Annotated in this window: 118 protein-coding genes, 2 pseudogenes and 1 riboswitch; of the genes and pseudogenes, 75 read left to right on the top strand and 45 right to left on the bottom strand. The window is 72.6% G+C overall.

The genetic code is table 11. The features are described from left to right. The first annotated feature begins 51 nt into the window (after positions 1-51). The 10 genes from LL648_RS27755 to paaE all read left to right on the top strand — a co-directional run bounded on the left by LL648_RS27755 (position 52) and on the right by paaE (position 9958). The gene (locus LL648_RS27755; RefSeq protein WP_232665690.1) at positions 52-450 is read left to right on the top strand and encodes a cupin domain-containing protein; all 399 of its coding nucleotides are present in this window, start codon (positions 52-54) and stop codon (positions 448-450) included. After that, positions 447-1298: an NAD-dependent epimerase/dehydratase family protein gene (locus tag LL648_RS27750; protein ID WP_232665689.1), complete on the top strand. Its 852-nt coding sequence runs from the start codon at positions 447-449 to the stop codon at positions 1296-1298. The genes LL648_RS27755 and LL648_RS27750 overlap by 4 nt, the downstream gene beginning before the upstream one ends. Positions 1299-1401: 103 nt before the next feature. Beyond that, positions 1402-1499: riboswitch (glycine riboswitch) on the top strand. Positions 1500-1665: 166 nt separating this feature from the next. Beyond that, a complete protein-coding gene (gene gcvP / locus LL648_RS27745; RefSeq protein ID WP_232665688.1) occupies positions 1666-4527 on the top strand; it encodes an aminomethyl-transferring glycine dehydrogenase in 2862 nt (953 codons plus the stop codon). 119 nt (positions 4528-4646) lie between these two features. Beyond that, a complete protein-coding gene (locus LL648_RS27740) occupies positions 4647-5570 on the top strand; it encodes an enoyl-CoA hydratase/isomerase family protein (RefSeq protein ID WP_232665687.1) in 924 nt (307 codons plus the stop codon). Then, the gene (locus tag LL648_RS27735; protein ID WP_232665686.1) at positions 5567-6184 is read left to right on the top strand and encodes a TetR/AcrR family transcriptional regulator; all 618 of its coding nucleotides are present in this window, start codon (positions 5567-5569) and stop codon (positions 6182-6184) included. Before LL648_RS27740 ends, LL648_RS27735 begins: the two co-directional genes overlap by 4 nt. A 71-nt stretch (positions 6185-6255) precedes the next feature. After that, the gene (gene paaA / locus LL648_RS27730) at positions 6256-7194 is read left to right on the top strand and encodes a 1,2-phenylacetyl-CoA epoxidase subunit PaaA (protein WP_232665685.1); all 939 of its coding nucleotides are present in this window, start codon (positions 6256-6258) and stop codon (positions 7192-7194) included. After that, positions 7191-7478, top strand: a complete 288-nt coding sequence (paaB, locus tag LL648_RS27725) for a 1,2-phenylacetyl-CoA epoxidase subunit PaaB (protein ID WP_232665684.1) — start codon at positions 7191-7193, stop codon at positions 7476-7478. The genes paaA and paaB overlap by 4 nt, the downstream gene beginning before the upstream one ends. Beyond that, the gene (gene paaC / locus LL648_RS27720) at positions 7475-8380 is read left to right on the top strand and encodes a 1,2-phenylacetyl-CoA epoxidase subunit PaaC (protein WP_232665683.1); all 906 of its coding nucleotides are present in this window, start codon (positions 7475-7477) and stop codon (positions 8378-8380) included. Before paaB ends, paaC begins: the two co-directional genes overlap by 4 nt. Then, positions 8374-8877: a 1,2-phenylacetyl-CoA epoxidase subunit PaaD gene (gene paaD / locus LL648_RS27715; protein ID WP_232665682.1), complete on the top strand. Its 504-nt coding sequence runs from the start codon at positions 8374-8376 to the stop codon at positions 8875-8877. The genes paaC and paaD overlap by 7 nt, the downstream gene beginning before the upstream one ends. Before the next feature lies 1 nt (position 8878). Next, positions 8879-9958 (top strand): 1,2-phenylacetyl-CoA epoxidase subunit PaaE, encoded by a 1080-nt coding sequence (gene paaE, locus LL648_RS27710; protein WP_232665681.1) that lies wholly within the window; start codon positions 8879-8881, stop codon positions 9956-9958. 186 nt (positions 9959-10144) lie between these two features. Here the strand turns inward: paaE and LL648_RS27705 are convergent, their stop codons facing one another. After that, on the bottom strand, positions 10145-10507 hold the full coding sequence (locus LL648_RS27705) for a YchJ family protein (RefSeq protein WP_232665680.1): 363 nt from the start codon (positions 10505-10507) through the stop codon (positions 10145-10147). A gap of 36 nt (positions 10508-10543) precedes the next feature. Here LL648_RS27705 and LL648_RS27700 point away from each other — a divergent pair, with 36 nt between their 5' ends. Further along, positions 10544-11164: an L-threonylcarbamoyladenylate synthase gene (locus LL648_RS27700; RefSeq protein WP_232665679.1), complete on the top strand. Its 621-nt coding sequence runs from the start codon at positions 10544-10546 to the stop codon at positions 11162-11164. Between the two features lie 21 nt (positions 11165-11185). Here the strand turns inward: LL648_RS27700 and LL648_RS27695 are convergent, their stop codons facing one another. Next, a complete protein-coding gene (locus LL648_RS27695) occupies positions 11186-12046 on the bottom strand; it encodes an alpha/beta fold hydrolase (RefSeq protein WP_232665678.1) in 861 nt (286 codons plus the stop codon). A gap of 81 nt (positions 12047-12127) precedes the next feature. Here LL648_RS27695 and LL648_RS27690 point away from each other — a divergent pair, with 81 nt between their 5' ends. From LL648_RS27690 to LL648_RS27665, 6 genes are all read left to right on the top strand, one after another. Then, a complete protein-coding gene (locus tag LL648_RS27690; RefSeq protein ID WP_374112115.1) occupies positions 12128-13723 on the top strand; it encodes a peptide chain release factor 3 in 1596 nt (531 codons plus the stop codon). Positions 13724-13933: 210 nt separating this feature from the next. Further along, positions 13934-14419, top strand: a complete 486-nt coding sequence (gene uraD, locus LL648_RS27685; protein WP_232665676.1) for a 2-oxo-4-hydroxy-4-carboxy-5-ureidoimidazoline decarboxylase — start codon at positions 13934-13936, stop codon at positions 14417-14419. Next, complete coding sequence (uraH, locus tag LL648_RS27680; protein ID WP_232665675.1) at positions 14416-14733, top strand: hydroxyisourate hydrolase; 318 nt, start codon at positions 14416-14418, stop codon at positions 14731-14733. Before uraD ends, uraH begins: the two co-directional genes overlap by 4 nt. Before the next feature lies 1 nt (position 14734). After that, positions 14735-15580 carry a factor-independent urate hydroxylase gene (pucL, locus tag LL648_RS27675; RefSeq protein WP_232665674.1) on the top strand — a complete coding sequence of 282 codons (846 nt, stop codon included), beginning with the start codon at positions 14735-14737 and terminating at the stop codon, positions 15578-15580. Positions 15581-15680: 100 nt separating this feature from the next. Then, positions 15681-16154, top strand: coding sequence for an SRPBCC family protein (locus tag LL648_RS27670; RefSeq protein ID WP_232665673.1), 474 nt, complete (start codon positions 15681-15683; stop codon positions 16152-16154). A 24-nt stretch (positions 16155-16178) separates the two neighbouring features. After that, positions 16179-18866, top strand: coding sequence for an ATP-binding protein (locus tag LL648_RS27665; RefSeq protein ID WP_232665672.1), 2688 nt, complete (start codon positions 16179-16181; stop codon positions 18864-18866). A 53-nt stretch (positions 18867-18919) separates the two neighbouring features. Here the strand turns inward: LL648_RS27665 and LL648_RS45830 are convergent. Together LL648_RS45830 and LL648_RS27660 are read right to left on the bottom strand one after the other, a co-directional pair. Next, positions 18920-19042: pseudogene (locus LL648_RS45830) on the bottom strand (DUF2752 domain-containing protein); the annotation flags it as partial. 92 nt (positions 19043-19134) lie between these two features. Continuing rightward, the gene (locus tag LL648_RS27660; protein WP_232665671.1) at positions 19135-19521 is read right to left on the bottom strand and encodes a hypothetical protein; all 387 of its coding nucleotides are present in this window, start codon (positions 19519-19521) and stop codon (positions 19135-19137) included. 330 nt (positions 19522-19851) lie between these two features. Here LL648_RS27660 and LL648_RS27655 point away from each other — a divergent pair, with 330 nt between their 5' ends. The 3 genes from LL648_RS27655 to LL648_RS27645 all read left to right on the top strand — a co-directional run bounded on the left by LL648_RS27655 (position 19852) and on the right by LL648_RS27645 (position 22653). Continuing rightward, the gene (locus LL648_RS27655; protein WP_232665670.1) at positions 19852-21195 is read left to right on the top strand and encodes an AlkA N-terminal domain-containing protein; all 1344 of its coding nucleotides are present in this window, start codon (positions 19852-19854) and stop codon (positions 21193-21195) included. Then, positions 21192-22016: an isocitrate lyase/PEP mutase family protein gene (locus LL648_RS27650; RefSeq protein WP_232665669.1), complete on the top strand. Its 825-nt coding sequence runs from the start codon at positions 21192-21194 to the stop codon at positions 22014-22016. The genes LL648_RS27655 and LL648_RS27650 overlap by 4 nt, the downstream gene beginning before the upstream one ends. 88 nt (positions 22017-22104) lie before the next feature. After that, positions 22105-22653, top strand: a complete 549-nt coding sequence (locus tag LL648_RS27645; RefSeq protein WP_232665668.1) for a dihydrofolate reductase family protein — start codon at positions 22105-22107, stop codon at positions 22651-22653. On the opposite strand, the gene LL648_RS27640 is transcribed toward LL648_RS27645, so the two are convergent. Continuing rightward, on the bottom strand, positions 22610-25684 hold the full coding sequence (locus LL648_RS27640) for a BTAD domain-containing putative transcriptional regulator (RefSeq protein ID WP_232665667.1): 3075 nt from the start codon (positions 25682-25684) through the stop codon (positions 22610-22612). The genes LL648_RS27645 and LL648_RS27640 overlap by 44 nt on opposite strands. 81 nt (positions 25685-25765) lie before the next feature. Between LL648_RS27640 and LL648_RS27635 the strand changes: the two genes are divergently transcribed. After that, a complete protein-coding gene (locus LL648_RS27635) occupies positions 25766-26509 on the top strand; it encodes an arginase family protein (protein ID WP_232665666.1) in 744 nt (247 codons plus the stop codon). 101 nt (positions 26510-26610) lie between these two features. After that, a complete protein-coding gene (locus LL648_RS27630; RefSeq protein ID WP_232665665.1) occupies positions 26611-26901 on the top strand; it encodes a hypothetical protein in 291 nt (96 codons plus the stop codon). 74 nt (positions 26902-26975) lie between these two features. Here the strand turns inward: LL648_RS27630 and LL648_RS27625 are convergent, their stop codons facing one another. The 4 genes from LL648_RS27625 to LL648_RS27610 are packed head-to-tail and all read right to left on the bottom strand — an operon-like array spanning position 26976 to position 30838. Continuing rightward, a complete protein-coding gene (locus LL648_RS27625; protein ID WP_232665664.1) occupies positions 26976-27695 on the bottom strand; it encodes a ThuA domain-containing protein in 720 nt (239 codons plus the stop codon). Then, entirely contained in the window at positions 27692-28987 is a 1296-nt protein-coding gene (locus tag LL648_RS27620) for an MGH1-like glycoside hydrolase domain-containing protein (protein ID WP_232665663.1), read from the bottom strand. The genes LL648_RS27625 and LL648_RS27620 overlap by 4 nt, the downstream gene beginning before the upstream one ends. Further along, on the bottom strand, positions 28980-29786 hold the full coding sequence (locus LL648_RS27615; RefSeq protein ID WP_232665662.1) for a sugar phosphate isomerase/epimerase family protein: 807 nt from the start codon (positions 29784-29786) through the stop codon (positions 28980-28982). Before LL648_RS27615 ends, LL648_RS27620 begins: the two co-directional genes overlap by 8 nt. Then, positions 29783-30838 carry a zinc-dependent alcohol dehydrogenase gene (locus LL648_RS27610; protein WP_232665661.1) on the bottom strand — a complete coding sequence of 352 codons (1056 nt, stop codon included), beginning with the start codon at positions 30836-30838 and terminating at the stop codon, positions 29783-29785. Before LL648_RS27610 ends, LL648_RS27615 begins: the two co-directional genes overlap by 4 nt. A gap of 178 nt (positions 30839-31016) precedes the next feature. On the opposite strand from LL648_RS27610, the gene LL648_RS27605 reads away from it, so the two are divergent. The 4 genes from LL648_RS27605 to LL648_RS27590 are packed head-to-tail and all read left to right on the top strand — an operon-like array spanning position 31017 to position 35419. Then, a complete protein-coding gene (locus LL648_RS27605; RefSeq protein ID WP_232665716.1) occupies positions 31017-32408 on the top strand; it encodes an ABC transporter substrate-binding protein in 1392 nt (463 codons plus the stop codon). A gap of 7 nt (positions 32409-32415) precedes the next feature. Beyond that, a complete protein-coding gene (locus LL648_RS27600) occupies positions 32416-33396 on the top strand; it encodes a carbohydrate ABC transporter permease (protein ID WP_232665660.1) in 981 nt (326 codons plus the stop codon). Continuing rightward, positions 33393-34262, top strand: a complete 870-nt coding sequence (locus tag LL648_RS27595; RefSeq protein WP_232665659.1) for a carbohydrate ABC transporter permease — start codon at positions 33393-33395, stop codon at positions 34260-34262. The genes LL648_RS27600 and LL648_RS27595 overlap by 4 nt, the downstream gene beginning before the upstream one ends. Then, a complete protein-coding gene (locus LL648_RS27590) occupies positions 34259-35419 on the top strand; it encodes an ROK family transcriptional regulator (protein WP_232665658.1) in 1161 nt (386 codons plus the stop codon). Before LL648_RS27595 ends, LL648_RS27590 begins: the two co-directional genes overlap by 4 nt. 204 nt (positions 35420-35623) lie before the next feature. On the opposite strand, the gene LL648_RS27585 is transcribed toward LL648_RS27590, so the two are convergent. Then, a complete protein-coding gene (locus tag LL648_RS27585; RefSeq protein ID WP_232665657.1) occupies positions 35624-35989 on the bottom strand; it encodes a nuclear transport factor 2 family protein in 366 nt (121 codons plus the stop codon). Between the two features lie 87 nt (positions 35990-36076). Between LL648_RS27585 and LL648_RS45415 the strand changes: the two genes are divergently transcribed. Next, positions 36077-37114, top strand: coding sequence for a helix-turn-helix transcriptional regulator (locus tag LL648_RS45415; RefSeq protein ID WP_232665656.1), 1038 nt, complete (start codon positions 36077-36079; stop codon positions 37112-37114). Between the two features lie 127 nt (positions 37115-37241). Here LL648_RS45415 and LL648_RS27575 read toward each other — a convergent pair whose 3' ends face one another. Next, positions 37242-38264 carry an arabinan endo-1,5-alpha-L-arabinosidase gene (locus LL648_RS27575; RefSeq protein ID WP_232665655.1) on the bottom strand — a complete coding sequence of 341 codons (1023 nt, stop codon included), beginning with the start codon at positions 38262-38264 and terminating at the stop codon, positions 37242-37244. Positions 38265-38393: 129 nt separating this feature from the next. Here LL648_RS27575 and LL648_RS27570 point away from each other — a divergent pair, with 129 nt between their 5' ends. Beyond that, positions 38394-39083, top strand: a complete 690-nt coding sequence (locus tag LL648_RS27570; RefSeq protein WP_232665654.1) for a hypothetical protein — start codon at positions 38394-38396, stop codon at positions 39081-39083. A gap of 8 nt (positions 39084-39091) precedes the next feature. Here LL648_RS27570 and LL648_RS27565 read toward each other — a convergent pair whose 3' ends face one another. Continuing rightward, entirely contained in the window at positions 39092-39454 is a 363-nt protein-coding gene (locus LL648_RS27565; protein WP_232665653.1) for a VOC family protein, read from the bottom strand. Between the two features lie 132 nt (positions 39455-39586). On the opposite strand from LL648_RS27565, the gene LL648_RS27560 reads away from it, so the two are divergent. Then, positions 39587-40150 carry a hypothetical protein gene (locus tag LL648_RS27560; protein WP_232665652.1) on the top strand — a complete coding sequence of 188 codons (564 nt, stop codon included), beginning with the start codon at positions 39587-39589 and terminating at the stop codon, positions 40148-40150. A 20-nt stretch (positions 40151-40170) separates the two neighbouring features. Beyond that, entirely contained in the window at positions 40171-41145 is a 975-nt protein-coding gene (locus LL648_RS27555; RefSeq protein WP_232665651.1) for an SDR family oxidoreductase, read from the top strand. On the opposite strand, the gene LL648_RS27550 is transcribed toward LL648_RS27555, so the two are convergent. From LL648_RS27550 to LL648_RS27535, 4 genes are all read right to left on the bottom strand, one after another. Then, on the bottom strand, positions 41117-42307 hold the full coding sequence (locus LL648_RS27550) for an alcohol dehydrogenase catalytic domain-containing protein (RefSeq protein WP_232665650.1): 1191 nt from the start codon (positions 42305-42307) through the stop codon (positions 41117-41119). The two genes, LL648_RS27555 and LL648_RS27550, sit on opposite strands and share 29 nt — an antisense overlap. 65 nt (positions 42308-42372) lie before the next feature. Next, positions 42373-42807: a DUF3618 domain-containing protein gene (locus LL648_RS27545; RefSeq protein WP_232665649.1), complete on the bottom strand. Its 435-nt coding sequence runs from the start codon at positions 42805-42807 to the stop codon at positions 42373-42375. After that, on the bottom strand, positions 42804-43202 hold the full coding sequence (locus tag LL648_RS27540; protein WP_232665648.1) for a phage holin family protein: 399 nt from the start codon (positions 43200-43202) through the stop codon (positions 42804-42806). Before LL648_RS27540 ends, LL648_RS27545 begins: the two co-directional genes overlap by 4 nt. Further along, entirely contained in the window at positions 43199-44068 is an 870-nt protein-coding gene (locus LL648_RS27535) for a hypothetical protein (protein ID WP_232665647.1), read from the bottom strand. The genes LL648_RS27540 and LL648_RS27535 overlap by 4 nt, the downstream gene beginning before the upstream one ends. Positions 44069-44286: 218 nt before the next feature. Here LL648_RS27535 and LL648_RS27530 point away from each other — a divergent pair, with 218 nt between their 5' ends. Next, positions 44287-45594 (top strand): MFS transporter, encoded by a 1308-nt coding sequence (locus LL648_RS27530; protein WP_232665646.1) that lies wholly within the window; start codon positions 44287-44289, stop codon positions 45592-45594. Between the two features lie 17 nt (positions 45595-45611). On the opposite strand, the gene LL648_RS27525 is transcribed toward LL648_RS27530, so the two are convergent. Then, complete coding sequence (locus LL648_RS27525; RefSeq protein ID WP_232665645.1) at positions 45612-45971, bottom strand: STAS domain-containing protein; 360 nt, start codon at positions 45969-45971, stop codon at positions 45612-45614. Between the two features lie 113 nt (positions 45972-46084). Here LL648_RS27525 and LL648_RS27520 point away from each other — a divergent pair, with 113 nt between their 5' ends. Beyond that, positions 46085-46789, top strand: a complete 705-nt coding sequence (locus tag LL648_RS27520; protein ID WP_232665644.1) for a TSUP family transporter — start codon at positions 46085-46087, stop codon at positions 46787-46789. Between the two features lie 24 nt (positions 46790-46813). Next, a complete protein-coding gene (locus tag LL648_RS27515; protein WP_232665643.1) occupies positions 46814-48349 on the top strand; it encodes an isocitrate lyase/PEP mutase family protein in 1536 nt (511 codons plus the stop codon). Here LL648_RS27515 and LL648_RS27510 read toward each other — a convergent pair. Further along, entirely contained in the window at positions 48238-49428 is a 1191-nt protein-coding gene (locus LL648_RS27510; RefSeq protein ID WP_232665642.1) for an ROK family transcriptional regulator, read from the bottom strand. The genes LL648_RS27515 and LL648_RS27510 overlap by 112 nt on opposite strands. Before the next feature lie 84 nt (positions 49429-49512). On the opposite strand from LL648_RS27510, the gene LL648_RS27505 reads away from it, so the two are divergent. The 3 genes from LL648_RS27505 (at position 49513) to LL648_RS27495 (ending at position 56673) form a co-directional block, all read left to right on the top strand. Further along, entirely contained in the window at positions 49513-51141 is a 1629-nt protein-coding gene (locus LL648_RS27505; RefSeq protein ID WP_232665641.1) for a glycoside hydrolase family 13 protein, read from the top strand. Between the two features lie 305 nt (positions 51142-51446). After that, on the top strand, positions 51447-53144 hold the full coding sequence (locus tag LL648_RS27500; RefSeq protein ID WP_232665640.1) for a dihydroxy-acid dehydratase: 1698 nt from the start codon (positions 51447-51449) through the stop codon (positions 53142-53144). 85 nt (positions 53145-53229) lie between these two features. Continuing rightward, a complete protein-coding gene (locus LL648_RS27495; RefSeq protein WP_232665639.1) occupies positions 53230-56673 on the top strand; it encodes an ATP-binding cassette domain-containing protein in 3444 nt (1147 codons plus the stop codon). A 98-nt stretch (positions 56674-56771) separates the two neighbouring features. On the opposite strand, the gene LL648_RS27490 is transcribed toward LL648_RS27495, so the two are convergent. Further along, complete coding sequence (locus tag LL648_RS27490; RefSeq protein WP_232665638.1) at positions 56772-57359, bottom strand: hypothetical protein; 588 nt, start codon at positions 57357-57359, stop codon at positions 56772-56774. A 161-nt stretch (positions 57360-57520) separates the two neighbouring features. On the opposite strand from LL648_RS27490, the gene LL648_RS27485 reads away from it, so the two are divergent. After that, complete coding sequence (locus LL648_RS27485) at positions 57521-57922, top strand: GNAT family N-acetyltransferase (RefSeq protein ID WP_232665637.1); 402 nt, start codon at positions 57521-57523, stop codon at positions 57920-57922. Between the two features lie 6 nt (positions 57923-57928). On the opposite strand, the gene LL648_RS27480 is transcribed toward LL648_RS27485, so the two are convergent. Both LL648_RS27480 and LL648_RS27475 read right to left on the bottom strand, forming a co-directional pair. Next, entirely contained in the window at positions 57929-58312 is a 384-nt protein-coding gene (locus LL648_RS27480; protein ID WP_232665636.1) for a RidA family protein, read from the bottom strand. Then, a complete protein-coding gene (locus tag LL648_RS27475) occupies positions 58309-59283 on the bottom strand; it encodes a helix-turn-helix transcriptional regulator (protein ID WP_232665715.1) in 975 nt (324 codons plus the stop codon). The genes LL648_RS27480 and LL648_RS27475 overlap by 4 nt, the downstream gene beginning before the upstream one ends. Positions 59284-59346: 63 nt before the next feature. Between LL648_RS27475 and LL648_RS27470 the strand changes: the two genes are divergently transcribed. Next, complete coding sequence (locus LL648_RS27470; RefSeq protein ID WP_232665635.1) at positions 59347-60483, top strand: epoxide hydrolase family protein; 1137 nt, start codon at positions 59347-59349, stop codon at positions 60481-60483. A 70-nt stretch (positions 60484-60553) separates the two neighbouring features. Here the strand turns inward: LL648_RS27470 and LL648_RS27465 are convergent, their stop codons facing one another. The 4 genes from LL648_RS27465 to LL648_RS27450 are packed head-to-tail and all read right to left on the bottom strand — an operon-like array spanning position 60554 to position 63700. Next, entirely contained in the window at positions 60554-60754 is a 201-nt protein-coding gene (locus LL648_RS27465) for a hypothetical protein (RefSeq protein ID WP_232665634.1), read from the bottom strand. Then, on the bottom strand, positions 60751-62079 hold the full coding sequence (locus LL648_RS27460) for a hypothetical protein (RefSeq protein WP_232665633.1): 1329 nt from the start codon (positions 62077-62079) through the stop codon (positions 60751-60753). The genes LL648_RS27465 and LL648_RS27460 overlap by 4 nt, the downstream gene beginning before the upstream one ends. Continuing rightward, positions 62076-62750, bottom strand: a complete 675-nt coding sequence (locus tag LL648_RS27455) for an alpha/beta fold hydrolase (RefSeq protein WP_232665632.1) — start codon at positions 62748-62750, stop codon at positions 62076-62078. Before LL648_RS27455 ends, LL648_RS27460 begins: the two co-directional genes overlap by 4 nt. Continuing rightward, the gene (locus LL648_RS27450; protein WP_232665631.1) at positions 62747-63700 is read right to left on the bottom strand and encodes a TIGR03557 family F420-dependent LLM class oxidoreductase; all 954 of its coding nucleotides are present in this window, start codon (positions 63698-63700) and stop codon (positions 62747-62749) included. Before LL648_RS27450 ends, LL648_RS27455 begins: the two co-directional genes overlap by 4 nt. A gap of 107 nt (positions 63701-63807) precedes the next feature. On the opposite strand from LL648_RS27450, the gene LL648_RS27445 reads away from it, so the two are divergent. Beyond that, entirely contained in the window at positions 63808-65106 is a 1299-nt protein-coding gene (locus LL648_RS27445; protein WP_232665630.1) for an NAD(P)/FAD-dependent oxidoreductase, read from the top strand. 155 nt (positions 65107-65261) lie between these two features. Next, a complete protein-coding gene (locus LL648_RS27440; RefSeq protein ID WP_308190412.1) occupies positions 65262-66218 on the top strand; it encodes a SigB/SigF/SigG family RNA polymerase sigma factor in 957 nt (318 codons plus the stop codon). Between the two features lie 207 nt (positions 66219-66425). Here the strand turns inward: LL648_RS27440 and LL648_RS27435 are convergent, their stop codons facing one another. Together LL648_RS27435 and LL648_RS27430 are read right to left on the bottom strand one after the other, a co-directional pair. Beyond that, the gene (locus LL648_RS27435) at positions 66426-66860 is read right to left on the bottom strand and encodes a hypothetical protein (RefSeq protein ID WP_232665629.1); all 435 of its coding nucleotides are present in this window, start codon (positions 66858-66860) and stop codon (positions 66426-66428) included. Positions 66861-66917: 57 nt separating this feature from the next. Further along, on the bottom strand, positions 66918-67775 hold the full coding sequence (locus LL648_RS27430; protein WP_232665628.1) for a CBS domain-containing protein: 858 nt from the start codon (positions 67773-67775) through the stop codon (positions 66918-66920). Positions 67776-67864: 89 nt separating this feature from the next. Between LL648_RS27430 and LL648_RS27425 the strand changes: the two genes are divergently transcribed. Then, complete coding sequence (locus LL648_RS27425; protein WP_232665627.1) at positions 67865-68059, top strand: hypothetical protein; 195 nt, start codon at positions 67865-67867, stop codon at positions 68057-68059. Positions 68060-68202: 143 nt separating this feature from the next. After that, the gene (locus LL648_RS27420) at positions 68203-69030 is read left to right on the top strand and encodes an SAM-dependent methyltransferase (protein ID WP_232665626.1); all 828 of its coding nucleotides are present in this window, start codon (positions 68203-68205) and stop codon (positions 69028-69030) included. 71 nt (positions 69031-69101) lie between these two features. Here LL648_RS27420 and LL648_RS27415 read toward each other — a convergent pair whose 3' ends face one another. Continuing rightward, positions 69102-69983 carry an alpha/beta fold hydrolase gene (locus tag LL648_RS27415; RefSeq protein WP_232665625.1) on the bottom strand — a complete coding sequence of 294 codons (882 nt, stop codon included), beginning with the start codon at positions 69981-69983 and terminating at the stop codon, positions 69102-69104. A gap of 135 nt (positions 69984-70118) precedes the next feature. Between LL648_RS27415 and LL648_RS27410 the strand changes: the two genes are divergently transcribed. The 8 genes from LL648_RS27410 (at position 70119) to LL648_RS27380 (ending at position 76708) form a co-directional block, all read left to right on the top strand. Continuing rightward, the gene (locus LL648_RS27410) at positions 70119-71126 is read left to right on the top strand and encodes an RNA polymerase subunit sigma-70 (protein ID WP_232665624.1); all 1008 of its coding nucleotides are present in this window, start codon (positions 70119-70121) and stop codon (positions 71124-71126) included. Further along, positions 71123-71533 carry an SDR family NAD(P)-dependent oxidoreductase gene (locus LL648_RS44365; protein WP_308190411.1) on the top strand — a complete coding sequence of 137 codons (411 nt, stop codon included), beginning with the start codon at positions 71123-71125 and terminating at the stop codon, positions 71531-71533. Before LL648_RS27410 ends, LL648_RS44365 begins: the two co-directional genes overlap by 4 nt. Next, positions 71494-71919: an SDR family oxidoreductase gene (locus LL648_RS44360; protein ID WP_308190410.1), complete on the top strand. Its 426-nt coding sequence runs from the start codon at positions 71494-71496 to the stop codon at positions 71917-71919. Before LL648_RS44365 ends, LL648_RS44360 begins: the two co-directional genes overlap by 40 nt. A 53-nt stretch (positions 71920-71972) precedes the next feature. Beyond that, the gene (locus tag LL648_RS27400) at positions 71973-73064 is read left to right on the top strand and encodes an NAD-dependent epimerase/dehydratase family protein (RefSeq protein ID WP_232665623.1); all 1092 of its coding nucleotides are present in this window, start codon (positions 71973-71975) and stop codon (positions 73062-73064) included. Between the two features lie 35 nt (positions 73065-73099). Next, a complete protein-coding gene (locus tag LL648_RS27395; protein WP_232665622.1) occupies positions 73100-73747 on the top strand; it encodes a glycosyltransferase family 2 protein in 648 nt (215 codons plus the stop codon). Then, entirely contained in the window at positions 73744-74427 is a 684-nt protein-coding gene (locus tag LL648_RS27390) for a TIGR04282 family arsenosugar biosynthesis glycosyltransferase (protein ID WP_232665621.1), read from the top strand. The genes LL648_RS27395 and LL648_RS27390 overlap by 4 nt, the downstream gene beginning before the upstream one ends. After that, complete coding sequence (locus tag LL648_RS27385) at positions 74421-75038, top strand: class I SAM-dependent methyltransferase (RefSeq protein WP_232665620.1); 618 nt, start codon at positions 74421-74423, stop codon at positions 75036-75038. Before LL648_RS27390 ends, LL648_RS27385 begins: the two co-directional genes overlap by 7 nt. 368 nt (positions 75039-75406) lie before the next feature. Next, on the top strand, positions 75407-76708 hold the full coding sequence (locus LL648_RS27380) for a molybdopterin-dependent oxidoreductase (protein WP_232665619.1): 1302 nt from the start codon (positions 75407-75409) through the stop codon (positions 76706-76708). A 434-nt stretch (positions 76709-77142) separates the two neighbouring features. Here the strand turns inward: LL648_RS27380 and LL648_RS27375 are convergent, their stop codons facing one another. Beyond that, positions 77143-78435, bottom strand: a complete 1293-nt coding sequence (locus tag LL648_RS27375; protein ID WP_232665618.1) for a hypothetical protein — start codon at positions 78433-78435, stop codon at positions 77143-77145. 64 nt (positions 78436-78499) lie between these two features. On the opposite strand from LL648_RS27375, the gene LL648_RS27370 reads away from it, so the two are divergent. Together LL648_RS27370 and LL648_RS27365 are read left to right on the top strand one after the other, a co-directional pair. Then, positions 78500-78928, top strand: coding sequence for a hypothetical protein (locus LL648_RS27370; RefSeq protein ID WP_232665617.1), 429 nt, complete (start codon positions 78500-78502; stop codon positions 78926-78928). Positions 78929-78944: 16 nt separating this feature from the next. Next, positions 78945-80225, top strand: a complete 1281-nt coding sequence (locus LL648_RS27365; RefSeq protein WP_232665616.1) for a M20 family metallo-hydrolase — start codon at positions 78945-78947, stop codon at positions 80223-80225. A 127-nt stretch (positions 80226-80352) separates the two neighbouring features. Here LL648_RS27365 and LL648_RS27360 read toward each other — a convergent pair whose 3' ends face one another. Genes LL648_RS27360 through LL648_RS27345 form a run of 4 tightly spaced genes read right to left on the bottom strand, consistent with a single transcriptional unit; the run spans position 80353 to position 84360 of the window. Further along, positions 80353-81252: a PfkB family carbohydrate kinase gene (locus LL648_RS27360; RefSeq protein ID WP_232665615.1), complete on the bottom strand. Its 900-nt coding sequence runs from the start codon at positions 81250-81252 to the stop codon at positions 80353-80355. Beyond that, complete coding sequence (locus LL648_RS27355) at positions 81249-82667, bottom strand: purine-cytosine permease family protein (RefSeq protein ID WP_232665614.1); 1419 nt, start codon at positions 82665-82667, stop codon at positions 81249-81251. Before LL648_RS27355 ends, LL648_RS27360 begins: the two co-directional genes overlap by 4 nt. Then, entirely contained in the window at positions 82664-83659 is a 996-nt protein-coding gene (locus LL648_RS27350) for an ADP-ribosylglycohydrolase family protein (protein ID WP_232665613.1), read from the bottom strand. The genes LL648_RS27355 and LL648_RS27350 overlap by 4 nt, the downstream gene beginning before the upstream one ends. Then, positions 83656-84360: a GntR family transcriptional regulator gene (locus tag LL648_RS27345; protein ID WP_232665612.1), complete on the bottom strand. Its 705-nt coding sequence runs from the start codon at positions 84358-84360 to the stop codon at positions 83656-83658. The genes LL648_RS27350 and LL648_RS27345 overlap by 4 nt, the downstream gene beginning before the upstream one ends. 67 nt (positions 84361-84427) lie before the next feature. Here LL648_RS27345 and LL648_RS27340 point away from each other — a divergent pair, with 67 nt between their 5' ends. Beyond that, a complete protein-coding gene (locus LL648_RS27340; protein ID WP_232665611.1) occupies positions 84428-84751 on the top strand; it encodes a plasmid stabilization protein in 324 nt (107 codons plus the stop codon). A gap of 136 nt (positions 84752-84887) precedes the next feature. Here the strand turns inward: LL648_RS27340 and LL648_RS27335 are convergent, their stop codons facing one another. Together LL648_RS27335 and LL648_RS27330 are read right to left on the bottom strand one after the other, a co-directional pair. Further along, the gene (locus tag LL648_RS27335; RefSeq protein ID WP_232665610.1) at positions 84888-86693 is read right to left on the bottom strand and encodes an ABC transporter ATP-binding protein/permease; all 1806 of its coding nucleotides are present in this window, start codon (positions 86691-86693) and stop codon (positions 84888-84890) included. Between the two features lie 134 nt (positions 86694-86827). Continuing rightward, positions 86828-87661, bottom strand: coding sequence for an alpha/beta fold hydrolase (locus LL648_RS27330; protein WP_232665609.1), 834 nt, complete (start codon positions 87659-87661; stop codon positions 86828-86830). A 118-nt stretch (positions 87662-87779) separates the two neighbouring features. Here LL648_RS27330 and LL648_RS27325 point away from each other — a divergent pair, with 118 nt between their 5' ends. Continuing rightward, positions 87780-88340 carry a TetR/AcrR family transcriptional regulator gene (locus tag LL648_RS27325; protein WP_232665608.1) on the top strand — a complete coding sequence of 187 codons (561 nt, stop codon included), beginning with the start codon at positions 87780-87782 and terminating at the stop codon, positions 88338-88340. Positions 88341-88379: 39 nt separating this feature from the next. Continuing rightward, a complete protein-coding gene (locus LL648_RS27320; RefSeq protein ID WP_232665607.1) occupies positions 88380-89270 on the top strand; it encodes an RNA polymerase subunit sigma-70 in 891 nt (296 codons plus the stop codon). Positions 89271-89351: 81 nt separating this feature from the next. Here LL648_RS27320 and LL648_RS27315 read toward each other — a convergent pair whose 3' ends face one another. Next, a complete protein-coding gene (locus LL648_RS27315) occupies positions 89352-90047 on the bottom strand; it encodes a fasciclin domain-containing protein (RefSeq protein ID WP_232665606.1) in 696 nt (231 codons plus the stop codon). 112 nt (positions 90048-90159) lie between these two features. After that, positions 90160-91743, bottom strand: a complete 1584-nt coding sequence (locus LL648_RS27310) for a molybdopterin-dependent oxidoreductase (protein WP_232665605.1) — start codon at positions 91741-91743, stop codon at positions 90160-90162. 115 nt (positions 91744-91858) lie between these two features. On the opposite strand from LL648_RS27310, the gene LL648_RS27305 reads away from it, so the two are divergent. Further along, positions 91859-92740 (top strand): diacylglycerol/lipid kinase family protein, encoded by an 882-nt coding sequence (locus LL648_RS27305; RefSeq protein ID WP_232665604.1) that lies wholly within the window; start codon positions 91859-91861, stop codon positions 92738-92740. 115 nt (positions 92741-92855) lie between these two features. Here the strand turns inward: LL648_RS27305 and LL648_RS27300 are convergent, their stop codons facing one another. Then, entirely contained in the window at positions 92856-93110 is a 255-nt protein-coding gene (locus LL648_RS27300) for a hypothetical protein (protein WP_232665603.1), read from the bottom strand. Between the two features lie 17 nt (positions 93111-93127). Between LL648_RS27300 and LL648_RS27295 the strand changes: the two genes are divergently transcribed. The 11 genes from LL648_RS27295 (at position 93128) to LL648_RS27245 (ending at position 98817) form a co-directional block, all read left to right on the top strand. Then, a complete protein-coding gene (locus LL648_RS27295) occupies positions 93128-93640 on the top strand; it encodes a hypothetical protein (RefSeq protein WP_232665602.1) in 513 nt (170 codons plus the stop codon). Between the two features lie 148 nt (positions 93641-93788). Continuing rightward, entirely contained in the window at positions 93789-94433 is a 645-nt protein-coding gene (locus LL648_RS27290) for a hypothetical protein (RefSeq protein ID WP_232665601.1), read from the top strand. Then, positions 94426-95547, top strand: coding sequence for an SRPBCC family protein (locus LL648_RS27285; protein ID WP_232665600.1), 1122 nt, complete (start codon positions 94426-94428; stop codon positions 95545-95547). The genes LL648_RS27290 and LL648_RS27285 overlap by 8 nt, the downstream gene beginning before the upstream one ends. Before the next feature lie 3 nt (positions 95548-95550). Then, positions 95551-96009 carry a gas vesicle protein GvpJ gene (gene gvpJ / locus LL648_RS27280; RefSeq protein ID WP_232665599.1) on the top strand — a complete coding sequence of 153 codons (459 nt, stop codon included), beginning with the start codon at positions 95551-95553 and terminating at the stop codon, positions 96007-96009. After that, entirely contained in the window at positions 96006-96737 is a 732-nt protein-coding gene (locus LL648_RS27275; RefSeq protein WP_232665598.1) for a GvpL/GvpF family gas vesicle protein, read from the top strand. The genes gvpJ and LL648_RS27275 overlap by 4 nt, the downstream gene beginning before the upstream one ends. A 6-nt stretch (positions 96738-96743) precedes the next feature. Continuing rightward, entirely contained in the window at positions 96744-96974 is a 231-nt protein-coding gene (locus LL648_RS27270; protein WP_232665597.1) for a gas vesicle protein GvpG, read from the top strand. Further along, positions 96964-97293 (top strand): gas vesicle protein GvpO, encoded by a 330-nt coding sequence (locus LL648_RS27265; RefSeq protein WP_308190409.1) that lies wholly within the window; start codon positions 96964-96966, stop codon positions 97291-97293. Before LL648_RS27270 ends, LL648_RS27265 begins: the two co-directional genes overlap by 11 nt. Next, the gene (locus LL648_RS27260) at positions 97290-97616 is read left to right on the top strand and encodes a gas vesicle protein (protein WP_232665595.1); all 327 of its coding nucleotides are present in this window, start codon (positions 97290-97292) and stop codon (positions 97614-97616) included. The genes LL648_RS27265 and LL648_RS27260 overlap by 4 nt, the downstream gene beginning before the upstream one ends. After that, positions 97609-98361, top strand: a complete 753-nt coding sequence (locus tag LL648_RS27255; protein ID WP_232665594.1) for a GvpL/GvpF family gas vesicle protein — start codon at positions 97609-97611, stop codon at positions 98359-98361. Before LL648_RS27260 ends, LL648_RS27255 begins: the two co-directional genes overlap by 8 nt. After that, positions 98358-98546, top strand: a complete 189-nt coding sequence (locus LL648_RS27250; protein ID WP_232665593.1) for a gas vesicle protein — start codon at positions 98358-98360, stop codon at positions 98544-98546. Before LL648_RS27255 ends, LL648_RS27250 begins: the two co-directional genes overlap by 4 nt. Next, on the top strand, positions 98530-98817 hold the full coding sequence (locus LL648_RS27245) for a gas vesicle protein K (protein ID WP_232665592.1): 288 nt from the start codon (positions 98530-98532) through the stop codon (positions 98815-98817). The genes LL648_RS27250 and LL648_RS27245 overlap by 17 nt, the downstream gene beginning before the upstream one ends. Before the next feature lie 144 nt (positions 98818-98961). Here the strand turns inward: LL648_RS27245 and LL648_RS27240 are convergent, their stop codons facing one another. Continuing rightward, positions 98962-99312 carry a VOC family protein gene (locus LL648_RS27240; RefSeq protein ID WP_232665591.1) on the bottom strand — a complete coding sequence of 117 codons (351 nt, stop codon included), beginning with the start codon at positions 99310-99312 and terminating at the stop codon, positions 98962-98964. Between the two features lie 38 nt (positions 99313-99350). Between LL648_RS27240 and LL648_RS27235 the strand changes: the two genes are divergently transcribed. Then, positions 99351-100220 carry a carbohydrate kinase family protein gene (locus tag LL648_RS27235; RefSeq protein ID WP_232665590.1) on the top strand — a complete coding sequence of 290 codons (870 nt, stop codon included), beginning with the start codon at positions 99351-99353 and terminating at the stop codon, positions 100218-100220. Positions 100221-100342: 122 nt separating this feature from the next. Here the strand turns inward: LL648_RS27235 and LL648_RS27230 are convergent, their stop codons facing one another. Next, entirely contained in the window at positions 100343-101107 is a 765-nt protein-coding gene (locus tag LL648_RS27230) for an SDR family oxidoreductase (protein WP_232665589.1), read from the bottom strand. 96 nt (positions 101108-101203) lie between these two features. Between LL648_RS27230 and LL648_RS45410 the strand changes: the two are divergent. Next, positions 101204-101359, top strand: a pseudogene (locus LL648_RS45410) (TetR family transcriptional regulator); the annotation flags it as partial. Between the two features lie 80 nt (positions 101360-101439). After that, complete coding sequence (locus tag LL648_RS27220; RefSeq protein WP_232665717.1) at positions 101440-101667, top strand: hypothetical protein; 228 nt, start codon at positions 101440-101442, stop codon at positions 101665-101667. Positions 101668-101720: 53 nt separating this feature from the next. Here LL648_RS27220 and LL648_RS45405 read toward each other — a convergent pair whose 3' ends face one another. After that, positions 101721-102953 carry a PucR family transcriptional regulator gene (locus tag LL648_RS45405; protein ID WP_232665588.1) on the bottom strand — a complete coding sequence of 411 codons (1233 nt, stop codon included), beginning with the start codon at positions 102951-102953 and terminating at the stop codon, positions 101721-101723. 263 nt (positions 102954-103216) lie between these two features. On the opposite strand from LL648_RS45405, the gene LL648_RS27210 reads away from it, so the two are divergent. Further along, positions 103217-103975 carry an SGNH/GDSL hydrolase family protein gene (locus tag LL648_RS27210; protein WP_232665587.1) on the top strand — a complete coding sequence of 253 codons (759 nt, stop codon included), beginning with the start codon at positions 103217-103219 and terminating at the stop codon, positions 103973-103975. Positions 103976-104013: 38 nt separating this feature from the next. Further along, entirely contained in the window at positions 104014-104862 is an 849-nt protein-coding gene (locus LL648_RS27205) for an SGNH/GDSL hydrolase family protein (protein WP_232665586.1), read from the top strand. 88 nt (positions 104863-104950) lie between these two features. Here the strand turns inward: LL648_RS27205 and LL648_RS27200 are convergent, their stop codons facing one another. Then, on the bottom strand, positions 104951-105343 hold the full coding sequence (locus LL648_RS27200; RefSeq protein ID WP_232665585.1) for a helix-turn-helix transcriptional regulator: 393 nt from the start codon (positions 105341-105343) through the stop codon (positions 104951-104953). 56 nt (positions 105344-105399) lie between these two features. On the opposite strand from LL648_RS27200, the gene LL648_RS27195 reads away from it, so the two are divergent. Next, complete coding sequence (locus tag LL648_RS27195) at positions 105400-105762, top strand: hypothetical protein (protein ID WP_232665584.1); 363 nt, start codon at positions 105400-105402, stop codon at positions 105760-105762. A gap of 4 nt (positions 105763-105766) precedes the next feature. Here the strand turns inward: LL648_RS27195 and LL648_RS27190 are convergent, their stop codons facing one another. Continuing rightward, a complete protein-coding gene (locus tag LL648_RS27190; RefSeq protein WP_232665583.1) occupies positions 105767-106456 on the bottom strand; it encodes an alpha/beta fold hydrolase in 690 nt (229 codons plus the stop codon). Positions 106457-106499: 43 nt separating this feature from the next. Here LL648_RS27190 and LL648_RS27185 point away from each other — a divergent pair, with 43 nt between their 5' ends. Together LL648_RS27185 and LL648_RS27180 are read left to right on the top strand one after the other, a co-directional pair. Beyond that, the gene (locus LL648_RS27185) at positions 106500-106847 is read left to right on the top strand and encodes an MmcQ/YjbR family DNA-binding protein (RefSeq protein ID WP_232665582.1); all 348 of its coding nucleotides are present in this window, start codon (positions 106500-106502) and stop codon (positions 106845-106847) included. A gap of 119 nt (positions 106848-106966) precedes the next feature. Next, the gene (locus LL648_RS27180) at positions 106967-107587 is read left to right on the top strand and encodes a flavodoxin family protein (protein ID WP_232665581.1); all 621 of its coding nucleotides are present in this window, start codon (positions 106967-106969) and stop codon (positions 107585-107587) included. 16 nt (positions 107588-107603) lie between these two features. Here LL648_RS27180 and LL648_RS27175 read toward each other — a convergent pair whose 3' ends face one another. Continuing rightward, the gene (locus tag LL648_RS27175; RefSeq protein WP_232665580.1) at positions 107604-108362 is read right to left on the bottom strand and encodes a PAS and ANTAR domain-containing protein; all 759 of its coding nucleotides are present in this window, start codon (positions 108360-108362) and stop codon (positions 107604-107606) included. Positions 108363-108544: 182 nt separating this feature from the next. Next, entirely contained in the window at positions 108545-108811 is a 267-nt protein-coding gene (locus LL648_RS27170) for a DUF6158 family protein (RefSeq protein ID WP_232665579.1), read from the bottom strand. Between the last annotated feature and the right edge of the window lie 316 nt (positions 108812-109127).

Raw genomic sequence — 109127 nt, 5'->3', positions numbered from 1 at the left:
CGGCGATCACTGGTCCATTTCGGCGGTCCAGTTGCCGGTAGCGTCGCCGGTATGACAAGCACACAGGCCTCCCGCTCGACGTTGACGATGCTGCTGGATCACGTGACACCGGTCGTGCCCGACGGATCGGAGGCGATGACCGTGGAGGTCGACCTGCCACCCGGTGATCCGGGCGCGGCGCCGCACCGCCACTCCGGGCCCGTCTTCGGCTACGTCGTGGAGGGCGCGATCGTGTTCGAGCTGGAAGGCGAGCCGGAGCGGATCATCCGCGCGGGGGAGGCGTTCTGGGAGCCGGGCGGCGACGTGATCCACTACCAGGCCGCCAACCAGCTCGCCGACGCGCGCAGCCGGTTCATCGCGGTCATGCTCGGCCGGCCCGGCGAGCCGATGCTGACCTTCGTCGACGCCGCCGAGCTGGAGGAGCGTCGGCACCTGCGGGCCGCCCGGTGAGGCTCGTCCTGGCAGGCGCGTCCGGCGTGGTCGGGCGGCGGCTGCTGCCGTTGCTGACCGCCGCTGGGTGCTCGGTGGTCGCGTTGACCCGCTCGCGGTCCACCGCCGACGTCCTGCGCGGGCCGGGTGTGACACCGGCGGTCGTCGACGTCACGGACCGGGACGCGCTGGTGGACGTGGTGCGCGAGGCCGCGCCGGACGTCGTGCTGCACCAGCTGACCGACCTGGGCGATGCGGACCTCGCGGCCAACGCGCAGCTGCGCAGGGTCGGCACCCGCAACCTGGTCGACGCTGCCCTCGCCGCCGGCGCGAAGCGGATGGTCGCGCAGAGCATCAGCTGGGCGGGTGTGGCCGGTGATGGGCCGGCGCGGGAGGGCGACCCGCTCGACGTCGACGCCGCCGAGCCGCGCCGTACGTCCGTGCGGGGGGTCGCGGCGCTGGAAGCGGCCGTGGGGGAGATGCCGGAGGCGGTTGTGCTGCGCTACGGCCTCTTCTACGGCCCCGGCACGTGGTACGCGCCGGACGGGTCGCGAGCTGATGCGGCCCGCGCGGGCCGGCTGGTCGCCGACGCCGCCGTGAGCAGCTTCGTGCACGTCGACGACGCTGCGGCGGCCGCGCTCGCGGCGCTGGAATGGCCGGCGGGCGTCGTGAACATCTGCGACGACGAGCCCGCGGCCGGCAGCGACTGGGTCCCCGCGTTCTGCGCCGCCGTCGGCGCGCCGGAGCCGCCACGCGACGACTCCCCGCGGCCCGGAACGGCCCGCGGCGCCGACAACACCCGCGCCCGCACGGCGCTCGGCTGGACGCCGCGCTACCCGAGCTGGCGCGGCCACCTCGGCACGAGCTGACCCGAACTTCCCCACCGTTTTGTCCACCTGCGCGCCCCACGGGCGCGCAGGTACGCAAAACGGTGGGGAAGTCGGGGTGCGAGTAGGCTTGCCGGGTAGTCGCCGACCCCACGCGGGAGAGTCCCGGTCCACTGGAGACCGGGCGCCGAAGGAGCAATTCCTCCCCGGAATCTCTCAGGCACCCCGGACCGCGCGGGCGAGACGCCTCTGGAAAGCGACGGGATGCTGCGGCGGTTCGGCAGCGGCCCGTCCGCCGACGGGGAAAGCCCGGGTCCTCCGGGTGAATCTCTCAGGCGCCCTGGTCAGGGCAGCGACAGAGGGGGAGGGCGCTGAAGCACGCGTCCGCCCGAGCCGAGGAGCACCTCACATGACCGACCGCCGCCCGTCGTTGCAGGAGCTGGAGCGGGGCATCCCGTTCGTCGAGCGGCACATCGGGCCGCGGCGCGCCGAGCTGGAGACGATGCTGGCGACGATCGGTGCCGGCTCGCTGGAGGAGCTCGCGGCCACCGCCGTGCCCGACAGCATCCAGGACGTCGGGGAGGTGCCCTCGACGCTCCCGCCCGCAGGCACCGAGACCGAGGTGCTCGCCGAGCTGCGCGCGCTGGCCGGGCGCAACACCGTGACCGTCCCGATGATCGGGCTGGGCTACTCCGGGACGATCACGCCGCCGGTGATCCGCCGCAACGTCATCGAGAACCCCGCCTGGTACACCGCGTACACGCCGTACCAGCCGGAGATCAGCCAGGGCCGGCTGGAGGCGCTGCTGACGTTCCAGACCACCGTCGCAGACCTCACGGGGCTGCCGGTGGCCGGCGCGTCGCTGCTGGACGAGGCGACCGCGGCGGCCGAGGCGATGACGCTGCTGCGCAGGGCGGGCCGGGCGAGGTCGGCGCGGTTCGTCGTCGACGCCGACACGTTGCCCCAGACGCTGGACGTGCTCGCCACGCGGGCCGCGCCGCTGGGGATCGAGCTGGTGGTGGCCGACCTGGCGGCCGGACTGCCCGAGGGTGAGTTCTTCGGCCTGCTGCTCTCCTACCCCGGGGCGTCCGGTGAGGTGCGCGACCCGTCGGCGCTGATCGCGCAGGCGCACGAGCGCGGCGCGCTGGTGGCGGTCGCGGCCGACCTGCTGGCGCTGACGCTGCTGACGCCGCCCGGTGAGCTCGGCGCCGACGCCGCGGTCGGCACGACGCAGCGGTTCGGCGTGCCGCTGGGCTTCGGCGGCCCGCACGCCGGCTACCTCTCCGTGCACCAGAAGCACGCTCGCCAGCTGCCGGGGCGCCTGGTCGGGCTGTCGGTCGACGCCGACGGCAACCCGGCGCTGCGGCTCGCGCTGCAGACCCGCGAGCAGCACATCCGCCGGGAGAAGGCGACCAGCAACATCTGCACGGCGCAGGTGCTGCTGGCGGTCGTCGCCGCCTGCTACGCCGTCTACCACGGGCCCGACGGGCTGCGCCGGATCGCCGAGCGCGCGCACCGGATGGCCGCGGTGCTGGCCGCGGGGCTGCGGGCCGGCGGCGTCGAGGTCGTGCACGGCTCGTTCTTCGACACCCTGACGGTGCGGGTCGCCGGTCGGGCCGAGCAGGTCGCAGACGCCGCGCACGCGGCGGGTATCGCGCTGCGCCGGGTCGACGCCGACACGCTCGGCATCGCGTGCTCGGAGCTGACGACGGTGGAGCACCTGCGTGCGGTCTGGGGCGCGTTCGGCGTGGCGGCCGATGCCGCCGAGCTGGACGGCGGGACGGCCGACGCGCTGCCGTCGGACCTGCTGCGGACCAGCGAGTTCCTGACCCACCCCGTCTTCCACGAGCACCGCTCGGAGACGTCGCTGATGCGCTGGCTGCGGCGGCTCGCCGATGCCGATCTCGCGCTGGACCGCACGATGATCCCGCTGGGTTCGTGCACGATGAAGCTGAACGCGGCCGCGGAGATGGAGGCGATCACCTGGCCGGCGTTCGCCGACCTGCACCCGTTCGCGCCGGAGGCCGACGCCGCCGGGACGCTGGAGCTGATCCACGACCTGGAGCGCTGGCTCGCGGAGCTGACCGGCTACGCGGCGGTGTCGCTGCAGCCGAACGCGGGCAGCCAGGGCGAGTTCGCCGGCCTGCTGGCGATCGCGGCGTACCACCGCAGCCGTGGTGAGGCGCACCGCGACGTCTGCCTGATCCCGGCGAGCGCGCACGGCACGAACGCGGCCTCGGCGGTGATGGCGGGACTGCGGGTGGTCGTCGTGGCGACCGGGCCGACGGGCGACGTCGACCTCGACGACCTGCGGGCGAAGATCGAGCAGCACCGCGAGGCGCTGGCCGCGCTGATGATCACCTACCCGTCGACGCACGGCGTCTACGAGGCGCAGGTGCGTGCGGTGTGCGATGCGGTGCACGAGGCCGGCGGGCAGGTGTACGTCGACGGCGCGAACCTGAACGCGCTGGTCGGGCTGGCGCGCCCCGGCGCGTTCGGCGGTGACGTGAGCCACCTGAACCTGCACAAGACGTTCTGCATCCCGCACGGCGGCGGCGGCCCCGGGGTCGGCCCGGTTGCGGTGGCCGAGCACCTGGCGCCGTTCCTGCCTGGACGCGGTGAGGTCGGGTCGGTGTCGGCGGCGCCGCACGGGAGCCCCGGCGTGCTGCCGATCTCGTGGGCGTACGTCCGGCTGATGGGGGTCGAGGGGCTGCGCCGGGCGACCCTGACCGCGGTGGCGGCGGCGAACTACGTGGCGAAGCGGCTGGGGGAGCACTACCCGGTGCTGTACGCGGGTGCGGGCGGGTTCGTCGCCCACGAGTGCATCCTCGATCTGCGCGGGATCACGAAGGAGTCGGGCGTGACCGTCGACGACGTCGCGAAGCGGCTCGCCGACTACGGCCTGCACGCCCCGACGATGTCGTTCCCGGTGGCCGGCACGCTCATGGTCGAGCCGACGGAGAGCGAGGATCTCGCCGAGATCAACCGGTTCGTCGACGCGATGATCGGGATCAAGAGCGAGATCGACCGGGTCGCGGCGGGGGAGTGGCCGGTCACGGACAATCCGTTGCGCGGGGCGCCGCACACGGCGGCGAGCGTCGTCGAGAAGTGGGACCACCCGTACCCGCGCGAGCTGGCGGCGTACCCGGCCGGCGGGGTGGTGGGTGTGCACGACCGGAAGGTGTGGCCGCCGGTGCGGCGCGTGGACGGGGCGCAGGGCGACCGCAACCTGGTCTGCAGCTGCCCTCCGGTGGAGGCGTACGCGCACTGACGTGGCCGTCGACAACGACCTTTTGGTTGATGTGAGCGCTAACAAACAGCCAGAACGTCGTTGTCGACGGCCACCGCCGGCCTGCGACCGATCGTTCGGTCGGCCGCTAGCATGTGCGGATGACCGAGGACCCCGCCCCCGTCCCCGCCGACACCCCTGACACCACCACGGCTGACGCAGCCACGTCTGACGCTGCGAAGGCCGAGGCTCCAGCCGCGGAGCCCGCTGCGAAGCCGGCCGAGCCTGCTGATCCTGCCGTGCTCGTCACCCGCGACGAGACCGACGAGGCCGTCGCCGTGCTCACCCTCAACCGGCCCGCCCGCTACAACGCGCTGACGAAGGAGCTGAAGGAAGCCCTGCTGGAGGCCGTCGGCAAGGTCGCGGCTGCCGACGACGTCCGGGCGCTCGTGATCACCGGCGCCGGCAAGGCGTTCTGCGTCGGCCAGGACCTCGGCGAGCACGCGGCCGCGCTGGAGGCCGACCCGGCCACCGCGTTCGACACCGTGACCGAGCACTACAACCCGATCGTCCTGGAGCTGGCGGACCTGCCGTTCCCGGTGGTCGCGGCGATCAACGGGGCGTGCGTCGGGGCCGGTCTCGGGTTCGCGCTGGCGTGTGACCTGCGCATCGCCGCGGAGGGGCAGAAGTTCTCGACGGCGTTCACCGGCATCGGGCTGACCGCCGATTCGGGGCTCTCGGCGAGCCTCGCGCACGCCGTCGGGGTCGCGCGGGCGACCGAGCTGCTCCTGCTGAACGAGCAGTTCACCGCCGAGGATGCCGTCGCGTGGGGGCTGCTGCACAAGGCCGTCGCGCCCGACGACGTCCTGTCGACGTCGCTGGAGCTGGCCCGCCGCCTGGCGGCCGGCCCGACCAAGGCGTACGTGGAGATCAAGCGGGCGGTGCGTCGCGGGGCGGTCTCCGCGCTGCCCGACGTCCTCGCCGCCGAGGGCGCCGCGCAGGCGCGACTCGCCGCGACCGCCGACCACCAGGCGGCGGTGAAGGACTTCCTGGCCAAGCGAACACCGACCTTCCAGGGCCGATGACCGCGGAAGCGGTGTCTCCCGGAGCCGGCCGGCGGGTTCGCCGGCCGGCTCACGGGCCCGGCTCGCTGCTTGAGATCGCGGTCGGCGAGTTCATCGACCGCGGCTACGACGCGACCAGCATGGAGGACCTCTCCCGCGCCGCCGGCATCACGAAGTCGTCGTTCTACCACCACTTCGCCGGCAAGGAGGCGCTGCTGCGTGCCGCCCTGGAACGGGCGATCTCGCAGCTGTTCGAGCTGCTCGACGAGCCGGGCGCCACGTCGGGCTCGCCGGTGGAACGGCTGCGCCACATCGTCGCGGGCCAGGTCGCCGTGCTGCAGCGCGACCTGCCCTACGTGACGCTCCTGCTGCGGGTGCGCGGCAACACCGAGACCGAGCGGTGGGCGCTGGAGCGCCGCCGCGCCTTCGACGCGCAGATCACGGCGCTCGTCGAGGAGGCCGTCGCGGCGGGCGAGATCCGCGAGGGTGTGGAGCCTGCGCTTGCCGCCCGGCTGCTCTCCGGGCTCGTCAACTCCGTCGTCGAGTGGTACCGGCCGGGTCGCGCGGGCACCCGCGAGCTGCCCGCCGACGTCGCCCGCGCCGTGTTCGAGGGCATCCTCCCGGCCGCTCGCTGACCGACCCGCGGCTTGCGTTGTGGGGTCACGTGCGGCACCATGAACCGAACGAACATTCGGTAGGAGGAGCGGTGGACGGTCTCGAGACCCAGTTCGACGAAACGATCGCCGCCGACCAGCGCATCGAGCCGCGCGACTGGATGCCGGAGGCCTACCGCAAGACGCTGATCAGGCAGATCGCCCAGCACGCGCACTCGGAGATCATCGGGATGCAGCCGGAGGGCAACTGGATCCTGCGCGCCCCGAGCCTGCGTCGGAAGGCGATCCTGCTGGCCAAGGTGCAGGACGAGGCCGGCCACGGCATGTACCTCTACGCGGCCGCCGAGACGCTCGGCGTCGACCGCGAGGAGCTCACCGAGAAGCTGATCGAGAGCAAGCAGAAGTACTCCTCGATCTTCAACTACCCGACCTTGACCTACGCCGACATCGGTGTGATCGGCTGGCTCGTCGACGGCGCCGCGATCTGCAACCAGGTGCCGCTCTGCCGCTGCTCGTACGGCCCCTACGCGCGGGCGATGATCCGCATCTGCAAGGAGGAGTCGTTCCACCAGCGGCAGGGCTACGAGCTGCTGCTGGCCATGGTCAACGGCACCGACGCGCAGCGCGAGATGGTGCAGGAGTCCACCAACCGCTGGTGGTGGCCGTCGCTGATGATGTTCGGCCCGCCCGATGCCGACTCGCCCAACACCCAGCAGTCCATGGCGTGGGGTATCAAACGCCACACCAACGACGAGCTGCGCCAGCGGTTCGTCGACATGACGGTGCCGCAGGCCGCCGCGCTCGGGATCACGCTGCCCGACCCGGGGCTGGTCTGGAACGAGGAGCGCAGCGCGCACGACTACACCGAGCCCGACTGGACCGAGTTCAAGGCCGTGATCGCAGGCTCCGGGCCGTGCAACGCCCAGCGCATCGCGCACCGCCGCCGCGCGCACGAGAGCGGCTCGTGGGTGCGCGAGGCCGCGGTGGCGTACGCGGAGAAGCAGGCAGCTAAGCAGGAGGCGGCGGCATGACGAAGAAGAACTGGCCGCTCTACGAGGTGTTCGTGCGCGGCAAGCGCGGCCTGAACCACGTGCACGTCGGGTCGCTGCACGCGGCCGACGACGAGATGGCGCTGCACAACGCGCGCGACGTCTACACGCGCCGCAACGAGGGTGTGAGCATCTGGGTGGTGCGCGCCGACCACATCACGGCGTCGAGCCCGGGGGAGAAGGACCCGTTCTTCGCGCCAGCGGGGGACAAGGTCTACCGGCACCCGACCTTCTACGCGATCCCCGAGGATGTGCCGCACCTGTGAGCGGTGACGAGAACGTTTACGACTCGCTGACCGAGGAGCACGGCGCCGACACGCAGTGGGCCTACGGTCATGGCGCCTTCGGCAGCGGCATCGAGGACGTCGAGGCCGAGATCGCCTCGCCGGTACCCGACGGCGTCGACCCATCCGATCTCGCGCAGTACTGCCTGATGCTCGGCGACGACGCGCTGATCTGCAGCCACCGGCTCTCGGAGTGGGTGAGCAACGCCCCCGAGCTGGAGGAGGAGGTCGCGCTCGCCAACACCGCGCTCGACCTGCTCGGGCAGGGCCGCGTGCTGCTGGCCAGGGCCGCCCACCTCGGCGCGGCCGCCGACGAGGACGTGCTGGCCTACCAGCGCGGCGAGGCGGAGTTCCGCAACGTCGCGCTCGCCGAGCTGGGCGACGACCTCGACTTCGGACGGGCGATCGCGCGGCTGCTGCTCTTCTCGACGTGGCGGCTGGCCCTGCTGAGCCGGTTGACCGGCTCGCGGGACCCCGTCGTCGCCGCCGTCGCCGGCAAGGGCGTGAAGGAGCTGACCTACCACCGCGACTACGCGGCCCGCTGGACGTTGCGGCTCGGCGACGGTACCGCGCAGTCGCACGACCGGATCCAGGCCGCGCTCGACGCCGTCTGGCCCTACGTCGACGAGCTGTTCCGCACCTCCGACGTCGAGCGGCGGCTGGTCGGGGCCGGCGTCGCCGTCGACCCGGCCGAGACGCGCGCGGAGTTCGACGAGGTCCTCGACCAGGTGCTGGCCGCGGCGACGCTCACCCGCCCGCAGCGCCCCGGGATCGGCACGATCGGCGGGCGCGGCGGCCGGCAGGGCCTGCACACCGAGAAGCTCGGGCACGTGCTCGCGGAGATGCAGAGCCTGGCTCGCCAGCACCCGGGGGCGACGTGGTGACCGCGTCCCGGACCGCGCAGGAAGCAGCGGCTGCGGTCGTCGACCCCGAGATGCCGATGCTGACCCTCGACGACCTGGGCGTGCTGCGCTCGGTCGAGGAGGACGGCGACACCGTCACGGTGACGATCACCCCCACCTACTCGGGCTGCCCCGCGATCGAGGCCATGCGTGACGACCTGCGGGCGAGCCTGGCCGGCGCCGGGTACCGGAAGGTGACGGTGCGGACGGTGCTCTCGCCGGCGTGGAGCACCGACTGGATCACCGCGGCGGGCCGGCGCAAGCTCGCCGAGCACGGCATCGCCCCACCCGATCGGCTCGGCCACCGCCCGTCGGGGCCGGTGCCGTTGACGCTGACCGCGTCGTCGGCGGTCGTGCGCTGCCCGCGCTGCGGCTCGCCGGCCACCGACGAGCTCTCCCGCTTCGGCCCGACCGCGTGCACGGCGCTGCGGCGCTGCACGTCGTGCCGCGAGCCGTTCGAGCACATGAAGGAGATCTGACGTGACCCTCGCAGCGGCGCCGTCGCGCACCGGCTTCCGGACGCTGCGGGTGGCCGACGTCGAGCGGCTCTGCGACGACGCCGTTGCCGTCACGTTCGAGGTGCCCGACGAGCTGCGCGCGGAGTACGCGTTCCGGCCGGGGCAGTACCTGACGCTGCGCACCGTCGTCGACGGGGTCGAGGAGCGGCGCTCGTACTCGATCTGCGCCCCGGCCGGGGCCGCGCCGCGGGTCGGGGTGCGCAGGGTTGCGACAGGGCTGTTCTCGGAGTGGCTGGTCGACCGGCTGGAGGCGGGCGACGAGATCGAGGTTGCGCCGCCGTCCGGGTCGTTCACCCCCGATCTGGAGCCGGGCCTGCACCACGGGCTCATCGCGGCCGGCAGCGGGATCACGCCCGTGCTCTCCATCGCGTCGAGCGTGCTCGCTGCGCACGCCGACACCCAGGTCACGCTGATCTACGGCAACCGGCGCACCGACACGGTGATGTTCACCGAGGAGCTCGCCGACCTCAAGAACGCCTACGGGCCGCGGCTGCAGCTGATCCACGTGCTGTCGCGCGAGCCGATGGCCGCCGAGATCTTCTCCGGCCGGCTCGACGCCGAGCGGCTGCGCCTGCTGCTGACCGCGCTGGTCGACGTCGAGGGCATCGACCACTGGTGGCTGTGCGGCCCGCTCGGCATGACCAGCGCCGCGCAGGACGTCCTGCGCGAGGCAGGCGTGCCGAAGCAGCGCGTGCACCGCGAGCTGTTCTACGTCGACGAGCCGCCGCCGGAGCTGGTGCGCGCGGAGGCGGTGGTCGACGGCGAGACCAGCGACGTCACGATCATCCTCGACGGGCGCGCCACCACCCTCACGCTGCCGAGAGCCGAGAGCGTGCTCGACGCGGCGCAGGCCGTGCGCGCCGACCTGCCGTTCGCGTGCAAGGGCGGGGTGTGCGGGACGTGCCGGGCGAAGGTCACCGACGGCGAGGTCGCCATGCGCCGCAACTTCGCGCTGGAGGACGACGAGCTGGCGGCCGGCTTCGTCCTCACCTGCCAGTCGCGCCCGACCACCGCGGCCGTGACGGTCGACTACGACTCCTAGCACCGGCGGCCGCTGCGCGCGGTGCGGCCTGACGCTCGCGGAGCCGCACGGTCGCTTCGTCGGGACCGCCGCGCGCGATCGCCGGGTGGGGAGGGCAGGAAAGCCACTTTCCGGCCCTCACAGGGCAGGAAAGTGGCTTTCCTGCCCTTACGTGAGGGGACGCGCGCGTCGCACGGCGCACCCCGGTCAGGAAGGACCGACGTACAGCCAGCGCCGCCCCTCGCGGCGGAAGCGGCTGTTCTCGCGCATGACGCCGCCCTCGTGGTGGGCGCGGAACTCGACCGTGCCCTCGGTGTCGAGCAGCCCGCCGCCGGTGTGCCCGAGCACGTCGAGCCGGGTCCAGCGGACGTCGTCGGCGAGGTCGAGCCGCCGGGGCCGGGTCGCCGGATCCCAGGTCAGTCGAAGGTAGGCGGCGTCGCCGAGCGTGAACGCGCTGAACCGCGAGCGCATGAGCAGCTCGGCCGTCGGCGCCGGCTCGCCGGCGTGGAACCGTCCGCAGCACGCCGCGTACAGGGCGGGCAGGCCACAGGGACACACACGATCGAGCACGCGCGCAGTGTCCCAGCTGCCCCCTAAGCTGCGCTCATGGCGAGGTACTTCGATGTGCACCCGGTGGACCCGCAGCGGCGCGCGATCGGCCAGGTCGTGGAGATCGTGCGCGAAGGCGGGCTGATCGCCTACCCGACCGACTCCTGCTTCGCCCTCGGCTGCCAGCTCGGCAACCGCGAAGGGCTCGAACGGATCCGCGAGATCCGCAACCTCGACGACCGCCACCACTTCACGCTGGTCTGCCGCGACTTCGCGCAGCTCGGCCAGTTCGTCCAGGTCAGTAACGCGATGTTCCGCCTGGTCAAGGCCTCCACGCCGGGCAGCTACACGTTCATCCTCCCTGCGACGAAGGAGGTGCCGCGCCGGCTCATGCACGCCAAGAAGAAGACGGTCGGCGTGCGCATCCCCGACCACGTCGTCGCGCAGGCGCTGCTCACCGAGCTCGGCGAGCCGATCCTGTCCAGCACGTTGCTGCTGCCCGACGAGACCGAGCCGCTCACGCAGGGCTGGGAGATCAAGGACCGCCTCGACAACGCGCTCGACGCGGTGATCGACTCCGGGGACTGCGGAGTGGAGCCGACCACCGTCATCGACCTGTCGCAGGACGAGCCGGAGATCGTCCGGCGCGGCGCGGGGGACGCGTCACGCTTCGAGTAGCGGCCTGCGCAGCGCGGTGTGTCAGAGGGCGGTGTGGCTGAGGATCGCTTCGGCGATCTCGGCGTGCGCGCGCCTCGGCAGCTCGGCGCCGACCCCGGGCAGCACGTGCAGCCGCGCGCCCGGGATCTCGCGCGCGAGCGCCTCGGCGTTGCCGATCGGGAAGAACGGGTCGTCCGCGCCGTGCACGACGAGCGTCGGCGCGGTGATCGACGGCAGCCGCTTGCGCCAGCGCGGTTTGCAGTCCAGCGCGGCGAACGACATCGCGGCCAGGCTGTTGCGCGCGTTCGCCGGGTGCGGTCCGGCCCGGTCGAGGATGGCAGCCGCGCCCTCGCGCACGTCGGCTTCATCGAAGGGGCCCTCACCTGCGAGCACGCGGGCGTGCGCGACGGCGTGGTCGAGCACGGAATCGCGGTCGGACCAGTCGGGCTTCGGCGCGGTCATGAAGAACCGCATCACGGCCTCGTCGTGCTCGGGCAGGTCGCGGTCGGCCCGCCCGGGGGCCGTCGGGCGAGTGCCGGCGAGCACGAGGCTCGCGACGCGGTCGGCGTGGTCGAGCGCCAGCAGCTGCGCGATCCAGCCGCCCACCCCGAGGCCGGCCACGTGCGCCGACGGTGAGCCGAGCGCGTCGAGCACGCCGACCGCGTCGGCGACGAGGTCGCGCAGCGTGTAGCCGGGTGCGTCCGGGTCGACGGTCGTCGACCGCCCGGTGTCGCGAAGGTCGTAGCGCACCACCCGGCGCCCACCGTCGGCAAGTCGGGCGGCGAGCGCGTGCGGCCAGCTCAGGATCGTCGTGCCGATGAGCAGCAGGGTCGGGTCGCCGGGCTTGCCGAGCGTGTCGACGCACAGCTCGACGCCGTTGATCTGGATCAGGGTCTCCGTCATGCAAGTCCCTACGGTGCGGGGCGGCGGAATTCATCGCACGTATCCTGGAGCCTCTCAGGTTTCTTTCTCCCTCCCTGGAAGGTGGATCAGTTGTCGCGCGTGTCGAACGAGGCGCAACGTCGCCGGACGTTCGCGGTCATCAGCCATCCCGACGCCGGCAAGTCGACGTTGACCGAGGCGCTTGCGCTGCATGCCGAGGTGATCGACGAGGCAGGCGCGGTGCACGGCAAGGCCGGCCGGCGCGGCGTCACGTCCGACTGGATGGAGATGGAGCGCAAGCGCGGCATCTCGATCACCTCGGCCGTGCTGCAGTTCGCGTACCGCGACCACGTGATCAACCTCCTCGACACGCCGGGCCACGGCGACTTCTCCGAGGACACCTACCGGGTGCTGGCGGCCGTCGACGCCGCCGTCATGCTGCTGGACGCCGCGAAGGGCCTGGAGCCGCAGACGCTCAAGCTCTTCGACGTCTGCCGCACGCGCGGCATCCCGGTGCTCACGTTCGTCAACAAGTGGGACCGCCCCGGTCGTGAGGCGCTCGAGCTGCTCGACGAGGTGGAGCAGACGATCGGGCTCCGGCCGATGCCCGTCACGTGGCCGGTGGGGCGGGCCGGGGAGCTGCGCGGGCTCGTCGAGATCGGGACGGGGCAGTTCGCGCGCTACTCCCGCACGGCGGGCGGCGCGACACGCGGCGACGTCGAGGTGCTCGACCCCGAGCAGGCCGCGGAGCAGGAGCCGGAGCACTGGGTCGCGGCGCAGGAGGAGATCGCGCTCCTGCGCGAGATCGGTGCGGGGTACGACGAGAAGGAGTTCCTCGCGGGCATCGCGACGCCCGTGCTGTTCGGTGCGGCGCTGAGCGGCGTCGGCGTCGGCAGGTTGCTCGACGCGCTGGTCGAGCTCGCACCCGCGCCCGAGCCGCGGCTCGACGCTGAGGGCGAGCCGCGGCCGCTCGACACGCCGCTGTCCGGGCTGGTGTTCAAGGTGCAGGCCGGCATGGACCGCTCGCACCGCGACCGCATGGCGTTCGTCCGCATCTGCTCGGGCCGGTTCGAGCGCGGGATGGTGCTCACCCACGCGGCCACCAAGCGCCCGTTCGCGACGAAGTACGCGCAGGCCGTGTTCGGCCAGCAGCGCACCACCGTCGAGGAGGCCTTCCCCGGCGACATCGTCGGGCTGGTCAACGCCGGCGCCCTGCGCCCCGGCGACACCTTGTACGAGGCGGCGCCCGTCGAGTTCCCCGCGATCCCGAGCTTCGCGCCGGAGCACTTCTCGGTGGCCCGCGGCGCCGACGCCGGCCGGTTCAAGCAGTTCCGCCGCGGCATCGACCAGCTCGACAGCGAGGGCGTGATCCAGGTGCTGCGGTCGGACCTGCGCGGCGACCAGTCGCCGGTGCTCGCGGCCGTCGGCCCGCTGCAGTTCGAGGTCGTCTCCAGCCGGATGGCCGACGAGTTCGGCGCGCCCGTCACGCTGGAGCCGCTCAGCTACTCCGTCACCCGCCGCACCGACGCCGAGGGCGCGGAGCTGCTCGCCCGGCAGGCCGAGGTCGAGGTGCTCGAACGGCGGGCCGACGGCGCACTGCTCGCCGTGTTCGTCAACAAGTGGCGGCTGGAGACGATCCGCCGCAAGTTCCCCGACCTGACCCTCGACCCGCTGCCCGCCGGCTCCACCGACCGGTAACTTCCCCACCGTTTTGTGCACCTGCGCGCCCGCTGGGCGCGCAAGTGCACAAAACGGTGGGGAACTGTCGGTCGGACAGCGGGGCTGGCGGATCGCACAAGGCGGCCATGCGTCGTGGGCCACCCGTTCGTGCGTCCCGTGGGTGGCCGGGCGCCGCGCGGATCCGGCATCGTGTCGGGAGATCATCGCCGGCCGACAAGCGAGGTGTCCGTGCCCGACCCGAACCTCGACGCGTTCAACGCGTCACCGGACACCGAAGCGGAACGGGCGCTGCTCGCCTGCTGCGCTGCGCCGGGATGGGCGCACCGCGTGGCGTCGAAACGGCCGTACGCCTCCGTCGACGAGCTGCTCGAGACGGCGGAGTCGGAGCTGAACGACACCGACCTGGACGCGGCGATGGCGGGCCACCCCCGCATCGGCGACCGGTCGGCGACGGGCGCGAGCGCGCGTGAGCAGCGCGGAGTCGCGGACGCCGGCGACGACGTGCGGGTGGCACTCGCGGTCGGCAATGCGGCGTACGAGGAACGTTTCGGGCACGTCTACCTGGTTTGCGCGAGCGGCCGGTCCGCCGCGGACCTGCTCTCGACGCTGAACGCCCGGCTGGGCAATGACCCGGCGACGGAACGCCGGGTCGCGCTCGGCGAGCTGGCCGCGATCAACCGCATCCGGCTGCGCAACCTGGTGGGGTCGCCATGACGCTCTCGACGCACGTGCTCGACGCCGCGACGGGCCGACCGGCCGAGGGTGTCGTGGTGAAGCTGGAACGCGGCACCGAGCTGCTCGACACCGCGCGCACCGACGCCGACGGCAGGGTGCGCAGCGTCGGCGGCGCGCTCGCCGCCGGCACCTACCGGATCACCTTCGACACCGGTGCCTACTTCACGGCGACCGGGCAGCAGGGGTTCTACCCCGAGGTCTCGGTGACCTTCACGATCACCGACGCCGATCAGCACCACCACGTGCCGCTGCTGCTCTCGCCGTTCGCCTACTCGACCTACCGCGGGAGCTGACATGGGAATCGTCCTCGGGGCCAACCAGTACGGGAAGGCGGAGAACCGGCTGGTCCGGATCTACCGCGAGACGGCGCGGCACGAGATCCGCGACGTCACCGTCTCCACGGCGCTGCGCGGCGACTTCGCGCCGGCGCACCTGGCGGGCGACCAGTCGAACGTCCTGCCGACCGACACCCAGAAGAACACCTGCTACGCCTTCGCGAAGAAGCACGGCCTGCGTGAGATCGAGGACTACGCGCTCGCCCTCGCCAGGCACTTCGTGTCCAGCGTCGAGCCCGTTCGCGGCGCACGCATCGCCGTCGACGAGCTCGCCTGGGAACGGGTGCTCGTCGACGGCCGGGAGCACGACCACACCTGGGTGCGGCGCGGGCAGGAGATCCGCACCACCGTCGTGACGATCGAGGACGGGCGCGAGGAGATCGTTTCCGGCCTGCGCGACCTGGTTGTGCTCAAGTCGACGGGCTCGGAGTTCGCGGGCTTCCTCACCGACGAGTACACGACGCTCGCGGAGACGCACGACCGCGTGATGGCGACGTCGCTCGAAGCCACCTGGCGCTACACGGACACGGCCGTCTCCTGGGACGCGACGTGGGCCGACGTGAAGCGGCTCCTGCTCGAGCGGTTCGCGACGGTGCACTCGCTCGCGTTGCAGCAGACGCTGTGGGAAATGGGCCGCGCGGTGCTGGAGGCGCACCCGCAGATCGCCGAGATCAGCTTCGCGGCGCCCAACAAGCACCACTTCGTCGTCGACCTCGGCCCGTTCGGGCTCGACAACCCCAACGAGGTGTTCTACGCGGCCGACCGGCCGTACGGCCTGATCGAGGCGACGATCACGCGCGACTGACGGCAGGTGGCGCTCGCGTGGTGAGCACGTGGTCGACACGCATGTCCGGAAGGCGGCTTTCGGCGAAGCTCGTCCCAACCCCGAGGAGAGGTGGAACGAGATGGCTGTCGACACCCACGACGTGGTCGTGACCAGGACGTTCGCGGCGCCCGCTGAGCAGGTCTGGAAGGCGCTGAGCGAGCCGGAGCTGGTGAGGCGGTGGTGGGGCCCGACCGGGTTCACGTGCCCCGTCGCCGAGATGGACGTCCGCGCCGGCGGCTCGTCGTTGGTGTGCATGCAGGCCCCGCCGGAGTACGGGGGCTTCGCCACGTACACGACGTGGAGCTACAGCGTGGTCGTACCGCGGGAGCGCCTGGAGTACACGCTGCACTTCACCGACGCCCAGCGCGCGCCGGCCGCGCCGCCGCCGGGGGTACCCGACGGCGTGGCGCACGTCGTCACCCTCGAAGCGCTCGACGGCGGCCGGACGGTGCTGAGCTTCACCGAGTACGGCTACCCGACGGCCGAGATCCACGACATGTCCAAGGCCGGGATGGAGCAGTGCCTCGACAAGATGGAGGCCCTCTTCGCCTGACCGGCGGTCGGCCATGATGGTGGCGTGCGGATCCCGACCGACGTCTCCGAGCGCGAGACCGAGGTGCTCGCCGCCGTGGGCGCGCGGCTCTCGAACGCGCAGATCGCGAACCGGCTGCACATCTCGGTCCGCACGGTCGAGGGGCACGTCTCGGCCTTGCTGCGCAAGTTCGGCGTTGCCGACCGCCGTGAGCTGGGTGCGCTCGCCGAGACCGTGACGGCCGCGCCGGCGCCGGGCCGGGTCGCGGCGCTGCCGGTCTCGCGCACCAGCTTCGTCGGCAGGGCGGCGGAACGGGTCGCGATCCGGGCCGCGCTCGACGGCGGCGGGCTGGTGACGCTGGTCGGGCCGGGCGGCGCAGGCAAGACCCGCCTCGCGGTGGTCGCGGCCGGCGAGGTCGCTCCCGAGTTCCCGTTCGGGGTCGGTTTCGTCGACCTGGTGCCCGTCCGCGACGGGTTCGTCGCGCAGGCCGTCGCGGCGGCGCTCGGGGTGACGGAACGGGCTGGGCAGCCGCTCGACGATGCCGTGCTGGAGCGGCTCGGGCGCGGGCGTTCGCTGCTGGTGCTGGACAACTGCGAGCACATGATCGGGGCTGTCGCCGGCTTCGTCGAACGGGTCCGCGTCTCCTGCCCCGGCACGGCCGTGCTCGCCACCAGCCGCGAACGGCTGGGCGTCCCGGACGAGCGCATCGTGCCCGTCGCGGCGTTGCCGCTGCGGTCCGATGCCGAGCAGCTGTTCCGCGAACGGGCCGCGGTGCTCGACCCGGTTCTCGACCCGGACCTCGATCCGGACCTCGACCCGGCCGCGGTCGCCGAGCTCTGCGCGCGGCTCGACGGGCTGCCGCTGGCGATCGAGCTGGCGGCGGCTCGCAGCGCGTCGTTGGGCGTGGCCGGGCTGCTGGCCGGGCTCGGCGACCACCTGCGGCTGCTCTCAGGCGGGCGGGGAGCGGTCGAGCGGCACCGCTCGCTGCGTGCCGTCACCGAGTGGAGCCATGACCTCCTCGACGACCAGGAGCAGGGGTTCTTCCGGCGGCTCGGCGTGTTCGTCGGGCGTTTCGACCTGGCTGCCGCCACGGCCGTCGCGGGAGATGGGGACGCGCCGGCCGCTGCCGACCTGCTCGGGCGGCTCGTCGACAAGAGCCTCGTCAGCCGCAGCGGCGGCAGCTGGCGGATGCTCGACAGCATCCGCGCGTTCGCCGTCGAGCGGCTGGGGGAGAGCGGTGCGGAAGAGGACGTCCGGCAGCGGCACCTGAACTGGGCTGCTGGGACCGCCGCCGAGCTGGAGGGCGGGCTGGCGGATCGGTGGCGCGACCGGTTCGACGTCGTGGCGGACGACCTGCGTGCGGCGCTGGCAGGTGCTTCGCCGGGCGACCTCGGGCACGGGCTGGCGCGGTCGCTGGCGCACCTGACGTTCGCGCGCCGGTTCCTGATGGAGGCGCTCGGGCACTACCGGACCGCGGCGCAGCTGGCACCCGATCCCGATGAGGCGGCCGTCGACCTCGGGCTCGCCGCGGAGTGCGCGCAGGTGCTCAACGATTCGGGGGAGGCGTACGAGCTGCACCTGGCCGCGGCCGAGCGGGCGGGTGACGGGCCGCGCCGCGCGCTGGAGCTGGTCCGGGCCGTCGAGATGGCATGCCGGTACCCGGTGACCTTCCAGGCCGAGGTGCCGCACGCCCGGCTGCGAGGGCTGCTCGACAGCGTCGGGGACCACGACGATCCATATGTGACTGCGGCGCTGGCGTGCGCGGAGGCGTGGTTGGCTGGCCCGGAGAAGCTCTCGCCGGACCGCGCGCTCGCCGAGGCGGCCGTCGCGGCGGCGTGGGCGGCGGGCGACGCCGTGCTCGTCTGCGCTGCGCTCGACGCGTTGCGCACGGCGGCAACCGCCGCCGGCGACGCGAAGCACGCGCATCGGGTGACAGAGCAGCGGCTGGGACTGCTGCCTTGGATGGACCGGACCGACCCGCGGGCGACCGCGGAGATCGACGACACGCTCGGGCTGGCGTGCAGCGACGCGGTCGCGGCCGGTGACGTCGCCGCGGCCCGCACCGCCGCGCGGATCATCGTCGAGGACGAGCTGCACGGCGACCACCCGTACCTGACGGCCAGCAAGGTGATCCCCACGCTCGTCCTGGCCGGCGAGCTGGCCGAGGCGGTGCGGCTCGCCGAGGCGATGTGGACGGGCTGGACGCGCGCCGGCCGCCCGCCCGCGTTCTGGATGCAGGCGACCGTGCACTTCGTCGCGCTCGCCCACGGGCTGCGCGACAACCCGATGGAGCTGACTCGGTGGCGTGGGCACGCGGCGGAGGTGGAGAGCCGCCCGGGCGCGTTCCAGGCGCGCATCTCACCGCTCGCGGCGTTCGTCGACGCACGGGTGGCGGTCCACCTCGCTGATCGCAGCCAGGTGGATCCGGGCGCGGCCCGCGCGGTGATCGACCGGGCCGACGCCGCGCTGCCGAAGGCCCGCTACCGGCCCTACGCCATCGCGGCAGCGGCCGAGCTGGCCGTCGTCGCCGCCCTCCCGGACGCGAAGGACGTGCTCACCGCCGCCCAACCCGCGGCGCAAGCGAACGACTGGGCGGCCGCCTGCCTCACCCGCGCCCGCGGCCGCCTCCTAGACGACCCGGCAGCGCTGCGCTCGGCGCTCGACCAGTGGGAACGGCTCGGGGCGCTGGGGGAGGCGGGGGCGACGCGGCGGTTGCTCGGTGGGGGCAGCTGAAGCCACTTCTGGGGGGAGGGCAGGAAAGCCCGGATTGTTTGAGCGACCGCAAAGCAGAGCACCGGCAACCCGAGCGGGTGTTGTGCGCGCGATCGTCGCCACTGCCCCCGTGCGGCGAACGCGATGGATCGGGAGAGGCCGCATGCGGGGCACGAGCGACCGAACATCCGGTACATCGGGCAGATTCGAGGCAGACCACCCGACCCGACCAACGCGGCGACGGCGGCGTACACCGTGATCGCCGCGCCGATCCGGTTCGCCGGTCCGCTCACCCCGCTGCCGCGGCCAGTGACCGCACGTAGTTGACGCGTTGGTTCACATCCCACACCTGATGGACGGCATACACCGGGATCTGCACTGTGTGCAGCAATCGTGGCCCCTGAACCAGAACCTGCACGAACCCATCCGTGCGTTCTTCCTTGACCAGGAGGAACAGCAGCCCCAGAAGGCAGAACAGGGCGAAGATGACGGCACAAACTATTGCCCAGGCCGGAATTGCCTGATGGGTCCGGGACAGGTCGGAGAACGTCCATCGAGCATCTCTCAGCGCGCAGGTGCCACTCGGTGTGATCACCCAGTGTTGAGTGACGGAGATGTCGGCGATGGTGACCAATGTCGGGTCCTGACCAGCGCCGATGGGCACCAGCTCGCTCATGTGCTGCTCCAGGGTTGCATTCGCCGAAGAAGAGCCCGTTGATCGAGCTTCGGCCCGGGGGAGGGTAGCAGGATCCCGATCATTGTTGTGAGGATCCCAGGATGCGTCATAAGGGCGAGAAGTATCCATCCATGGCGTAAGGAGAATCGGCCGGACGGCCGCCCGAGCCGGGGGTGCGCGGAGGTCAGGAAAGCCACTTTCATGCAACCACGTTGCATGAAAGTGGCTTTCCTGACCCTGGCATCCGGGTGCGGATGTGCTGCGCGGTGGCGGTCGTGCGTGTCCGGATCCGTCCAGCGCTCCGTCCCCCCGGGAGCGTAAGAAGGACGCGTGACCACGTACTCGGCCGTCGTCACCACCGGCATCTACTGCCGGCCGGGGTGCGGCGCGCGCCCGCTCGCGAAGAACAACGTGACGTTCGAGCTGGCCGCTGCCGCTGAGGCGGCCGGGTTCCGGGCGTGTCTGCGCTGCCGCCCGTACCGCGTGGCCGGGCCGGTCTCGGCCGCCGCCCCGGAGATCGTCTGCGGGGCCGTCCAGCTGATCATCGACGGCGCGTTGGACGAGGGCACGGAGCCGGCGCTCGCCGAGCGGGTCGGGCTCTCCACCCGGCACCTGCGGCGGCTCTTCCGCGCCCACCTCGGGGTCAGTCCCGACGAGCTGGCGCGCTCGCGGCGGGCGCACTTCGCCCGCCGGCTGCTGGACGACACCGACATCGCCGTCGTCGACGTCGCGTTCGCGTCGGGGTTCGGCAGCCTCCGGCAGTTCAACCGGACGATGCGGGAGATCTTCCGGGCGTCCCCGACGGAGCTGCGTGGGCGGCGCCGCCGGTCCGACCGGCTGGTCACGGACGGCGGGCTGGCGCTGCGGCTTCCGGTGCTGCCCGGCTACGACTGGGACGGCGTGCGCGCCATCCTGGCCGCGCGGGCGCTGCCCGGCGTCGAGTCGGTGGAGGACGGGGCTTACCGCCGCACGATCACCGTCGACGGCGCGCCGGCCGTCGTCGAGGTCACCCGCGGCGCCCCCGACCACCTCCTGCTGCGCGCCCACCTCCCGTACTGGGAGGGGCTGATCCACATCGTGGATCGGGTCGGGCGGTTGCTCGGGCTCGACACCGATCCCGCGGCCGGTGCCGCCGCGCTCGGCGCGCTCGCCCAGCCGCGTCCGGGACTCGTCGTGCCCGGCGCGTGGGCGCCGCTCGAACCCGGCCTGCACGCCCTGCTCGGGACCGACCGCGCCGGCGCGGTCGTCGCCACGCTCGGCAACCCTGTTGCCGGCCTGCCGGCAGGGCTCACGCACACGTTCCCCGAGCCTGCGGCGCTCACGGCGGACGCGCTGCGCGGGCTCGGCCTCGACGAGCCTGATGCGGCGGCGGTCGGCGCGCTCGCCGCCGCCGCACCCGAGCTGCACCGCGGGACGAGCCTCGCCGCGCTGGCCGAGCTGCCCGGCATCGCCGCGGACCTGCGGCACGCGCTCGCGTTCCGGCTCGGCGTGCGCGACGCCTTCCCCGCCGGCGATCCCGCCGTGGTCGCGGCGCTCGCCGACCTCGAACTCGACCCGGCGTGGATTCCCGCGCAGTGGCGGGCGCTCGCCGCGGCGCACCTGATGGCGCACGCGACGACGATGTCCGAATCCGTCCAGAACCAGGCGGGCGCGGTTCGTACGGTCGGTGCATGACAGAAGATCAGATCCGCCGCGCGGAGGCGTTCGCGCGGCTGCACGCCGCAGCCGACCCGTTGCTGCTGCCGAACGCGTGGGACGTCGCGTCGGCGCTCGCCGTCGTCGACGCCGGAGCCGCGGCCGTGGCCACCACCAGCGCGGGCGTGGCGTGGTCGCTCGGGGTCGCCGACGGCGCCGACCTCGGCGCCGAGCGCGCCGCCGACGCCATCCGGCGGATCACCGCCGCGGTCGATGTGCCCGTCTCCGCCGACATCGAGGCCGGCTACGGGCCCACGCCGGCCGACGTCGCCGCAACGACCGCTGCTGTTGTGCAGGCCGGCGCGGTCGGCGTCAACATCGAGGACCGTTCCGGTGTTGAGCTGTTCGCCCCGCAGGTGCAGGCCGAGCGGCTCGCCGCCGCCCGGTCCGCCGCGGCCGGCGTCCCGGTGTGGATCAACGCGCGAACCGACGTCTATCTCGCCGGCATCGGCGAGCCGGGGGCCCGGCTGCGCGACGTGCAGGAACGAGCCGCCGCCTACAAGGCCGCCGGGGCCGACAGCATCTTCGTGCCCGGCCTGATCGACCTCGACACGATCCGCGAGCTGGTAGCGGGCCCGTTGCCGATCGCGGTGATGGTCTGGCCGGGCGCGCCGACGGTCGCCGAGCTCGCCGCCGCCGGGGTCCGGCGGATCAGCCTCGGCTCGGCGATCGCCGAGGCCGCGTACGGGGTTGCGGCCCGCGCGACCAGGGAGCTGCTGACCACGGGCACGTACGACAGCGTGGCCGGCGGGATCGGTTACGGCGAGCTCAACGCCCTGCTCGCGCCGACACGGGACTGACGCCCTTTCGGCCGATCAAAAGCGAACCGTAAGTGCGGCCCGGCAAGGTTCCTGGTGTCAGCGAGACCAGCCCGACGGAGGAGCCGAAATGCGATCGCTCATCAACTCGACCTACATCACCCTCGACGGTGTCATCGACAACCCGATGTGGACCATGCCGTACTTCGACGAGGAGGCCGGGGCGTTCGCGGCGGCGCAGACCGAGGCGGCCGACGCGATGATCATGGGCCGCGAGACGTACGACGGCATGTTCCCCGCGTGGTCGACCCGTGACGAGAGCGACCCCACCACCGGCGCCGCGTACTTCAACAACGTCAAGAAGTACGTCGCGTCGACCACGCTGAAGGACCCGGAGTGGCGCAACACCGAGGTGCTGCAGGGTGATCTCGTCGAGGCCGTCACGAAGCTGAAGGAGCAGGACGGCAAGGACATCATCCAGTACGGCTACGGCTCCGTGACCGCTCAGCTGGTCAAGGCGGGGCTGGTGGACGAGGTCCGGTTCTGGATCCACCCGGTGATCGTCGGCACGGGCAGCTTCGCATCGCCGCTCGCCGAGGCCGGGGCGACGTTCCAGCTGGTCGACACGAACGTCTTCAAGAACGGAGTGATCGTGGCGACGTACCGGCCAGCGCGATAGCGTCGCGCGGGCTCACGGTGGCGCCCGACCGGAACGCGGCCTGGAATGCCTCCTCGCCCATGGTGGCGACGAGTCGAGCCGTGGTGCCGAGCACGTCGTCCTGCTCGGCGTTGTCGGCGACGAACATCGCTGTGGAGCGCGCTGCGGCCGCCGCCCCGAGCATGCGGGCGGCGGTCGCGGGATCCGGGACCACGGACGCCGCAGCCTCCAGCGCGCTCACGGCATCGCGCGGTGCGCCCATCCCCTCCGGTGTCTCGAAGCCCTCGGCGGCTTCGAACGCCTCGATGTGCAGCGCCAACGCGGTCTCCGTGTCGCCGTTCTGCAGGACGGCGTGGCCGAGCTCGGTGAGCACCATCGGCAGGAACAGCGCGGGCTGCTCGTCGGCGCGGCCCATCTCGACGAGGTGCTCGAGGTGGCTGATCGCGAGGTCGGTCTTGCCCTCGCGACGGGCGGCGAAGGCGATGCTCAGCTCGGCGAACGCCATGGCGTTGGGCGAGTTGCTCTCGACGGCCATCGCGTAAGCGCGTTCGCCCAGCTCACGGGCCTGCTGGTAGTCGGCGGTCTGCACCGCGAGCCAGGCCAGCCACGACAGCTTGGTGCACACCTCGGGCCAGAGCGCGAGTTCTTCGGCCCAGCGCAGGCCCTCGGTGTGGAGCGCGACGGCCCGGTCGTACTCGCCGCGGACCTCCACGAGCCCGCCCAGCCAGTTGTTGGCCTGCAGCCGGCCCCAGCGGTCGCCGATCTTCGTGAAGAGCGCGTCGCTGCGCGTGGCGTCCCGTTCGAGCGCGACCAGGTCGCTGGCGGCGTGCGACAGCATCGCGCGCGTGCTCAGCGCCGCCGCCTCGGTCCAGGTGTCGCCCTCGGCCGCCGCATCGGCCATCGCAACGTCCAGCAGCCGCGAGGCGCCGCCGAGGTCGTTGCGGTCGAGCAGGGCTATCCCGACGAACCACGCGACGCGCCCGTGCAGCTCTGCCGGGATCGCGGCGTCACCCGGGGGCACGCCTTGCAGCAGCGTGAACCCGGCCAGCCAACCCGGATCACCGCCGTCCGCGAGCGCGCGCCTCGCCTCCGTGAACCGGCCCCGCAGGTACCAGTACCAGGTGAGCGCGGTGGCCAGCCGCCCCCGATGACTGCTGCCCCCGGCGAGCGCCGCACGCAGGTTGCCCGCCTCCGCGTCGAGCCGCTCCAGCCATTCGCGCTGGTCGGGGCCGCGCAGGTGCGGGTCGGCGCGCTCGGCGAGCTCCGTGAAGAACGCCGCGTGCCGTGCTCGTACCGCCTCGGCGTCGTCGAGCCGCTCGTGGCAGAACGCCGCGACCGATTCGAGCAGCCGGTACCTCGGTTCCGCCCCGGAGTCGTCCATGACGACCAGCGACCGTTCGACGAGCCGGGTCAGGAGGTCGGGGTCGGCCCCGCTGACGGCATCCGCCGCGTCGAGCGTGCAGCCGTCGCTGAACACCGACAGCCGGGCAAGGACCGCGCGTTCGGTGGGGTCGAGCAGGTCCCAGCTCCACGCGATCACCGCGGTGAGGGTGCGCTGCCGCTCCGGCACATCCCGCTGTCGGCTCGTGAGCAGCGCGAACCGGTCGTCCAGCCGCTCGACGACGCCGACGACGCCGAGCGCGCGCACGCGGGTCGCGGCGAGCTCCAACGCGAGCGGGATCCCGTCGAGGCGGCGGCAGATCCTGGCCACCGCCGGTGCCGTCCGCTCGTCCAGCCGGAACGTCCGCTGCTGCGCCGACGCCCTGGCGGCGAACAGGCGCGCAGCGGGCGAGCCGAGCACCGCTTCGAGCGCCGCACCCTGGTCCGGGGCGTCCTGTGGGACGGCCAGCGGCTGCACCTCCCACACCAGCTCCCCGGCCAACCCGAGCGGCTCGCGGCTGGTCGCCAGCACGCTCACCTCCGGCGCCGCGCGCAGCAACCGCGAGACCAGCGCGGCGACCTGGTCGACGACGTGCTCGCAGTTGTCGACCACCAGCAGGAGCGCCCGTCGGCCGAGGGCGGCGAGCAACCGCTGCTCCGCGGTGTCACTGGTGCCGGCCTCCTCGTGGACGTCCAGCGTGGCGAGCACCCGCTCGGCGATGCCGGTGTCGCCGGCGGGGAGCGCAGCCAGCTCGACGAGGTGCGCGTTCCCGTGCTCGCGGGCCGCCTCCACCGCCAGGCGGGTCTTGCCTACCCCACCCGGCCCGACCAGCGTGACGAGCCTGCGGCCGGAGAGCAGCCGCCGCAGCTCCGCGAGCGCCTCGGCGCGTCCGACCAGCTCGTCGAGCGGCGGCGGCAGGGTCGCCCGCAGGGACGTCGCGGCTGGTTGCGGTGCGAGCACCGGAGACTGGGCGAGCACCTGCTGGTAGAGGGCGACAAGGTCGGGGCCTGGATCGACGCCCAGCTCGTCGGCCAGGCGGGCCCGCAGGTCGCTGTAGCTGTCGAGGGCGTCGGACTGCCGACCGGCCGCGTAGAGGGCCTTGATGTGCACCGCGCGGAGGCCCTCGTGCAGGGGGTGCTCGGCGACGAGCGCGGCGAGGTCGGCGGCGACGAGGTCGTGCTCGCCGCGGGCCAGCCGGGCCTGCGCGAGCCGCTCGTGCACGGCCAGCCGCTGGCCGGTGAGGCGCTGCACCTCGGCGCGGACGAACTCCTCGTCGGCGACGTCGGCGTACGCCGCGCCGCGCCAGAGCCGCAGCGCGGCGGCCAGCCGATCGGCGTCGCCCGAGGCGGCGAGCTGCGCGAACCGGTCGGCGTCCACCGCGTCGGTGCGCAGCACGTACCCCGGCTGTCGCGACTCGACGAGCTCGCGGGCGCCGGGTTCGGCGTCGTTGAGCGCCTTGCGCAGCTGCGAGACGCGCACCTGCAGCGCCGCGTTCGGATCGGCGGGCGGGTCGTCGCCCCAGACGTTCTCGATCAGGCGGGCGGCGGAGACCACCTGGTTGCGGTTGGCGAGCAGCGCGGCGAGCAGCACCCGGACCTTGGCCCCGGGCACGGTGACCGCCTCGCCGGCGTCGGTGGTGACGGCGAGCGGCCCAAGAACGCCGAAATGCACGCCCAGGACACTACTTCGCGGTCCCGACAGGCCCTGAGCACGGCAGGTGCGCATCGATCCACGAGACGCCACGATGGGTGCGTGACCGTGATCTCCGTGCCGTTCCATCTGGATGAGCCGCTGCCCGCCTCCACGTTCCCGCTGGTGCCGGACCTGACCCTGGCGCCGCCTCTGCCGGAAGGGTCGCCGACGCAGCGCATGGGGGCGCTGTACGAGCAGGTCGCCGCGAGCGTGGCCGGGCAGGTGCGGCCGCTCGTCGTGTCCGGCGACTGCACGACGTCGCTCGGTGTGGTCGCCGGCCTGCAGCGGGCGGGCGTCGAGCCGGCGATCGTGTGGTTCGACGCGCACGGCGACGTCCACACGCCGGAGTCGTCGATCTCGGGGTACATCGGCGGGATGCCGTTGCGGCAGCTGGTCGGCGGCGCCGACCGGACGGTCCCCGACCGGATCGGGCTGCGGCCCGTCCGCGAAAGCGACGTCGTGCTCGTCGACGCGCGCGACCTCGAGCCGCCGGAGGCGGAGTTCCTGGCGGCATCGGCGATCCACCGGGCCGGCGTCGGTGACCTCGGGGGCCCGGCGCCGCTGCCGGACGGGCCGATCTACCTGCACGTCGATCTCGACGTGATCGATCCGCTCGGCCTGCCCGAGCTGCTCTACCCGGCGCCCGGCGGGCCCGATCTGGCCGCCGTCACCGAGGGGGTGCGGGCGGTGCTGGCGACCGGCCGCGTCGCCGCCGTCGGGCTGGCCTGCACCTGGAAGCGGGGCGGCAGTCCGACCGACGGCATCGCCGCGCTCGCCGAGGAACTGGTCGCCGCACTGCGTTGACGGCCGCGCTGACCCCGCAGAGACGCTGCCGAGCTTTCGATCACCTGCTAGCGTGTTACCCGGGGTAACAACCAGGTCGGACGATTCAGGAGCCGTGACCCATGTCGATCGTCGAGCCGCTGGCCACGCTGTACAGCGCCGGGATGCGCGAGCTAGGGCGGCTGGCTGCCCGCGCCCGTTCCGAGTCGAGCGACCAGCTCGCGATCGTCGCCGGCCGGGCCGCGGCCTGGGTCGACGACACCGCCGACCGCGTCGACACCCTGTGCGCGAGCACGGCCGGCGCGCTCGGCAACCACGCGGAGGAGGTCGGCGCGCGCGTCGCCGGCCGGTTCGGGCGCTGGAGCGACGACCTCGCCGACCGGATCGTCCGCGTCGGAGCCGACAAGCCGTAGAAGTTCCCCACCGTTTTGTGCACCTGCGCGCGTTTTTGGCGCGCAAGTGCACAAAACGGTGGGGAAGTTTCGGGTCAGGTTGCTCGGCGGACCTGCGGGAGGGTGCGGTCGGGGCGGGTCGTGCGTGCCCAGCGCACGGCGTTGGCGAGGATCCGCTGGACGTGCTCGTTGTGGTAGATCGGGTACGCCTGGTCGCCGGGGCTGAAGTAGAAGACCTTGCCGTGCCCGCGGCGGAACGTCGCACCGCTGCGGAACACCTCACCGCCGGTGAACGAGCTGATGAAGATCAGCTCGTCGGGCGCGGGGATGTCGAAGAACTCGCCGTACATCTCGTGCTCGCCCAGCTCGACGGGGTGCGGCACACCCTCTGCAATGGGGTGCGTCGGGTCGACCGTCCAGACCAGCTCGCGGTCGTGCTCGTTGCGCCATTGCAAGCTGCACGTGGTGCCCATGAGCTTGATGAAGATCTTCGAGAAGTGCCCGGAGTGCAGCACGAGCAGGCCCATGCCGGAGAGCACGTGCCGGTGCACCCGCTCCACCACGGCGTCGTCGACGTCGTCGTGGGCGATGTGCCCCCACCAGGTCAGGACGTCGGTCGCGGCGAGCATGTCCTCGGTGAGGCCGTGCTCCGGTTCGTCGAGCGTCGCCGTCCGGACGACGGCGCCCTGGCCGAGGTGTGAACGGATGCCGCTCGCGATCGCCGCGTGCATGCCGTCCGGGTAGCGGGCGGCCACCGGCGGGTCGGTCTTCTCGTGCCGGTTCTCGCCCCAGACGGTCACGCGGATCGGGGTCACGGTCGTTCCTCCTCGTTGCTGAGCACATCCAGCGTCAAGGCTGCTGACCAGCTGAAATCGGCGATGCCGCGGCCCGCCCCGGTGATCGGGTCGTAGTACTCCCGGAACCCGACGCGCCCGGCGGCGCGGATCGCGGCGCGCAGGACGGCGGCCTCGGAGGTCCTTCCGTGCCGTTCCAACCCCCGCAGCACCAGCCAGCTCGTGTTCACCCACGCCGCCCCGCGCCAGTAGCGAGCGGCGTCGAACGCCGGACCGGTCAGGTCGTAGCTGGGCAGCGGCACCCGCCCGTTCAGCGCGAAACGCGGCCCGGTCGCGCCCCGCACGAGCGCCCCGACGACGTCCGCGGGCAGGTCGAGCACGAGCGGCACAAGCCCGCCGACCGCGAACTCCGCGACCCGCTTCCCGTCGCTGCGCCCCTTGGCGAAGAAGTGCCCGGCATCGGCGTCGTAGAGCTGCGCGAGCAGCGCGTCGCGCACCCGCGCAGCGTCGGCCCGATGGTGCTGCGCCGGCAGGCCGAGCACCTCGGCGATCCTCGCCAGCGCCTCGTCCGACCAGCCGAGCAGGGCGTTGAACAGCGGGTCGGTCATGACGAACGGGTGACCGGGCAACGCCTCGGCGTCGCGGTAGCCGTGGTCGCGGTAGCGCTGCGCCAGCGCGACGTAGCGGGCGTAGTCGTGGTCGGTGGGCCGGTCGGCCGGATCGGAGTGGTCGAGATCGCGGCGGCGGTGCCCGGCCAGCGCTTCTGGGCCGGCCTCGACGCCCGCGAGCTCGGTGTCCCACGACGGCGAGTTGTCCTGGCCCGACTCCCAGGGGTGCACGATCACCGCCAGGTCGCCGTCGGCGCGCTCGCGGCGCAGGTAGTCGTGCTGCGCGCGCAGCGCGGGGTAGACCCGCTCCAGGAACGGCCGGCCCGCGATCGGATCGGCGCGGTACACCTCCCACGCCGCGACGGCGTGCAGCGGCGGCTGCAGGATCCCCGAGGTCTCCCGCTCGGGAGCGCCGGGGACCTCGGCCGAGCGCCAGAAGTCCGGGCCGGGGAAGTACGCGTCGCGCGGCGTTTCCCGATTGAAGACGATCTGCGGCACCCGCCCGTCGGCCCATTGCGCGGCCAGCAGCGACTCGAGCTCGCGGCGGGCCCGCGCAGGATCGACCCGGGCCCACCCGACCGCGACGAACGCGGAGTCCCAGCTCCACTGGTGCGGGTAGAGCCGCCGCGACGGCACGGTGTGGTCGTGTTCCCAGTTGGCCTCCAGCACGGCGACTGCCGAGCTGTGCAGGTCGTGCTCAGCCACTTGCCGCACCTGCCCGGCGCAGCGTCGCGACGGCCCGCGGGAGCACCTGCTCCGCCGGCCCCGAGAGCCGGCACTCGGCCGCGAGGTCGCCCGTGTAGCCGATCCGCGCGAGCGCCCCGACGAACGCTTCCCAGTCGAGGTGCCCGGCGCCCGGTTCGAGCCGGTTCGAGTCGGAGACCTGGACGTGGGCCAGCCGGTGCGCGGCCGCCTCCAGCGCGGCCGACGGCAGCGTCTCCTCGATGTTCATGTGGTAGGCGTCGGCGACCACCCCGACGGCGGTGAGGCCCGTCGCGTCGGCCAGCTCCACGGCCTGCTCCAGCCGGTTGACCATGTGGTCCTCGTAGCGGTTGAGCGGTTCCAGGAGGATCTTGACGCCTTCGCTCTCGGCATGGCGGCCCAGCTCGCCCAGCGCGTCGAGCAGCACCTCGCGGTCGCCCGCCTCGTCGCGCGGCGGCGTGAACGGCGGCAGCCGGCGGGAGAACATGCCGTACGACGCCGGCGTCATGGCCGCGATGCCGCCGAGCTCGGCGATCACCGAGAGCTGGGTGCGCATGTTCTCGACGGCGTCGCGGCGCCGGCCCGCGTCGAAATCGCCGATGAAGTGCAGCATCTCGACGCACACCGTGGTCATGACGACGCCGGCCGCGCGCGCCTGCCGCAGCTCCGGCAGCCGGCCCCGGATCCGGTGCCCGCCCTGCCCGCGCAGCTCGATCCCGTCGAAGCCGAACCGTCGCGCGGCGTCCCACTTCTGCAGCATCGTGTCGCCGGGCAGCAGCTGTTCCTGACAGGTGATCCTCACCGGGCTTCCCCCCTGAAATCGAGCACGACCTGCAGCGCGGCGGTGGCGTCCTGGTCGAGCAGCGCGTAGGCCGCCGCGGCTTCGGCGGCCGGGACGACGTGGCTGACCAGCGGCAGCACGTCGAGCTGCCCGGCCGCGACCAGGTCGACGACCGTGCGGTGGATCCGCTCCGGGCTCCACCGGTGGCCGAGCCCCGACGGCGCGGCGGAGATCTGGGAGGACACCAGCTGGATGCGGTTGTGGTGGAACTCCTCGCCGAGTCGCAACCCCACGCCGTCGGACTGGTAGAAGCCCGCGGCGACCACCCGCCCGCCGGCGGCGCAGGCTCGGACGGCCTCGTGCAGGGCCCGGTAGGAGCCGCTGAGGTCGATGCAGACGTCGGCGCCGAGCCCGCCGGTGTGCTCCTTGACCCAAGCGCCGACATCGGTGGTCGCCGGGTCGAGCGCGGCAGCGGCACCGAGTGCGGTCGCCTGTTCGCGCCGCGCGGAGATCCCGTCGACGGCGACGACCCGTGTGCCGCTGCGGGCCGCGAGCTGGGTCGCGACCAGCCCGATCACCCCCTGGCCGAAGATCGCGACCGTCTCGCCGATGTGCGTGTCGGCCGCCAGCACGGCGTTGAGCGCGACGGCGCCGACCCGCGCGAACGTGCCGCACAGCGGATCGAGATCGGGCGGGAGCACCCGGCCGGCGACCTTCTCCAGCGGCAGGACGACCTCGCCCCGATGGCCCCACATGCCCCAGACCGCCGCGCCCAGCAGCCCGTCGTCGGCGCCCCCGCCCAGCTCGACGATCCTGCCGACCTCGCTGTAGCCCCAGACGTCGTTCGGGTAGGCGGCGCGCGCCGGCTCGTCGACGAACAGCCGCGCCGCCGCGTCCCACCGCCGGTTCTGGTGCGGGTTGGTGCCGCGGTAGAGCGTCAGCTCCGTGCCGGCCGAGATGCCCGAGTACAGCGTGCGCACCCGGACGTGACCGGCGGGCAGCGGTTGCGGCGCCGCGCTGCGCACCTCCACGCGGCGCGGCTCGGTCAGCGTGACGACGAGGGGGTCCGGCACTGGGTCGGGTTTTGGGTCGGGCTTTGGGTCGGGCTCTGTCATGCGGGCTCCGGCGACGAGTGGACCTGCAGGGTCATTTTCACGTTACATCTTGTCCTTATAGCGTTGCCAGTTGCATGATTACGCGTACTTGTCAGTCATAAGTAGCCCGACTCTCTCGCACACCATCGGAGGCGTGATGAGAACCCCCGCGCGGGCGTTGGCGGCCACGGCCGCCGCGATGGTCCTGGCGGTGACGGCCGGGGCGTGCGGTGCCGCCGAGCCGGACGGCCCGCCGAACTCGATCACTGTCTGGACGATGGAGAACCTGCCGGAGCGGCTCGCGGCGCAGCAGGCGATCGCGACGAGGTTCACCGAGGCCACCGGCATCACGGTGGACCTGGTGGGGGTCGCGGAGGACCAGTTCAACCAGCTGGTGATGTCCGCGGCCGCGTCAGGTGAGCTGCCCGACGTGGTGGGGGCCGTGCCGCTGGCCGGTGTCCGCAGCCTCGCCGCGAACGAGCTGCTCGACCCCGCCGTCAGCGCGGCCGTCGTGGACGATCTCGGCGCCGACACCTTCTCCGCGCGCGCACTGGAGCTGACCAGGGACGGCGCCATGCAGCTCGCCGTGCCCAGTGACGCGTGGGCGCAGCTGCTGCTCTACCGCCGCGACCTGTTCGCGGCGGCCGGCCTGCCGGAGCCGCGGACGTTCGCCGACGTCCTGGCGGCCGCACGAGCGCTCGACAACGGCGACACCGCCGGGTTCGTCGGCTCGACGATCCCCGGCGACGCGTTCACCCAGCAGACGTTCGAGCACCTCGCGCTGGCCAACGGGTGCGAGCTCGTCGACGGCGCCGGTGAGGTCGCGCTGGACAGCCCGCCGTGCGTGGAGAGCTTCGCGTTCTACGACGACCTCGTGCGCAACTTCTCCGTCGCGGGCGCGCAGGACGTCGACTCGACCCGAGCCACCTACTTCGCCGGGAAGGCCGCGATGGTCGTGTGGTCGTCGTACATCCTCGACGAGCTCGCCGGGCTGCGCGCCGACGCCGCCCCCAGCTGCGAGCAGTGCGTCGCCGACCCACGCTTCCTCGTCGACAACACCGGTGTCGTCACCGCGCTCACCGGCCCGAGCGGGCGGGAGCCGGCGCAGTTCGGCGAGATCGTCTCGTGGGCGGTGCTGGCCGACGCCGCGGTCGACCCGTCCCGCCGGTTCGTGGAGTACATGATGAGCGACGGCTACGTCGACTGGCTCGGGTTCGCACCTGAAGGCAAGTTCCCGACCCGCACGGGCACGCGCTCCGACCCGCAGCAGTACACCGAGGCCTGGCGCACGCTGCCGGCCGGCGTCGACACCAAGGCACCGCTCGCCGACTTCTACCCGCCCGCCGTGCTGACCGCGCTGGAGACCAGCCCCGACACCTTCCGCCGGTGGGGCATCACGCAGGGCCAGGGCGGGCTGGTCGGCGCGATGCTCGGCGAGCTGCCGGTCCCGCAGGCGATCAGCGCCATGACCGGCGGCGAGGTCGCGCCGCAGCGCGCGGCCGAGCAGGCCGACGCCGACGTCTCCGACATCCAGAACTCGTTGAGGTGAGGCGGGAATGACCACACAAATGGAACGCCCCACAGCGACCGTGCCCCCGACGCGCATGCCGACGCTCGCGCAGCGCGACGCCCGCGCGGGCCGTGTGCTGCTGGCGCCGACGCTGGTCGTGGTGCTGCTGGTCGTCGTCGTACCGATCGTGTGGACCGTCGTGCTGTCGTTCCAGGACCTGCGGCTGATCGACCTGCGCCGCCGCGGGCTGTGGGGCGGGTTCACGCTGGAGAACCTGGCCGGGGTGTTCACCTCGCGCGGGTTCTACGGCGCGCTCGGGACGACGTTGCTGTACTCGGTGGTCGGCACCGTCACGTCGATCGGGATCGGCCTCGTCGCCGCGCTGGCGTTGCGGCGCCGGTTCCGCGGCCGGACGGTGGCGCGCGCGTTCATGCTGCTGCCGTATGTGGCGCCGGTGGTTGCGGTGACGTTCGTCTGGCAGACGATGCTCAACCCGCAGTTCGGGATCGTCAACGAGATCGGCACCAACGTCTTCGGGTGGGCCGACCCGGTCGCGTTCCTCACCCAGCGCTCGGCGGACGTCTCGGTGTTCGGGCTGGAGTTCAGCGTTCCGGTCGCGCTGCTGACCGTCATGGCGTTCGAGGCGTGGCGGTACTTCCCGTTCGCGTTCCTGTTCCTCACCGCGCGGCTGGCCGCGGTGCCCGGCGAGCTGGAGGAGGCGGCGCGGGTCGACGGCGCGACGCCGACGCAGCGGTTCCGGCACGTGATCTGGCCGCAGCTGCTGCCGGTGATCGCGCTGCTCGCGGTGTTGCGGTTCATCTTCACGTTCAACGAGTTCGACGACATCTACCTGCTCACCGGCGGTGGCGCGGGGACGCAGGTGGTCAGCGTGCGGGTGTACGAGCTGCTCACGGCGCGGGGTGACGTCGGAGCGGCGTCGGCGCAGGCGCTGGTGCTCTCGCTCGTCCTCGTCGTGCTGCTGGCGATCTACTTCCGGTTCTGGGGGCGAAAGGTGGAGCAGTCGTGACCGCGTTCAACCGGGACGTCGTGGAGACCCGCGTCTTCGGGGTGCTGCGGTGGGTGGTGATCGCCGTGCTGGTGCTGGCCACGGCGTTCCCCTTCTACTACATGATCGTGCTGTCGCTGCGCAGCCTCGACGAGGTCGTGCTGCACCCAGGCGCGCTGTGGCCCGCCGAGTTCGACGTCAGCACGTACCTCTCGGTGCTCCTCCCGGAGGACGACGGCGGGCAGGGCTTCCTGGTGTTCCTGCGCAACAGCTTCGTGATCGCCGTCCTGACGGTGGTGGTGACGCTGCTTGCGGCGATCCCCGGCGCCTACGCGATCAGCAGGCTGCAGTTCCGGGGGCGGCGGCAGGTGAGCGCGCTGTTCCTGGCGGTGTACCTGTTCCCGGCGATCCTGCTGGCGGTGCCGCTGTTCGTCTTCTTCGCCCGGATCGGGCTGCGCGGCTCACTGGCCGGGCTGCTCATCGTCTACGTGGCGCAGACGGTGCCGATCTCGATCTACATGCTCCGCAACTACTTCGAGACGGTCCCGGTGTCGCTGGAGGAGGCCGCGGCGATCGACGGGTGCTCGCGGTTCCAGATCATCCGCAGGGTCAGCCTGCCGCTGGCGATGCCGGCCGTCGTCTCGAACGCGCTGTACGTTTTCATGATCGCGTGGAACGAGTTCCTCTTCGCGCTGCTCTTCCTGGCAGAGGACCGCGACCGGTGGACGGTGTCGCTGGGCCTCTCGCAGCTGGCCGGCAGCATCGAGATCCCGACGACGGTGCTGATGGCGGGCTCGGTGCTGCTGACGCTGCCGATAGTCGTGCTGTTCTTCTTCGCGGAGCGGCTGCTGGTCGAGGGCCTGACGAGCGGGGCGGAGAAAGGATGACGTCGGCCGGGAGCCTGCTGCAGCTCGTGCGGCGGGGCGAGGCGACCACCCGCCGCGACCTGATCCGGGTCACGGGGCTCTCGCGCTCGACCGTCACCCAGCGCGTCGACATGCTGCTCGCGGCGGGGCTGCTGCGCGAGTCGGCAGGGGAGTCGGAGGGCCGCGGCCGCCCGTCGGGGACGCTCGGGTTCGACGAGGACCACGGCCACATCCTGGTCGCGCTGCTGCACATCGGGCGGGCCGAGCTCGCCGTGCTCGACCTCGGCGGGCGGGTGCTGCGGCGCAGCAGCTACCCGATCACCATCGGCGACGGGCCGGAGCGGGTGCTCGGCGAGGTCGAGGAACGGCTCGGTGAGCTCGTGCGGGAGGTGGGCGTCGACCCGGCGGAGACGATCGCGCTCGGGGTGGGCGTGCCGGGACCGGTCGACGTGTCGGTCGGGCGGGTGATGCAGCCGCCGGTGATGCCGGGGTGGCACGACTACCCGGTGCGCGACCGGCTCGAAGCGCACCTCGGGCGGCCCGTGTTCGTGGAGAACGACGCCAACCTGATGGCGCTGGGCGAGCAGCGCACGCGGTGGCCCGACGCGCCATCGATGCTGCTCGTGACCGTCGGGACGGGCATCGGGGCCGGCATCGTCATCGACGGCACGCTCTACCGCGGCGTCGACGGCGGCGCAGGCGACATCGGGCACATCCGGATGCACGGGCGCGAGGAGCGGTGCGCGTGCGGTGCGGCCGGCTGCCTCGCCGCGGTCGCGTCGGGCCGCGCGCTGCTGCGCGCGCTCTCCGAGCTGGGGAAGGACGTCTCGGTGGTGGCGGACGTCCGCGACCTCGTGCAGCACGGCGACCCCGACGCCGTCGGTGCCGTGCGGACGGCGGGGCAGCTCGTCGGCGAGGTGCTGACGACGGTGGTGTCGGTGCTGAACCCCGAGGTGCTGGTGGTGGCGGGGGAGCTGGCCGACACCGACGGGCACTTCGTCTCAGGGCTGCGCGAGGTGATCTACCAGCGCTCGCTGCCGCGGGCCACCCGCAACCTGCAGGTGGTGACGAGCGACCTCGGTAGCGCAGCTGCGATCGCCGGGGTCGCGGAGCTGGTGGTGGACGAGGTCTTCGCGCCGGCGGTGGTGGACGAGCGGTTGGCTGCGGCAGGGGTTTAAGGGAAGCCGAGGGCGCCGAGGGCCCAGCTGGTGCTCCCCTCGGTGAACGAACGGCACTTTCGTCCACACCTATTGGACGAAAGTGCCGTTCGTTCAAGCCTGCGGCCCGGCGCCCTCACCCACGGCCGAGCTCCCGAGCCGCGCTCAGCCTGGCCGTTCGAGGGCTGCGGCGCTCCACTCACGACGAGCCGATCACCCCGCCCCTCATGTGAACACCGGCGCCAGGTCGAGGAAGACGCGGTAGTCGGCGAGCAGGCCGTCGTCGTTGGTCTGCCAGATGGAGACGACGGGCAGCGTCACGTCCGTGCCGTCGTGGCGGGCGTAGGTGACATCGGTTTCGACGATGGTGTCGCGGCCGACGGTCCACTCGTTCCGGATCGTGTGGCGGATGCCGGCGATGGAGACCATGAACGCGTTCTGGGCCGCCATGATCGCGTCGCGACCGATGATCGGTTCGCCGTTGCCGAACACCATGCGGGCGTCGTCGGCGAGCAGCCCGCCGAGCACAGCGCCGTCCATGGCGTCGACGGCGCGGAAGACGGCGGCGGCTGTGGGCACGGTGGTCGTCATGCCGATCACGCTACGAACGGAGCCGGTCGTCGCCCATCACCGGAATCTGGGATGTCGCCGCCGCTGACGAGGGGCGATGCTGGAGTCGTGAACCATGCCACCAGGCAGCGCGCGTTCGAGCGCATGCAACGGCTGGGTACGGCCGGGCTCGACCTCGACACCGTGTTCGAGGAGAGCGCGCAGCTGCTGCGTACCGCACTGCCGCACGACTCGAGCTGCTGGCACACGACCGACCCGGGCACGCTGATCGAGACCAGCGTGCACACCACGGCGATGCCGGCGCCGTCGCCCGAGGTCGCCGAGTTCGCGTATCTGGCCAGCGACTTCAACGCGTTCCCCGTGCTCGCCGGCGGCCCACGGCACGCCGGCGTGCTGAGCGAGGCGACCGGCGGGCAGCTGGAGCGCAGCGTCCGCTACCGCGAGCTGATGCGTCCGGCCGGTATGCGCGGCGAGCTGCGCACGGCGTTCGTCGTGGACGGCGCGTGCTGGGGGTCCGTCTCGCTGTTCCGCGCCGCGCCGCGCGACTTCACCGACGACGAGCGCGACTTCGCGCACGACCTCGCCGCCCTGCTGGGGCGCAACTTCCGCGCCGCCGGCGTGCTGGCCCGGTCGCGGGGGACGAGCGGGCCGCTCGCTCCGGGCGTGATCATGCTGGACGCGCATCGGCGGGTGGTCTCGACGACGACGCCGGCCAGGGAATGCCTGGTCGAGCTGGGCATGTCGGATCCGCCCGACGAGATGGACGCCTCGGCGTTGCCGTTCGCGCTGCTGGCCGTCATGGAGCGGGTGCGGGGGCACGGCGGCGATGCCAGCGCCCGCGTGCTCGGCCGGTCGGGGCGCTGGATCCTGCTGCACGCAGCGCCGGAGTCGACCGGTGGCGGGGTGGTGGTCGTGCTGCAAGCGGCGCCCGTCGGCACCATCGCGCCGCTGATCTCCGCCGCCTACGGGTTCACCGCCCGCGAGCGGGAGCTCGTCGCGCTCGTCGTGCAAGGCTGCTCGACCCGTGAGATCGCGAACCGGCTGGTGATCACCGAGAACACCGTGCAGGCGCACCTGAAGTCGGTGTTCGCGAAGGCCGGGGTGCGCAGCCGCGGCGAGCTGACCGGGCTGCTGCACACCGTCTGAGCTCCGCTGTCGATCTCCGCTGGAGCGCCGGGGAAGGGCAGGAAAGCCACTTTCCTGCCCTGTGAGGGCCGGAAAGTGGCTTTCCTGCCCTCGCGTATCCGAGCCGGCAGCAGTTCGGGTGCGGTCCCTACGCCGAGATCGAACCCAGCTCCGGCCACCCGTCCTCGCTCGACCAGCTGATCCGCTGGAGCGCGAGGTGGGCGCCGCCGCCGATCGCGGGGTCGTAGAAGTGGTAGGCGATGATGCCGTCGGAGACCGACTGGCCACCGGGGCCGTACTGCTCGCCCTCGGTCGCGACGAGGATCGTGCCGCCGCCTTCCAGCATGCTGACGCCGTCGCGGTCGACGTACGGGCCGGTGACGTTCTTCGAGCGCCCGACGGCGACCTTGTAGTCGCTCTGGGTGCCCTGGCAGCACTGCCCCCACGACGTGAACAGGTAGTACCAGCCGTCGTGCTGTTCGATCACCGCCGCCTCGATCGCGTTCGGCGCGGTCTTGCGGTCGGCGATGTGCAGCAGCTCGGTGCCGGCGGCGGGCTTGCCCGACGGCCATTCCAGCTGCACCATCCGGATCCCGCTCCAGTACGAGCCGAACGCCATCCACGGCGTGCCGTCCTCGTCCTCGACCACGCCGGCGTCGATCGCGTTGTAGTTGCTGTTGGCGTTGGAGCTGATGACCTCACCCTTGTCGACCCACTCGTAGCTCGGGTCGGACGGGTCGAGCGTCTTGTTGGTGGCCAGCCCGATCACCGATGTGTTGTGGCCGAACGTCGACGCCGCGTAATACATGTAGTACGTGCCGTTGTGCTCGAACACGTCCGGTGCCCACAGGTTGTTCACGCCTGGCACCGCTTCCTTGATCCACTCCGGGATCGACTTCCAGATCGTGCCGGCGTACTCCCAGTGCTTCCCGTTGGTCGAGGTGCGGACCTGGATCGTGCCGCCGCCGGGGAGGTCGGGGTTGCCGGTGGAGAAGACGTACCAGCCCTTGCCGTTCTCGCCCGCTACGAGTTCGGGGTCGTGAGCGCCGAGGTCGCCGGTGAGCTTCCACGGCCCGTCACCCTGGGCGGGGGCCGCTACGGCCGGTGTCGAGAACACCACTGTCGTGAACAGCAACGCGACGGTGGTGAACAGCAGCGGTGCAATGCGCACGGTGTCATCCGTCCTGGCCGGCGGCGGGGGATGATCAGCAGCCTAGGCCCGAACGAGTGGCGAATGCAGTGATCCACCCGTTCGGGCATGCGTGCTGCCGAGATCTTCGGTCGCGCGCAGAATGCTTGCGTGTCGGCTACGCGAGCGCCCGGACCTGCGGAGATCCGCCGTGCGCTGGCCGAGTGCATGACGCTCGGGGACGTCGACGACGCCATGGGATGGCCGCAGGGAACGGCGCGTCGCCGCCGGTGGCGCGCACCGGAGCGGGGTGGCCTGCCACCGTCGGACGCCGAGCTCGGCGGGGTGGCGATCTGGTTCAGGGCGACGATCGAAGGGTGGCGCGCGAACCCGCCACGGCGTGCGGTGCCCGCACCGCGCCCGCCGGAGCCTGCATCGGAACCGGAGCCCGCGCAACCGGAGATCACCGTGCCGGAGAATTCGGAGGAGGCCGAGACCCCGCAGCCGGAGACCCCGCAGCCGGAGACCCTGCAGCCGGAGACCCTGCAGCCGGAGACCCTGCAGCCGGAGACCCTGCAGCCGTCGGACGAGCCCGAGCCCGTCGCCGACTCCGGGGCCGATTCCGGCGCCGAATCTGGCGCCGATTCCGGGGCCGTTGCCGCCGCCCGCGTCGTGACGTCGGGGTTCGAGCTCGAGCTCGACCAGCAGGTCCTGGTCGAGGTGCGTGGACGCTGGCTGCTCGCCAGGGTGCTGCACCGCGCCCGCAACACCGTCGTCGTCGGCTACAGCCTGTCGAGCGGGCCGCTGGGGGAGCGTCAGCAGCGGATCTCCGTGGCGCACCTGCGGGTGCCTCCAGGCTGACCTGCTGTTCACCTGCGCGGAGGCAGCACGCAGAACTCGTTGCCCTCGGGGTCGCCGAGCAGCACCCAAGGGAGGTCCGGCTCGTCCGCGACGACGTTGGCGCCGAGCTCGACGAGGCGGGCGACCTCGGTGGCCTGCGTGCCCGTTTCGGGAGTGATGTCGAGGTGCACCCGGTTCTTGGTCGCTTTGGGCTCCCGGACGGGTTGGAAGAGCAGGTCGGCGCCGACGTCGGGGGAGATCTGGACGTAGCGGGTGCCGCGGGCGTCGCTCCACGTCCGCGCCGGGCCGGTGCCGAGCGCCGCGCTCCAGAACGCCGCGCAGCGGTCGGTGTCGTGACAATCGATCGCCACCGCGATCACGTAGCTCGCCATGCCTCGGGCTACCCGCGCACCCGCGGGTGTCACCCGTCCGGTTTGTTGGTCCGTCCGGGCGTGCGGGGTAGTCCGGATGCACCAGTGCTGCGAGGGACCGGAGGTACGGCGATGGGAAGAGGAGACGCCGACGTGCCTGCCACCGTCGCCGACCTCACCAGGGCGCTCGCGGCCGTCCGGTGCCGCGTGTGGCGCCTCGCGATCGACGTGGCGGAGGCCGAGCAGTCCGCGCGGGAGGCCGCCGAACAGTTGCGCGGCCCAGCGACCGTCGAGCGGCCGTGCACCTGGCGGGCCGCGCTGCAGGCCGCTGCCTGCGTCGTGGGCGGGGCAGGCGCTGTCCTCGGCCTCCTCGGGCTCGCGTTGATCGGGTTCGTGACGTTCCTCCCGGGCCCGTTCGCGGTGCTCCCGCCGGCCGGGGCGCTGGTGCTGCTGGGCTGGGCGGTCCGCACGGAGCAGGCGGCGCGGATCGCGGCCCGCGTCCGCACCACCGAGGACGTCGTCCGGGCGACCCGCGCGCTGCGGTCTGCGACGGCAGCCGCCCGCGGCGCCCGCGCGGAGCTGCGGGCGGCGGAGCGGCTGGTCGAGCAGTACCGCGTTCGGCGCGACGCGGTGCGCGCGGAGCTGCGTCGCGGTGCGGAAATCGGCCGGCCATCGCCACCCCGGGACTCGGCGGGCGGCACGGCGGTGGCTGCCTGACGTCCGGGGTACCCCGACGGGTGCGCATCGAGAGCAGCGTCGTGGTGATCACCGGCGCGACCAGCGGGATCGGACGGGCAACGGCCTCGGCCCTGGCGCGGGCCGGGGCCCGGCTCGTGCTCGTCGCCAGGGACGGCGACGGGCTGGTGGAGGTCGCCGCCCAGTGCGCCCAGCACGGCCACCGGCCCGAGGTGGTGGCGGTCGACGTGGTGGACGCCGACGCCGTCGACGGTGTGGCCGAGCGGGCGGTGCAGCTGCACGGCCGCCTCGACGCGTGGGTCAACGCCGCGTCGGTGATGGTGTTCGGGGCGTTCCAGGACATCCCGCTGGCCGACATCCGACGGGTGCTCGACGTCAACCTGATGGGCTACGTCCACGGGTGCCGAGCCGCGCTGCCCCGCATGATCGGTCAGGGTGGCGGGATCATCGTGAACGTCTCTTCGATCCTCGGTGTCGTCGCGGCACCGTACAGCTCGGCCTACACGATGGCGAAGTTCGCCGTGCGCGGGCTGGGGCTGGGGCTGCGCCAGGAGCTGCGGCTGTCGGGCGCACGAGGGGTGCACGTCTGCACCGTGCTGCCCGCGGCGATCGACACGCCGATCTTCGCCAACGCCGCCAACCACTCGGGCCGTTCCGCGCGGGCCATCCCGCCCGTCTACACGCCGGAGCGGGTGGCCGCGACGATCACAGGTGTGCTGCGCAGGCCACGCCGGGAGGTGATCGCAGGTGGTGTGCTCGGGAGGCTGTTCGTCTGGCAGCACCGGGTCTGGCCGGCGTCTGCGGAACGCCTGCTCGCCGAGGACATGGATCGGCTCTGCCTCTCCCGCACCGAACCGGCCGACCCGACGTCGGGCAACCTCTACCGCCCCGCCCCTGGACGCGTTCACGGCGGCTGGCGCGGCGCCGCCCGCGAGCGGCTCCGCGGGACCGGCGCGCTGCTGGCCGTCGCCGCCGCGGCGGCACTGGTCAGGCGGCGGGTCGGAGCAAGGTCTTGATCATGCCGTCCGACCGGGCCTGGAACGTGGCGTAGGCCTCGGGGGCGGCTTCGAGCGGGAGGTGGTGGGTGGCGAACGACTCCGTGCCCAGCGGGTCGTCGTCGGTCAGCAGCGGCAGGATCTCCGGCACCCACCGCAGCACGTTGGCCTGCCCCATGCGCAGCTGGATCTGCTTGTCGAAGATCGTCAGCATCGGCATCGGGTCGGCCATGCCGCCGTAGACGCCCGAGAGCGAGATCGTCCCGCCCCTGCGCACCAGCTCGATCGCCGAGTACAGGGCGTTGAGCCGGTCGGTGCCCGCGGTCTGCATGAGCTTCGCCGCGACGGCGCCCGGCAGGTAGGAGGTCAGCTGGTGGGCGAGCTTCCCGATCGGGGAACCGTGCGCCTCCATGCCGACCGCGTCGATCACGGAGTCCGCGCCGCGCCCGCCTGTCAGGCCGCGCACGACGTCCACGAGGTCCTTGCCGTGCTCGGTCAGGTCGATGGTGGTGACACCGTGCGCGCGGGCCCGCTCCAGCCGTTCCGGGACGAGGTCGACACCGATCACGTTGTCGGTGCCGCGGTGCTGCGCGACCCGGGTCGACATGTCGCCGATCGGCCCCAGGCCGAGCACGAGCAGGCTGCCGCCCGGCGGCACCGCGGCGTACTCGACGGCCTGCCACGCCGTGGGCAGTACGTCGGACAGGTAGACGAAGCGGTCGTCCGGTGGCCCCTCCGGCACCTTGATCGGCAAGGTGTTGCCGAACGGGACCCGCAGCAGCTCCGCCTGCCCGCCCGGCACCTGCCCGTACAGCTTCGTGTAGCCGAACAGGGCGGCGCCCTTGCCCTGCTCGCGCACCTGCGTCGTCTCGCACTGGGAATGCAGGCCGCTGCCGCACATGAAGCACGTTCCGCACGAGACGTTGAACGGCACCACCACCCGGTCGCCGGGCCGCAGCTGCGTGACCCCGGCACCGACCTCCTCCACGACGCCCATCGGTTCGTGCCCGAGGATGTCGCCCTCGTCGAGGAACGGACCCAGCACCTCGTAGAGGTGCAGGTCGGAGCCGCAGATCCCGGTCGACGTCACCCGGACGATCACGTCCGTCGGCTCGCTGACGACCGGGTCGGGCACCGTGTCGACCCGGACGTCACGCTTGCCGTGCCATGTCACCGCTCGCATCTGCCGTCTCCTCCGATTGCGTGGACGTCAGGCTTCCCCGCCGGTGGGGTCCGAAACGCCGGGCTCTACGAGCCACCGGTGTCGGACACCGTGGAGCGCACGGACTCGACGGCCTGCTGAGCCGGCTCCCGCAGCTCGGCGGCCACGTCGCCGGCGGCCTTCGCGACCGGTTGCGCGAGCGCCCCCGCCTTGTCGCCCGCCGCGGCCGCCACCTGCCGCTCGCGTGTGGTCGAGGGCAGCAATGACGAGAGCAGCAACCCGGTGCCGAAGGCGATGAGACCCGCGGCGAGCGGGTTGCCACGGGCCTGTTCGCGGATCGCGGGAGCGCTGCCGATCGTCTGTGCCGTGCCCATGACGGCGTCCTTCGCGGTGTCCGTCCACCGCTTGACGACCCTGCTCGGCGTGACCTTCCCCGCCAACGCGTCGACGTCGTTGCTCAGCGCCGAACGGGTGCGTTCGATGTCGCCCCGGATGCGTTCGGGGTCGTCGGTGCTGGTCATCGTGCTCCTCCTGGCGGGTTCAGCCGGGTGTTGCCGGTTCGGACGGCGCGGAGCCGGGCGCGACCGGCTGCGTAGAGCAGCGTGGCGGCGCCGGTCCAGAGCACCGCGACGGTGAGCGCGGCCCAGCCCGGGTGCATCACGCTCGCCAGCGCCGCCCACACGGCGAGCGACAGGAACAGCACGGCGAAGCCGGCCGCGGCGCCCGCGCCGGTCAACGCGCCCGCGGCCCTGCCGGTGCGCGCCGCCTCCTGCTTCAACTCGGCACGGGCGAGCGCCAGCTCCTGCCGCACGAGCGTGGAGAGGTCGCGTGCGACGTTCCCGATCAGGTCGCCGACGGCCGCGACGTCGGGCACATCCTCCCGTGCGGCGTGCCGTGCGGACGGGGGAGTGGTCACGACGCCCCCACCGGACGGGCGGCCTCCGGGTGGGCAGGCTCGTGCTGGTCGGGGACGTGCTGGTCGGGGACATATTGCGGCGCCGAGCGTTCGAGCTCCTCGACGTACTCGCCGACCGTGGTGGCCTCGCTCTCCGCAGGGCTGCCCGCTGTCGTGGGGTCGCCGGGCTGGGGGATCGGCTGGTTCGGCTCGACGCCCGGGGGTGTCGAGCCGGGCGGGTAGCTGGGCGCGGGTGGCTGGTCCGGACCCGGCGAAGGCGGCCCGGGAGGCGGCCCGGGAGGCGGCCCAGGAGTCGGCCCAGGAGCCGGCCCGGGAGTCGGAGCCGGCGGTGCCGGAGCTGGCGGCGCCGGTTCGGTCGGTGCCGGTTCGTTCGGGGCGGGCGGGTCCGGCGTCGGCTGGTTCGGAACCGGTTCGTTCGGCGCAGGCGGCTGGTCGGGCTGCTCGTCCGTCGAAGTTCCCGTGCGCTGTGCGTCGAACACGCCTCGCGTGAGCCGGCCCGCGAGCACGCCGGCAACCGCGGCGCCGAGCAGGAACGTCCCGGGGCGCCGGCGGGCGAAGGCGCGCGCCTCATCGAGGAGCTGACCCGGTTCGCGCTCGCCGATCCAGTCGGCCACACCCTCCATCCGGGTCGCGGCCTGCTCCGCCAGATCGGCGACGGCGCTGCGCTCCTCGGGATGCCCGGCCATGCGATGCAGCTCGCCCGCGAGGCCACGAAGGCCGCCGGCGGCCTGCTGGAAGCCGTTGCCGACCTGCTGGCCGACCTGCTCCCGCGCGGCGCTCAGCAGATCGCCGGCCTGGTTGCGCGCCTCCTGCGCCACCTCGCCGACCTTCTCGCCCACCTGGGACGTGGACTGCTCCTCCGCCATGACGCAGCTCCTCCACCTCGTCGTGCTCCACCTCACCGCGGTGATCCGGTGGTCCGGGCCGCACCAGCGCGTACCCGACCGTCGGCCGTCGACCACACCTCCAGGCGCAAACCACCGGATCCGGGGACGCTGCGCGTCCGGCCGAACACTCAGCGCATGCGGGGAGGCGCGGGTGCGGCTAGCGTCCGGCCCGTGGAGGTCCGCGCGGTGGAGCAGCGATGACAGGTCCGAGCGCGCCCCCCGAGCAGGGATTCCTGCGCAGGCTGACGCTCACGACGGCGTGGGGTGAAGGCCTCGACGGGTACGACCTCGGCATCCTGAGCGTCACGCTGCCGCTGATCGGGGCCGGCATGGGTTTGTCGCCGCTGTGGGCGGGACTGATCGGGGCGTCCTCGCTGATCGGGATCTTCCTCGGTTCCCCGATCGTCGGGTACCTCACCGACCGGTTCGGCCGGCGAACGCTGTTCCTGGTCGACATCGCCGCGTTCGTCGTGCTGGGCGTGCTGCAGGCGCTGGTGACCGAGCCGTGGCAGCTCTTCGTCGTGCGGCTGCTGCTGGGCGTCGCGATCGGCGCCGAGTACGCGATCGGCGCGGCGATGCTCGCGGAGTTCGCGCCGAGCCGTGGCCGCGGGCGGCGCCTGTCGAAGCTGCTCGTCTACTGGTACTTCGGCTACCTCGCGGCCGTCGTCGCGGCGTACGCCCTGATGGATCTCGCCGGCTGGAGCTGGCGGTGGGTGCTGCTCACCGGCGCGCTGCCCGCTCTGGTGGTGCTGGTCCTGCGCTACGGGCTGCCGGAGTCGCCGCGCTGGCTGGTGCAGCAAGGCCGGGCGGCGGAAGCCCGCGCGATCATCGAGCGCCACCTCGGCGACGACACCCTCTTCCGCGCCGAGCAGTACGAGTCGGAGCGCAGCGGTGGCGGATGGACTCGGCTGTTCGCGCCGGAGCTGCGCCTGCGCACGGTGTTCGTCTGCACGTTCTGGGCGTGCCTCGTCGCGCCCTACTTCGCGATCTTCACGTTCGCCCCGCAGGTCTTCGAGGCGCTGGGGCTCGCCGACACCAGGGCGAGCACGATCGCGGCGAACGCGATCGCTGCGATCGGTGCGGTGGTCGGCATGCTCACGATCGAGCGGGTGGGGCGCCGCAAGCAGCTGATCGGCCCGTTCTGGATCATGGCGGCCGCGCTGGTCGTCGTCGGGCTGTGGAGCGGCGCTCCGGCGATCGTCGTCGTGCTCTGCTTCGCGTTCTTCTCCTTCTTCAACGCACTTTCCGGCAACCTGACGGCGGTCTACCCCATCGAGGTGTTCCCGACATCGGTGCGGTCCAGCGGTGTCGGGGTCGCGTCGGCGTTCAGCCGGATCGGGGCGGCCGTCGGCACGTTCCTGCTGCCGGTCGGCATCTCGACCATCGGGATCGGCGGCTCGATGATGATCGGCGCCGCCCTCTGCGTGGTGGGTGCGGTGGTGTCGCAGGCACTCGCGCCGGAGACCACCGGTCAGACGCTGACCCGCACGTCCGCCCCGGTCTGAGGGCCGGGGCGGAACGATCAGGCGGTGAGCGCGGACGCTAGCGTGGGGTGCAGCTCGACGACCTGGTCGAGCCCGGTGACTTCGAGCGGTCTGGTGACGGTGTGGGTGGCGGCGACGACTCTGACCGGGACCGACACCGACGCCGCGGCGGTGGAGATGACAGCGAGCCCGGCCGAGCCGAGGAACGTCACGCCGGTCAGGTCGAGCACGAGGAGTCGGTCGGTGGCCACGGGTGCGGCGGCCACGGCGCTGCTGAGCTCGGGAGCGGTGAGCGCGTCGACCTCGCCGGTCACGGTGATCACGGCGGCGGCACCGGAACGGGTCACGGCGAGCCGCATCATCTGCGCGGCGAACGCGTCGTCGGAATGATCAGGCACAGCGCCACCGTAGTGGTCCGGGCCGTCCCGGTGATCATCCGAACGGTGGCAATCGCACACCGCCAACCGCCCCACCCGGCCTACGGGACCGCAGAAGTCGGGGTGGGGGCGCGGTGGTGATCTTCGTGGTCGCACTGGTGGCCGTGGCGCTCGGCAGCGTCGCGCAGACCGTCGCGGGGTTCGGGTTCGCGCTGATCTGCGGGCCGTTGCTGATCACCGTGCTGGGCCAGTCGGACGGCCTGCGCCTCGTGATCACGCTGGCGACCCTGGTGAGCGTGGCGATGCTGGTGCCGACGTGGCGGCAGGCGAGCCTGCGCAACGGGTTGCTGCTCGCGGCTCCGGGGATCGTGCTCACCCCCGGCCTCGCGTGGCTCATGCAGGGTCTCGACCGGAGCGTGCTGACGGTCGCGGCCGGCGCCACGACGCTGCTCGCCGCCGGCGCGCTGGCTGTCGGGCTGAGCCTGCAGTGGCTGCGCGGCACGAAGGGGGTGCTGGTGGCCGGCGCCACGAGCGGGGCGATGAACGTGCTCGGCGGCATGTCCGGCCCGGTCGCGGCGCTCTATGCGGTCAACGCGCGCTGGCCCGCAGAAACCGTCCGGCCGACCCTGCAGGTCTTCGGGATCGCGCTCAACCTGGTCGCGCTGGCATCCGTCGGCGGCCCGCTGCTCGACGGCGGCGCGATGGCCGCGCTGGCTGCGGGATGGGCGATCGGGATGCTCGTCGCACGGCGGTTGCCGCCGGCGCGCATGCGGCAGATCGTGCTTGCGCTGGCGGCGTTGGGCGGGATGATCGCCGTCGTCCGTGGCCTCACCGCCTGATCGCACATGAACGCGGAGGTGGAAGTGGCTGAACCGGTGAGCGCACCCGCGCGGCTGCGCGCGTTGCTGGCAGGTGAGGCGCCGTTGGTCGCGCCCGGTGCCTACGACGGGCTCTCGGCACGGCTGGTCGAGCAGGCCGGGTTCGATGCCGTCTACATGACGGGGTTCGGGGCGAGCGCGAGCCTGCTGGGCCGGCCCGACGTCGGCCTGCTCGCGGGCTCGGAGATGGCCGACAACGCCCGGCGCATCGTCGCCGCCGTCGACGTCCCGGTGATCGCCGACGCCGACACCGGCTACGGGAACGCGATCAACGTGCTGCGCACGGTTGCGCTCTACGAGCAGGCGGGCGTGGCTGCGCTGCAGCTGGAGGACCAGGTCACGCCCAAGAAGTGCGGGCACATGAGCGGCAAAGAGTTGATCACTCGCGCCGAGATGGTCGGCAAGGTCGAGGCCGCCGTCGCCGCCCGCCGCGACCCCGAGCTGGTGATCATCGCCCGCACCGACGCCGTCGCCGTGGAAGGGCTGGACGCCGCGCTGGACCGGGCCCGCGCCTACGCGGACGCCGGCGCCGACCTGCTCTTCGTCGAGGCGCCGGTGAGCGAGGACGAGATCGCGCGCATCGCGAGGGAACTGCGCGGGGTGGCGCCGCTGGTGTTCAACTGGGCAGAGGGCGGGCGCACGCCGCCGCTGTCGCTCGCCCGGATCACCGAGCTGGGGTTCGCGCTGGTCACCCCGGGATTGGGGAGGGCAGGAAAGCCACTTTCCTGCCCTGTGAGGGCCGGAAAGTGGCTTTCCTGCCCTCGCGTGCGCAACGCACACACATCCCGACCGGCCGTCACGGCCCGGGTCGGGCCGCGGGGTTGGTCGTGCACAGGTTCGCCACCCCGTGCACAGGTTCGAACTTGTGCACGAAGGCATCAACCTGTGCACGTGCGCCCTACGGCCGCTGTCCGTGCATCCCAGGTGCACACGGGATCGGTGCGGGACGCACACGTTGCCGGGAAAGCCACGTTCCCGGCCCCACACGCCGGGAAAGTGGCTTTCCCGGCGTGTGGCCCGCCCGCCGGGCCGGGAAGCGAACGAACGGCACTTTCGTCCAATAGGTATGGACGAAAGTGCCGTTCATTCACCGCCCGCGGCCGGCCCGGGGGCCATGGCGGACTCCTGGCAACCCTCCGGAGCTGCCACGCATCACGTGTCGTCGTCGGAGGCCGCTGGCATCGCGCCGGCGGCGGGTGGTTCCTCCAGGCCGGTGTCGGCGGTGTTGCCGGGCTCGCCCGTGATCGTCGCTTGGCGGAGGAGGTCGGCGGTGAAACCTTCCTTCACCTCATCGTCGCCGTTCTGCCGGGCGTCGTCCGGCTCGCTCGCCTGGCCTTCGCGTTCGTCCATGCGCCGGGGTTCCCCGTCCGGCGCCGGCGCACGCGCGGCCCCGGCGCACTGGCAGCAGCTCAGCGCAGTGCGATCCCGAGCGCGCCGGCTCTGACGTGGTCGAGCGCGCGCTTCACCGCCCCGATCGCGACTACGTCGCCACCCAGCTCGGACGTGCGCACCTGGGGGTAGGGCGCCGCGAGGTAGTGGGGGAGGTCGTGCGCGATCCGGTCGGCGATGGGTTGTGCCGACTCCGCGACCCGCCCGGCGAGTACCACCTGTTCGGTGTCGACGATGCTGGCGAGCGTCGCCACGACCTTCGCCATCCGGACCCCGATGCGATCGATCACCGCAGCGGCGAGCTCGTCGCCCGCCGCCGCTGCGGCGAAGACGGCCTCGGACTCGACCGCGTCGACCGCCTGCAGCGACGACTCCGCCCCAGGTGCGGCAAGCGCCTCGCGGGCCCACTCCCGGGCCAGCTCGCCGATCCCGGCCGGCCCGCCGACGCCCTCGACGAGCGTGAGGTAGTGCATCTCGCCGGCGCCGCCGCGCGCACCGCGCAGCAGCTGCCCGTCGTGGACGATGCCGGCGCCGAGCCGTTCGCCGGCCAGCAGGGTGATGTGGTTGCGCAGCCCTCGGCCGTGTCCCTGCCACCCTTCGCCGAGCGCGGCGAGGTTCGCGTCGTTGTCGACGATCGCCGGCCAGCCGAACGCGCTGCTCAGGTGCCCGGCCACGTCGGGGTTGACCAGCTCCCAGTACCAGTGGCCGTGGTAGCTGACCCGCCCGTCGCTGTCGACCGGCGCGGGCACACCGACGACGGCGGCCAGCACCCGCGGCGCACCGGCCTCGTCGACGACGTGGCGGACGGCCTCCCGGATGATGTCGAGCCGCAGCTCCGGTGTCGGCAGCGTGCAGGCCGTGGACCGCGATTCGGCGGCGAGCAGCGTGCCTCGCAGGTCGGTGAGCCGGACCCGGACGCGGTGCTCGCCGGCGTCGATCCCGAGCACGGTGCCGGCGTGGGGGTCGAAGCCGTAGCGGCGCGCCGGGCGTCCCTTCCGGTACTCGCCGTGCACACGCTGGTTCTCGGCCTCACGCGCCCAGCCGAGATCGATGAGCTCCTCGCAGACGTCGTGGACGGTCGCGCGCGACAGTCCGGTCGCGACCATGAGGTCCGTGCCGGTCAGCGGCTCGGGGCTGTCCCACAGGTGGTCGAGCACGACCCGCGCGTTGGCGTCGCGTGCCGTCCGCGACGACGAAACCGCTCCTGTCATGTCCCTTGACCTCTCCGCCAGCCCCGGCCTACTTTAGCGCAAGGCCTATATTTAGGGCCTCAACAAAACTAGTCGGGGGTGTTCATGTCGGACTCGTGGTGGCGGCAGGCGGTCGTCTACCAGATCTATCCACGCAGCTTCGCCGACGCGAACGGCGACGGGATCGGTGATCTCCGCGGGATCACCAGCAGGGTCGAGCACCTGCGTGACCTGGGCGTCGACGCGGTCTGGTTGAGCCCGTTCTACCCGTCGGCACTGGCCGACGGCGGGTACGACGTCGACGACTACCGCGACGTCGACCCCAAGCTCGGCACGCTCGCCGACTTCGACGAGATGCAGGCCGCGCTGCACGCTGCCGGCATCAAGCTGATCGTCGACATCGTGCCCAACCACTCGTCGAACCGGCACGAGTGGTTCCGAGCGGCGCTCGCGGCAGGGCCCGGCTCGCCGGAGCGCGAGCGGTACGTGTTCCGCCGCGGCGGCGGTCCGAACGGCGAGGAGCCGCCGAGCGACTGGGTGGGGTACTTCGGCGGGCCGACGTGGGAGCCGGTCGGCGACGGCGACTGGTACCTGCACCTCTTCGCGCCCGAGCAGCCCGACTTCAACTGGGCCAACGACGAGGTGCGCGCCGACTTCCTGCGCACCCTGCGGTTCTGGTCGGACCGGGGTGTCGACGGCTTCCGAGTGGACGTCGCAACGGCGCTGGTCAAGGACATGTCGCTGCCGCTGCCGACGCAGGCGGAGCTGGACGCCGAGGACGTCGTGCCGGGGACGCACCGGCTGCACGACCGCGACGAGCTCTCGGAGGTCTACGCCGAGTGGCGCGCGGTGTTCGACTCGTACGACCCGCCACGCATGGCGGTCGCCGAGGCGTGGGTGCCGGCGGACCGCATCAAGCGCTACACCTCCCCGGACAGCCTCGGCCAGGCGTTCAACTTCGACCTGCTGCAGGCGCAGTGGGACGCCGCGGCGTTCCGCGCGATCATCGAGGAACACCGCCGGCTCGACCTGGCGTCGGGCAGCTCATCGACCTGGGTGCTGTCCAACCACGACGTCATCCGCCACCGCTCCCGCTACGGGCTGCCGCCCGGCACCGACGAGACCGCCTGGCTGCGCTCGGGCGGGCAGGACCCGGCTCCCGACCTCGAGCGAGGGCTGCGTCGGGCCCGCGCGGCGACGCTGCTGCTGCTCGCGCTGCCCGGTTCCACCTACCTCTACCAGGGCGAGGAGCTCGGCCTGCCGGAGGTGGCCGACATACCGGTCGGGGCGCGCCAGGACCCGGTCTGGGCCATCTCGGGCGGCGACGTCAAGGGGCGCGACGGCTGCCGCGTCCCGCTGCCATGGGAGGCGACCGGCCCGTCGTTCGGGTTCGGTGCCGGCCCGGCCCACCTGCCGCAGCCGGGCTGGTTCGCCGGGCTCGCGGTGGCGACGCAGTCCGACGACGAAGAGTCGACGCTGTCGTTCTACCGGGAGGCGATCCGGGCGCGCCGGCGCCTGCAGACCGCCGAGTCCGTGGAGATCACCGACAGCGCCGGGGACGACGGCGACACCGTCCTGCAGTTCGCCCGCCCCAACGGCTGGACGTCGATCACCAACTTCGGCACCGAGGCCGTCGAGCTGCCGGCCGGCCGGGTCGTGATCAGCTCCGGGCCCGTCGAGGACGGCAAGCTGCCGGGCGAGACGACGGTGTGGCTGGTGGCGGCCGAGGGGTAGGGCGCGGCTGGTGGCCCACGAAGCGGTCGGCCACCTGCCCCGGGGGTGCAGGTGAGGGCAGGAAAGCCACTTTCCTGCCCTCACAGGGCCTGAAAGTGGCTTTCCTGCCCTCGCGTGCGCAACGCACACATCCCAGCCCCAGCACGGCCCCGCGGATGCGTGCGCAAGGCACTCCCGACCGCCCGGCGGGCCCGGCCGCGCCCAGCACGGACTCACATCCCTCGCGGCGGCCCGGAGGGTCATGGCGGACTTTCCTGACGCCCACCTCGGACTGCCGGGCGGCCTCGCGGCGTAGGTTCGCGCGGATGGACGAGGAAGAGGCGGGGGTCTACCGGGGCCTCACCGACTACGGCGACCGGGAGTTCTCCCGCTACCTGCGCCGCACGTTCCTGCACGCCACGGGGCGCTCGCCGGAGTCGTTGGAGCGGCCGGTGATCGGGATCGCGACGTCGGCGAGCGACTTCAACCCGTGCCACCGCGCTCAGCCGGAGCTGGTGGAGTCGGTTGTCCGCGGGGTCACGGCGGCGGGCGGGCTCCCGATGCGGTTCCCGACCATCTCGCTCGGCGAGGGCTTCCTCGACCCGACGGCGATGATGTTCCGCAACCTCATGGCACTGGACGTCGAGGAGATGGTGCGGGCCCAGCCGATGGACGCGGTGGTGCTCGTCGGCGGCTGCGACAAGACCGTCCCGGCGCAGCTGATGGGCGCGTTCTCGGCGAGCCGCCCGGCGATCCAGCTCGTTGCCGGGCCGATGTCGACGGGCCGCCACCACGGCGAACGGCTCGGCGCCTGCACCGACTGCCGCCGGTTCTGGGCGCGCTACCGCGGCGGCGACGTCGACGCTGCGCAGATCGCCGAGGTGGAGCGCAACCTCGCCACGACGGCCGGCACCTGCGCGGTGATGGGCACGGCCAGCACCATGGCGTGCCTCGTCGAGGTGCTGGGGATGGCGCTGCCGGGCAGCGCGACGGCACCCGCCGTGCACGCCGACCGCCTGCGGATCGCCGAGGCGACCGGCGCGGCCGCGGTGGAGATCGCCGCGGCCGGTCGGACCCCGGCGCAGGTCGTGACGCCGGCGTCGGTGCGCAACGCGTTGCGGGTGCTGCTCGCGATCGGCGGCTCGACGAACGCGCTGATCCACCTCACCGCGGCGGCCGGCCGGCTCGGGATCACGATCGACCCCGACGAGCTGAACGCGCTCAGCGCGACCACGCCGGTGCTCGTCGAGCTGAAGCCGACCGGCGAGCACTACATGGAGGACCTGCACGCGTCCGGCGGGCTGCCCGCGGTGCTGCACGAGCTGCGCGACCTGCTGGATCTCTCGGCGCCGACCGTCACGGGCGAGACGCTCGGCGAAACGCTGGGTGCGGGTCCCGGCTGGGTCGACCGGTCCGTCGTCCGCACGCGGGCCGAGCCGGCCAGGGCCACCGGCGGGCTGGTGTGGCTGCGCGGGTCGCTGGCCCCGGGCGGCGCGCTGATCAAGCGGTCCGCGGCCGACCCGGCGCTGTTCGAGACGACCGGCCGGGCTGTCGTGTTCACGTCGCTGGCCGACCTCGCGGCCCGCGTCGACGACCCCGACCTCGACGTCGAGCCGTCGGACGTGCTCGTGCTGCAGCACGCCGGACCGCGCGGCGCGGGCATGCCGGAGGCCGGCTACCTGCCGATCCCGGCGAAGCTGGCGCGGGCGGGGGTGCGGGACATGGTCCGGATCTCCGACGCGCGGATGAGCGGCACGGCGTACGGCACGATCGTCCTGCACGTCACGCCGGAGGCCGCCGACGGCGGCCCGCTCGCGCTCGTGCGCAACGGCGACCGGATCCGGCTCTCGGTGCGCGATTCCCGGCTCGACCTGCTCGTCGACGACGCCGAGCTGGAGCGCCGCCGCGCCGCGCTGCCGCCGCCCGCGGCCGGTCCCGCCACGGGCTACCGGCGGCTGTTCCACCAGCACGTCACCGGTGCCGACCAAGGCTGCGACCTGGACTTCTGCATCCCGCAGCGCTGACCTGCGCGCATCGTCGACATCGGACCCAGGGTGCGGGAAAACCGGCAGCGCCGCGCCCGGCCGCCCGGGTAGCGTCGTCCTCCGCATGAATGGGGGACGTGTGCACAAGCAGTCGTTGACGGCCCGGCGGTTGGCCGGGCCGGGTTCGACGTTGGCGCTCGTCGCCCTCGTCGTCTCCGCCGCCGCGGAGACCGTGGGAGCCGTCGTCGCAGGGCAGGTGGCCGCGGTGCCGACCGCCGCGCTGATCGGCGTGCTCGCGGTGCTGCTGCTGGGTTCGAGCGTTCTGGAGTCGGCGGGCCGCGTCTGGTTCTCCGCGATCGTGGGCAAGGCGGAGGGGCGGCTGCGCTCCGACCTGCTCGACGCCGCGCTGCACCAGCCGCTGCGGGTGCTCGACGACCAGGCCGTCGGTGAGGTGCTCGACCGCGTCGACGACGACACCCGGCAGGTCGGTCACCTGCTGCGGCGCACCGGTTGGGAGCTGGGCCGGGGCGTCGTGCGCTCCGTGCTGGCCTGGGTGGCCGGCGGCCTGACCTGGTGGCCGGCGTGGTTCGCGTTCCCGCTGGTCGCGTTCGTCGCGTGGGCGGTCGTGCGGCGGCTCACCCCGGTCGTCGCCTCGTTGAAGCACGACGAGGAAGCGGCGTGGTCGGACCACTCGGCGCAGCTCGAGGAGGTCATCGCCGGGCGCGACGACGTGCGCTCCTCGCTGGGCCAGCCGCACGTCGTGCGCCAGTTCGCGGTGCGCGCCGCCGAGGTGCTGCGCAGGGTGCGGGCCACCTGCACCGCGTCCACCAAGGTCGGCAGGCGCACCGGGCTGGTGATGAACGGGATGCTCGCCGCGCTCGCCGTCGGCGGCGTCGCGATCGTGGGGGCCGGCGCGTTGGGGGTGGCGGAGCTGGTGACGCTCTGGCTGCTGGTGACCACGTTCGCCGGGCAGCTCAGCAACGTGACCAACCGCCTGCCTGAGGTGCAGGCCGGTATCGGGGCGATGACCCGCATCCGTTCGATGCTCGACGCCGAGCAGGAGCCGGAGGGCGGGGCCGCCGTGCCCGCCGGTCCGGCCGCGGTGGAGTTCCGCGACGTGACGTTCGGTTACCCCGGCGGGTTCACCCTGCAGTCGATCGCGGTGACCGTCCCGGCCGGCACGACGTGCGCGCTGGTGGGGCGCACCGGAGGCGGGAAGTCGACGCTCGCGAAGCTCGTGTCGCGGGCGGTCGAGCCGCCGCCGGGCACGGTGTTCGTCGGCGGTCAGGACGTCACCAGCACCGACATGGACGACCTGCGCCGCGCGGTCGGCGTCGTCACCCAGCGCACGGAGATGCTGGCGGCGACGCTCGCCGAGAACATCACGCTGTTCGCCGACGTCCCCGCGGGCGCGGTGGAACGGGCCGTCGAGGCGCTCGGGCTGAGCGACTGGGTGGCGTCGCTCCCCGACGGTCTCGACACCCGGCTCGGCGTGGAAGGCACGACCCTCTCGGCCGGCGAGGAGCAGCTCGTCGCGTTCGCGCGGCTGCTGGTGCGCGACGTAGCGGTCGTCGTGCTCGACGAGGCGACGGCGCGGATGGACCCGCAGACCGAACGCCGGGTGACGCTCGCCGCCGAGCGGCTGCTCGCGGGCCGCACCGGGATCGTCATCGCCCACCGGCTCTCCACCACGCGCCGGTGCGACACCGTCGTCGTGCTCGACCACGGCCGCGTCCTTCAGCAAGGCGACCGGGCCCGGCTCGCGGTCGAGGAGGGCCCGTTCCGCGAGCTGCTCGCCGCGGCCGGCGAGGCCCCGCCGCGGCGGGAGACAGGCTCGCTGGTCAGCCGGGGGGTGCGGCGCGAGCGGCGGCAGCGGCTGGTGCCGCAGACGGTCGCGCTCGCCCGGACGGTGGCGAGGGTGTGCTTCATCCGCCCGCGGTGGGGCCTGGCCGGCGCACTCGGTTTCCTCGCCGCGTCGCTGCTGGGCGCGTACGGCGCCGTCACCGGCTGGCTGTGGGGTGCTGTCGTGGCCGGCCTGCAGGCCGGGGGCGTGCCGTGGGCCGCGACCGCGGCGCTGGGCGCGAGCCTGCTGCTCGCGCCGATCGTGCTGGCCTTTGCCATCCGCATCTACCCGCAGTGGTGGTCGGAGGTGACGCTGCGGATGCGCCTGTCCGTGCTGCGCGGGCAGACGATGCAGCGCAGGCTGGCGCGCACACCGCCGGGCGAGGTCGTGGGGCGGTCGCTCGACTCCGACCGGTTGATGATGTATGCCGACCGCTGGGTCGACGTCGTCAACGGTGTGGTCGTGGTGCTGGTCGCCGCCCTCGCAGGGCAGAGCCTGCTGGCCGGCGCCGTGATCGGCGGGATGCTCCTGCTCTGCGCCGCGGTATGCGCGATGGGTGCCCCGATCGCCGGGTCGTCCGCGCGCGAGGCCGGCGACGCGCGGGCCGCCTACGGCGGGTCGCTGGTGTCGGTGCTGGAGTCGGCGCGCACCGTCAAGCTCGCCGCGGCCACGGACGCCGCGCAGGCGCACCTCGGGAAGGTCGACGCCGTCCGGGTTGCCGCCTCGATCCGCGAGCAGCGGGTGCGCGTGCTGCTCGACGGAGTGCCGGGGCTGCTCATCCAGCTGGGTGTGGTCCTCACCTGGGCACTGCACCTCGTCGGGACGTGGGACCTCGCCACGGCGCTGCTGGTGACGACGACGCTGAACGGCGCCGGCTGGTTCGGCATGGTCTTCGGCGCCGCCGTGACGGAGGCCCCGGTCGCGCGGCGGTGGCTGCAGGCGATGTCGGATCTCGCCGGCGGCACCGACCTGCTGACCCTCCCGGAGGGCGTCGACCTGCGCACCGGCGCCGCACCCGCGCCGCCGGCCGTCGGCCGGATCCCGCTGAAGCGGCTGCGGCTGGAAGGCGTGTCGGCGGTGCACGACGACGGCACCGTCGGCGCGGAAGGCGTCGACCTCGACGTCGACGCCGGCTCGCTGGTGCTGCTGACCGGGCGGGTCGGGGCCGGCAAGTCGAGCCTGCTCGCGAGCCTCGCCGGGCTCGTCGACCACGAGGGCAGCATCCTCTGGAACGAGGAGGAGATCGACGACCCGCAGCTGTTCCTGCGCCCGGGCCAGGTGGCGTACGTGGCGCAGGTGCCGCGGGTGCTCTCCGGCACCTTCAGCGACAACGTCGCGCTCGACCACGAGCGCAGCCTCGACGAGGCGCTGCAGGACGCCCGGATGGCGACCGACGTCCGCGACGCCGGCGGGCACGGCGCGCTGGTCGGTCACCGCGGCGTCCGGCTCTCCGGTGGGCAGGTGCAGCGCCTCGCGCTGGCCAGGGCGCTGGCGACGGAGGCGGAGCTGCTGATCGCCGACGACGTCTCCTCGGCCCTCGACGCCCGCACCGAGATCGAGCTGTGGGAGGCGCTGCGCGACCGCGGTGTCACCGTCGTCGGGTGCAGCTCCAAGCAGTCGGCGCTGGCGCGCGCCGACACCGTCGTCGTCCTCGAGGGCGGCCGGGTAGCCGAGACGGGCCCGTGGTCGCACCTCGCGGAGCGGTGGGGGCACCTCGCCGGCTGACGGCCGGGCGCGGACGTTGCCAGGAAAGTGGCTTTCCTGTCCTGTGGTGCCAGGAAAGCCACTTTCCTGGCACCCCCGCCGCGAATCCGTGCCGCCTCCTACCGTCGCGCGAGCTCCGTGGCCGCGAACCCGACGGCGGTGAGCGCCACGCCGGCCACGCCCCACGGCCAGTAGATGTGGTCGAACGCGAACGCGAGCGCCCCCACGACGGTGACAACGGCACCGGCCAGCATCCGCAGACCGTGCCGGCGGACCAGCACGGCGAAGGTGAGCACGACGGCGGCGACCCACGTCCAGCGGCCGATCCCGCCGAGGTTGTTGCCGATGGCGAACAGCCGGTCGACCGTGGCGTCGCGGGAGCCCGCCGCGTCGAAGGCGATGCCCGCCGCGATGCCGCTGAGCGTGTCGAGGCCCGTGTAGTAGACCGCGTAGAGGAATGCCGCGACGCGGGCCGCCCAGGCGAGTGGCTCGCGCTCGCCGCGCAGCATCACGAGCAGCCCGACCGCGAGCAGCGGGAAGACGGGCAGCAGCCAGACGTGCATCGTCCACCAGTGGTGCGCGGTGGTCGTGTCGAGCACCATCGGGTGGGTCGTTCCGACGAGCGCGAGCACCAGGGGCGGCAGCGCGACCGGCAGCGCGACCACGATCCCGCCGCCACGATTCGTCACGTCTGTCTGCTCGGCCATCGTCCCCCCTCGCCGGTCCCGCGCGGACCCTACCGGCGCGACCCGTGCGCGAGGATCGCCGGCTGGATCCGGTCGCGGTGAGGGCAGGAAAGCCACTTTCAGGCCCTGTGCGGGCAGGAAAGTGGCTTTCCTGCCCTCGGGAGCCTTCGTACCGTGGGCCGATGATCACGTTTGCCTGGCGTGGGTCGTTCACGAACCCGGAGTTGAACGGGTTGCACGCCGAAGGCTTCGCGCACGAGCCGGCCGACGACGACTGGTGGGGTCGGGTGCACCGGCACAGCCTCGGGTGGGTGTGCGCCCGGGAGGGCGCCGAGCTCGTCGGGTTCGTGAACGTCGCGTGGGACGGGGCGGGGCACGCGTTCGTCCTCGACACCGTGACGGCGGCGGGCGTCCGCAGCATGGGCGTCGGGTCGCGGCTCGTCGAGGTTGCGGCCGAGCAGGCCCGCGAGGCCGGGTGCGACTGGCTCCACGTCGACTTCGAGGAGCACCTGCGGCACTTCTACCTCGACCGGTGCGGGTTCCGCCCCACCGCCGCCGGCCTCATCGCGCTGAACCCGGGGTAGCCGCGGTCAGCGCCGCCGCGCGTCGACCTCGATCTCGATCTTCATGCGCGGGTCGGCCAGCCCGCAGACGAGCATGGTGGCGGCCGGGCGGACGTCGCCGAAGCAGGCGCGCAGCACCGGCCAGCATGGCTCGAAGTCGGTGCGCTCGGGGAGCAGGTAGCGCACGCGCACGACGTCGGCGAACGTGCAGCCCGCCTCCGCCAGCGCCTCGCCGATGTTGCGCAAGCACTGCTCCGCCTGCTCGACGACGTCGTCGGAGATCGTCATCGTCGTGTAGTCGAACCCCGTCGTACCCGAGACGTGCACGTGGTCGCCGTCGACCACCGCCCTCGCGTACCCGATCTGCTCCTCGAACGTCGAGCCGCTGAGGATGGCGCGCCTGTCCGTCACACAGTGACCGTATCCGGCAGCGCACGCGCATATCGCTCGGCGAGCGCGCGGACGTGCTCGACCAGCTCCGGTGGCTCGGCGACGTGGAAGTCGAGCCCGAGCATCCCGATCCAGACGGCGACGATCTCCAGGCTGTCGCCGCCGGTGACGAGCACGCAGCGGTTCTCGTCGACGGTCTCGACGACCCCGACGGTCGGGTTGATCCGGGCGAGCACGTCGGCGGCCGGCGCGTCGACCGCGATCCGGGCGTGCACTGCCCAACCGGTGAACGCCACGTCCCGCAGGACGAACGCCGTGTAGTCGCCGCCCTCCAACGGCTCGGGCCGGAACGGCGCGCCGCCGGGGATGCGCAGCCGCATCCAGTCGGCCCGGAAGGTGCGCCACTCGCGCGTCCGGCGCTCGCGCCCGACGAGGTACCAGCGTTGCTGCCAGCTCACCAGCCGGTAGGGCTCGACCTCGATCGGGTCCGCGTCGCGGTAGGAGAAGCGGATGCCGATGTGGTCGCGGACGGCGAGGGCGAGGTCGGCGAGCAGGTCGGCGTCGACGGGTGGGTCCTCGACGTTCGTGCCGGTGTTGGCCGGGCCGGTCGACGTGCTCTCGTGCAGCGCACGCACCCGCCGCCGAAGCCGCGCAGGCAGCACGTGCTCCAGCTTGGCGAGCGCGTGCACCCTGGCGTCCTCGACGCCGCGTACCGCGGTCGTCGCCGCGGCCTGCAGGCCGACGGCGATGGCGACGGCCTCGTCGTCGTCGAGCAGCAGCGGCGGGAGCTTGCCGTGGTCGCCGAGTCGGTAGCCGCCTGCGGGGCCGCGGACGGTGTCGATCGGGTAGCCGAGCTCGCGCAGCCGCTCGACGTCCTTGCGCACGGTCCGTTCGCCGACGTCGAGCCGGCCGGCGAGGTCGGCGCCGGAGCGGATCCCCGGTGTCTGCAGCAGCGCGAGCAGCGCGAGGAGTCGCGCAGAAGTTTCCAGCAACATGTCTCCAGCGTGCGAAAGTACCGGAACGAACCGTGCCGGTACTCTTTCTACAGTACTTCCATGACCAGCAGCCAGAAGCTCTCCGTCCAGCCCTTCGAGATCGCGATCCCGCAGGCCGAGCTCGACGACCTGCAGCGCAGGCTCGACAACACCCGCTTCCCCGTCGCAGCCCCCGGCGACGACTGGAGCCACGGCACCCCGGTCGGATACCTCCGCGAGATGGTCGACCACTGGCGCAGCGGGTTCGACTGGCGCGCGCACGAGAAGCAGATGAACCAGTTCCCGCAGTTCCTCACCGAGATCGACGGCCAGACCGTGCACTTCCTGCACATCCGCTCCGCCGTCGAGGACGCGACCCCGATCGTGCTCACCCACACCTACCCCGGGTCGTTCGCCGACTTCCTCGACGTGATCGGCCCGCTGACCGACCCCGAGGCGCACGGCGGCACCGCGGCCGACGCGTTCCACGTCGTGGTCCCGTCGATGCCTGGCTTCGGCTTCAGCACCCCGCTCGCCGAGGGCGAGTGGACCATGGCCCGGATCGCGCGCACGTGGGACGCGCTGATGCGCGGGCTCGGCTACGAGTCGTACGGCGCGCACGGCAGCGACGGCGGCGCGATGGTCTCGCGCGAGCTGGCGATCCTGAACCCGCCCGGGTTCCTCGGGGCGCACGTGCTGCAGCTGTTCTCGTTCCCCTCGGGCGACCCGGCCGAGTTCGAGCGGATGACCCCGGCGGACTACGCGGCGCTGGAGTTCGCCGGCTGGTTCCAGACCGTCAACGGCTACGCGCAGATGAACGCCTCCCGCCCGCAGACGATCGCCGCGGCGCTCTCCGACTCGCCGGTCGGGCAGCTCGCCTACAACGAGCTGTTCGAGAACTTCGGCAACGGCACCAGCCTCGTCGACAAGGACCAGGTGCTCATACAGGTCTCGCTCTACTGGCTGACCAACACCTCGGCCACGGCGGTCCGCTACCACCACGCCGAGCGGAACTCGCCGATCGTCGTCAACGAGGGACCGATCGGGGTCACCGTCTTCGCGCACGACTTCCTGTCGATGCGGCCGTTCGCCGAGCGCGACAACACGAACATCGTCTACTGGACCGAGCGGCCCCGCGGTGGCCACTTCGCGTCGATGGAGGTCCCGCAGGAGCTGGTGGAGGAGATCCGCGCCTTCTACGGGGCACGCCGCGGCTGACGCATTCCGCCGAGAACGACGTCATGGCTGCCGGGAGCCCCCTCCCAGCAGCCATGACGTCGTTGTCGTGTCAGCTGCCGCCGCCCACCTCGTCACCGGCGCCGCCCTCGCCGTCGTCGAAGTCCGGTTCGCGGTCCGGCCCGGGCTGCTCGATGTTGCTGCGCCCGTCGACGGGGTCGCGGTCGGTGTCGCAGCCGGCGCCGCTGGTGAGCACCAACCCGGCGGCAGCGGTGAGCACGAGCACCGTGCGAGCGATCTTCGAACTGTTCATGCGGATCGGATACCCGTCGGCGGCGTACCTACCCCGTCCATCGCGAAGGTCACCGCCATCGGGGTCCACGGCCTTCGTGCAGGCTCCCGCTCGGCTAGCGCCGGGCCGTAGCGCGCGATGGTGGCGATGTCGTGCGGGAACCGCCGCGGGTCGAGCCCGACGAGCCGCGGCTGCGCGCCGTGGCGGCGGGCGACGCCGGCCCACTGCTCCGGCGTCGCGATGCCGGCGGAGCGCACGCCGTGCTGGAACTGCAGGATGTCGACCTGCCGGTACGGCTCGCTCCGCGCGAGGTGATCGTCGAGCGCCCGCAGAGCGGCCTGCACCGAGAAGAACGTCCAGAACGGGACGCCCGCCGTGCTGATCGTCCGCCACGGGTCGCCCAGCACGAACGACGGCACAACGAGCCGGTCGGCCGCCTCGCCGCGCTCGCGGTACCAGCGCCGAACGGTCGAGGCGACGTCGTGCGCGGGGGCCTGCGGCCCGTGGAACCGGACTGTCAGCAGCGGGTGCCCGTTCGCCGCGCACCACGTCGCCAGCGCCGCTCCGAAGCCCGGCTCGGCGCCCCACTCGGCCTCGGCGGCCTCGTCGTCGGCGGTGGGGGTGTGCGGACGCGCCAGGTACCGCTCGGGTTCGAGTCCGCCCTGCGCGCCCGGTTGGAACACGTGCCGCTCGCCCACCCGCACCACCGGCCACGTGGACGTGTCCTCGATCAGCACCACGGGTGCGCCCGGTGCGAGCGACGCCGACAGGAACCGTGTGTATGCGGCCGGCAGCTCCCGCCACTTCATCCTGAAGTACGTCATCCGCGCGACCATCAGCTCGTCCTGCACCTGGTCGTGCATGTGGTGCAGCACGACGCCGGTGTTGCGGTCGAGCAGCAGTGGCGCCCACGCCCGGCCGAACGCCAGCGCGTCCACCGGTCGGTGCGGATCGCCCCTGCGCGCGACGGGGACGAGCACGGTGCCCGGCAGCCACGGCACCTGCATGGCGGCCGCGAGGTGGGCGAGCGCGCCGTTGGTCGAGCCGACGAGCACCGCCGGATACCGCCGTCGCGGGTAGGCATCGGCGAGCATGCCGGCCACGGCGCCCAGGTCGACATCGCCGAGCCGGTGCGGCGCGATCCCCTCCGATGCTCCGATCCGGGTGTAGAGGTGGCGCAGCACCGACCAGGGCAGCCGCCCGGCGGCACGCACGGCGGCCGCGGCGGCGGCGCTGTTGCCCAGGTGCGGGAACGAGCGGCCGGAGAGCGCCGCGGCGAGGCCGGCGTGCAGCACGCTCGCCGAGTCGAAGGAGGCGACGACGTCGCCCGGGGCCATGTCGCTCACGCGGTGGTCCTCTCCACGATGCTCTCCACGAGGTCGGCGAACCGCGCCTCGTCCTGGTAGGGCCAGGAATGGGTGGCGCCCGGGACGACGACCAGCCGGGCCGGGTCGGACTGGACGAGCCTCGCCGCGTAGGCGTGCGAGGTGATTACGTCGCGCTCGGCGTGGACGACGGTGAGCCGCCCGGCGAGCCGGTCGAGGTGGTCCTCGATGTGCACCTCGATCGCCGAACGCACCACCGCGGCCACCCGCCGCGGCCCGGCGCGGGCCCAGTCGGGCAGCTGCCTGGCACCCAGCCTCGGCGGCTCGAGCCGGCCGCCGCGAAGCCACCGCCCCAGCAGGCGCGGGCCGGTGCGCGCTTCCGGGTCGACGGTCGGGCTCACCAGCAGCACGCGGCGCACCCGCTCGCAGTGCGCCGCGGCGACGGCCGCGACCTGCGCGCCCACCGAGAGGCCGACGAGCACGTCGACGTCCGGCCCGTCCGGGCGGTCGGCGAGGCGGGCGGCCAGCTGGCCGCCGTACCGCGCGAGATCGGTCGGCACGCCGGGGGAGCCGGGCGCGTCGGCCAGCTCGGCGTCGAGCCCGCGGGCGCGCAACGCCGCCACCGCCGGGAGCGCGTAGCGGCTGACCGCCGCCCCCGGCACGACGATCACCCTCGTGGCAGTTCGGGTCATCGCAGTTCGGGCAGGACCTGCTCGGCCCAACCACGGAAGAAGCCCTCGTGGTCGGCGCCGACCTGCTGGACGTAGAGCTCGTCGACGCCGGCGTCGAGGTACTGCCGCACCCGGTCGAGGTGCGCCTTCGGGTCGTCACCGCACACGATGGCCTCGGCGATCCGGTCGCGTTGCACGAGAGTCATCGCGTCGGTGAAGTCCTGCGGGCGGGGCAGGGTCTGCGCGAGCTGGCCGGGCAGCATGTCGTTGCCCCACAGGCGGTGCGCGCGATCCAGCGCGGCCTCGGCGTCGCGATCCCAGCTGACCTTCATCCCGGCCTGGACGGGTTTGTCGCCGCCCCCCGACCCGCGGAACGTTCCGACCAGCTCGGCGTCGGGCGTCACCGTGCAGTAGCCGTCGCCGATCCGCCCGGCAAGCCGGGTGGCCTGCGGGCCGAACCCGGAGACGTAGATCGGTACGGGCTGCTCGGGCAGCGTGTAGATCCGGGCGTCCTGCACCTCGTAGAAGTCGCCGTGGTGGCTGACGTTCTCGCCGCCGTGCAGCAGCCGGATCACCTCGACGGCCTCTTCGAGCATGGCCAGGCGCTCGCCGACGGACGGCCACGCATCCCCGAGCACGTGCTCGTTGAGGGCCTCGCCGCTGCCGACACCCAGCACGAACCGCCCGTCGAGCTGGACCGCGGCGGTGGCCGCCGCTTGCGCGACGATCGCCGGGTGGATCCGCATCGTCGGGCACGTGACGGCCGTCGTGACGGGCAGCGCGACCGCCTCGGACAGCGCGCCGATCACCGACCACACGAACGGGCTCTGCCCCTGCTCGTCGTTCCACGGGTGGAAGTGGTCGGAGATCCAGAGCCGCTCGAAACCGGCGCGTTCCGCCGCTTTCGCCTGCTCGACGAGCTCTTTCGGGCCGTACTGCTCGCAGGAGAGGAAGTAGCCGATGCTTGCCATACGGGCGACTACCCGCGCGGCAGGACGGCGGAACGTGGCAGGTTGGCCGTGATCCTCGTGGGTACCCGTGGCGGGGTTGCCGCCGATGCTCGAAACGGGAGGAACGCATGGACCGGTCCAAGGTCGTCGTGGTCGGCGCGGGGTTCGCCGGCTTCCACGCCGCGCGGACGATGGCCCACGAGTTGGGGGAGAGCGTCGACATCACGCTGCTCAACCCGACCGACTACTTCCTCTACCTGCCCCTGCTGCCAGAGGTGACGGGCGGGGTGCTGGACCCGCGCCGGGTGACGGTCTCGCTGACGGCGGCGTTGCCGTCGGTCCGGCTGGTGCTCGGCGAGGCCGGCGCCGTCGACCTCGACGCCCGGACGGTCGCGTACGAAGGCCCCGAGGGCGACGAAGGCGTGCTGCACTACGACCGGCTCGTGCTTGCGGTGGGCAGCGTCAACAAGCTGTTGCCGGTGCCTGGCGTCGCCGAGAACGCGCACGGCTACCGGGGCATCCCGGAGGCGCTCTACCTGCGCGACCACATCACCCGGCAGATCGAGCTCGCCGCCGCCACCGACGACGCGGAGGAACGGGCGGCGCGCTGCACGTTCGTGGTCGTCGGGGCCGGCTACACCGGCACGGAGGTCGCCGCGCAAGGCCAGCTGCTGACCTCGGCGCTCGTCGCGAAGCAGCGCACCCTGGAGCAGAGCGACGTGCGCTGGATGCTGCTCGACCTCGCCGACCGGGTGCTGCCCGAGCTGGCCGCGCCGCTCTCGCGGACGGCCGACCGTGTGTTGCGCAGGCGGGGAGTCGAGGTGCGGATGAAGACGTCCGTCGAGGAGGCTGTGCCCGGCGCGGTGCGGTTGACCAGCGGCGAGACCGTCCCGACCCGATCGCTCGTCTGGTGCGTCGGGGTGCGGCCCGACCCGTTCGTCAACGGGCTGGGGCTGAAGACGGAGAAGGGCAGGCTCGTCGTCGACGAGTACCTGTTCGTGCCCGAGCACCCCGAGGTCGTCGCCTGCGGTGACGCCGCCGCCGTTCCCGATCTGACCCGCCCGGGCGAGGTGACGGGCATGACCGCGCAGCACGCCGAGCGGCAGGGCAGGCTCGCCGGCCACAACATCGCGGCGTCGCTCGGGAAGGGCGAGAAGCGCGCGTACAAGCACCACGACCTCGGGTTCGTCGTCGATCTGGGCGGTGTGCAGGCCGCGGCCAACCCGCTGCACGTGCCGCTCTCCGGGGTGGTCGCGAAGGCCGTGACCCGCGGATACCACCTGATCGCGATGCCCGGCAACCGAGCGCGGGTGGCGCTGGACTGGGCCGCCGACGCCGTGCTGCGCCGGCAGTCCGTGCAGCTGGGGCTGGTGCGTTCGAGCGCGGTGCCGCTCGACACCGCGGCGCCGGAGCTGCCCCGCCGCTGACCGGCACCTCCCGCGTGTCGAAGGACATCGACACGCGGGAGTGCCCTGAGTTGCCTTCCCACGGCGGCCGGGGCAAGCTGGAAAACGTTCCCGGTTGAGCCGACAGCCGCCACGACGCGGCTCTGCGAGCTGCTCAACGATCGCGGGGACCGCCGATGAGTTCGCGTGCCGCCGACAAGCCGTCGGTCCGGGACGACTACGCGCACCTCGCGCCGCTGCTGGAGCAGCTGGCGGAGATGTCGCCGGACGACCCCGACCGCAGAGCGGTCCGGGACAAGCTGGTGACCGGCTACCTGCCCGTGGTTCAGCACATCGCCCGCCGCTTCGCCGGGCGCGGCCAGCCCACCGACGACCTCGAACAGGCCGGGACGATCGGGCTCATCGGCGCCGTCGACCGGTTCGAGCCCGGCCGCGGCAGCGACTTCCTGGCCTTCGCGATCCCGACGATCACGGGTGAGACCCGCCGCTACTTCCGCGACCACACGTGGATGATGCGGGTGCCCCGCAGGCTGCGCGACCTGCAGTCGTCGGTGCACGCGGCGACCGACACGCTGTCGCACGAGCTGGGCAGGGCACCGCGGCCGAGCGAGCTGGCCGCACGCCTCGACCTGACCGTCGACGAGGTGCTCGAAGCCCTCGACGCGGCCAACGCCTACCGCGCGGGCTCGCTCGACATGTCCGTCGTGGGCGTCGACGCGGCGCTCGGCGAGATCGTCGGGGTGGCCGACCGCGAGATGGAGACCGTCGAGTTCCGGCACAGCCTCGCGCCGCTGCTCGACAGGCTGCCGGAACGCGAACGGACGATCATCGTGCTGCGGTTCTTCGGCGAGATGACCCAGACCCAGATCGCACACCGGGTGGGCCTGTCCCAGATGCACGTTTCCCGGTTGCTCGCCCAGACGCTCGACATGCTGCGCCGCAACCTCACCGAAGGTTTCGACGCCCAAGGTTTGGGCACGAGCCCGAACGGGTCCTCTGAGCCAGCCCGGCGAAGGAGAGACCATGACCACCGACACGGTGACAACAGGCAAGGGGACAACAGGCAAGGGGACAACAGGCAAGGGGACAACAGGCAAGGCGGCGACCATCCCCTCAGCGCTTCCCGACCCTGAGGAGCAGCTGCGCGCGCTGGCTGCGATCCATGGGGACGAGCCGGAGGACGTTCCCGTCGTCGTGCGCGTGCCGGTCGACGTCGGCGGCGCGACCCTCCCGCCCCGGTAGCCGACACCCGGGGTGTCCTGGGGAGGGCAGGAAAGCCACTTTCAGGCCCTCACAGGGCAGGAAAGTGGCTTTCCTGCCCTCTCCAGCGCCCGCCCGCTTCAGCTGGGGGTCGGCTCGTGGCCGCGTTTCCCGGCCGTGCGTCGGCGTTCCTTCAGCTCGGCCTCGAAGACGTGTCGCCGCCCGCCGACGATCTCGCTCCGCACGTCCTTCTCCAGCTCCCGGAACGCGGTGTAGTAGCCGTCGTCGAACTCCTCGACGATCTGGAACGTCCAGCGGCCGTCGAGGACGTTGCGGCCGATGAGCTCGTCGCGCACCCGGTCGGCGAGGTCGTCCCGGCCGGATTCGCGCAGGCCGGCTACGACGTCGTCGAGCATTTCGTCGGCGTCGCCGACGAGGCGGTGCAAGTCGTACAGGGCGCCGCGGGCCCGCTCGACGGCGGTCAGCGCCTCCGCGAGTTTGCCGGTGGCGGCGATCAGCTCATCGCTGACGCCGTCGGGGCGGGAATGGGTGGCGTCGACGGATGGTGTGCTCACGCCAGCACATTCCCCCCGAGCCGCCGGATCAATCGCGCCGGCCCGCTCGGCCGGCCATCAGACCAGGTCGCTGCGGCTCAGGACGCCCTCCAACACCCCTTCTGAGACGACCGGTAGCACCCTCAGGCCGCGGTCGGCGACCACCGCACGCGCGTCGCGGACGGTGGCGCCGGCGTCGATGGAGATCGGCGACCGCGTCATGACCGAGCCGACCGTGGCGTGCGCGGACCGCCCGGCCAGCGGGTCGGCGAGGATGTCGGCCTCGCTGAGGATGCCGACGAGCCGGTTGCCGTCGCCGACAACGGGCAGCGCGGTGTGCCGGTGGTGCAGCATCAGCTCGGCGGCCACCGAGATCAGGTCGGCGGAGCGCACCGTGATCGGCTGCGGTGTCATGACGTCCCGCACCGGCGTGCCGGAGGGCGGGGTGGTGGTCCGGCGGGTGCGCGCGAGCGCAACCACGGCGTCGTCCTCCGCCTTCTCACCGGTCAGCCATCGGATGACGGCGGGTTTTCGGGACGAGTCGCGGTTGCGGTGGCGCAGCAGGTCGCCGCGGGTGACGACGCCGACCAGCCGGCCGCCCTGCGCGACCGGGAGCACCCGCAGCTCGCCGTGGCTGCGCAGGCGCTGCGCGACCACGCGGGCGTTCGCGGTGGGCGGCATCCACAGCACCTCGGTGGTCATGATCTCCCTGACCCGCACGTGCTCGTCACCTTCCGCGCCCTCGGTGCTGTGCTCCTCGCGGAAGCGCAGCACGTCGAGCAGGCTCACCATGCCCACGAGCCGCGACGAGCTCGTGACGACGGGCAGTGCGCTGAATCCGTATCGGGTCATCCGCTCGACTGCGGCGGAGACGGGTTCTTCGGGGCGCGTCGTGACGACGCGCGATGTCATGAGGTCTCTGACGAGTCGGGCCATCCCCACCACCGTAGCCCGCCAGGTGCCGTTTATTGTGCCGTCACCTTCCCGATGCATGATGGTGGTGTGCTGTTCACTGTGGAGTCGTCTTGAGCGGGCTCGTCGTCGAGCGGTTGCTGCAGAGTCCGCTCGGTCAGCCGGCGCCCGATGGCGAGCGGGGCGACATCGTCCGCGTCAGCGACGGTGTCGCGAGCGTCTACCTCACGCCCGCCGAGTACGACGTGGCGACCGAACGGGACCTCCGCTACCTGCTCGCGCAGCGGGCTGCGGAACAACGGCGCTGATCAACGGCAGGGTGGGGATGCCCTGGGCTTCAACCGCCCGGTCTGTTGCCACCGCATGCGGTCATCCGGCTACGCTGCGGCGGAAGGCGGTGGTTGATCGCTGGTGGTTGATCGCCGAGGGTTGATCGCGGAGGGGAGCGTTCGTGAGCGCGCAGGAACGAGACGAGGCCGTAGCAGCGGACCTTCCGCCGGAGATCGACCTGAGCATCCCGTCGATCGCGCGCGTCTACGACTACGTGCTCGGCGGCAAGGAGAACTTCGAGGCCGACCGGCGCGCCACCGACGCGATGTTCCGCACCGTTCCCGAGACGAGCCAGCTGGCCAAGGACAACCGCAACCACCTGCGCCGCGGCATCCGGTACCTCGTGGAGGAGGCGGGCGTCCGGCAGATCATCGACATCGGATCGGGCCTGCCGACGGTCGGCAACGTCCACGAGCTCGCGCACGCGGTCGATCCGTCGGTCCGTGTCGTCTACGTCGACATCGACCCGATCGTCCTCGCGCACGGCCGTTCGCTGCTCGCCAACGAGACGACCACGACGGTCATCGTCGCCGACATCCGCGACGCCTCGTCGATCTTCGACCACCCCACGGTCAAGGAGTTCATCAACTTCGACGAGCCGCTCGCGGTGATCTGCGCGAGCATCATCCACCACCTCGACGACGACATCGCCTACTCCACCACGGAGGCGATCAAGGACCGGCTGCCGGCCGGCAGCTACATGCTGATCAGCAACTTCCTCGACGACGACGAGCCGCGGGCGAAGGAGCTGGAGCGGGCGTTCCTCGAGGGCGGGCTCGGCACCGGCCGGTTCCGCACGTGGGAGGAGATGCGTCGGCTGTACGACGGCCTGGAGCTCGTCGAGCCGGGGCTGGTGTACGCCAACGACTGGCGTCCGGACAAGAAGACCCCGACCGAGAGCCCGACACACACGCTCTACGCCGGGGCGATCGGGCGCAAGCCCAGCTGACACCGTCGACAACGACGAAATGGCTGTTGTGAGCGCTCACAAACAGCCAGAACGTCGTTGTCGACGCCGGCTCAAGCCGGGTGCTCGCGGTCGAGGAAGTCACGCGAGAGCGTGACGATCTCGGCGAGGCTCGTCTCCAGCGCCCAATGGCCCGCGTCGAGCAGGTGCAGCTCGGCCTTCGGCAGGTCGCGCAGGTAGGCGCGGGCGGCGCCTTCGGGCATGTATCCGTCGTGCGGGCCCCAGACGATCAACGTCGGCGGCTGGTGTTCACGCAGGTAGGCCTGCTGCCGAGCGAACCACGGCACGGTGGAGCCCTGGTCGGCGAGCAGCGTGACCATGTGGTCGCGCCGCGCGGGATGCTGCGCGAGCAGCGCGGCCGTGTGCGTCCAGAGGTCGGGGCTGATGCGCTCGGCGAGGTGCTCGGGGACCTCGCCGAGGAACTCCCCGCGGAACCCGTCCTCGTTCACGAGCGCGGTGATCTTCGCCCGGCCCTCCGGTGACGGGTCGTGCCAGAACTCCTTGAGCGGGGCGTACTTCGGCCCGTGCTCGTCCTCGTAGATGTCGCCGTTCTGGATGATCAGCGCTGCCACCTTTGACGGCTCGGCGATCGCCAGTCGCAACCCGAACTGCGACCCGTAGTCCTGCAGGTAGATCGCGTACCGGTGCAGCCCGAGCACCTCGGTGAACCGCTGCAGGAACGCCGCGTAGGCGTCGAACGTGTAGGCGAAGCGGTCGGGCGGCGGGGTGTCGCTGTAGCCGAAACCGGGGTGGTCGGGCGCGATCAGCCGCCAGCGGTCGGCGAGCGCCGGCAGGTAGTTCCGGAACTGGAACGACGACGACGGATAGCCGTGCGGCAGCAGCATGACGGGCGCGTCGGGCGGCCCGGCTTCGCGGTAGAACGTGCTGATGCCGTCGACGTCGATCCGGCGGTGGGCGACGGGAGTGCTTGCCATGGCCCGGGGATGCCCGGTTCGAGAGCGGACCAATCGGACATGCACCCAACGTCGAACGGTGCCTACTCTCCGCGCAGTTGGTGTCCGCCCTGACCGCCGTCACATGAGGGAAGGACATCGACGAGAGGAAGCGACATGACCATGGACGGGGTCGAAGCGATCCGCGCGGGTGACGAGGCGGCGTTCTCCCATGCGGTGGGCCGCCACCAGCGTGAGCTGCAAGTGCACTGCTATCGGATGCTCGGTTCGTTCGAGGAGGCGCGCGACCTCACGCAGGAGGCGTTCCTGCGGGCGTGGACCGGCCGCGCGACGTTCCGCGGCGACGCACCGCTGCGCGCCTGGCTCTACCGGATCGCCACCAACGCGTGCCTCGACTTCCTGGCGAAGCACCCCCGCCGGCCGATGGAGATCGCCCCGGATCAGCACGGGCCGGCGGTGCGGGTGCCGTGGCTGCAGCCCTATCCCGACGACATCGCGCCCGAGCCGGAGCCGGACGCTGCCACCGTCGCGAAGGAGACGGTCGAGCTCGCGTTCCTCGCGGCCCTGCAGCACCTGACGCCGAAGGAACGGGCCGTGCTGATCCTGCGCGACGTGCTCGGCTGGTCGGCGCGGGAGGTGAGCGAGGCGCTCGGCGCGGGCGTCGGAGCCGTCACGAGCCGGCTGCAGCGCGCCCGGATCACCATGCGGGTGCACCTGCCCGAGCGGCGCGCCGACTGGAGCGCCACCACTGCTGGGCAGCAGTCGGAGCGGGAGGTGCTGCGGCGCTTCATGGCGGCGCTGGAGCGCGCCGACGACGACGCGATCGCGGCGCTGCTGCACGAGGACGTACTGGTCGCGCACCAGGGCCGAGCCGGCGGCAACCTGAGCGTCGACCCGGTCTGGTACTCCGGTCGCGCGACGGTCGTCGACGGGTGGGCACCGATCCTGCACGGTCCGCACGCCCAGGAGCTGCGGATGGTGCTGACCAGCGCCAACAACGCCCCCGCCTACGCCGTCTACGCCCGGGACCCGGGCAGCGACAAGCCGTTCGAGCCGTTCGCCTTCTCCGTGCTGCGGGTCGAGAACGGGCTCGTCGTCGAGCTCACGACGTTCGGCGTCGAGATGGTTGCGGCGTTCGGCCTCCCCGGGACGGTGGCGGCGTGAGCGCCGGCGAGCCGGCCGGGCGGACCGCCGTCGTGCACGGTGGGAGCGGCGCGATCGGGCGGGCGGTCGGACGTGCGCTGGCCCGCGAGGGTGCGCAGGTGTTCCTGACGGGCCTGCGTCGGGAGCGGTTGGACAGCGCGGCCACGCACGTCGGCGCCGCGGGCGCGGACGTCGTCGACGTGCTCGACGAGGCGGCGGTCGAGCGGCACGCCGCCGCGGTCGTCGAACGCGCCGGGCGGATCGACGTCTGCGTCAACGCCGTCGGGCTCGCCGTCGGGCGGCAGGGTGTGGCGCTCGTCGAGCACACGGCCGACGAGTACATGGCGCCGGTCGCGGCGTACATCCGCGGCAACTTCACGACGGCCGCGTGGCCGCGCGGCACATGCGCGATGCGGGCGGTGGCGTGATCATGGCGCTGTCCATGCCGATGGCGCGGCAGCCGGCGCCGCTCGCCGGGCCGTTCGGGGCGCCGGGTGCCGCGGTCGAGAACATGTGCCGGCAGCTGGCGCTCGAGCTGGGGGAGCGGCGGGTCAGGGTGGTGTGCCTGCGGCTGACCGGAATTCCGGAGACGGCCCGCTCGCTCGGCTCGCACCTCGGTGAAATGTGGGGGAAGGCCGCCGAGCGGCTGGGCGTCCCGCTGGAGGACATGCTGGAGGCGATCGGGGCTACCCCGGCCGGCGCCCCGCTCACGGTGGAGCACGTCGCCGACGTCGCGGCCTTCCTCGCGTCCGACCGCTCGGAGGGCCTCACCGGCACCGTGGTCAACGTGACCCGCGGCGCCGCCGTCGACTGACGGTAAGCAGGCGGTAAGGGTTGCCGGCGGCGGACCAGCAGGACGATCACGGTGTGCGTGTACTGGTCACCGGCGGCGCCGGATTCGTGGGTTCGCACGTTGCCGACCGGCTCGTGGAGGCGGGCCACGAGGTGGTGGTGCTCGACGCGCTGATCCCGCAGGCGCACGACGGCGGGCAGCCCCCGCCGTGGTGCGGCGCGCACGACCTGGTGCGCGGCGACGTCCGCGACGCCGAGCTGCTGGCTCGGCTGCTGCGCGGGGTCGACGTCGTCGCGCACCAGGCGGCGATGGTCGGGCACGGTCTCGACCCGAGCGACGCGCCCGCGTTCGTCACGATGAACGACATCGGCACCGCCGTGCTGCTCGCGGCAATGCACGCGGCGGGCGTCAGACGGCTCGTGCTGGCCGGTTCGATGGTCGTCTACGGCGAGGGCCGCTACCGGTGCCCCGTGCACGGCGCAGTCCGGCCGGGTCCGCGCACGCCCGCCGACCTCGCTGCCGGCCGGTTCGAGCCGCCGTGTCCCGAGTGCGGGGGCGACCTCGCACCGGAGCTCGTCGCGGAGGACGCCCCGCTCGATCCCCGCAGCACGTACGCCGCGACGAAGGTGGCGCAGGAGCACCTCGCGGCCGCGTGGGCACGCCAGACCGGCGGCTCGGTGTGGTCGTTGCGCTACCACAACGTGTACGGCCCCCGGATGCCGCGCGACACCCCGTATGCGGGGGTGGCGTCGCTGTTCCGCTCGGCGCTGGCCCGCGGTGAGGCGCCGCGGGTGCTGGAGGACGGCCGGCAGCGGCGCGACTTCGTCCACGTCGCCGACGTCGCCGCGGCGAACGTCCGCGCGGTGACCACCGAACCGCCGGTGCCGGGGCTGTGCGCGGTGAACGTGTGCTCGGGCGAGCCGCACACGATCGGCGAGCTCGCGGAGACCCTGGCCGCTGCGATGGGTGGGCCGCCGCCCGTGATCGTCGGCGGGGCGCGCTCCGGCGACGTGCGGCACGTCGTCGCCGACCCGGCGAAGGCGACGGCCCTGCTGGGCTACCGCGCGACCACATCGTTCGCCGACGGCATCGCCCGGTTCGCGCACGACCCGATGCGCGCACCCGCCGGCACGCCCCTGACCGGCGCGAACGTCATTGATCGGTAAGACCGTCCATGTCCGCGCGGCACGATGATCTAACGGTGCCCCCAGAGATCATCCTGCCCTGCCTCGACGAGGCCGAGGCGCTCCCGACGGTGCTGGCGGCGTTGCCCGCCGGATGGCCCGTGCTGGTGGTCGACAACGGCTCGACCGACGGCACCGGCGAGGTCGCGGCCGCGGCGGGCGCGCGTGTTGTGGTCGAGCCGCGGCGCGGCTACGGCGCCGCCGTGCACACCGGCCTGGTGACCGCGACCGCCGAGATCGTCGTCGTGCTCGACGGCGACGGCTCGCTCGACCCCGCGGTGCTGCCGGCCATGACCGACGACGTGCGGGACGGCCGTGCCGACCTGGCGGTCGCCCGCCGCGTCCCGTCGGCCGCCGGAGTGTGGCCGTGGCACGCCCGAGCCGGCAACGCCGTGATCGCCGCGATGCTGCGCCGCCGCGGGGTCGCCGTGCACGACATCGCGCCGGTGCGGGTGGCCCGTCGGGCGGCGCTGATCGACCTGGGCATCGCCGATCGGGCGTTCGGCTATCCGCTCGAGCTGCTGCTGCGGGCGGGTGCGGCGGGCTGGCGGATCACCGAGCACCCGGTCGCGTACCGGGCGCGGGCCGGTGGCCGGTCGAAGGTGTCTGGTTCGGTGGCGGGTTCACTCCGTGCCGCCCGTGACATGGCAGGGCTGCTGCGATGACAGGCCCCGTAGTGATGATCGTGCTCGCGAAGGCGCCGGTACCTGGGCAGGTCAAGACCCGGCTGTGCCCGCCGGCGACACCCGCGGAAGCCGCGGACATCGCGGCCGCCGCGCTGCTGGACACCCTCGACGCCGTGCGCGGGGTGCCCGGCGGGCGGCTCGTCGTCCCGATGGCCGGTCGGCTCGACCGCGCCGCGCGGGGATGCGAGCTGGAGGCGGCGCTGCGCGGCGTCCCGACACCCGCACAGCGCGGCGCCGACCTCGGCGAACGGATCGCGGCCGCCCACATCGACGCCGCGTGCGGCCTTCCGACGTTCCAGATCGGGATGGACACGCCGCAGGTGGAGCCGGCGCTGCTCGCGGAATCGGCCGCCCACCTGCTGCGGCCCGGAGGCGTCGATGCGGTGCTCGGCCCCGCGACGGACGGCGGGTGGTGGGCCCTCGGGCTGCGCGACCCGCGAGCGGCAGCGCTCGTGGCGTCGGTTCCGACGTCCCGTGCCGACACCGGTGAACGCACGGTACAGGCGCTGCGATCGGCCGGGCTGCGGGTGGGGTCCCTGCCCGAGCTGACCGATGTGGACACCGCGGCCGACGCGCTGCGGGTGCGGGCGGCTGCACCGCGCACGAGGTTCGCCGCTGCGGTGGATCGGGTGGCGCAGCTCGTGGCCGCCGGGTGTTGACGACGGCCTTCGATGCGGCGCTGGCCGGCTGTGGGGCCAGGCTGCGGCGCAGTGACGGCAGCGAGACGGCGCTGGCCGTGCACCGGTGGGGCGGCGATGCGGGCGGCGAGGACGGGTGGCTGCTCGACCGCTGCGCGGGCTCGGTGATCGACCTCGGTTGCGGCCCCGGGCGGCTCGTGGCGGCGCTGCGGGAGCGTGGGCTGCCCGCGATGGGCGTCGACGTGTCGGTGGTGGCGCAGCAGGCGTGCCGTCGGCGCGGGGTGCCGATGCTGCGTCGAGACCTGTTCTCGGTGCTGCCCGGGGAGGGCCGCTGGCAGCATGTGCTCCTCGCCGACGGCAACATCGGGATCGGTGGCGACCCCGGACGGCTGCTGCGCAGGGCCGCCGGGTTGCTGCGGGCGGGCGGGACCGTGCTCGTCGAGACCGCCGAGCTGCCGGAGCGGTTCTGGCGGGGCACGGCCCGGGTGCTCTCCGGCGCCGGCGGCGAGACGGCGGTGCCGTGGGCCGAGGTCGGCTCGGCCGCGCTCACCCGGCTCGCCGGAGCCGCCGGGCTGCGCGCGGTCGCGCGCCACACGGGCGCCCGCGCCTTCGTGGAACTGGTGGCGACCTGAAGGGCCGTTTGCGCAGCTCGCGCTGAGCCTGGGGAGGGCAGGAAAGCCACTTTCCGGCCCTCACAGGGCTTGAACGTGGCTTTCCTGCCCTTGTGTGCGGAACGCACACATCCCAGCCCCAACACGGATTCTCATCCCTCGTGGTGGCCCGGAGGGCCATGGCTGACTCTCCTGGCAACCCAGCCGGTCGGCGCGGCCCGCGCCGCACTCCTGGGGGGACCTTGGCGCGGGCCGCTGCCGACGAGCGTGCAGCAGTCGCCGACGGACCACCAGCCCGTCCGCTGCCCAGGTGCGCCCGGTCCTTACCGGTTGGTGACCGCTCGGCCAGAAGCCCCGTTCGTGCAGGTCAACAGCCATATGGTCACGTCATGGCAAGTGCTGGGCAGCAGTTCGGGTTCCCCGCTCCACTGTGGAAGGCTATCGCGCGGGTGCGGCCACCGCTGCCGCGCTGGCGAAGCCCGCTGCGTGGCCCGTGGCTGACGTCGGTCTTCGCGGTCGTGCTGCTCGTCCTGCTGCCGGTGGTGATCATCACCGGGCTGCTCAGCTACATCGCGTACGGTCCGCAGTTCGGGCAGGCGATCCCGGGCGACGTCGGGGTGCTGCGACTTCCCGGCTTCGACTGGTCGACCAGCCCTTCGTGGCTCTACCAGCTCAACCAGGGGCTGCACGTCGGCCTGGGGCTGGTGCTGGTGCCGGTGGTGCTGGCGAAGCTCTGGTCGGTGATCCCGAAGCTGTTCGAGTGGCCGCCGGTGCGGTCGCTCGCGCACGCGCTGGAGCGGCTCTCGCTGTTGCTGCTGGTCGGCAGCATCCTGTTCGAGATCGTCACCGGCATCCTCAACATCCAGTACGACTACGTGTTCGGCTTCAGCTTCTACGCCGCCCACTACACCGGGGCGTGGATCTTCATCGGGGCCTTCGCCGCGCACGTCGTGCTGAAGCTGCCGCGGATGGTGCGCGGGCTGCGGTCACGATCGCTGCGCGCCGAGCTGCGAGCGCCGACGACCGAGCAGGAGCCCGACGACGGCTCGGGGCTCGTCGCCGCCGACCCGGGGCCACCGACGATGAGCCGTCGTGGCGCACTCGCCCTGGTCGGCGGGGGAGCGGCGCTGGTCGGGGCATTGACGGTGGGCCAGACGCTCGACGGCGTCGGCCGCGCGACCGCGTTCCTGCTGCCCCGTGGCCGGACGACCGCACTCCCGGACGGTGGGCCGAACGACTTCCCGGTGAACCGGACGTTCGTGTCGTCCGGGATCGACCCCGCCGCAACCGGCGCCGGCTGGGCACTGGACCTGACCGGTACGAGAGCGGCCCGGCTGAGCCGACCGGAGCTGGCCGCGCTCGCGCAGCACACCGCGGAGCTGCCGATCGCGTGCGTCGAGGGCTGGTCGACGGTGCAGGTCTGGAGCGGCGTGCCGCTGCGCGACCTCGCCGCGCTCTGCGGCGTGCCGGAGCCCGGGTCGGCGCTGGTGCGCTCGCTGGAGTCGGGCCCGTTCGCGCAGGCCACGTTGACGGGCGGGCAGGTGCTCGACCCCGACTCGCTGCTCGCGCTGCAGGTGGGCGGCGCCGACCTCGCACCCGACCACGGGTTCCCCGCCCGGATCATCGTGCCGGCGCTGCCGGGCGTGCACTGCACCAAGTGGGTGCGGTCCATCGAGTTCGGGAGGGCCTGATGCGCACCCTGTACGGGGCCGGTCCGTTGCAACTCGTACTGATGGTCGCCGGCCTGGCCGTCGCCGCGGCGGCGGCCGGGATCGTCGTGACCGATCCGACGGCCGGCACGATGCTGGTGTGGTTCCTCGCGGCCGTCGTGCTGCACGACGGTGTGCTGTTCCCGCTCTACAGCGCGGCCGACCGAGGTCTCGCCGCGCTGTCCGGGTCTGTGCTCTCCCGCTCTGCCGTGCCGATCATCAACCACGTCCGCGTGCCGCTGCTGGGTGCGGGGCTGACGTTCCTCGTGTTCTTCCCCGGCATCGTGCGGCAGGGCGAGCCGATCGTGCGCGGGGCGTCCGGCCTCGACCAGTCGCCGTTCCTCGGCAGGTGGTTGCTGCTGGTCGCGGTGATGGCGGCGGTCTCGGCGCTGGTGTACGGCTGGCGCGTGGCCCGCTCACCACACCGTCAGCAGCAGGTGGTTCACCCCGAGCGCGCAGAGCGCCTGGGCGGCGAGCCACCAGCGGGCGCGGCCGCCGGGCAGCGCGGCGCAGGCCACGACCGCCCAGACGACGAACGGCAGCCAGATCCGCTCGACCTCGCCCTTCGACAGCCCGGAGAGGTCGGCGACCAGGACGGCAGCGGCCGCGGACAGCGCGAGCAGGGCGGCGCCGGCGGGTAGCTCACGCACCCGGCGCAACCCGCCGATGACGGCCGGTCCGGCGGCGATGACGACGGCGGCGAGGTTGGCCCAGACGAAGTAGGCGTACGGGCGGCTCTGCGCGATGCTCGCCGCGTAGATCACCCGCACCAGTTCGAAGCCGGTGAACCACCAGAACCCGGCCGCCGTGAACGCGGCGACGACGGCCGCACCGCCGAGCACGGCCGGCACCGCGACCCGCCACGCGCGCGTCGCGACGATCACCGCGAGCGCCGGGAACCAGCCGAGCACGAGCCCGTACGAGAGGTACGCGACGAAGCCGAGCAGGAGCCCGCCGGCGAACGCGGTGACTGCCCGCGCGCCCCCGCCCCGACCGGTCCCGATGGCGAGCAGCGCGACACCCCACGCCAGCACCCCGGCGAACAGGCCGTCGGCGGAGACCCCGACCCACACGGCGCCGGGCAGCAGCACCCCGAACGGCAGCACGCGGCGGGCGATCCCCTCGCCGGCCAGCGCCCGCACCGCGACGGCAACGGCCACGCACGCCGAGCTTCCGACGAGGATCACCAGCAGGCCGGCGGGCCCGCCGCCGCCCAGCCCCATCCGGTCGAGCCCGATGAAGATGAGGAACGCGCCGGGCGGGTGCGCGCCCACGTGCGTCGTCCAGTGTCCGGGCTGGTCGGTGAGGATGTGGTCGGTGAACGTCCGCAGCAGCGATCCGATGTCGCCCGCGCGCGGGACGTCGTGCAGGTACTCCTCGCCGCTCGACAGGCGCTCCACCACCCCGCGCTGCCAACCGTCGACCAGTGCGAGCGCGAGCGTCCACGCCGAGGCCGCGGCCCACGCGCAAACCAGGAGCAGCCGCCAGCGGATGCGCTCGGCGAGGTTCGTGCCCGTGATGACGGCCAGCGCGACCGCGCCGGCGAGCGGGCTGCCCCACCCGACGTGCGGGAGCCACTCGGCCAGCAGCGGCGGGAACGGGAGGAATATGTTCACCCCCGCGCCGAGCAGCCAGTGCCCGACCAGCGCGGACGCGACGACGAGCACGGCGGCAGCGAGGATGGGCGGCCACACCCGCGGCGCACTCACGGCTCGACGCTAGCGGCGGGGGAAGCGTGCGGATCTTACGAACCGGCGACGGGTACCCGGTCGAATGATCCGACGCGCCCGGCTGGCCCTCGCCGACGTCGGCGGGTGGCTGTTCACCTGCAACCCCGATGAGTTCGACCCGCGCGCACCCGTCGACGCGCGCTGCGCCCGCCCGTCCTACCGGCTCGGGCTCGTCCGCACCGGGCAGCCCGTGCTGCTCTGGGTGACCGGCTCCGCCGGCGCGACCCCGGAGCCCGGAGCGTGGCTCGCCGGGCGCACCACCGGGGAGGTGGCGGGCGACCCCGTGCGGCCCCGGATCGGGCTGGCGGTCGTGGAGCTCAACCCGATCCTCCCGCGCGAGCGGCTGCGCGCCGACCCGCGTACCGCGCGGATGGAGGTGCTGCGCGCGCCGCACGGGAGCAACCCCTTCGTGATCTCGCCCGCGGAGCTCGCGGCGATCACGGAGATGGTGGGGGAGTGGCCGCAGGTCTAGCAGTACCGTGCCTGACGTGACCACCGACATCACCGTTGCCCGCGACCAGGCAGCCGACGTGCGCTTCCTCGACGACTTCGCCGCGCTCTCCGCGTTCGGCGCGACCCCGGCGGGCGGGGTCGAGCGGCAGGCTGCGACGGCGGAGGACGGCCAGACGCGGGCGTGGCTCGCGGCGTGGCTGGCGGAGCGCGGCTTCACGGTGGTCAACGACAAGGTCGGCAACCAGTTCGGGCTCTTCGAGTTCCGGCCGGGTGCGCCGTACGTGCTCGCCGGCTCGCACATGGACAGCCAACCGCGCGGCGGCCGGTTCGACGGTGCCTACGGCGTGCTCGCGGCAGCGCACGCCGCCGACCGGCTGCGTACCCATCTCGCCGACCAACCCGCCGACGCCCAGCCGCAGTTCAACATCGCCGTCGTGAACTGGTTCAACGAGGAGGGCTGCCGATTTAAGCCGTCGATGATGGGCAGCGGTGTCTTCACCGGCAAGCTCGCGCTGCAGAAGGCGCTCGACACCACCGACGTCGACGGCGTCACCGTCCAGGAGGCGCTCGAAGGGCTGGGTGAGCTCGGCGCGGAGGACGTGTTCGGTGGCGGGCGCGAGGTCGCGTCCTACGCGGAGATCCACATCGAACAGGGGCGGGAACTGGACAAGACCGGGACGACGCTCGGCCTGGTCGACTCCACGTGGGCGGCGAACAAGTACGAGATCGCGGTGATCGGCGCGCAGGCGCACACCGGGGCCACGGCGATGGAGGACCGCCACGACGCGCTCTACGGCGCCGCGCTGGCCGTCGTCGCGGTGCGCGAGCTGGCCGACCGGTTCGGCGAGGAGCTGCACACCTCGTGCGGGCAGCTGACCGTCGTGCCGAACTCACCCGTCGTCGTCGCCAGGGAGGTGCACATGCACCTCGACCTGCGCTCGCCGTCGGACGAGCTGCTCGCCGAGGCCGACGCGCTGCTGCGCAAGCAGTTCGCCGAGATCGAGGTGAAGGCCGGCGTCGAGATCGAGCGCCGCTTCGCCCACACCTGGAAGGGGCAGCTCTACCAGCCCGGCGGCGTCGAGCTGTCCGGCGCTGTCGCGGACGACCTCGGAGTCTCCCGGATGCTCGTGCAGACGAGGGCGGGGCACGACTCGACCAACATGAAGGACATGGTGCCGACCGTGATGCTCTTCATCCCGAGCGTGGAGGGCATCTCCCATGCCGAGGCGGAGTTCACGGCCGACGAGGACCTCTGCACCGGCGTGGACGTCCTCACCGAGACCCTGGCCCGCATGGTCCGCGGCGCCCTGACGTAAGCCCCCCGCACCGGGGGACCCCAGGCCGGGGTGCGCCTGGAAAGCCACTTTCCAGGCGCGTGGGGCCGGGAACGTGGCTTTCCAGGCAACACGTGCGGGACGCACGCGTTTGCTTGCCCGCGTGCGGCTACGTGCTGGTGAGCAGTGCGTCCACCTCGTCGCGGCTCGGCGCGGTGGCCGGGCCGTAGCGGGTGACGGCGATCGAGGCCGCCGCGTTGGCGCGCCGGGCGGCGGTGCGCAGGTCGGCGCCGCGCAGCAGCTCGGCGGCGAGCACGCCGCAGTGCGCGTCGCCCGCGCCGTTGGTGTCGACGGGGTCGACGGGGAATCCGGGGACCCGGTCCGCCCCGCGGGCCGTGAGGATCGTGCAGCCGTCGGCGCCGTCCCGGACGACAACCGATCCGCCCTTGTGCAGCGCCGCGGCGAGCGCGGCCGGGCCGCCGAGGGCCGCCGTCTCGCGTGCGTTTGCGCTGAGCACGTCTGCGCGGTCGAGCACCCGCTGCCACACCCTGGTGTCGATCTCGGCGGCCAGCGGTCCGGGGTCGACCAGCACGATCGGGCCGCGCTGCGCGTCGACCCAGCCGAGCAGCCGGTGCGCGCGGCGCGTGTCGAGCAGGCTGTAGCCGGTGACGTAGACGATGTCGGCGGTCGTCGCGGTCAGGCCCACCAGCGCCGACGCCGGCACCCCCTGCTCGGCGCCGCTCCCGGTGACGAACGTGCGCTCGCCCGTCGCGTCTACGAGCACCACGCAGATGCCCGTGTCCTGGCCGGGGGTCGGCGGCAGCGCCACCTCGATGCCCTCCGCGGCGAGCCCGGCCCGAGCCGTGTCGCCGAAGTGGCCCTCGCCGTGCCCACCCGCATAGGTGACGCGCGCGCCGGCCCGCGCCGCGGCCGCCATCACGTTGAACCCGCCGCCGGGGGTGAGCACGGTTGCGGTGGCGAAGACGTCACCCCCGACGGGCGGCATCGCCGGCACCCGCATGACCAGGTCGAGCACCACCTGGCCGGTGTGGATCAGGCGGCCGGTCACCGCTTGGCTCCGCCCATCAGCGCGTACCCGCCGGCCGCGACGACGAACGTCACGATCCAGCCGAGCCCGTTCTCGCCGACCCACGTCCCGGCGAGCGGCCCCATGAACAGGTACCCGACGACGATCGCGAGCGCCCACGCCGAGACCGCCCGCGGCTCGATGCCACCGCGGTACCAGTACGCGCTGGTCCGGCCGGTGTCCATGAGCGCGACCGGGTCGTACGAGTGCCGGTGCAGCATGTCGACGACGAACACGCCGACCCACGCCGTGATCGGCACCGCGAGCAGGCTGATGAACGCGATGAACGGGCCGTAGAAGCTGTCCGCGACGAGCATGAAGTAGATCGCGCCGACGAACGTGATCACGACGTCGACGACCACCGCGTACACACGCGGGATCCGGATGCCCAGCGTCAGCGTGGTGAGCCCGGCGGAGTAGACGGAGAGGTGGTTGGAGAGCAGCAGCCCGCCGAACGCCGCGACCAGGTAGGGCACCGCCATCCACGGCGGGAGCATCCCGCGGATCGCCGCGACCGGATCGCCGGCCTCCGCGAGAGACGGGTCGCCCGCGGCGAGCATGCTGCCCAGCGAGATCAGCAGCACCAGCGGGATGCCGGCCCCGGCCGCGGCGGACGTCACGAGCGCGCCGGCGCGCACCGCGGGCGCCTGGTAGCGCGAGATGTCGGCGGAGGCGTTCGCCCAGCCGATCCCAGTGCCTGCGGCGATGACGCTGATGCCGGCGAGCATCGCACCGAGCGGCGCCGGGGTGGCGGCGGCGACGGCCGACCAGTCGATGGTCGCGACGAGGAACCCGCCGACGACGAGGTTGAGCGCGCCGAACACCCACGTCGCCCAGCGCTGCACGGCCACCAGCACGGCGTGCCCCAGCCCCGACACGAGCACGGTGAGCAGCTCGAACACCGCGATGCAGGCGATCGTGAGCACCGGGTGGTCGGTGGCGAGCGGGCTGGTCGCGAAGACGATCGTGAAGAGCGAGAGCAGCGCGAACGCCGCCGTCGTCGTGTTGACCGTCTCCCAACCGAGCCGCGAGATCAGCGAGACGGCGGTCGGGCCGATGTTGCCGCGCGCGCCGAACACCGCCCGGGAGAGGGTCAGCCCCGGTGCGCCGCCGCGGCGACCCGCGATGGAGACGGCGCCGACGATCGCGAACGAGCCCACCGAGCCGACCGCGGCGACGATCACCGCCTGCCACACCGTCAGGCCGGTGCCGGCGACGAGCGTGGCGCCGAGCGGCAGTCCGAGGATGCTGATGTTCGCCGCGAACCACACCCAGAACAGCTGCCGGGGATGCCCGGTGCGCTCGGCCTCCGGGACGGGCTCGATCCCGCGGGTCTCGAGCGTGCCCTGCGGGGTCTCCGTCGTCGTGTCAGGTGTCGTGGTCGTGTCAGGTGTCATCGTCGACTCCCGTGTCGCAGCGTCAGCAGCCCGTCGGCGACGGGTGCGAGGTCGAGGTCGTTCGCGCGACGGACGGTCGCGAGCAGGTCGGCAGGCAGGCCGTCGACGCCGTGGTGCGCGCCGAGCACGGCGCCGGCCATCGCGGCGACGGTGTCGGTGTCGCCGCCGACGCCCGCCGCGAGCGCGAGCGCGTCGGCCGGATCGGCGCCCATGGCTTCGACCAGCGCGAACGCCGCGACCACCGACTCCTGCGCCGCGACGGACGTGCCGATCACGTCCGCGAGCGCGTCGGCGAGCGCCGCGCGGCCCATGCCGTGCACGTACCGCCGGGCCCAGGTGATGCGGGCGGCGATGTCCCCGCCGGCGACCCAGTGCCCGCGCTGCGCGCCCTGCGCTGCGGCGGACTGCGCGGCGTCCAGCGAGTCGGCGAGCGAGGCACCGCCGACCCCGGACGAGACGGCGGCGGCGACCGCGGCGGCCCCCGCGATGCCCAGCCCGGTGTTGTGCGTGACCCGGCTCGCGGCCTCGACGGCGTCGAGCAGGCCCGGCCCGGCCACCGCGATGCCGACCGGGGTGATGCGCATCGCGGCGCCGTTGGTCGTGCCGTCGCGGCCGGCCTGGTCGGCGGGCTCACCGGCGCGCAGGCGCTGCAGCGCGCGTTTCGTCGAGGGCCCGAGCAGGTCGGCCGAGCCCCGCGCGATCATGCCGTCCTCCCACCGCTCCAGGGCGTCGGCGAACCCGATCGGGTCGACCGCGCCGCACCCGTCGATGAGCAGCCGGGCGAGCAGCAGCGCCTGCTCGGTGTCGTCGGTGATGGAGCCCGCAGGGAGGTTCGGCGCGATCGGCTGGTCGGGCGCGCCGTCGAGCAGCGTCGTGACGGTGCCGTAGCGGGCGGCGATGGCGGCCCGCGACATCGACTGGGTCGGCATGCCCAGCGCGTCGCCCAATGCGAGCCCGTAGAGCGCGCCCAGCGCCCGTGCCTGCTCGCTCATGAGGCGCCGAACCGCAGGTGGAAGCGGAAGCGGGCGGGGTCGAGGAGGCTCTCGACGTGCTCGACGAGCCCGCCGTCGGACGTGAGCGTGGTGCGGGTGGCCCTCAGTAGTAGCTCGCCGGGCGGGCGCTCCAGCAGCGCGCCCGCGGCGTCGTCGAGCGGTGCGGCGCCGATCCACTGCTCGCCGCCGCTGCCGCGCAGGCCCGCGGCGGCGAGGGTGGCGGTGAGCGAGCCGTCGACGAGGCCGCGTTCGGGCAGGTCGGCGAGGGCGCCGGTGCCGGGGACGGCGGCTGTCTCCAGCGAGACCGGCCGGCCCTGCGCCGTGCGGCGCAACCTGCGGACCACGACCAGCGGGCCGAAGCGGCTGGTGAGCTCGGCCGGGCCGCCACGTTCGATGCCCAGCAGCTCGACGGTCACGTCGGTGCCGGCCATGGCCCTGGCCCAGCCGACGGACTGGTCGAGCTCGACCCCGTCGAACGTCACGAACGACCCGACGCCGCCCTCCGTCGTGATCAGGTTGTCGCGCTGCAGCTCGGAGAGCGCCCCGCGGACGGTGCCGCGGCTCACCTGGTAGCGCTGCGCGAGCTCGTGCTCGCCGGGCAGCCGCGCCCCGCGGGCGAGCCGGCCCGAGCGGATGTTGGCGCTCAGGTCGGCGACGAGCCGGGCACGCTTCCCGTGCCGCACGTGTTCGGACATGTACATACTTGTACACCGTTGCGGTGGGTAACGCGAGGTTCCGGGTACTCGGGCGCGAACGGAAGGAGCCGTCATGCCGCAGCAGGCGTGGAGCAAGAAGCGGGAACGCCAGTACGAGCACATCAAGGAGTCCGTGGAGGACCGCGGCGGCAGCGACAAGCGCGCCAAGGAGATCGCCGCCCGGACGGTGAACAAGGACCGTGCCCAGTCGGGAGAGGCGGAGGAGGCCAGCAAGACCTCCACCGACGACATGTCGCCGCAGCGGCGCGGCGGCCTGCGCTCGCACTCCGGTGCGCAGGGCCGGACGAAGGCCCAGCTCTACGAGGACGCGAAGCGCCAGCACGTGAAGGGCCGCTCCACGATGACGAAGGCCGAGCTGCAGAAGGCCGTCGACTGAGGGCGATACCTTCCGCCGGCTCCGCCCCCACGGCGCCGGGTGAGGGCAGGAAAGCCACTTTCCTGCCTTCACAGGGCCTGAAAGTGGCTTTCCTGCCCTCCCGGCGAAGCCTGCGCCGAGGGCGGGACCGGGGCTGCTACTCCTGGAGGTCGGCGGTCTGCCAGCGGCCCTCGCCCAGCAGCTCGAGCTGCTCGGCGTGCAGGCGCTTGAGGGAGCTGCGGTGCCCGACGCTGACGATGATCGCCTCGGGCAGCTCCTCGCGCACCAGCGTGTAGAGCGAGTGCTCCAGGCCTTCGTCGAGCGCCGAGGTGGCCTCGTCGAGGAAGATCACGCGCGGGCGGGCGACCAGCACCCTGGCGAACCCGAGACGCTGCTGCTCGCCGGGGGAGAGGATGCGCGACCAGTCGATCTCGTCGTCGATCCGGTCGGCGAGGTGCGCGAGCTGAACCTTGCGCAGCACAGTGGTCGCCGCATCGTCGTCGACGCCCCCGGCCGGCTGCGGGTAGGTCAGCGCAGTCCGGAGGGTGCCGAGCGGCACGTACGGCTCCTGCGAGACGAACAGCGCCCCGTCGATCGGGCGGCGTACGACACCGGTCGCGTAGGGCCACAGGTCGGCGATGCTGCGCAGCAGGGTCGTCTTGCCGCTCCCGGACGCGCCGGTGACCAGCAACGACTGGCCCGCGGCCACCGAAAGGTCGAGGCCGTCGACGAGCGTGCGGTTGTCGGGGAGCGAGACCGTGAGGTCGCGGACCTCCAGCGCCTCGCCCTCCTCGACGTCGACGCTCGGCAGCTTCCGCGCTGCTGCGTCGGCGTCGAGCAGGCCGGTGAGGCGGTCGAGCACCGCGCGGTACGCGGCGAAGTCGTCGTAAGCAAGCCGGAAGAACGACAGGGAGTCGTGCACCTGGCCGAACGCGCTGCCGGTCTGGGTGACGTCGCCGAGCGTGATCTGTCCGGTGAAGTAGCGCGGCGCCTGGATCACGGACGGGACGATCTCCGCCGCCTGGCTGATGATCACGTTGAAGCCCTGGAACCGCAGGCTCGTGAACACGATCGACCAGTAGTTGCCGATGATCGCGGTGAAGCGGGCCAGCAGCGTGCTGCGTTCGACGTCCTCGCCGCGGTGGAACGCGATGTTCTCCGAGTTGTCCCGCATCCGCACGAGCGCATAGCGGAACGACGCGTTGAAGCGCTCGTTGAGGAAGTTCAGCAGGATCAGCGGCCGCCCGATCCGGAACGCGATCACCGACGCGAGGATCACGTAGAAGTAGGCGATGAACATCATCGCGCGCGGGATCTCGACGCCGAACAGCGGCAGCGGCCCGGAGAGCTCCCACAGGATGATCGAGAACGACACCAGCGACACCAGCGATCCGATCGCCCCGACGCCGAGACTGCTGGAGGTGACCGGGAAGGACGCGATGTCCTCCTGGATGCGCTGGTCCGGGTTGTCGACGGGGGCCGCGGTGTAGCGGCCGCGGTGGTAGGCGCGGCCGTCGATCCAGTCGCCGATCATGTGGTCGTTGAGCCACACCCGCCACTCGATGACCAGCAGCTGCTGCACGTAGAAGTTGAGGAGGACACGGACGAGGTGGATCGAGGCGAGGATCACGAAGATCCATGTGAACTGCCAGAACGCCGCTTCGTCCATTTGCTGCATCGCCGTCAGCAGGCCGTTGCCCTGGTACGAGAGCAGCACGTTGAGCCGCACCGCCGCGATGGTGAGCAGCAGCAGGAGCAGCGCCGTGAGCAACGGACGCCAGCCGGCGCTGCCGCGCGGTGAGAAGTAGGGGAACGCCAGCCGCGCGAATTGCCTGCCCCACGTCGTGGTGCGGGTGACGATGGCGATGAGCACGGCGGAGCCGATGGCTGCCGCGACGAACACCCCGAGGATCCACACGATGCTGGTGAACCATTCGGTCGACCAGTCCAACCCGCCGCCCATGCCGCCTCCAGGCGCTCTGATCATGCAGTGAGCGCGGAGCGTAGACGGCAAGGCTGGTAGTTCTTGCGTCGCCATGCCGAATACGGCGCGGGTGACATGGCGCCATCGCCATGTCACCCGGGGCCCGGTGCTGCTCAGCCGGCGAGGAACTCCACCAGCAGGTCGCTGATCTCGTCGGCGTGCGTCCAGAGCATGCCGTGCGGTGCGCCCCCGATCTCGACGTAGCGCGCGTTCGGCAGCCGCTTCGCGAACTCCCGCCCGGTGGCGTCGATGGGGAGGATCCGGTCGTGCGTGCCGTGCACGATGAGCGCGGGCACGTCGATCTTGTCGAGGTCGGCGCGGAAGTCGGTGCCCCACGACGGCACGACCGCCCAGGAGGCCCTGGCGCCGGCCCCGGCCGCGACGTTCCAGCTGTTGCGCACGGCCTCCTCGCTGATGCGCGACCCGAGGTTCTCGTCGAGGTTGTAGAAGTCGTTGTAGAACTGGGTGAACCAGGCGTAGCGGTCGTTCTTGGCGGTCGCGAGGATCCCGTCGAAGACGCTCTGGTCGACGCCCGTCGGGTTGTCGGCCGTCTTGATCAGGTACGGCTCCAGCGACGCGAGGAACACGGCCTTCGCGACCCGGGTGGAGCCGTGCCGCGCGAGGTAGCGGCCGACCTCGCCGGTGCCCATCGAGAACCCGACCAGCACGGCGTCGGTCAGGTCAAGAGTGGTGAGGACGGCGTCGAGGTCGTCGGCGAACGTGTCGTAGTCGTAGCCGCCGCTCGGCTTGCTCGAGGCGCCGAACCCGCGGCGGTCGTAGGTGATCACGCGGTAGCCGGCGTCGAGGAGGCGCTCCTCCTGCTTCTCCCACGACGCCCCGTCGAGCGGGTAGCCGTGGATCAGCACGACCGGCTGGCCGGTGCCGCGGTCGGTGTAGTTGACGGTGATGTCGGTGCTGTTCTCGGTTCCGACCTTGATGCTGGACATCGCTGGCTTCCTTCCGTCCTGACCTGCTGGCTCGCTGACACAGACGAAGCTATTACCGAACGATCGGTATTGCAACGTGACGTAGGCAACTTTACCGTTCGTTCGGTAAACTGTGCCCATGCCTCGCCCCCAGACCGTCTCCGACGACGAGCTCTTCGACCGCCTCGCCGAGGTCTTCCGCGTTGCCGGCTTCGAAGGTGCGTCCCTCGGCGCGCTCGCCGAGGGCGCCCGGCTGCAGCGCGCGAGCCTCTACCACCGTTTCCCCGAAGGGAAGACGCAGATGGCCGAGGCCGTGATGGGCCGGGTCAGGTCGCACTTCGAGCACGCCGTGGAGCCGATGATCACCGGAGCGGACGTGGGGGCAGGGATCGTGGAGTCGGCGCGACGGCTCTCGGAGATCTACGCCGGCGGCCTGCTGCCCTGCGTGCTAGACACGCTGACTCTCTCGGGCGCACCGGAGAGCGTCCGGGCGATGGCGGCCGACGTCACCGCGACCTGGATCGGCGGCATGGCCACGGCGGCTCGCCGCGCCGGCGCCACGGAGGTCGACGCCCAGATCGCCGCGGAGGACGCCTTCGCCCGCATCGAGGGCGGTCTCGTGCTGGCCCGGCTGCGCGGCGAGACGGCCGCGTTCCGCCGGGCGATCGACGCCCTTCCGACGATGTTGATGCCCGGTTGATCCCCGGCTGAGTCGCGGGGGCCCAGTACGCTCGCGGCCATGTCGGCCTGCCCGGAGCAGCCAGCGCAGTTCGAGCCGGAGCTGCTTGCGCACTGCTACCGCATGCTCGGCTCGATCCACGACGCCGAGGCGGCCGTCCAGGACACCTACCTGCGGGCGCGGCGCTACGACGGCACGTCGCCGATGGGTCCGTGGCTCTACGGGATCGCCACCAGCGTGTGCTTCACCGCGCTCGACCGGCGGGTGCCGCGCCTCCTGCCGTCCGACCTGTTCGCCGCCGACGGCGACCCCGACGGCCCGCTCGCCGACGCCCGCTCCGACGTGCTGTGGCTGGAGCCCGCCCCGGACCGGGCCGGGCAGTGCCACCTCGACGTCGCGTTCGTCGCCGCGCTGCAGCGGCTCCCGGCGCGCCAGCGTGCGGCGCTGGTGCTGCGCGAGGTCGTGGGGTGGTCCACGCCGGAGATCGCCGCGACGCTCGGCACGTCCACCGATGCCGTGAGCGGCCTGCTCACCCGCGCCCGCAAGCAGGTCGCTGCGTCAGAGCAGACGTCGGACGGCGGGGAGGAGTCGCTGGTCGAGCGGATCGTGACGGGCTTCGGCACCGGCGACGTCGACGCCGTAGCGGGCCTGCTGGACCCGCACGCGACGTTCGAGGCGCCGCCGCTGCCGTGCTGGTTCGCCGGCGCCGACGCGATCCGGCGGTTCCTCGCCGCTCACCTGCTGCACGAGCGCAACAGCTGGCGCGCGGTCGCGACCCGCGCCAACGGGCGCCCCGCGGTCGCCACCTACCTGCGCGACGACGCCATCGGCCCGCACCGCGCGTACGCGATCACGACGGTGACGGGAGAGGCGGCGCGGATCGTCCGGGTGGTGTCGTTCATCGACCCGACGCTGTTCGGCCCGTTCGGCCTGCCCCCGGTGCACGCCTGACCCGCAACGAAGTTCCCCACCGTTTTGCCAACTTGCACACCCGGATCGGCGTGCAGGTTGGCAAAACGGTGGGGAAGTTGGTCAGCCCTTCGGCATGAGGACCTTGTCGATCACGAAGACGGTGGCGTTCGACGTCGGGATGTTGCCGCAGAGGATCTTCGCGGTGTTGCCCATGCCGTCGGTGACGGTGGGGGCGTCGGCGGTGCCGCCGATGGTGAGGTCGCCGCCGGCCAGCTCGGTCGTCTTCTTGGCTGCGACGAGGCCTTCCGCGTCGTAGCGCTTCGGCACCACGTGGTAGGACAGCAGCCCGCCGAGCTGCTTCTGGTCGGCGAGCAGCGACGTGAAGGCCTTGTCGCCGACGGCCTTCTTGACCTCGTCGAAGGCGCCGTTGTAGGGGGCGAAGACGGTGATCGCCTTCTGCTGGTTGAGCGTGTCGGCGAGGCCCGGGACCTTGCCTACGGCTGTGACCAGCGTCGTCAGCAGCGGGTTCGTCGAGGCCGCGCTGGCGACGGGCATCGGGCCCATCGCGTTCAGCCCGCCGGGCGCGTCGCCCTGCGGGAGCTGGCCGCACGCCGGGCCGAACACGTCGGAGTTGGTCGTAACGCCGTCGCTCGCCGGGGCAGCGGCAGCGGACGAGGGGCCGGGCGTCGACATCGACGGCGCCGGCGCCGGCGCCGGGGCCGGCGCTGCGGTGTCGGCGGTGCCGCCACAAGCGGCGAGCGAGACGGTCAGAGCGGCCATCGCGCCGATTGCCGCGAAACGGATGGACGAGCGCATGAGATGTTCTCCCTCGGTTGTCGTCCGGTGGCTTTCCGGACGTCTGCCCGGCATTCGGTCGGGACGTGGAGTTCGGTTCGACGATTCCGGGTAACGTTTTGAAAACGGTGGGTCAGGCGGCGGTGAAGATGGTCGCCGGCCAGCCGCTCGCGCCGTCGGGAATGGGTTCGGCGCGCGTTTCGGGCTGGGTGGTGCCGGCCATGTCGGTGGCCCGCGTCTGTACGGTGTGGTTGCCGGGGGAAAGGTCGAACTCGGCCTTCCACATGCGCCACGTCCGGCCGTTGACCTCGGTGGACAGCGTCGCTTCACGCCACGGCGAGCCGTCCATCCGCACCTCGACGCGGGAGATCCCGGACGGCTGCGCCCACGCGATCCCGGCGACCATGACGCGGCCGGCGGCAACCGTGGCAAAGCCGCGTGGAAAATCGATCCGGCACTGCGTCTTGATCGGCGCGCGCTGCGCCCATCGGCGTTCCAGCCAGTAGCCTTGCTTGGCGCCGAAGGTCGTCAGCTCGATGTCGGCGAGCCATTTTGTGGCGGAGACGAAACCGTAAAGGCCGGGCACCAGCATCCGCACCGGAAATCCGTGCTCGGGTGGCAGCGCCTCGCCGTTCATGCCGAGCGCGAGCATCGCGCCGCGGTCCGGTTCCATGACGACGTCGGTCGGGGTGCCGGTGTACCAGCCGTCGAGGCTGGTGCTGAAGACCTGGTCGGCGCCGGGGCGCACGCCGGCGTCGAGGAAGATCTCGCGCAGGTCGACACCGACGAAGTTCGCGGTGGAGACCAGGTCGCCGCCCACCGGGTTGGACACGCAGGTCATCGTCACGGTGCGCTCGACGAGCGGGCGGGCGAGCAGGTCGTCCACCGTCAGCGTCAGCTCGCGCTCGACCATGCCGTGCACCCGCATCCGCCACGCCGCCGCGGTGGTGCTCGGGATCCGCAATGCGGTGTCGATGCGGTAGAAGGCCGGGTTCGGGGTGAGGAACGTCGGGGTGCCCAGCTCGGGGAACGCGGCGCCGTCGGGGATCGCGGGGGCGCGCTCGGTGAGCCGTGCGGCGGCCAGCCGGGCGGTGAGCGCGCGCCGCGAGTCCTCGATCCCGGTGCCGCCGGCGAGCAGCAGGCCACCCGTCCACGCCCCGAGCGATACGGCCCCGACCGCGGCCGATGCGCCGATCAGCAGCGCCCGCCGCGGGACGCCCGCACCGGTGGGCCTCCCCGCCCGAGCGGTACGCGCGAGCCCGTGCAGCAGAGCGAACACCGCGAGCCCGACGGCGGCCGCGACGATCGGCGCGACCAGGTCGGCGAGGCCGAACGCCGGCGCCGCGACCACGGCCGCGAGCCCGGCCAGCCCCAGCCCGCCGATGATCGCCAGGCCGGGCCCGGGACCCCGGCGGGACACGATGCCGGCCAGCGCGGCCACCGCCGCAACCGCGACGGCCACTCCGACCTGCAGCAACAGCTTGTCCAGCACCGGGCCCAGCGACTTGCCGAACTCGGTGAGCCACGGCGGGGACAGCCGGATCACCGTGTCGGCCACGGCGAAGAACGGCGCCGACGCCGGCGCGACGAGCGCGGCAACCAGCTGCCCGCTGCCGATCGCGGCCGTGGCGGCGAGCAGGCCGATCAGTGCGCGGACGGTCCGCGGGATGCGGGCCGTGGCGACGGGCTGCTGGGCGGGTGCCGCGGTGGTGGTCACACGCAGCCTTCGGCGGGGAGGCGCGAACGGTTCGGCCGCTCTTCTCGGGTAACAGCTCGGCCGTGCGACGCGCGTCACCGTTAGGCGGGGTGGTGCGATCGGGTATCACGGGCCCATGAGCGATGCCGCATTCGACCGGATCGTGCTGATCTTCAACCCGAACAGCACGGGCGATGCCCCGCGCCTGGCCGAGGAGCTGCGCGCGGAGCTCGCGGAGCGGCTGCCGGACGTCCCGGTCCGGATGAGCCCGACCGAGCACGCCGGCCACGCCCGCGAGCTCGCGCAGGACGCGGCGGGGGAGGGTGGCCGGCCCCTGATCATCTCCGTCAGCGGCGACGGCGGCTACAACGAGGTCGTCGACGGCGTGATGCGCTCGGGCAACGACAAGGCCGTCTGCGCGGTGAAGGCCGCCGGCAACGCCAACGACCACCGCAGGGTGACCGCCGAACGCCCGCTCGTCGAGGCGATCATGGCCGGCGAGACCCGCCGGATCGACCTGCTGCGCCTGACGATCGGCGACGAGCCGGCCCGGTACGCGCACTCCTACATCGGCATGGGGCTCACCCCCGTGGTGGCGACCGACCTGGAGAAGGGCGGCAAGGGGTCGTTCCGGGAGATCATCTCGGTGGTTCGGACGTTCGCCCGGTTCCGGCCGTTCACGATCGAGCTGGAGGACGGCTCGCGCAGCAGCTTCGACAGCCTCCTCTTCGCCAACATCGCGGAGATGGCGAAGTACGCGACGCTGAGCGACGACGGCGCCCCCGACGACGGCCGCTTCGAGGTGATCACGCTCCCGCACACCGCTAAGTGGCGCATCCTCGGCGTCGCGATCAAGGCCGCGACCCGCGGGCTCGGCCCGCAACCCACAGCGGAGCACTACGCCTTCACCACGCTCAAGCCCACTCCGGCACAGCTCGACGGCGAGCTCGTGACCCTGGAGGCCGGCACCCCGGTGCGGGTGGACATCGCCACCCGCGCCCTGGAGACCGTCGGCTGAACCGCCAGATGAGAGGTCGTCCGGGGATTGGGCAGGGCAGGAAAGCCACTTTCCTGCCCTGTGAGGGCCGGAAAGTGGCTTTCCTGCCTTCGCGTGCGCAACGCACGTATCCCGTCTAGCCGCGGAGCAGTCGCTCGACCTCCTTGCGGTGGCGCTCGTGCTCCTCGTGGTCGCGACCGCGGGTGACCCACTCCATGGTCAGCGGCTGGATCAGGTCGGCGCGCCCGCGGCTGCGCAGGAACGCCGAGACCGCTCTGATGCGATCCGACGCCGCGCGCATCTCCACGTAGTCGCGCTGCGCGTGCGCCCGCCGGTTCTCCGCGCCGGCAGCGCGGAACGCCTCAACCGCTTCATCCAGGGTGTCGAACACGCGTTCGAGTATGTGGGATGGGTGTCGTCGCAGGCCAGCCGGGGTGCGACCACCGGAACTCCGCGGCGACGGGTTGGCCGGGCCCGGAGCGGGAACGCTGTGCAGGCCGAGAAGTCGACGAAGGACGGAATGCGATGCCTGCAGCCAGTGAAACCGCCGCCCGGGAATCAGGGGCAGTAACCGCGCAGGACCGGTTGGTCGCCGATCTTCGCGATCTGCTCGCCGCCCTGCTGGACAAAGCTTTCGGGCTCGCGCTCGACGGGATCGAGCGTTTCGCCCGATTCCTGGACGGCGTCTCGGCGCGAGGCGGGATATCGGTGAATGCCGTTCTGGGCGGTGTGCGGGCCGCGATCGGCGGGCACAGCACGGTCTGGGGTGCGGTGCGCGGCGCCGTCTCGGCGTTGAGCCCGGCCGGCCGCGTCGCGTTGATCGCCGTGCTGGTACTGGCCCTGTTGCTGCTGCCGGTGACCGTCGTGCTCGTGCTGCTTGCGCTGATCGTGCTCGCCGTTGTTGCCGTGGCACGGAGCTGATACTCCATTCGACCCCATCTGCTCTGCATCCGCCGGCCCGCGTTGCGATGAATGACGTAAATACGCCTTCCGGGCGATGCTGATCTACCGCACCGGGTAGCCCAACGGATCCCCGATGTGAGGAGTTTCAGTGAAATGTGGAGCCAGGGTGGCCCTCGGCGTTGCCGGCGGCTATTTCCTCGGGCGGACGAAGAAGATGAAGCTCGCCCTGATGCTCGGCGGAATGGTCGCCGGGCGACGGGCCGGCGGGCCCGGTGAGCTGATCGCGAAAGGAACCTCGCTGCTGAGCTCGTCGCCCGAGCTGAGCAAGCTCACCGGCGAGGTCCGCGGCAGGTTGGTCGAGGCCGGCAAGGCGGCGGCGCTGGCCGTGGCCGCGCGCCAGGTGGAGTCGCTGACCGACCGCGTGAGCAAGCGCGTCGAGTCGATCGGTGACCTCGGCCGCCAGAAGGACACGAAGACGTCGGACGACGAGGCGCCGCCGGAGGACGAGACCGACGAGCGCGGTGACGAACCGGCGGAGGAGGACGACGCTGCCGACGACGCTGCCGACGACAGCGGCGACGACGGGGACGCACCCCGGTCCCGCACCTCGACCCGCGGCACCAGCCAGCGCAAGACCAGCGGCTCGACGGCCACCAAGCGGAGCACACCTGCCAGCCGGACGCGCAGCGCGGCCCCGAAGACGGCCCAGAAGGCGGCATCCAAGACGGCCTCGAAGACGGCCGGCGCGACGAAGTCGGCCGCCACCAACGGCCGCCGCACCCGGACGCGACGGAGCACGAGCGATGGCTGACGCGAAGGAGGTCGTGGAGAAGGTGGGCAGCCCCAGCGAGGCGTTCAAGGACGCCGGGACGCGGCTCGTGGGCCTGCTGGCGAAGCACGCGGCGCAGGTCGCGACGGACAAGGTGGCCGATCTCGCCGATCGGCTCACCGACGTCGCCGACAACGGAGGCAGCGGCCTCGGCGACGCACTCGGCATCAGCTCCAAGAACGGCGACTCGAAGAACGGCGACTCGAACAACGGCGTCGGGGGCGGCGGGATCGGCTCGGCGATCGGGTCGGCTGTCGGCGGGCTCGCCGAGACCGTCAAGGGTGCGCTCGGCGGCAGCGGAGGTTCGGGCAAGAAGCTGAAGGTCACGGTGATCTCGGAGGACCTCGACATCGGGCTCCCCCTGCGCACCACGTACGACCTGTGGACCCAGTTCGGCGACTTCCCGTCGTTCATGAAGAAGGTCGAGACCGTCGACCAGGAGTCGGACGAGAAGACGAACTGGAAGGCGCAGGTGCTCTGGTCGCACCGCACGTGGGAGGCGACCATCGTCGAGCAGGTGCCCGATTCGCACATCGTGTGGAAGTCGAAGGGTGCGAAGGGCCACGTCGACGGCGTTGTCAGCTTCACCGAGCTCGGCACGAACCTGACCAGGGTGATCCTCGTGCTCGAGTACTGGCCGAAGGGCCTGTTCGAGCGCACCGGCAACCTCTGGCGCGCGCAGGGCAGGCGGGCCCGGCTGGAGTTCCAGCACTTCCGCCGGCACGCGATGACCAGCGCGATCCTGCAGCAGGACGAGATCGAGGGCTGGCGCGGTGAGATCCGCGACGGCGAGGTCGTCGTGACGCACGAGGAAGCCCTCGACGAGGAAGAACGTGCCGGAGCCGAGGACGGCGACGACACGGCTGCCGACGAGGCCGACGAGTACGCAGACGACGAGTACGCAGACGACGAAAACGTGGACGACGAGAACGTGGACGACGAGAACGTCGACGACGACGAGTACGCAGCCGATGACGCAGCCGACGACGAGATCGATGACGAGGCCGATGAGGAGTATGCGGACGAGCCCGACGAGCAGGACGAGTACGACGACGAGGACGACCTGGTCGCAGCCGACTCGGACGGGAGGCGCTGACCGATGACCGTGGCAACTCAACGTCAAGGCGGCGGCGGGTACGTGGAACGCGGCGGTGGCTCGGGCAGCCTCGCCGACGTCGTCGAGCTGATCCTGGACAAGGGCCTCGTCATCGACGTGTTCGTGCGGGTGTCGCTGGTCGGGATCGAGATCCTGACCATCGACGCGCGGATCGTCGTGGCGAGCGTCGACACGTTCCTCCGCTTCGCGGAAGCGACCAACCGGCTCGACCTCTACGGCAAGGGCAAGGGCGGCAAGGACCTGCCCGAGCTGGTCGAAGGCGTCACCGAGGGCGGGGCGAAAGGCAAGTCCGCGGGCGTTCTCGACGCCGCGGTGGACAAGGTCGAGGACGTGCTCACCTCGCGCCGCAGTTCCCGCAGCTCGCGGGACGACGGTGAGGAGGCGCCGCGCAGGCGCCCGCGGCAGCGCGCCCGCGCGGAGCGTTCGGAGAGTGACGAATGAGCCCGAGGTACGTCTACGGTCTTGTCGCCGCCGGCGCCGCGATCCCGGAAGGGCTGGCAGGTCTCGGCCCGTCGGGGCAGGTCACGACGATCGAGCACGGCCGGGTCGCCGCGGTGGTCGGCGACGTCCCCGCCGACCGGCCGCTGGGCACCCGCGACGACCTGATCGCGCACGAGACCGTGCTCGACACGCTCGCGGCGAAGACGGCGGTGCTGCCCATGCGGTTCCCCGCAGTCGTCGAGGAGCAAGGCGTCGTGGACGAGCTGCTCGGCCCGAACGAGGAGTTCTTCGCATCGGCGCTCGCCGACCTGGAAGGCCGGGTGCAGTTCACGCTGCGGGCCCGCTACGAGCAGGACGTCGTGCTCCGCGAGATCGTCGAGAACGACTCGGAGATCCGCGACCTGCAGGAACGCGTGCGCGAGATGCCGGAGGACGCCTCCTACTACGACCGCGTCCGGCTCGGCGAGCTCATCGTCGCGGCGATGGAGCGGCGCCGCGAGGGCGAAGCCGCGCAGGTGTTCGCGAAGCTCGAGCCGCTTGCCGTGCGGGTGGCGGCGCACCAGCCGACGAGCCCCGACGAGGTGGTGAACGCGGCGTTCCTCGTCGAGCGCGACCGGATGGCGGCGTTCGACGCCGCGACCGAGGACGTCGGCCGCGAGCACGCCGGACGGCTGCGGTTGCGCCTGCTCGGCCCGCTCGCGCCCTACGACTTCGCACCGGCGGAGTGATCGGCGATGGGGCTCCTGTCGGGCCTGCTCGCGCCGGTGCGCGGGGTCGTCTGGCTCGCGGAGCAGATCCGCGACCAGGCGGAGGAGCAGTTCTACGACCCCGCCCGGATCCGCGACCAGCTGGAGCGGGTCGACGCGGCACGCCGCGCGGGGGAGCTCTCCGAGGAGGAGGCCACCACCATGGAGAACGAGCTGCTGCAACGGCTGATGGACGGCCGGACCCGCCGTGCCCGATGAACAGCAGCGGGCGCCTGCCCGTCGCCCCCGGCGTCGCCGCATGAGGTCGGCGGCCGAGGCGGCACGCACAGCGGCGGCTGAGGTCGCGGCGCTCACCGGGCGCGACCCGGAGAGCGTGATCTCGGTCGAGCCGTGCGACGAGGGCTGGCTGGTGGGCGTCGAGGTCGTCGAGACCCACCGGATCCCCGACTCCGCCGACATCCTCGCAACCTACGAGGTGCGCCTCGAACCCGACGGAGAGCTGATGTCCTACCGCCGCAACGCGCGCTACCCGCGCGGCCGGATGTCCGGACCGAACGGATCGGGGGACCGCCGATGACCGCGGGCCTGCCCGTGCCGGGACGACCGCAGCCGCCCGGGCACCGCCAGGAGTCGACGAACCTGGCCGACATCCTGGAACGGGTGCTCGACAAGGGGATCGTGATCGCCGGCGACATCCGGGTCAACCTGCTCGACATCGAACTGCTGACGATCAAGATCAGGCTGCTCGTCGCGTCCGTCGACAAGGCGCGGGAGATGGGCATCGACTGGTGGGAGCACGACCCGACGCTCAGCTCCGGCCAGCGTGACGTCACCGAGGAGAACCGGCGGCTGCGCGCCCGCATCGGCGAGCTGGAAGCGGGAGCGGCGAAGGATGGGTGAGCCGCTCGTGTACGTCTACGCGGTCGGCGACGCCGCGCTCATGGTTCCCGAGCTGACCGGGGTGGACGGTGCCGCGGTCCGGATCGTGGTGGAAGGCCCGCTCGCCGCGGCCGTCGGGGCCGTCGACGCCGACCGCTTCGGCGAGGACGCGCTCCAGCAGAGCGTGGAGGACCTGCGCTGGCTGGAAGGGACGGCCCGCGCGCACGACTCCGTCGTCGCCGCGCTCGCGGCGGAGAACCCCGTGGCGCCGCTGCGGATGGCCACGATCTACCGCGACGAGGACGGCGTGCGTGCGCTCCTGCGCGAGCGGGCGGCGGCCTTCGAGGCAGCGCTGGACCGGATCCGCGGCAAGGTCGAATGGGGTGTGAAGGCCTACGCGGTGGCGTCGCCCGCACCCGTGGCCGAGCCGGCGCCCGACGCCGCCCGCCCCGGCACGTCCTACCTGCTGCGCCGCCGGGCGCAACGGGTGCACGCCGAGAACGGGCGGGCCGACGCGGTGGCGGCTGCCCAGCGGATGCACGAGCGGCTGGCCGGGCTCGCTGTGGCGAGCCGGGTGTACCCGCCGCAGGACCCGCGGCTCAGCGGGCGGCGTGAGGAGATGGTGCTCAACGCCGCCTACCTGGTGGAGGCGGGTGACGACGCGGTCCGCCGAACCGTCGCTGAAGCTGCACAGGACCTCGTGCGGTTCGAACTGACCGGTCCGTGGGCCGCCTACTCGTTCGCGACGCTGGAGGGGGACGCGTGAACGCCCCGGCACGGCAGGACGACATCGCGCTCGTCGACCTGCTCGACCGGCTGCTCGCGGGCGGCGTCGTCATCACCGGCGACATCACGATCTCGCTGGCCGACGTCGAACTGGTGACCGTCTCGCTGCGCGCGCTGATCAGCGCCGTCGCGACGCTGGAGGAGCCGCATGCCGACCCTTCCTGAGCGGATCGACGCCGACCCCGACTCGGTGGCGCGCGACCTCGGCCGGCTCGTCCTCACGATCGTCGAGCTGATCCGGCAGCTGATGGAACGGCAGGCGCTGCGCCGCGTCGACGCAGGCACGCTCGACGACGAGACCGTGGAACGGCTGGGGCTGGGCCTCATGCGGCTGGAGGAGGCGATGGCCGAGCTGCGCGAGCACTTCGGCCTGCGCCCCGAGGACCTCGACATCGACCTCGGACCGCTAGGGAAGCTGCTGGGAACGCCGGACTAGCCGATGCGTGCGTCCCGCACGCGTTGCCAGGAAAGCCACTTTCCTGGCGCGACAGGCCAGGAAAGCCACTTTCCTGGCGCGACAGGCCAGGAAAGCCACTTTCCTGGCAACCCCCTCGCTCCCTGCGGCCCGGCCGGTCGCCGGTCAGTCGTGGCCCACCACGTTGACGACCTCCCCGCCCGGCGCGCGGACGAAGAAGCGGGTGGGGCCCCACGGTTCCGTGGTCAGCGGGTGGACGACCTCGTAGCCGCGCTCGACGGCGAGGCGGTACGCCTCCTCGACGTCGCTGACGCCCACGGAGATGTTGGAGTCGACGGGCGCCGAGGCGTCGCCCGTCACCAGCTGGACGGCGGTGGCGGAGTTGCCCGGCGGGTGGAAGTTCGCGACCCAGCCGAGGTCGAAGCCGACGTCGAGGCCCAGGTAGTCGGTGTAGAAGGAGCGTGCCGACGCGATGTCGTCGACGGGCAGGTTGGCCGAGATGCGAGTGACGCGCATCACGCCAACCTACTCACCGCAGCTCCTACCGTGGCGGCATGATCCCCAGCGTCGTGACCGTCGGGTACGCGAGCCTCGACCACGCGATGCGGATCGACGAGTTCCGCGGCGCCGAGGCGACGACGCACATCAGGGAGCGCCTCAGCGAGCCGTGGCCGGCGCCGGGCGGGGTGGCGCACCTGGCTCGGGCCGCCGCGGCCACCGGGTCGGCGCGGGTCGGTGTGATCTCGTGGTTGGCCGCGGACGAGCTGGGGCGGCGGTGGCTCGACCTGCTCGTCGCGGAGGGCGTCGACACTTCCGGGGTGCGGCTCGGTGGCAGCGTCTCGCCGCACGCCTACCTGCTCTACGAGCCGTCCGGGCGCTCCTACTGCCTCTACGCGAAGGGCGACGCCGCCGCGGACGGTCTCGACGAGCACCAGCTCGGCATGGTCGTCGACGCGAGCTGGGTGCTGCTCGCGGCGAGCCCGTCGGGGGTGTCCCGTGCGGTCGTCGCCGCGCCGCGGACCGGGCGGCTGGCCTGGGCGGTCAAGCACGACGCCGAGGCGCTGCCGCCCGAGCTCGTGCGCGAGCTGCTCGCGGCGTCGTCGGTGATCACGTTCAGCGAGGGGGAGGAGGAGCTGCTGCGCAGCTCCGTGCCGGGTGGCAGGTACGAGTCGCTGTGCCGACCCGACGCGCTGCTCGTCCGCACCCGCGGCGCGCGTGGCCTCGACTACCGGCCGGCCGGTGCCGTGCCGGTCGTGGTCGCGGCCGACGAGGTGCGGGCCCGCGACACGACCGGGGCGGGCGACACCCTCGCCGGGACGCTGGTCGCGCTGATCGCGGCGGGCGACCCGAGCCCCATGGATGGCGCAGTGGACGCCGCGATCCGTTCGGCGATGTCCGCCGCCGCAACACGCATTGCCCGCTAGGGCGACCGGCCGAACCCTTCGGGGTACCGGAGGAGGGCAGGAAAGCCACTTTCCGGCCCTCACAGGGCAGGAAAGTGGCTTTCCTGCCCTTGCGTGCGGAACCTGCCGACCCGTCCAGGGGCTCAGCCCGGTTGGGCGGTCTCGTGCTGCCGCTGCGCGAGGAAGCTCTCCCACGTCCGCTCGCCGAGGGTGGCGCCCTCGAGCGTGAGGTTCGCGCCCGCGCGGTAGGCGCGGCCGACCTTGCCGGGCATCCGGATCGGCAGCAGGAGCCGTCGCCGCCCGCGTGCCGCCAGGAACCCGCGGACCAGCTCGTCCATGGAGTGGACGACGGGGCCCGCGATGTCGGGGACGCGTCCCGTCGGCCGGCCCAGGGCGAGCTCGACGACGCGGGCGGCGACGTCGGCCGGGTCGACCGGCTGCATCCGCAGCCCGCCGGGCACCGGGACGACCGGCAGGGCCGTGAGCTTCTCCAGCATGGTGTGCACGAGGGTGTGGAACTGCGCCGCGCGCAGCGTCGTCGAGGGAATGCCGGAGGTCGCGATCGCCTGCTCGGCGGCCAGCTTGGACCGCAGCCAGGCGAGCGGCACCCCGTCGGCGCCGATCACCGAGATGTAGACGAGGTGCTGGACCTGCGCCTTCGCTGCGGCGACGACGAGGTTGCGGGTGGCGACGTCGTCGCCCTTGGGGCCGCCGGCCAGGTGCACCACGATCTCGGCGCCGGCCACGGCGCGCTCGACGCCGTCGCCGGTGAGCAGGTCGCCTGCGACCGTGCCGGCCGCGCCGCTGCGGCTCAGGACCCGCACTTCGCAACCCGAGGCCCGCAGCGCCGGAACGACGAGCCGCCCGAGTGTGCCGGTGCCGCCGGTGACCAGTACTGACGTGCCCATGATCTCTCCGATCGCTCTGAACGATGCCGTCACCGACCTGACGGACCGCTCGACGGGAACGTGACAGGCGCTGAACAGCGGTAAAGCCTGCTGAACGTGCGTTCAGTACCGAGCCCGGCCGAGTCCGACCTGACCGCGAAGGCGAAGATCCGCAACGCCGCCAGCTTCCGCGAGGCCAAGCTGCGCGCCATCGCCGCTGCCGCGGGGGTGAGCGTCGGCCTGATCGCCCACCACTTCGGCAGCAAGGACGGCCTTCATGACGCGTGCGACCTGCACGTGCTGCAGGCCCTGACCGCGCGGGCCCGCACCACCGTGTCTGGACCGTCAAGCACGTGCCCGGCTTCGCGACCATCGCGGGCGGGGTGGTCAACCCCGGTTTCAACGACCCGCGCGAGCCGGAACGGTGGATGCCCGGGCTGGAGCTCGTCGAGGAGATCTTCCTGACCCGGGCGCCCGAGCTCGCCGACATGACGGTCGGGGGTCGGCTGGCCTCCCGCCTGTTTGCGCGCCCGTATCTTTCCAGGATGCTAGCGACGACCGTTCTGCGATATCGGTTCTGAGCCGGGCCAAGAAGGCAATCCCAGTCGTTCATTTCACATGGTGATACGTGTGTTCATCGTGGACGCTCGGCCCGCCGCGCAGCGAGTGCCGCAGTGATCCGGTGGCTGCCCGGCGCCTGCGTGATATCGAGATCGAGCAATTCACTGATGCGGCGCAGCCGGTAGTCCACTGTGTTCGGGTGGACGTGCAGGGCGGTTGCGGTCCGCCGCCGGTTGAACGCGGCATCGACGTACGACATGAGCGTCGTCACCAGCTCCGGGTAGCTGTCGAGCGGCTCCAGGACCGACGCCAGCTGCCGGCGGGCCGCGCCTGGGCGCGTGAGCTGGTACTCGACCAGGACGTCGTCGAGGCGGTAGAGGCCGGGCGGCTTGCCGAACCAGCGCACGACGTCGAGCACATCGGCGGCCTCGGCGGCGACGGAGGGGACGACCGTCGCCGCAGCCACCGCGACCGCCGCGGTGACCGGTGCGCCGGCCGCTGCGCTCATCGCATCGAGGGTCCGACGCCAGTGGTCCCAGTCGACATCGGGATCCCGCAGCGGCACCAGCACGATCCCGCCGGTCTGACCGATCGACATCAACGCCTGGTCGTCGGTCGACTGGGAGAGCGCCGACATGATCCGTCCGAGCATCCGCCGGGCGACGATCGCCTTGTTGACCCCGACCTCCTTCTCGTCGGGATGCGCCCCGAGCAGCAGCGACAGCACCAGGTAGTAGGAGGCGAAGCCGGCGTTGGCCGGGTCCATGAGGTGCGCTGATCGGTCGGCGCGCAGGAGCGCGCTCAACTGGTCCCGCTGGGCGTTGTTCTGCTGCGCCAGCTTGGGGCGGAGCCCGTCGAGGTAGCCGCTGGTGACGGCCTGCATCGCGTGCCTGACGAACTCGAACACGCGGATCGAGAGCGTCGTGACCGCCGCGAGGTCGTCCGGGCCCGCAGGCTCGACGAGCTTGCGGAAGATCTGCTCGAAACCGTTGACGTACGCGGCGAGCACGGACTCGAGCGGGAAGCCCTCCTCCGCCCTGCGCATGGCGGAGCTGCCGAGGTGCTCCAGCTCCGCCGGTGTCGGCTGGCGACCCTCACGCAGCCACGACGCGTAGTAGGAGACGGCCGCCTGGCTGATCGACGTGACGTCGGTGTGCAGCTGTTCGTACGGCAGTCGCCGGTAGTCCGTGAGCAGCTCGCGGTGCCGCGTGACCATCCGCGAGACGATGTCGCTGACCTCGTTCTCGAGCACCTCGTGGACGGGCGTGCCCGCGATCACGATCGGGGCGACGTCGGGGTCGTGCACGTCCGCGCCTCCTTCTGTCCACTCGGGTGCCACGGGCCGGCCGATCCGTGCTGCATTCGATGGGCTGTGCCGGATGAGCTGTACCCGATGGCCGAGCGGTTGAAATTCCGGGAGCCGGGAATGCGTCGAGAGTCACCCCGTTGTGACGTATCCATAGTAGAGCGGGCGATTTTTGAGGTTCTTCCCAGGCGCCATACGGTGGTCGTCACGCAGTGCGACTGATATTCCTTTCACCCATGGCCGGTCGCGCGAGGATCCCCCTGTTGGCGGTAGCGATAGCCATCGCCGTCACTCTCGGTGTTGGCTGCCTCACGGGAGCCGCGGACGCAGCGCCCGGCGATCGGTACGTCGCTCTCGGAGACTCCTACGCGGCCGGGCCGGTGCTGCAGCCGCAGGTGCTCGGCCAGCCGTACTGGTGCAGCCGGTCGCAGGTGAACTATCCGGCGCTCACGGCGCAGGCGCTCGAGCTCCCGCTCGCCGACGTCACGTGCTCGGGGGCGAAGTCCGGCGATGTCGTTGCCCGCCAGCTGGGTGAGCTGACCGCCGAGACGAGCCTCGTGACGCTCACCATCGGGGCCAACGACGTCCAGTGCTCCGGCCTGTGCCAGTGGCAGCCCGGTGGCCTGCAGGCGGCGGTGGACAACGCCGCGGCGACGAAGTGGGGTCCGCTGCTCGACGACATCCGCCGGCGGGCGCCAAAGGCGCAGATCCTGGTCGTCGGGTACGGCATGTACGTGCCGGCAGGCGCGTGCCCGCCGAGCGTGGCGCCGTGGGTCGGCGCCGTTGTCCAAGGACCGGTCGACCTCTTCAACGCGGCGATGGCGGCGCAGGCCGACGCGCGGGGCATCACCTTCGTCGACACCCACGGGCCGAGCGCGGAGCACACGGCGTGCGTACCGCCCGGAGAGCGCTGGTTCGAACCGGAGACCTCCGCGTCCGACGCCGCGAAGTGGCACCCCACCCATGCCGGGATGTCCGGTATCTCCGCACTGCTCGTCGAGCGGCTGCGGGCCGCAGGATAGATCGAATGTCCAACTGGAGGACACACGTGAAGTCAGGTATGCGACGCACAACGGCGGTGCTCGCGATCGGAGCTGCCGTCGCACTTGCGTCGACGACGAGCGCGGCGGCCGCCCCGGTGCCCGAGGGGGCGGCGGGATACGACTCGTACGTCTCGCTCGGCGACTCGTTCACGTCCGGCCCGGCCTTGCCGCCCGTCGTCAACGGCCTGTGCGGTCGGTCGGGGGCGAACTACCCGCACCTGCTCGCCGACGACCTCGGCGCGGAGCTGACCGACATGAGCTGCGGCGGGGCCACAACCGCGAACATCGACCAGGGCCCGCAGGGGGCGAACCCCGTCCAGGTCGCGGGCATCGGGCCGGAGACGAAGCTCGTGACGCTGAGCATCGGCGGGAACGACGAGATGCTCTACGCGCGGCTGATGATGAGGTGCCGCATGGTCGCGGCACGACCGCACTTCCTGTCCAACCCCTGCCAGGCGGCGCTGGGCTGGCAGATCCCCGGCATGCTCGAGAGGACGCAGGCGAAGGTGCTGCGCAACATCGCCGCGATCCACGCCAAAGCGCCCGTCGCCAAGGTGGTGCTGGTCGGCTACCCGCGGATCGGTGGCACGGAGGGAACCTGCGCGGCGCTGCCGGTCGCGCCGGGTGACGTCCCGTGGATGGCGCAGGTGGAGGACGGCCTCAGCGGCGCCATGGAGAAGGCGGCCGAGCAGGACGGGAACGCGACGTTCGTCGACATGCACGAGCCCTCGACCGACCACCACGCCTGCTCGGCCGACCCCTGGGTGAACGGCGTCGTCGCGGGCTCGGACGGCGCGATCGGGCACCCCAACGCCAACGGCATGCGGGCCACCGCCGACGCGATCCGCGCGGCGCTGGGGGCCTGACGCCGGTGACCTGACGCCGGCCGGCGCCCGAAAAACGCGGTGCCGCGGTCGCCCGTCCCCTCCGGGCGGCCGCGGCATCGTCATGTTCCTACTGGCCGGATCCCAATGCCCGGGTGAGCTTCCGCATCGCCGACGCCGCACTGGGGCTGACGCTCGGGCCGAGCACGGCGAGGCTCGAGATCAGCGCTGCCGCCTCCGGCAGGTCGAGCACGATCGTCACGTCGGTCGCGGTTGCGCTGAGCAGCACCCCGCCGCCGCGCCCCTGCCGTGTCCGCACCGGGACCCCGCTCGAGCGCAACCGCTCGACGTCGCGTGCCACCGTCCGCTCCGACACCCCGAGCCCGTCGGCCAGCAGCACGAGCGGGATCGGCTCGCCGTGCGCTGCGTGCAGGCGTTCGATCAGTGCCTGCTGGCGCTCGACCCGCCGCAGCGCCAGATGGCCGTCGCGCGACGCTGCGGCAAGCTGGATGCTTCGGTCCACAACCCGATCGTAAAGGCGACACCGGCGTGTCCGGTTTCGCTCGTAGCGTCATCGGCATGAGCAACGCACGGGAGACGGCGGCCAGGTTCTTCAAGACCTACGCGGACGCCTTGCTGGCCAGGGACGAGAAGGCGATCGGCGGCATGTACGCGGTGCCGTCGCTGATCCTCTTCCCCGGGACGTCGGTCGCGGTCGGCGACGTGGCGCAGACCGAGCAGTTCTTCGCCGCGTCGTGGTCGCAGTACGAGGGTGTCGAGTCGGCCGAGCCGCGGATCCTGGTGATCGCGGAGGCGCCGGGCAGCCTCTGGGTCGACGTCACGTGGTCCTACGGCGGCGCGGCGCGGGAGCGGTTCTGCTACCAGCTCGTCGAGCGCGACGGCTGGCAGATCGCGGTGCTGACACCGATGGATCTGCCCTGACGCCCTACCCGGCGGCCTCGAGGAGGATCTCCGCCAGCTCCCGCGGCTGGGAGAACATGGGCCAGTGGCCGGTGTTCATCTCGACCAGTCGCCAGCTCTCGCTGCGCAGCAGCGCAGCGACCTCGGGGCTCGGCTCCGGCCCGTCGAGCAGGCACTTGATGTAGGTGGCCGGCAGCTCGCCGAGCGGACGCGACACGACGGCGGGCTCGGTCAGCGACGTGCCCGGATGCGGGGTGCCGTGGCTGATCATCCGGGCGATCTGGGCGTCGGTGAGGCCGTGGCCGGCGAACTCGGCGGCGTCGAGGACGGGCCAGTAGCCGCCGTTCGCGGTGAGCGCCTCGACGACGAGGCCGCCGTACGGGGCGGAGACGAACGACTCCCCGTCGGTGGGGACGTTGGAATCGACGAACACGACCTGCGCCAGCCGGGTGCCGATGCGCTCGGCGGCCTGCCCGACCGGGATGCCCGAGTAGCTGTGCCCGACCAGCACGACCTCGTGCAGATCCGGCTTCTCGACGGCGTCGAGGATGTCCTGCACGTGGGTCTGCTGACCGGCCGGGATGTCGCGCTTCTCCGCGACGCCCGAGAGCGTCAACGGGTGCACGCCATGGCCTGCGGCGCGCAGGTGCGGCTCGACCGCCCCCCACGCCCACGAACCCAACCAAACCCCTGGAACCAGCACGAACTCGGCCATCGGAGGAACGTAGCGGGGGACACCGACAGGAAGGTTGGGACGGATGCCGACGGTCGCGGAGCTGCTGGCCGGGGTGCGGGAGCGCTGCATGGCGCTCCCGGGGGTCACCGAGGGCGTGACGCACGGCGCGCCGACCTGGTACGTGCGGCGGCGCTCGTTCGCCAAGTTCGTCGATCCCGCCGAGCACCGGCTGGAGGAGCGCAGCGTCGCGTTCTGGGCGGCAGCCCCACCTGGTGCGCGCCTGGAGCTGCCCGCCGCCGATCCCGAGGTGTTCTTCGAACCGCGGTTCGGCGGCAGCGACTGGATCGGGATGCGCCTCGACGTGCGTCCGGACGGCCCCGACTGGGACGAGGTCCGCGAGATCCTCACCGACGCCCACCGCCAGCGCTAGGTCCGCGTCGACAACGACGTTCTGGTCACATGAAACGTTTCAGAACAGCCAGGACGTCGTTGTCGACGGTTCCCCCAGGGCTCGCGGTGTGGATCGATCGGCGACGGGTATCCGTGCGCATGAGCACATCGACGCAGCTCTCGGCGCTGGCCCTCAACTGCACGCTGACACCGTCCCCGGGCGGGTCGAGCACCGAGGCGATGATCGACCTGGTCCGGGAGGCGCTGGAGAAGGCCGGCGTGCCGGTCGCCGTCGAGCGGGTGGTCGACCTCGACATCCGGCCCGGCGTCGAGAAGGACATGGGCGATGGCGACGAGTGGCCGGCCGTGCGGGAACGGATGCTCGCCGCCGACATCCTGGTGCTGGCCACGCCGACCTGGATGGGCAACATGAGCAGCGTCGCTCAGAGGGTGCTGGAACGGCTCGACGCCGAGCTGTCCGAGACCGACGACGAGGGCCGGATGCTGACGTTCGGCAAGGTCGCGCTGGCGCTGGTGGTCGGCAACGAGGACGGCGCCCACAAGATCACCGCCGACCTGTTCCAAGGGCTCAACGACGTCGGCTTCACCGTGCCGGCGAACGGCGGCGTCTACTGGAACGGCGAGGCGATGACGAAGACGGACTTCAAGGATCTCGACGAGACCCCGGAGGCCGTCGCGTCGACGATCGCGACGATGACGACCAACGCGGTGCACCTCGCCGGCCTGCTGCGCGGGGCGCCGTACCCGCCGGCCGGCTGACCGGCGGGTACGGACGTCACGGCCGGTCGTCCGCCTTGTCCGCCTTGTCCGCCGCCGCGCCCGGGTGGCCGAGCTCGACGGGGTCGCCGTCGCCGGCCGATGTGGGTCGCAGCTGGCGGAGGTCCTCGACGAAGTCGAGGAACAGCTGGGTGAACCGGACCCGGTCGTCGGTGGCATCGGTTCGGTCGGTGGTTCGATCGGTGAGGTGCACGACGAGCCGTTCCGCGACGGTGGCCAGCCGCAGGTTCGTGTTCTGCGAGATCCAGCGCAGCGTGTCGAACGCGGCGGCGTCGCCGATGCCCATCCTGGCCCGCAGCGCCCCCTTGGCCTGCCCGATGACGTCCCGGCTCTCGAGCGCGGCCTCGAGGTTCTGGATCTGCCGGGCTGTCGCGTCGCCGTTGCCGGTGGCGGCGTCGTTGTCGGCGACTGCCGCCCGGCCGGTGTCGAGTGGGACCACCCATCCGACCCGGACCTCGGCGAGCGTCGGGGACGCGTGCCCGATCGTCGCGACCGGCGCCACCGAGCCGTCCGCCCGGCGGATGTGGGTGACCGCGGCGAACTCGGTCCCGTTGTCGCGCAGCTGCGCGAGGTCGCGCCGCACACCGGCGCGATCGTGCTCCGCGGTGTGCGCGAGGAGCAGCTCGGCGTCGGGGACGACGTCGTGCGGCCGATACCCGTAGATCCGGTACATCGGGTCGTTCCAGACCCACAAGCGGGTCGAGACGTTCCAGAGCCAATGGCCGTGCGGCCAGCGTGCCATCTCGGCAGGCGCCATTCCCCGTCGTCCTCCTGCACACGACGGTCCATTCGCAGGTCGGAGACGCCCGGGCCTGGACCTGACCCGTGCGCCTCCGGCTGGCTGCTCAACCGGCAATGATGATCGCATCCGCGGTGCGGATCCCGGTGGCCGGGGCCCGGCGGGTCGGACTCGGATTCAGCCGGGGATTCAGTCGGGATTCAGCCGCTGCGGTCGTGGCCGGTCGAGGACTGGCCGGCGCGCTCGCGGCTGCCGGCCCTGGTGCGTGCGGCATCGGGGGCAGCGTCCTGCGGGAACCGCCGGATGAACTCCTGCTCGAGGGCCAGCATCCGGCGGGTGTGGCTCTCCAACGCCGACTCGCTCCCGTCCAGCACCGTGTCGTGCCTCGTCTCGTGGAGGTGGGCGAGCTCGCGGCGCAGGTCGTCGTCGCCCAGGACGTCCGGTGCGATTCCGTGCTGGTCGGTCATGTGCAGCGAGTGCCCGAAAACGAGGGGAGCGAACCGGCTCGGCCCGCCTTCCGCTCGGCCGTGTGCCCGTGGGCAGGATGCGTGCGGGACGCACACGTTGCCTGGAAAGCCACTTTCCTGGCGCCACAGGCCGGGAAAGTAGCTTTCCAGGCGGCCCCCACCCGACCGCCTCGTGAACCTCAGGCAGCCCGCGCCGGCGACGTCGGGAGGGGGCGGCGCAGCGACGACTCGCCCCGCGACCAGTGCCCGCGCACGTCGGTGTCGAACCGCTCGGCGAGCAGCGTGCTCGCGCGCATCCCGAACACGATGTCGGCGG

The sequence above is a fragment of the Pseudonocardia sp. TRM90224 genome, from assembly GCF_021245725.1.
Lineage (GTDB): Bacteria > Actinomycetota > Actinomycetes > Mycobacteriales > Pseudonocardiaceae > Pseudonocardia.
The sequence above is the reverse complement of the archived record's forward strand: the minus strand, read 5'-3'. Positions and strand labels throughout refer to the sequence as shown.

Bases quoted from the DNA above. Each gene is read 5' to 3' on its own strand.
- LL648_RS27470 (WP_232665635.1), top strand. From the start codon at position 59,347: ATGACCAGCAGCCAGAAGCTCTCCGTCCAGCCCTTCGAGATCGCGATC.
- LL648_RS27455 (WP_232665632.1), bottom strand. From the start codon at position 62,750: ATGACCCGAACTGCCACGAGGGTGATCGTCGTGCCGGGGGCGGCGGTC.
- LL648_RS27755 (WP_232665690.1), top strand. From the start codon at position 52: ATGACAAGCACACAGGCCTCCCGCTCGACGTTGACGATGCTGCTGGAT.
- LL648_RS27315 (WP_232665606.1), bottom strand. From the start codon at position 90,047: ATGCGCTCGTCCATCCGTTTCGCGGCAATCGGCGCGATGGCCGCTCTG.
- LL648_RS27320 (WP_232665607.1), top strand. From the start codon at position 88,380: ATGTCGGCCTGCCCGGAGCAGCCAGCGCAGTTCGAGCCGGAGCTGCTT.
- LL648_RS27465 (WP_232665634.1), bottom strand. From the start codon at position 60,754: ATGAACAGTTCGAAGATCGCTCGCACGGTGCTCGTGCTCACCGCTGCC.
- LL648_RS27440 (WP_308190412.1), top strand. From the start codon at position 65,262: ATGAGTTCGCGTGCCGCCGACAAGCCGTCGGTCCGGGACGACTACGCG.
- LL648_RS27415 (WP_232665625.1), bottom strand. From the start codon at position 69,983: ATGGCAAGCACTCCCGTCGCCCACCGCCGGATCGACGTCGACGGCATC.
- LL648_RS27370 (WP_232665617.1), top strand. From the start codon at position 78,500: ATGATCCGACGCGCCCGGCTGGCCCTCGCCGACGTCGGCGGGTGGCTG.
- LL648_RS27195 (WP_232665584.1), top strand. From the start codon at position 105,400: ATGAGCAACGCACGGGAGACGGCGGCCAGGTTCTTCAAGACCTACGCG.
- LL648_RS27495 (WP_232665639.1), top strand. From the start codon at position 53,230: ATGAATGGGGGACGTGTGCACAAGCAGTCGTTGACGGCCCGGCGGTTG.
- LL648_RS27605 (WP_232665716.1), top strand. From the start codon at position 31,017: ATGAGAACCCCCGCGCGGGCGTTGGCGGCCACGGCCGCCGCGATGGTC.
- LL648_RS27380 (WP_232665619.1), top strand. From the start codon at position 75,407: ATGGCAAGTGCTGGGCAGCAGTTCGGGTTCCCCGCTCCACTGTGGAAG.
- LL648_RS27190 (WP_232665583.1), bottom strand. From the start codon at position 106,456: ATGGCCGAGTTCGTGCTGGTTCCAGGGGTTTGGTTGGGTTCGTGGGCG.
- LL648_RS27630 (WP_232665665.1), top strand. From the start codon at position 26,611: ATGTCGATCGTCGAGCCGCTGGCCACGCTGTACAGCGCCGGGATGCGC.
- LL648_RS27255 (WP_232665594.1), top strand. From the start codon at position 97,609: ATGGGTGAGCCGCTCGTGTACGTCTACGCGGTCGGCGACGCCGCGCTC.
- LL648_RS27245 (WP_232665592.1), top strand. From the start codon at position 98,530: ATGCCGACCCTTCCTGAGCGGATCGACGCCGACCCCGACTCGGTGGCG.
- LL648_RS27390 (WP_232665621.1), top strand. From the start codon at position 73,744: ATGACAGGCCCCGTAGTGATGATCGTGCTCGCGAAGGCGCCGGTACCT.
- LL648_RS27445 (WP_232665630.1), top strand. From the start codon at position 63,808: ATGGACCGGTCCAAGGTCGTCGTGGTCGGCGCGGGGTTCGCCGGCTTC.
- LL648_RS27330 (WP_232665609.1), bottom strand. From the start codon at position 87,661: ATGTCCAGCATCAAGGTCGGAACCGAGAACAGCACCGACATCACCGTC.
- LL648_RS27185 (WP_232665582.1), top strand. From the start codon at position 106,500: ATGCCGACGGTCGCGGAGCTGCTGGCCGGGGTGCGGGAGCGCTGCATG.
- LL648_RS27535 (WP_232665647.1), bottom strand. From the start codon at position 44,068: ATGGCGGAGGAGCAGTCCACGTCCCAGGTGGGCGAGAAGGTCGGCGAG.
- paaB (WP_232665684.1), top strand. From the start codon at position 7,191: ATGACGAAGAAGAACTGGCCGCTCTACGAGGTGTTCGTGCGCGGCAAG.
- LL648_RS27285 (WP_232665600.1), top strand. From the start codon at position 94,426: ATGGCTGACGCGAAGGAGGTCGTGGAGAAGGTGGGCAGCCCCAGCGAG.
- LL648_RS27530 (WP_232665646.1), top strand. From the start codon at position 44,287: ATGACAGGTCCGAGCGCGCCCCCCGAGCAGGGATTCCTGCGCAGGCTG.
- LL648_RS27235 (WP_232665590.1), top strand. From the start codon at position 99,351: ATGATCCCCAGCGTCGTGACCGTCGGGTACGCGAGCCTCGACCACGCG.
- LL648_RS27230 (WP_232665589.1), bottom strand. From the start codon at position 101,107: ATGGGCACGTCAGTACTGGTCACCGGCGGCACCGGCACACTCGGGCGG.
- LL648_RS27545 (WP_232665649.1), bottom strand. From the start codon at position 42,807: ATGACCAGCACCGACGACCCCGAACGCATCCGGGGCGACATCGAACGC.
- LL648_RS27410 (WP_232665624.1), top strand. From the start codon at position 70,119: ATGACCATGGACGGGGTCGAAGCGATCCGCGCGGGTGACGAGGCGGCG.
- LL648_RS27695 (WP_232665678.1), bottom strand. From the start codon at position 12,046: ATGACGGAGACCCTGATCCAGATCAACGGCGTCGAGCTGTGCGTCGAC.
- LL648_RS27700 (WP_232665679.1), top strand. From the start codon at position 10,544: ATGGCGAGGTACTTCGATGTGCACCCGGTGGACCCGCAGCGGCGCGCG.
- uraH (WP_232665675.1), top strand. From the start codon at position 14,416: ATGACGCTCTCGACGCACGTGCTCGACGCCGCGACGGGCCGACCGGCC.
- LL648_RS27335 (WP_232665610.1), bottom strand. From the start codon at position 86,693: ATGGGCGGCGGGTTGGACTGGTCGACCGAATGGTTCACCAGCATCGTG.
- LL648_RS27305 (WP_232665604.1), top strand. From the start codon at position 91,859: ATGAGCGATGCCGCATTCGACCGGATCGTGCTGATCTTCAACCCGAAC.
- LL648_RS27650 (WP_232665669.1), top strand. From the start codon at position 21,192: ATGACAGAAGATCAGATCCGCCGCGCGGAGGCGTTCGCGCGGCTGCAC.
- LL648_RS27645 (WP_232665668.1), top strand. From the start codon at position 22,105: ATGCGATCGCTCATCAACTCGACCTACATCACCCTCGACGGTGTCATC.
- LL648_RS27585 (WP_232665657.1), bottom strand. From the start codon at position 35,989: ATGACGACCACCGTGCCCACAGCCGCCGCCGTCTTCCGCGCCGTCGAC.
- LL648_RS27180 (WP_232665581.1), top strand. From the start codon at position 106,967: ATGAGCACATCGACGCAGCTCTCGGCGCTGGCCCTCAACTGCACGCTG.
- LL648_RS27295 (WP_232665602.1), top strand. From the start codon at position 93,128: ATGGGTGTCGTCGCAGGCCAGCCGGGGTGCGACCACCGGAACTCCGCG.
- LL648_RS27490 (WP_232665638.1), bottom strand. From the start codon at position 57,359: ATGGCCGAGCAGACAGACGTGACGAATCGTGGCGGCGGGATCGTGGTC.
- LL648_RS27590 (WP_232665658.1), top strand. From the start codon at position 34,259: ATGACGTCGGCCGGGAGCCTGCTGCAGCTCGTGCGGCGGGGCGAGGCG.
- LL648_RS27240 (WP_232665591.1), bottom strand. From the start codon at position 99,312: ATGCGCGTCACTCGCATCTCGGCCAACCTGCCCGTCGACGACATCGCG.
- gcvP (WP_232665688.1), top strand. From the start codon at position 1,666: ATGACCGACCGCCGCCCGTCGTTGCAGGAGCTGGAGCGGGGCATCCCG.
- LL648_RS27340 (WP_232665611.1), top strand. From the start codon at position 84,428: ATGCCGCAGCAGGCGTGGAGCAAGAAGCGGGAACGCCAGTACGAGCAC.
- LL648_RS27260 (WP_232665595.1), top strand. From the start codon at position 97,290: ATGACCGCGGGCCTGCCCGTGCCGGGACGACCGCAGCCGCCCGGGCAC.
- LL648_RS27350 (WP_232665613.1), bottom strand. From the start codon at position 83,659: ATGAGCGAGCAGGCACGGGCGCTGGGCGCGCTCTACGGGCTCGCATTG.
- LL648_RS27345 (WP_232665612.1), bottom strand. From the start codon at position 84,360: ATGTACATGTCCGAACACGTGCGGCACGGGAAGCGTGCCCGGCTCGTC.
- LL648_RS27275 (WP_232665598.1), top strand. From the start codon at position 96,006: ATGAGCCCGAGGTACGTCTACGGTCTTGTCGCCGCCGGCGCCGCGATC.
- LL648_RS27600 (WP_232665660.1), top strand. From the start codon at position 32,416: ATGACCACACAAATGGAACGCCCCACAGCGACCGTGCCCCCGACGCGC.
- LL648_RS27670 (WP_232665673.1), top strand. From the start codon at position 15,681: ATGGCTGTCGACACCCACGACGTGGTCGTGACCAGGACGTTCGCGGCG.
- gvpJ (WP_232665599.1), top strand. From the start codon at position 95,551: ATGACCGTGGCAACTCAACGTCAAGGCGGCGGCGGGTACGTGGAACGC.
- LL648_RS27485 (WP_232665637.1), top strand. From the start codon at position 57,521: ATGATCACGTTTGCCTGGCGTGGGTCGTTCACGAACCCGGAGTTGAAC.
- LL648_RS27205 (WP_232665586.1), top strand. From the start codon at position 104,014: ATGCGACGCACAACGGCGGTGCTCGCGATCGGAGCTGCCGTCGCACTT.
- LL648_RS27565 (WP_232665653.1), bottom strand. From the start codon at position 39,454: ATGGCGAGCTACGTGATCGCGGTGGCGATCGATTGTCACGACACCGAC.
- LL648_RS27500 (WP_232665640.1), top strand. From the start codon at position 51,447: ATGGACGAGGAAGAGGCGGGGGTCTACCGGGGCCTCACCGACTACGGC.
- LL648_RS27510 (WP_232665642.1), bottom strand. From the start codon at position 49,428: ATGACAGGAGCGGTTTCGTCGTCGCGGACGGCACGCGACGCCAACGCG.
- LL648_RS27660 (WP_232665671.1), bottom strand. From the start codon at position 19,521: ATGAGCGAGCTGGTGCCCATCGGCGCTGGTCAGGACCCGACATTGGTC.
- LL648_RS27450 (WP_232665631.1), bottom strand. From the start codon at position 63,700: ATGGCAAGCATCGGCTACTTCCTCTCCTGCGAGCAGTACGGCCCGAAA.
- LL648_RS27430 (WP_232665628.1), bottom strand. From the start codon at position 67,775: ATGGCCCGACTCGTCAGAGACCTCATGACATCGCGCGTCGTCACGACG.
- pucL (WP_232665674.1), top strand. From the start codon at position 14,735: ATGGGAATCGTCCTCGGGGCCAACCAGTACGGGAAGGCGGAGAACCGG.
- LL648_RS27550 (WP_232665650.1), bottom strand. From the start codon at position 42,307: ATGCGAGCGGTGACATGGCACGGCAAGCGTGACGTCCGGGTCGACACG.
- LL648_RS27170 (WP_232665579.1), bottom strand. From the start codon at position 108,811: ATGACCGACCAGCACGGAATCGCACCGGACGTCCTGGGCGACGACGAC.
- LL648_RS27270 (WP_232665597.1), top strand. From the start codon at position 96,744: ATGGGGCTCCTGTCGGGCCTGCTCGCGCCGGTGCGCGGGGTCGTCTGG.
- LL648_RS27740 (WP_232665687.1), top strand. From the start codon at position 4,647: ATGACCGAGGACCCCGCCCCCGTCCCCGCCGACACCCCTGACACCACC.
- LL648_RS27735 (WP_232665686.1), top strand. From the start codon at position 5,567: ATGACCGCGGAAGCGGTGTCTCCCGGAGCCGGCCGGCGGGTTCGCCGG.
- LL648_RS27175 (WP_232665580.1), bottom strand. From the start codon at position 108,362: ATGGCGCCTGCCGAGATGGCACGCTGGCCGCACGGCCATTGGCTCTGG.
- LL648_RS27505 (WP_232665641.1), top strand. From the start codon at position 49,513: ATGTCGGACTCGTGGTGGCGGCAGGCGGTCGTCTACCAGATCTATCCA.
- LL648_RS27325 (WP_232665608.1), top strand. From the start codon at position 87,780: ATGCCTCGCCCCCAGACCGTCTCCGACGACGAGCTCTTCGACCGCCTC.
- LL648_RS27355 (WP_232665614.1), bottom strand. From the start codon at position 82,667: ATGACACCTGACACGACCACGACACCTGACACGACGACGGAGACCCCG.